Raw genomic sequence first — 115,343 nt, 5'->3', positions numbered from 1 at the left:
CATGGCTCATGGACACTCTTGCACCGCATGTATCCAGAAGCAAATATTCCTGTCGTCCAAATATCAGTCAATCCATTCCTTCCTGCAAAAGAACAATTTGAAATTGGAGAAGCACTAAAAGGACTTGGACAAGAAGATATTTTAGTAATCGGGAGCGGTGTTACCGTTCATAACTTACGAGCTTTAAAATGGAATCAAACTACACCCGAACAATGGGCAATTGAGTTTGATGATTGGATTATTAAACATATGCAGACTACTGATAAAGATGCATTATTTAATTGGGAGAAAAATGCCCCTCATGCACAACTAGCAGTACCAAGAGCAGAGCATTTTGTTCCTTTATTTATCGCTATGGGAAGTGGCGATAATAACGGTGAAGTCATTCACCGCAGTTACGAGCTTGGTACATTAAGCTATCTTTGTCTTCAATTTTAAATAAAAGGATGAAGCAATCATTGCTTCATCCTTTTTTTATTCACTTAGTTAACTAACTTCCAAATGTCGTTTCTCTGATACCTCTTCGTTCTTATTGTGAAAATAAACCCAAATGCACGCAATAAATAATAGTGATGAAGTAGAAAAGAAAACATATTGAAAGCCCGCATGTGCTGCAATTTGTCCACCAAGTACTGGTCCAATCATATTTCCTAAAAACTGAAACGATTGATTATATCCAAATATTCTTCCCGTTACATGGGTTGGTGTATGTTGTTTTAGTAGAGTTTGTACGGAAGGTAATAGTCCTGCTTGTGCAATACCTAATAAAAAGCGAAGAATTAATAGTTGCCAAGCTGAGGTTACAAATGCTTGCGGAATAAAAATAATTCCTGCCGCAAACAACGCCACAACTAACGTTTTTTGAGGTCCAATACGATCTGATAATCTCCCTAACTTAGGAGCTGCCATAATAATAGCTAAACCTGTCGCAGACATGACTGCGCCTGCAATCATTTCAATATGAGCTGTTCCTGGGCCTTCTAAATTCTTTACATACAATGTAATAATAGGTTGAATTGACATGTTCGCAAGTTGAATAATAAATGTTGTTACAAATAAACTAATAATTAAATGCTTTGCTGGAACCATCGTCCATACTTTTTTCGGTTGTGCTTTTTTTGCTTGAGCAGAGTGATTTTCTTCATGCAGGAAGAAAAAAACGATGAGAAAAGAAAGGAATAAAAAAGCTCCTGTAACAAGAAAAACATGACGCATTCCAATTAACTCAGACAAATAACCTCCAAGTAACGGGCCAAGTAACGAACCGCTCACACCACCAGTTGAAATTGTGGAAATTGCCCAACCTGAATGTTCTTTCGGAGTTTCTGCTGCAATAAATGTCATCGCCGTTGAAAGGAAACCAGATACTGCTCCCATTAAAAACCGTAGTGCGACTAGTTGATACACATCCGTTACAAACCCCATAAGCGTCATAATAATCGCCATACCGAGGCTAGCACGAATAAGCATCAATTTCCGTCCATGTATATCACCAAGCTTTCCCCATATTGGCGATACGATCGCACCCATTAAAAATGTTACACCAAATGCAAGTCCCGACCACTGTGCAACGCTTGAAGTGCCAGTTACTCCTAATTCCTCAATATAAAAAGATAAGAAAGGAATTACTAAACTCATACCGGCTGCAGTGGTAAAACAACCTAGCCAACAAATCATTAAATTTCGTTTCCAGCTGGCCATTTTCACACCTTCTTTCTTTAGATACCCATTCTACACCCTTTCTTGTCAAAAGTTTAGTAATTTGCTTTATATGCAAGATTTACTACAAAACCCGCTATTTTCTAGTAAAAATCACTACATCTCTACATCATTTTCATAATAAAACCAACTCCCCTAAATGAAGTTGGTTAATTATTATCTATCGGTATTAAACGAGCATTACAATTTCTCTCGTAAAACTCAATGGGACCTGCTTGTCCAATAATCGCATATTCATATCCATCTTGCTTCATATTATATAAACAATGATGCAATAATTCTTTTCCTACACCTTTCACACTATTTTGTTTCGCTATGCCCATTGGACCAAACAATCCTTTCTTTCCTCTCACTACATCGTAACAGGCAAAACCAATTATCACTTCCTCCTGCTGTGCAATATAGATAGGTAACTTTTCGCTATATGTCCGAAATCCATAATCAACCGACTGCAACCACCGTTCACCAAATTCATCCGCCACAAATCGTGATAACTTATCAAAATCAGAAGGACTAGCTCTTCTTACATGACAAAATAATGTATTATAAATAGATTTAAAACTATTTAAATTAACCACTAAGTCTCTCGGTGCAGCTGTAATACGTAATATATCTTCTTGCATTTGTGTATGTATAAATTCACCAATATTTGTATCTACACGAAAGAATGCATACATAATATGTCCTTCATTGATTAATACTTGCCGAAAGCGTTCCATACGTTTCTTCGCTATTTGTAAAATTTCTATCGCCTTATAAGATAGTTTATATTGTCCTATTTTTTTATATTCTTGATTATGTAAATTGAATCGTTTTCGTAACGAAAGTTTTTCTAAAAAATCTGGACCCACTTTATGAAACAAATACATATATAACTCAGCGCAAACACCTGTACCTTCTTTACACATACCTATAAACAGATGGACCGGGTGAATTATGTTACACTCACTCTCCTCTGCTGCAATCTCCAATATTTTATGCACACGTTTTGTAAATTGAAATTCCTCCATATGTATTTCCATCCTCTACTAATTTACTAACAAACCGTAACTATATATAGCTGAAACAATTACACCCACTACCAATATACCTGGAAGTAAATTTGCCACCTTGATTTTAATAATACTAAGCAAGTTCAATCCAATAGCAGATATCATAATGCCGCCCGTAGCTGTCATTTCTACTATAAATTGGTTCATTAATTCTTTCGGGACAAAACTATTAATTTGTGTTGCAAAAACTGCAATACCACCTTCATATAAAACAACTGGAATCGCCGAAAATACTACGCCAATTCCTAGAGTTGTCGTTAATATAATAGAAATAAATCCATCGATAATCGCCTTTGTAAATAAAATATCATGATTTCCGCGAATCCCACTGTCAAGTGCACCAAGTATCCCCATCGCGCCAATTGCAAAAATTAAAGTAGCTGTTACAAAACCTTCTGATATGCTACCTTTCCCTTTCGATCCAACTTTATTTTCTAGCCAATCCCCTAAATGTTTTAACTTTTCTTCTACTTGTAACCATTCTCCAATTACCGTACCAATCACTAAGCTCAGTATGACAACAAGAAAGTTTTCACTTTTTAATGCCATTTGAAGCCCAAGCACAGTAACCGCTAAACCGATTGCGTGCATTATCGTCCCTTTCATACTTTCTGGAATCCTACTAAATAATTTACCAAGTAAAGTACCAAATATAATACAAATCCCATTTACAACTGCTCCTAATATAACCATTTCTCATTCTTCACCCTTCGAATTCTTTATTTCTATATTTTGGTTTATACATTGATTTACAGGTTATCTATATGTTAACTTAATATTGAGAATATTAACAAATGTTTTCCACTACATAACCCGCTATTTTTTGTAACTTTAATTACCTTTAATAGATTCAGTGTTAATTTAATTGCGGGATAATATTAAAAGGGAAGGTATATATGAAAACTTTACTAAAACGATTTTTGTTAATAGCCTTTTTCATTACACCGATTGTTTTATTAATCAATTACTCTTTTATTTCAAAAGCAAAAGACAAACCCGATTTGCAAAACAAATCTAGTAAAACCGCTTCAAAAAGCGAAAAGAAAATAGAAGACCAAGAAATCACACTCACCTTCTCTGGTGATACAATGTTTGATTGGCAATTACGTCCTATAATCGAAAAGAATGGGGCTGATTACCCATTCCAACATGTAAAAGAAGAAATAAAAAAAGCTGATATTTCTTTTGTGAATTTAGAGTCGGCATTTACAACGAAAGAAAAGAAAGCACCTGGGCAATTGTTTTGGATTAAAAGTGATCCATCTACATTACAAGCTATTAAAAACACTGGATATGACATCGTAAATATTGGAAATAACCACACACTTGATTATGGGCAAGATGGATTATTAGATACGATTTCTCACGTAGAAAAATTAAAGTTCCCTTACATTGGAGCCGGAAAAAATGCGAAAGATGCATATACAGCACGAGAAATGACCGTAAAAGGGAAAAAGTTTAAATTTCTTTCCTTCGTTCGATTTATGCCTGATTCTAATTGGGTAGCTGGTGAGAATAAACCTGGCGTTGCGAATGGCTATGATTTAAATCTTGTAACAAAAACAATTAAAGAACAAAAGAAAGATGCAGACTATTTAATCGTCTATATGCATTGGGGCGTTGAAAAATCAAATCGTCCGGTAGAATACCAAAAACAATATGTACCTAAAATGGTTGAAGCAGGAGCTAACGCAATTGTCGGAAGCCATCCACATTGGTTACAAGGATTTGAGTATTATAATAAAGTTCCTATCGCTTACTCATTAGGTAACTTTTTATTCCCAAGTTATGTGAATGGGAAAAGCGCTGAAACTGGCGTATTAACTTTAACTTTTAAAGGAAAGGATGTCCAAATGTCATTCAATCCTTATATCATTCGCAACAACCAAGTTTCCCCTGTAAATGAGGAAGAAAAGAAAAAAGCTCTTCAATATTTACAAACAATTTCAACTGATGTAGAAATTGATGATACAGGGAAAATAAAAAACAAACGAAACTAGACAGCTCAAGATCTATTTCTCTGTAATATACTTTACAGAATAGGTGATAAACATGCTGAAAGAGTTATTAGAAAATATAAACCTCTTAGAAAACATCTATAAAATGTCTATAGCAATCCTACTTTTATGTTCCTTTTATTCTGTGAGACTATTAAAAAAAATAAAGCGAGAGAGAAATCTTACTCCCTTTGAATTTACAATGTATGTAATTATTCGCATTGCAATATTTTTTTGGTTAGCTAGCTTTATTCTTCTTGAATTTAATGAGTACCTAGTTTAACTATAAAAAAGATAGAACAAGCACTATATTTCCTCGCTTGTATCTATCTTTTTTATTTACATTCTAACTCTTCCCTTCTATTAAATAAGCAAATCAAACAAAACAGGGTTTTTATTAAGCTCCATAAATTGAATATTATTTTCTTTAAAGCGAGTAATTAATTGCTCATAATCTTCTTTATGTTTTAACTCTACTCCGACTAATGCTGGACCATTTTCTTTATTATGTTTCTTAATATACTCAAAGCGAGTAATGTCATCTTCTGGTCCTAATCCTTTATCAAGAAATTCTCTTAGCGCACCTGAACGTTGCGGGAATTCAATAATGAAGTAATGTTTTAATCCTTCGTAAATGAGCGAACGTTCTTTCATTTCTTGCATTCTATCAATATCGTTATTTCCACCACTTAGCGTGCATACAACTGTTTTACCCTTTATTTCATCTCTATATAAATCAAGCGCTGCAATAGATAGTGCACCAGCCGGTTCAGCTACAATTGCATTTTTCTTATACAGTTCTAAAATCGTCGTACAAACTTTTCCCTCTGGTACTAAAACAATGTCATCAATTACATCTTTACAAGTTTCAAATGTTAACTTTCCTACTTTTTTAACAGCTGCCCCATCAACAAAACTATCTATTTTCTCTAATGCGACATTTTCATTTTGAAGAAAGGCCTCTTTCATAGATGCAGCTCCCATCGGCTCTACACCAATAACCTTTGTAGCAGGACTAACACCTTTCACATATGTACCAACACCTGATGCTAACCCACCACCGCCGATTGCTGTAAAGATATAATCAACTGATTTCTCCATATCATGCATAATTTCAACTGCCACTGTCCCTTGACCTGCAACGACATACGGATCATCAAACGGATGAACAAATGTCATCTTATTTTCTTCACAATAGCGCTGTGCTTCTTGGAAAGAGCTATCGAATGTATCACCAACTAATACAATCTCTGCGAAATCACCACCGAAAAATTGTACTTGTGATACTTTTTGTTTCGGTGTTGTTGTGGGCATAAATATTTTTGACGTAATCTTCAATAAATTACACGTATAAGCAACTCCTTGCGCATGATTACCAGCACTTGCGCAAACAACACCGTTTTGTAATTTTTCTTTCGGTAAGCTTTGAATTAAATTGTACGCACCACGAATTTTGAAAGAGCGAATTAATTGTAAGTCTTCTCGTTTTACATAAACGTCACAATCATATTTCTCAGATAAAACTGTATCACGTTGTAACGGTGTTTTAATAACGATATCTTTCAGGCAATTATGAGCCATTAAGATATCTTCAATTTTCACTCTCTCCTTTACCTTTTGCACCATTATATATCATCCTTATCTCTTTTAAATTGGCTCAATCAAAATGTGGGATTTTCAGGACAGCCCCTGTATTCGCCGATGTTACCATTTGTGCATAACGTCCAAGCCAGCCAGTTTTCACTTTCGGTTCTGGTCGTTTCCATTCTTTTTTACGCTTATCTAATTCTTCATCACTCACTCTTACTTCTAGCAAACGTTCTTCAACATCAATGCATACAATATCCCCTTGTTCAAGAAGTGCAATCGTTCCACCAGCTGCTGCTTCTGGTGAAATATGTCCTACCGAAATTCCACGTGAAGCTCCAGAAAAACGTCCATCTGTTAATAATGCAACCTCAGCACCTAATCCCATTCCAGCAATTGCTGATGTTGGTGCTAACATTTCTGGCATACCAGGGCCACCTCTTGGTCCTTCATAACGAATGACAACTACATCTCCTTTTTTCACTTTCCCAAGCATAATGCCAGCAAGTGCCTCATCTTGTGAATTAAAAATAACGCAAGGTCCTTCAAAACGCTTTACTTCTGTTGCTCCGCTTTTAATAACTGCTCCATCTTTCGCAAGGTTGCCTTTTAATATACGCAATCCTCCTTCCTCACTATGAGGGTTTTCGAGAGAGTGAATAACTTCCTTATCTTTAATCTCTGCCTCAGCAATATTTTCTCTTAATGTTTGCCCAGTAGCAGTTATTCGATCAAGATGAAGTACTCCTTCTTTCCGGCTCATCTCTTTCAAAATTGCACTAATCCCGCCCGCACGATCAATATCTTCCATATGCCAATTTGAGGCTGGACTTACTTTACATAAATGAGGTACACGTCTTGAAACTGCATCAATACGGTTCATATCATAATCTAGTCCTGCCTCTTGTGCGAGTGCTAGCGTATGTAATACTGTATTCGTTGATCCACCCATCGCCATATCAAGTGCAAAAGCATCGTCAATTGCTTCTTCCGTTACAATATCACGCGGCTTAATATCTCTTTCAATTAAAATTTTCAATTTCTCTGCTGCTTGTTTAATTAACTCTTCACGTCTTGGATCAATTGCTAAAATACTCCCGTTACCAGGAAGAGCTAAACCTAACACTTCACATAAACAATTCATAGAGTTCGCGGTAAACATACCCGAACAAGAGCCACAAGATGGACAGCCATGATCTTCAATATCTTTTAATTCTTCTTCTGAAATTTTCCCAGATTGATAAGCTCCTACTCCTTCAAAAACGGAACTCAGATCAACAACTTCTCCTTTAGATGTTTTTCCTGCTGCCATCGGGCCGCCTGAAACAAACACAGTCGGAATATTAATACGTAGTGCAGCCATCATCATACCTGGTGTAATTTTGTCACAGTTTGGGATACAAATCATGCCGTCAAACCAGTGTGCATTTACAACCGTTTCTACTGAATCTGCAATAATTTCACGACTCGGAAGAGAATAACGCATACCGATATGTCCCATCGCAATACCATCGTCAACTCCAATTGTATTGAATTCGAATGGTACCATACCTGCCGCGCGAACTGCCTCTTTTACAAGTTTCCCAAACTCGTTCAAGTGTTTATGCCCTGGAATAATTTCAATAAAAGAATTACAAATCGCTATGAAAGGTTTATCAAAATCTTCATCTTTCAAACCAGTTGCTTTTAATAAACTACGGTGCGGTGCTTTATCAAAACCTTTTTTAATCATGTCACTTCTCATCTTTTCAAATCCCCTCTTACATATTTTTCATTTATACTCTCTTACTCTATTTCTTTACTAATTCTTTCGGTGCATGAATCCAGCTCATCATTTCACGAAGCTCTGCTCCCACTTTTTCTAATTGATGATTTTGTTCTGCTTTTTTCATTGCGTTATACGTCGGACGCCCTGCTTGATTTTCTAAAATCCATTTCTTCGCAAATTCACCTTGCTGAATTTCTGTCAGAACACGCTTCATTTCCTTCTTCGTTTCATCTGTAACAATTCTCGATCCTGTTACATAATCTCCAAACTCTGCCGTATCTGAAATAGAATGGCGCATAGTCGTTAATCCACCTTCGTACATTAAGTCAACAATTAGCTTTAATTCATGCAAACATTCAAAGTATGCAATTTCAGGACGATATCCACCTTCCGTTAACGTTTCGAACCCGGCCTTCACAAGTGCAGTTACCCCGCCGCAAAGTACAGCTTGCTCACCGAATAAATCCGTTTCGGTTTCTTCTTGGAATGTCGTTTCAATTACCCCCGCACGTGTACACCCTACACCTTTTGCATACGCCAGTGCTACATGTAGCGCTGTTCCCGTCGCATCTTGATGCACTGCGACTAATGCTGGAACACCATTTCCTTCTTGAAATACACGGCGAACGAGATGACCTGGACTTTTTGGCGCGACCATCGCTACATCTACGTAACTTGGCGGATTAATTTGTCCGAAGTGAATGTTAAATCCATGTGAGAAAAGTAACATTTGTCCTTCACGAAGATTCTCTTCTACCTCTGCTTTATACACATGAGCTTGCTGTTCATCTGGCAATAACATTTGTACAACTTGTGCGGTTCGAACCGCTTCTGAAACAGACATTACTTCAAATCCATCCGCTTTCGCTACTTCATACGACTTACCAGGACGAACACCAACTACAACCTCTACACCAGAATCACGTAAATTTTGTGCTTGCGCATGACCTTGTGATCCATAACCAACTACTGCAACAGTTTTTCCTTGTAACAACTCTACATTTGCATCTTTTTCATAATATGTTTTCATATTCCATACACTCCTTATAATTTATTTACTTGCAGAACATCAATTAATTTTTTCAACTGACTAACAAGTAATGTCGCTTCATTTTCAGTACAAACTGCTGTGAGTTTCATTTCAGAAACACCACTAGTATCTCTTTCTTTTAAATGTAAAGAAGAAATATAATAACCACGCCGAGCAAAAATCCCACTTATACGTAATAAGACGCTTGGCTCGTTATGAATAACGAGTGAAAAAGTATGACTCATTCTTCCCACCTCTTCATAATCATTTCGTTATTCCCTTTGTTTGGCGGAACCATCGGAAATACGTTTTCACCTTCTTCTACACAAAAATCAACTACGACAGGACCTTCGTGAGCAAATGCTTCTAACATCACTTGTTTTGCCTCGGTTGAATTTGTTGCTCTTAATCCCTTTACTCCATAAGCTTCTGCTACTTTCACAAAATCTGGTGATCCAATTTTTGATTCTGATAAACGATTTTCATAAAACATTTCTTGCCATTGCCTTACCATCCCTAAAAATTTGTTATTTATGATAAATACTTTTACAGGGATGTTATTTTCAGCAATTGTTTGTAGTTCTTGAATGTTCATTTGAAAAGAAGCGTCACCTGCAATACAAATGACAAGTTCTTCTTTTTTAGCTAGCTGAGCACCGATTGCTGCTGGAAAACCAAACCCCATCGTTCCTAATCCTCCAGAGGTAAGGAACGTCCGAGGTTTTCTTGCTTTATAGAAGTGAGCAGCCCACATTTGATGCTGTCCTACTTCTGTTGTGACAATCGCTTCACCATTCGTTAATTCACTTACTAGACTAATAACATGCTGTGGTTTTAACTCACCTTCTTTTTGATTGTAGGAAAGAGGATATTCCTCCTTCCATTCCTCTATTTTCGTAAGCCATTCATTTGTTTGTGTACGAATTGGCATATGTAACAACATGTGTAACGCTTTTTTCACATCTCCAACAATCGGATATTCCACAGTTACATTTTTATGGAACTCCGAAGGATCTATATCAATATGTACCTTTTTCGAATGCGGAGAAAAGAGTTCTAATTTTCCTGTTACACGATCATCAAAGCGAACACCCAAAGCAAGTAGTAAATCACATTCTGTTACTGCCATATTTGCAGCATACGTTCCATGCATGCCGAGCATTCCTAAAAATAACGAATCTCCCGGCGGATATGCACCAAGTCCCATTAAAGTGGAAACGACAGGAATACGATTTCCCCTCGCAAACTGAATAAGTTCATCAGAACCACCCGAATGAATGATCCCTCCTCCAATATAAAGAAGTGGACGTTTTGCTTCGGAAATTGCTTTAGCTACCTCTCTAAGCTTCCTACTGTCTGGCATAGGCTCTAGTTTATATCCTGGAATCTCAATTACTTCATTATAAAAATTTGTTACCTTTTCATTTTGAACATCTTTTGGAATATCAATTAATACTGGTCCTGGTCGCCCGCTTTCGGCGATGTAAAAAGCTTCTTGTACAATACGTGATAAATGATTCACATCACGAACTTGATAATTATGCTTCGTAACAGGTACTGTAATCCCGACAACATCTGCTTCTTGAAATCCGTCTTTTCCGATGAGAGGTTTTGCAACTTGCCCTGTAATAACAACTAAAGGAATCGAATCCATATAAGCATCTGCTAAACCCGTAACTAAATTTGTCGCCCCTGGTCCAGAGGTAGCAAAGACTACCCCGACCTTTCCAGAAGCTCTCGCATATCCTTCTGCCGCATGAATGGCAGCTTGTTCATGACGAGTTAAAACGTGCTTCAAACCACTTCCGTATAACGCATCGTACACTGGCAAAATCGCTCCGCCCGGATAACCGAAAACAGTCGTTACACCTAATTTTTTCAAACATTGAATAACGTGTCCGGCACCTGTCACATTTTCACACTGTAACTTCTCACGTGTTGTATGCTGCTCCATTTTAATTAACTCCTCTCCCTATCTACAGTAAGCTCTCCGCCAGTCCTGGAACACGTACGCCTCTTTCTCTCGTTAACTTTTTAAATTCCTCTGTCAATTGTTTCGTTACACTTCCCGGTTTCCCATCTCCAATTTCTCTTGAATCAACTTTCACAACCGGAATTAATTCTGCTGCCGTTCCTGTTAAAAACACTTCATCAGCTACATATACGTCATGACGAGTAAACGGTCTTTCCTCACACCGAATATTAAGTCGCTCACATAGCTCGATAACACTATTTCTCGTAATACCTTCTAGCGCTCCTAAATAAGAAGGAGGTGTTAACACTTTTCCATCTTTCACAACGAAAACATTATCTCCAGATCCTTCACAAACATATCCTTGTTGATTTAACATAAGTGCCTCTAGCACTCCTGCTTGCGCCGCTTCAATTTTTACAAGTACGTTATTTAAGTAGTTCATTGACTTAATGCGTGGATCTAGTGCATCTGGCGTATTACGTCTTGATGCAACAGATACAACGCTTAATCCATTATCGTAAAATTCCTGAGGGAATAACTTTAATTGTTCTGCAATGATAATAACGCTCGGTTTCACACAACTTCTAGGGTCGAGCCCTAAGTCACCTTTTCCTCGTGAAACAATTAAACGAATGTAAGCATCCGCATACTCATTTTTTTGCAACGTTTGTAAAACCGCTTCTTCCATTTCTTCAACCTTCAATGGGATTGTAAGTAAAATAGATTTTGCCGATTCATATAATCGTTTTACATGTTCTTTTAAACAAAATACATTTCCACCGTAACTACGAATTCCTTCAAATACACCGTCTCCGTATAAAAAACCGTGATCATATACTGAAACAACTGCCTTTTCCTTTTCTACAAATTCCCCATTCATATAAATGTACTGGTTTCCCATCTCACATCGCTCCTCTTTTTTTCTCTCTATTTTTGCAATCTATTTCTATATCGATTGCTGAGATGAGTATTTTTAACAGAATATTCAGTATATAAACCTTAAAAATATACTCGTCTCAACAATCGATTACATACATACTTGTAGCAATCCATTGCTGAGACGAGGGAATCGCGGTACCACTCAGCTTCCTTACACTTCTCACGAAATATAAGCTCTGCAAGTCCAATTAGACTTTTGTTTTTCTATCGGAAACAACTCCGCTACTTTTTACTAGTTTCAAAAGTAGTGCTCCGAGGTGATCTTCAATGATTAAATTGTTACCGCCCTCACAGCTTCTAGGCGGCTCTCTGAAACAATTTTTATCATTTACTCTCCTCTTCTACGCATTCTCTTCTTCTATTTTTAAAAATAAAAACTCTCGCCTCAGCAATCAACTACTACAATTTAGTAGCTTTGATTGCTGAGGCGAGAGTTTCGCGTTACCACTCAGCTTCCTTATACTTCTCACGAAATATAAGCTTTGTAGGTCCAATCAGACCTCCGTCCTTTTACCGGAGACGATGCCGCCGCCCTCTACTCAGTTTCCCTTTCGCAAGCAATGCTCCGAGGTGATCTTCAATGATTCGATTGTTACTACCCTCACAGCCTTGGAGTAGCTCTCTGAAACGATCATAATCATCTACTTTCCTCTTCTTTGCATATACAACATATAAAGTTAGAAAATTCTTAATTAACTTTTATTTGTTACACGTATTATAGGACGTTGTTCTTTTCCTTGTCAACATGTTTTTTCAAAAAAAATCAAAATTCATTCTATTTATTTTTTCTCAAATCAAAATTGGAATGCATTACTTACATACACTCATATATTACTTAAGTATGTTTGCATTACTACATAAAGAAAAACTTATAAAGTTTATGAGGAGATGAGGAAACTATGTTAAAAGGGAAAGTAGCGTTAGTTACAGGAGCAAGCCGAGGAATTGGACGAGCGATCGCTAAACGTTTAGCAAATGACGGTGCATTGGTTGCTATTCATTACGGAAATCGAAAAGAAGATGCTGAAGAAACTGTTTATGAAATTCAATCAAATGGCGGATCTGCTTTTTCTATCGGTGCAAACCTTGAATCTTTACATGGTGTAGAAACCCTTTATAGTTCTTTAGATAGCGAATTACAAAAAAGAACTGGTAGTACTAAATTTGATATTTTAATAAACAACGCTGGAATTGGTCCTGGTGCTTTTATTGAAGAAACGACTGAACAATTTTTTGATAGAATGGTTTCAGTTAATGCAAAAGCACCATTCTTTATCATCCAACAAGCTCTATCTCGTTTACGTGACAATAGCCGAATTATTAATATTTCATCCGCTGCCACTCGTATTTCTTTACCTGATTTCGTTGCCTATAGTATGACGAAAGGCGCTATTAATACAATGACTTTCACACTAGCAAAACAGCTCGGAGCACGAGGAATAACAGTGAATGCAATACTTCCTGGATTTATTAAAACAGATATGAATGAGGAACTCTTGAGCGACCCAATGATGAAACAGTACGCTACTACCATTTCCGCTTTTAATCGCTTAGGTGAAGTAGAAGATATTGCCGATACCGCGGCATTTCTCGCTTCTCCAGACAGCCGCTGGGTTACTGGACAATTAATTGATGTTAGCGGAGGATCTTGTTTGTAATTTCTTAATCTACTTACGCAAAAAAAGCCAGCATTTTTGCTGGCCTTTTTCACTGTGTAAAACGATATCCTACTCCCCAAATTGTTTCGATATATGATTTATCGAATGGATCGAGTTCAATTTTTTGACGAATATTTTTCACATGTACAGCAACCGTTGCTGCATCACCAATTACATCCATCCCCCATACAGTTTCAAAGAGACGATCTTTACTAAATACTTGATTTGGATGTTCTGCCATACAAGTTAATAAATCAAATTCTTTTCCGGTTAACATGACCTCAGTTCCATTTACAAATACACGTCGGGCCGATTTATCAATAAACAATCCTCGAATACGAATTTCATCTTTTATTAGTTCTCGTTTTCCTGTTAAACGATCATAACGAGCTAGATGAGCATTTACACGTGCCACCATTTCACTCGGGCTAAACGGTTTTATAATATAATCATCTGCTCCAAAACCTAACCCTTTAATTTTATCGATTTCCTCTTGTTTTGCGGACACCATAAGTATTGGTATGTCCTTTTCCAATCGAACTTGTTTACAAATTTCATATCCATCTATTCCCGGTAACATTATGTCTAAAATTAACAAGTCATAATCCTCTAGAAGAACTCTTTGTAAACCTTTTTCGCCAGAGTAATCAATATCTACTGTATACCCAGCAACCTCTAAATAATCCTTTTCTAACTCTGCTATAATAGCTTCATCTTCAATAATTAAAATTCTTTTCAAGATGCTCTCCTTTTTCTAATTGATTTTTTGTAATGTAAATGCCAGCGTCGTTCCTTTACCTTTTTTGCTTTCTACCCAAATATCACCACCATGTTGTGTGATAATCTGATGTGCAATTGACAAACCAAGTCCGCTTCCACCTGTTTTAGAATTTCTAGAATGATCTGCACGATAAAACCTTTCAAATATATGAGGCAACGCCTTCTCTTCTATTCCTACCCCATTATCTTTTATGTAAATCGTTACATAATCAATAGATTCGGTCATGCGAATTCCTATATATCCTTCTTCTTTATCCATATACTTCACACTATTCCAAATGATATTTGTAATAACACGACGTAATTTTTCACGATCACCTTTTACCAAAATAGAAGTATCCTTTTGAGCATCCCATCTCACTGCAATTCCCTTATTTTGTAATTCAAGCTGTAGTTCTTCTATGCAATCAGATAAGTATTGATTAATTTCAACCTCTTCAAATTGAAACGGTTCCTCTTTTAAATCAAGTTTTGAAAAGAGAAAAAGCTCGTCAATTAATTGATCCATATCAAACACTTTATGATAAATAATCGTTAAATATTTATCTAATTGTTCTGGAGTTCGAGCGATACCCTCTTTAATTCCTTGTACATAACCTTTAATAGCCGTTATTGGCGTCCGTAAATCATGAGAAATATTTGAAAGCAACTCTTTACGATTTTTTTCATATTGCATTTGCAACTCGACCGATTCCTTCAACCTGCCACGCATCTCTTCAAACGATAAACTTAATTCACCTATTTCATCTTTCGCAAGTGGCTTTACTTGAAAATCTAAATCACCCTTTTGAATTCTTTCCGTTGCCTGCTTTAATGAATGCAATGGTTTAATAATACTCCGTGATATAAAATATGTTAATATTCCATTCGTAATAATTAACCCAAGTATTAAAGAAAATACGAAATACGGGAAAAATTCTCTAATCATTTCTTCTAAAGGATTTACATACTCAAATACAAAAATACTTACCTTATCCTTCTCTTCATCGTAGTAATCAAATTGCTTATAGTAAAAAGAATTACCCTCTATTTTCACATCCATTCCTTTTCTTTGTCCTTCCGTTTCAAATGCGGGTAGGTATTTATCAAACGAAGAGATTTTAAAATATGGGGATGAATATGTAAGCTCATCATTTTTTCGAATTAGTAATCCTGCTTGATTATCGTTTAATTCTTTATCAGTTTCCTTTAAAAAATTTATATCCTCCAATTTATCTGGAGCATACGATGAAAGAATTTTCAACCTACTAAAAATATCATCTTCATCTTCTTTTGTACGAATAGCTCCCTCCTGCTCTTTATCAATGAGAGAATGACTATTTTGATTAAGACCAATGATTGCTTTTGCAATACGAATATCACCAAATAAAGTAACACTAATTAACATAACTGCTATACCGCAAAAAACGATTGGAATAATTACCATCGCAACATACGACAACAGCAATCTAATACGGATTGACATTACAGAACTCCTATGAACATTATAATTTTAGCTTGTTACAGAATTCACCGGAAACGAAACTTGACTCATCCAAATACCAGCTAATAATACGAGTATAGCTAGAACAATTTCTAAGAGCAATAAACGGCGATTAACTGTTCCAATATCGTTACCCCATGTTTTCGTTTGTCTCCATGCTACAATTGTAATTATACATACAGTAAGAATCTTTATATTTAAAAGGTTCGTCCATATTGAATTAAAATTAAAAAGCACCCAATTCCTTGTCTGTAAAAACACAATTAATTCCCCAGAAAGAAATGCTAGAATAAATGAAATACCAGCAATAATACTAAAATGTTTACGGAAACGCTTTTGATCAAATGTAATTTTGTATAATGTTGTCCACGCTATAACAAGAGCTAAATAAATAAGTGCTCCTAGCCACACTGCAATACTCATAACATGGACCATTCTAATTATAACTGCTGCCCAATTTGGATTAGTAATCCATACATGATCTGTGAAAGAAAAACTCGCAACAAGAAATCCCCAAACTAGCGCATACCATTCGTTCCCCATATGCTGCAAAGACATAAGAACTAATAATAGCAGTTGAATCATAATAATAACTGAAAATGGCGAATGAATAAGTAAACTCTCCTTCGGAATAATTGACTTATACACTATTAATTCGGCTATTAATCCTACTACAAGTATAGAGAAAAAAATCTTTTTCATATTCTTCATTCTTTGCAATATGGAAGGTAATCTATAACGTTTTACAAACATATCGAGCCACTTTACTCCTGCTCCAATTAAAATCATTCCCTCTACAATATAGCGTAGTGTTACTATCATAACATCTGAAAATACTGAGCCACTCCCACTCGCATTTCCCTCTACCACTACATTAGTTTGTACTTCTTCTCCAATTGAAAAGGGATAGCCTCCCTCACTCGGATGTCCGTCTGCAGAAATCATAGACCACCTTACTGTGTAAGTACCATTATTTAAGTTTGGTAATTTCACTTTTATTTTTGTTGGGTTATCTAATATTTCAACCTTTGATACTTGCACTCTCTTTGCACTTGGATCTAGCAGTTCAATATTGACTACATTTCCTGTAACTGGTTCACTAAATTCAAGAATAATCTGTTCCGGTTGTACTGTAAGAACCTCCCCCTCTTTAGGGGTGGCTCCTACAACACTTGTATGAGCAAATACACTACTATGAGAAAATAAAAATATACTTACACTTGTTAAAATAAATACTATTATTCTATAAAGCATGAAAACCTCCGTATTATTATTCTGGATGATTACCTGAGTGATCTCCGGTAGAAAATGGAGTAGTTACCCCCTCATAATTCATCATCGTATGCATTCCTTTTTCCGCATGAACGAGATGATGACAATGAACCATCCATAGTCCACTATTATTTGCCTCTAAACCAATTTCATATTCTTCTCCCGGAAAAACATTAACTGTATCTAAGTAAATCGGACTTCCCTCCATTGGTTTACCATTTTTAGAAATAACTTGGAATGTATGTCCATGCAAATGCATTGGATGAATTTCTTCTCCCTTATTTTTAAAGCGAATCTTAACTTTATCTCCTTTCTCTACTTTAATGGGTGGAATATTAGGTGATGTCTTTCCATTAATCGTATACACCCATTTTTCTTGTCCATTTACATCTTTCACACCTTCTGCCAAATCCATATCATAGACCTTTGTAAACTTTGAATCTATCGTAAACTTGCCAACTTCTTTTTCTCCATATTTCGTAAAGTCAAACCATGGATAACTCTTTATATCAATAGGTTTTTTCGGCAAAGAACCGTTCCCAATAGTCGCCGTTAACATACGATTCATTTTCTTAGATGGATCCACATTAATAAGTTTTACACTCGTTGTTTCCGGCATTTTAAAAACAAGGTCATAACGTTGTGCAGCTCCCATCGGAAGAATTGCTTTATCTAGCTCGTCCCCACCTTTTATATCACGACCATCTAATGCGATAATTTGAAATGGCACCCCAACTAATGTCATTAAATGCGTATTATTCCCAGCATTAATTAAGCGAAGGCGTACTGTTTCACCTGATTTTGCATCCAATCGTAGTCCCTCACTTGTATCATTTAATGTAAATGCATCATAATCATCTCCATCAGATAAATCTTTGAGTTGATCATTACTTGGCATCATTAACGGGCCTTCTAAAGTTTGCGCCTTTTCATTTCGAATATGATTGCTAGGGTAGCTATCCCAATCTTTATCTTGTTCGCCATTATGCTTACGGGTTTTTATGGCTCCTGTTTTCCATTCATGGATCGCCACTGTATAATCCTTTTCATATTTTACAGCTGGTTTATTCGGTTCAATAACAATGGTTCCAAATAGTCCCCACTCCGTTTGTATTGCACTTTTTTGATGTGAATGATACCAATATGTCCCCACCTGATCAGCATTAAATGCGTATGTATATGTTTCACCTGGTTTTATAGCATTTTGCGTAACACCTGGAACACCGTCTACCGCCGCAGGAACATCTAATCCGTGCCAATGGATTGTAACTGGTTCTGGCAATTCATTTTTCAAATTTACAACAATACGTTCACCTTGTTTAACTCGAATTTGAGTACCCGGTGATGTTCCATCAAAGGTCCATGCATCTACCTTTTTCCCATTTCCCAAATCTACACTTGCTACTTTCGCCGTAATATTAAAAGTTTTTGTAACCCTTTTTTTGGCATCTGAATTAGCAATAGATGTAATTGATTCTGAAGTAGATGTTGCATCTGTTAACTTCTTTTTTTCATTTGTACCTGGGTAATTATTTATTAAAAAATATCCAAAAATAACTAACCCTAATAGTAAGCATGCCGCAATTAATATATTTCTTAAATCGCTTTGTATAAATTCCTTTTTCATATTAGTCTCTCTTTCATTTTTTGTTGTAAACTATTAATTTTCATATATGGATTCATTGCCTATCACCTCACATATTCACTTCGATTTACATCATAACACTCAGAAAAAAAGAAACTTTGAAGGAATTTTAAAGACTTTATAAAGAAATATATTTCAATTTTTCTTTACTTCTAAATTTTTTTTATTGCGCAATAAAAAAAATTGTATAATACTATATAAAACATATACATTTAGGAGGATTACAACAATGTCCGAAAAAACATACGAACTCGCAACCTTCGCAGGCGGTTGCTTTTGGTGCATGGTAAAGCCATTTGATGAACTTCCTGGTATTCATAAAGTACTTTCTGGCTATGCAGGTGGTCATGTAGAAAACCCAACATATGAACAAGTAAAAGCTGGTACATCTGGTCATTTAGAAGTTGTACAAATTACATTCGATCCTTCTATTTTTCCATATGAAAAATTACTAGATTTATATTGGCCACAAATCGATCCAACTGATGATGGCGGACAATTCTTTGACCGTGGTCCCTCTTACCGCACTGCTATTTTTTGTCATAATGAAACGCAAAAAGAGCTTGCTGAAAAATCAAAACAAGCTCTTGCAGAAAGCGGTATGTTTAAAGAGCCAATCGTAACTGAAATTCGCTCGGCTGCACCTTTTTATGAGGCTGAAGAATACCATCAACATTTCTATAAAAAGAACCCAGAAAAATATGCTAATGAGCAAAAAGAATCTGGCCGTGAAGACTTTATAAAAGAAAATTGGCAAAAATAATAATAAAAATGCATCGTACCTTTTAAGTACGATGCATTTTTATCTTTGAAAAAGTGCCATGCAATGATGAGAACAACCGCTGTCAATGTCCAAAGTGCGATTTCATTTTTCACTCTACTCTTCTTCTTAGTCATTTCATTCCCTCCTAATAGCAATACAACATATTCAAGATTCCCTCTGTTTAATTGTCCATCTTATATACGTGAATACATCCGTACAAATTCTTATGACAAGACCACCAATGATTCCGATTGCAATTAAAATTACTAACGTCTGTCCAAAACTAAAAGTAGTTGTGTATGTTATGTAGAGAACAACGCATACAAGTAAAACATCCGGTAAAGAAAGCAAAAACTTTTTAAGCATTTCTTCAGCTCTCCTATGCTTTATTTATCTCTTCTACTGTAGCTTTGAAATAAAGCTTGTTTAAAAATTCTATTTAGATACTTATTTTACGCAAAAAGAATAAGAACCCCTTTTGAAAAGAGATTCTTATTCATCAAATGCAAATTTGATTATTTTCTACATCTCCTTTACCATAATTACTCCTAAAATAGAATAATATTACTAATGATTTGTTGTACATTAACTATTTGCCAGGCAATCGGATGTTGCGCCAACTACCTACATCGCATTGACCGTATGTATTATCACCTACTGCTACCACGGTGCCATCTAATTTAAGACCGACCGTATGCGCACAACCAGCTGCTACCGCTATAATATCGCGCCAATCACTTACATTACATTGACCATACTCATTCCAGCCTACTGCCACCACGGTACCGTCTGATTTAAGTCCGATTGTATGATTCGTACCAGCTGCTATTGCCATAATATCTTTCCAGCTGCCTAAATCGCATTGACCAAGCTTATTATTACCCACGGCCATCACTTTGCCATCCGATTTCAAACCAACAGTATGAAGGTAACCTGCCGCCAACTCCACCATACCACGCCATCCACTTACATTGCATTGGCCATATCGATTATTCCCCACTGCCGTCACTGCGCCGTCCAATTTAAGACCGACTGTATGCCAATCACCCGCCGTGACCGCCACAATATTTCTCCAGCTACTTACATTACATTCTCCTTCTTTATTTCGCCCCACCGCTATTACCGTGCCATCCGGTTTAAGACCAATGGTACGACGCCATCCCGCCGCAACCGATACAATATTATGCCATTCGTTTACATCACATTGATTATGCTTATTCCACCCCACCGCTTCCACAGTATTATCACTTTTCAGAGCGATTGTATGAGCATTACCCGTGTTCGTCGCCATATGAACATTGCCCGCTGCGACTGCTTCAATATCACACCAACCGCTTACATTGCATTCTCCTTCTTTATTTCGCCCCACTGCCACAACTGTGCCATCCGATTTAAGAGCAACTGTATGACCACGACCTGCCGCTATCGTACCTTTAGGCCACCGTTTCACTTTTAACATTTCTTCTTTCGGTGAAATGTAATTCATGTTTTACCTCCTCGCATATAAGCAACTGTATCCAAATAGATATTTTTATCTAATTTCATTATAAATGACCCGACTTTTTTTATAAATTTACAGCTACAAAAGAAGCCTATTATTACTTCTTCAAAAAATAAAAACCTCCAGTTTAAATACTAGAGGTTTTTTCTTTATTTCTTCAATCGTTCAATAAAATCGTTCAATTTATCAAGTGATTTCATATTCTGATTACAAGCTACACCATCTTTGCAAATATAGTTTCCCTTTTTAACGAAAGTTCCTTGTACATCACCTTTAATTTCAACTAAAAACATCCCTACTTCTTCATGTCCATGACATAATGAACAAATGCTCTTTTTATTTAAACTTTGGAACGTTCCTTGCAGACCAACAAACTTATTTTTATCATTTTTCGCTATAATAAATTTCCTGCTTGACCCTTTATCAATCCAGCTTAAATAAGATAATTCTTTCATGTCCAGTTCTTCCATATCAGGAAGTTTTAACTTTTTCGCTTTAGGAAATAATTTTTTTAATGTTTGCGCTGTAACTTCCTGAAACGGAATGACATACGGATTTATTTTCATTAAAAATGATTCTGCATCTTCTCTATTTTGAACTGTTAATACCGTATCAATTAACTCTTTCTGTTCATCTGTTAAATTTTCAAATACATGTATTATTTTTTCAATCGCAAGTGATTTTAATGCTTGAATTACACCTCTATCATTTGCCGTTGCATGCCCATTTGCTAAAATATAAGCTTGTGATTTTATAAAATTGTATTGATCACTTCTAATAAAAGCTTCCATCTTTATCACTCCATACAAATTGTTGATCTAATCTTATTGTATACAATGCTTCAGCTTTTTGATATGTAAAAGATAACTTAGAAACAAATATTACATACTCCGATTATGTTCTACCGCTTCATTTCCTGACAAAAGAAACCATCGTCTGTTTTCCATTCTGCATATAATACATCCTCAAATTTAGTAATCCCTTTTTGCTTTATTTGTTTATAAAGCCATCCTTCATCAAAGCCTGCTTCTCTCAAATTATCTTTCACTACTTTTCCATCACTAATTAATGAAACCGGTAAGTATACAGGCTTATGTTTTAAGCTTAAATCATTTATAGTCGGAGATTCATATTTGCTCTTTTTCAGAACACTTATGTTTCCATTAGGTTCCAAGATCATATATTCAACTTCTCGGATTGAAAATATATCTTTTTGTTGTCTTAGCATTTGTTGTAATTGATTAATATCCAAATGATTTGAACTTAATTGTTCTCGGTCAATCTTTCCATTACGGATAATAATGGAAGGATATCCTTCAAAAAACCTTCTTGTTCCTCTTATTTTTTGTGTTATCACTTCTATTGTATAAATTAAAACCACCCATACAAATACTGAATATAAAATAGACCACACTTTAATTTTAGGGTCATATATTGAATTCCCAACAAGCTCACCAAGAACGATAGCAGAAATAAAATCAAATGGCGTCAGCTGAGATATTTGTGTTTTCCCTAATATTTTCGTAGCAATTAACAGAACAAAAAATCCAACTAAAAGCTCTATCGTTATTTGTCCAATATGATTCATATATGTTCACCTTTCTGCTTTTCACTCAAATACTATGTATTCTATTTAGTAAAAAAACGGTACAATATTGCTATTATCATGCCCATTCATATCAAGTAGATACAAAGCAAAAAGAGTCTAGTTCAATTTAATAATTGAACTAGACTCTTTTATCTTCATTTAGAGTACACAATCTTTTTAATCGTTTCTCCGGAAAGAAAATGCTCCTCCGCAAGTTGATGAATGGAAATTCCGCTTTTAAACGCTTCTTTAATTGCTTTATTTCTTTCATCTAGTTGTTTTCTTCCTCCAGATCGTGTACCCCATTTATAATGTTTCGTTTCTTGTTTTGGAATGTAAATTGTTTCACCTTGTATATACTTTTGAATTTCAGTAATTAAACTTTCTGGTAAAACCGTCGCAGCTTTAACGTATTTCATTTCTGCTCGCCCCTTATTTTTTATGGTTCATTTCAATAAGGTGCAAAGCCAAATATAAAAAATGATACGAGCTCATTTAGGCGATTGTATATTACTTGTCTACCTCACGCAAAGTATCGCCATTTCCATACTTGGCTTTGCATGAGACGCTGCAGTGTCTGGCAATTGAATTATAATCGCCATATAAACACCTCCTAATATACCTTTTGTATTTTATTATATGATAAATTCCTTCCCCTTGCATCCACATCCTTTTTTAAGCATGAAATTACTTAGTTTGATATAATACTTTTTAGTCCAATCAAAAAGTATAGTGAGGTTGCGTTATGAAGAAAAAAATAATCATTACAATCGTTACATTATTCATTATTACTGTAGTATTATTTGGAACATACAAGTTGATGAACGCAAGAAGTTTTCAATTGTTTGGAGATGTAACAAACCGAGTAGAAACAAATGAAAAAGTGATTGCTTTAACTTTTGATGATGGCCCTACGAACAATGTAAAACAAATATTACCGCTACTAGAGACATACAATGCAAAAGCTACATTCTTTTTAATCGGAAATGAATTAGAGAAAAACCTATCGTTAGGAGAAGATATCGTACAATCTGGACACCAAATTGGAAACCATACATACTCTCATAACAGAATGGTTTTTAAAACACCTTCTTTTATTAAAGAAGAAATAGAAAAAACGAATTCATTCATCCGCCAAACAGGATTTACAGACGAAATTGATTTTAGACCACCTAACGGGAAAAAGCTAATTGGTCTGCCCTATTATTTAAATAAAAACAATATCGAAACAATCACATGGGACCTTGAGCCTGATACTTTTTATAAATCTGCGGCTGATAAAATTGAATACGTTAATAAAAATGTAAAACCAGGTTCTATCATTTTACTGCACTCTATGTACGATGATTCTAATGAAAATTTACAAACGATTAAAGGTATTTTAGACTCTTTATCTAAGAAGGGCTATCAGTTCGTAACAGTAAACGAACTGCAAAAAAGAGCAAAATAAAAAGTAGCGTATCATAGAGCGATACGCTACCTTTCTTTTTAAATAATGCCAAGTACATTTAAGAATACGATAATTATCGCAATTGGTGCGATAAAGCGAAGTAAGAATAACCATAATACGAACAGTTTATAGCCTTTATTTTTACTTACACCTAGCTCTTTCATTAATATATCTTTCTTCATTTTTAAAGGAACAAAGATAGAAACTAATAATACACCAAGTGGCATTAATACGTTACTTACTGCATAGTCCGCTAAATCAAAGACTGTCTTTCCGAAAATCTTCAGATCACTTAATATACCGAATGATAATGCTGATGGTACCCCAACAACGAAAATTAATAATCCAACGATTAAAGCCATCTTTTCGCGTTTCCCTTTACCTTTTGCAGTTAAAGATGCAACACTAATTTCTAACATTGAAATTGCTGATGTAATCGTAGCGAAGAAGAATAGTAATAAGAAAACGATGAAGAATAATTTTCCGAACGCCATTTTACTGAAAATAGCTGGCAATACGATAAATAATAGTCCCGGCCCTTGAGATGGTTCCATTCCAAATGCGAACACAACTGGGAAAATTGCAAGTCCTGCAAGTAATGTAATAACAAGAGTTAAAGCTACGATAGAAAATGCCGAACGTGGTAAACTTTCTTCTTTCGGTAAGTATGAACTATACGTTACCATTACGGCTACACCGACTGATAATGAGAAGAATGATTGACCCATTGCATATAAAATAACTTCTGATGTTACATGTGAGAAATCAGGTTGTAAGAAGAAACGAACTCCTTCTCCAGCACCATCTAATGTAAGTGCACGAACGATTAATACAAAGAATAAAACGAATAGTGCTGGCATGAAATATTTATTTACTTTTTCAACACCATTTTGTACACCTTTACTTACGATGAAAATAGTAATAAGAATGAATAATAGCTGTGATCCAACTGCTAAATATGGATTGGAAATGATTTCACCAAACGTAGCTTCGTATGCTCCATTTCCTTCCCATAGTCTACCTGTAATTGCATTCCATAAATATAATAAAATCCATCCCCCTACAACACTGTAGAAAGAAAGTAATATGAAACAAGTTACAATCCCTAATTTCCCTAACCATGGCCATAATGTTTTTGGTGCGATTTCTCTATATGCATCAACAGCCTCTTTTTGTGTACTTCTTCCGATAACGAATTCAGCTAATAATAGCGGTAAACCAATTAATAATGTGAAACCGATGAAAATAAGGAAGAACGCCCCGCCTCCTCCGATGCCGGCCATATAGGGGAATTTCCAAATCGCCCCAAGGCCAATTGCTGAACCTGCTGCAGCTAATACGAAACCTAATTTCGATGTCCATTGCTGTGAATTCATTTGTTAATCTCCTCTCTATCTCTTTTTCTTTGTTACAATTCGGTATTTATATTGTTCTATCAATACTCTTTTCTAATACGTTCACTTCCTCCCTAATAAAAAAACGTCCCTACGTAAATACGTAGGGACGACAAAAATATCGCGGTACCACCCTAGTTGTGAAGAACACTAAGAAACCACCTAAATAAAAACGCCCCTACGCAAAAACGTAGGGACGATAAAATATCGCGGTACCACCCTAGTTATGAAGACACACCAAAGTTAGGACCTAAATAAAAAACGTCCCTACGTAAATACGTAGGGACGATAAATATCGCGGTACCACCCTAGTTGTGAAAAAATCTTCACCACTTTATTTGATAACGGTATAAACTACCGTCTTTCATTTCCTCATAATGCGAGATTTATGAAAGATGCTCCAGGACGAACTTCATGAATAATCTATATACTGATTCACACCAACCATCAGCTCTCTGAAATAGGGAGATATTCACTACTATACCCTTTCATTGCCCAAATATTATTTTCCGAATTGATTACTATCATTTTTATCACACATTAAAAATAGTGTCAACTTATATTTCGAATTTTTATGTATTACAATCTATTTCAAAATTCGAAATATAAGTTTTTAGTTTAGAAAACAAGTGGATTAGTACATAACGAATTCTAACAGGCAATAGAAAAAGAATTACGTATTATTGATACTTATTCAATAATACAAATCATCTAGAAACATAACCTGTCTCTCTGTATTAATTTTTTAAGAGTTTGATGGATACCAAGAAAATTTCGCATCACTATCCAGTGGTCTATTTTTCGTTTCTTCTTTAATTACACGAAACCATTCATTTAGAATTTGAGTTTTGGGCAATTGAGCAGCAAGGTTATCTTCCCAAATTATATGTGAAAACCAGGCTTTCGTTTCCCATTCAAACTGCAATTGCGCAAACGAAATTATAGGGTGATCAGCTTCATGAAATTGCTCATTTACTGCATTTGAAACTTCTGGAGCTTGCGGTAACAACTCGTTCTGAATTCTATTTCTTATCGTCTCATTTTCTAGCTGATCCCAGAAATACAATTGCCCATTTATTTGATAGAAAATATCAAATGAAGCCTCACCTTTCTTCAAATTCAATAATACGAAGGCACGTTCCACATCATTGTCAGCCGCCTTTACAGCATTAACAATTATATTTTGTGCCATTGATACCCAGTAACTAGTCGCTTCCTCTACCGGTGATTCAACATACAATTCTTCACTTAATTCATGAAGAGTGGCTTCTTGCTCATTTACTTTTTCAACTTTTTTTAAAAAACCTATTAAAAAAACCCATAACTTCCCCCTTATTACTGTTTTCTATTTCACAAAATAAAAAATCGATTTTTCTTGCTCATCCACATTTACTCCTGGCGCGTATGTATGAACTTGTTGCAACACTTCTTCTATTAGCAACTCTAACTCCTGCACACTATTTTCTGGACTCCCTATTAATGTGTCCGCCATACGTTCATATAAATTTTCAGGTTTAATAGTCATTCGTTCCACATTATTAGGCATCCATTTAAACGCTGGATGATGTACATACATTTTATTCAAACCAAATAAAACACCGAATACGTTCCTTTGTACTTCGCAAATAACATCATAAAGCATAAGCCAATCTTTCCGTTTTAAAAGCGCCTTTCGATTGTGCCAACGATTACTTAACCATAGATTTTCTGAAATCATTCGTTTTACTAGTTCATCTGGATATACCACTACTCTATCTTTTAATTCATTCACTTTCTCTTCTCCATACAAACTAACACCATCATGAACGGATGATACAATACATTGTTTTTCATAACTTATATCATATTGATCCACCACATCCGAAATCACTTTCTCTACTGTCTCTGTTAAAAAGTTACTAATCTCTAATTTAATTCCCTCTTTCGTTAAATACGTTTCCGACCATTCTTCTTCCTCATACGGATAATACGATAATATTGTCCCATCAATATGATGAATAGGGGCCCTACGATCCTCATCTTCTGGCGGTGTTGACCATAAAATATGTAATTCTATATCTGAATGTTCATCTTCAAGCTTTCTAGCTACTGAACCCGCTAAAATAATGGCTTCTACTTTCGGATTTTGCCTATAGATCTCTGACATCTCTATTGCTTTCTCTTTTAATCCCATTTCATTTCCCCCTAAAATTGCAGTAATCCCCTATATTTCATTTATCTATTTCGATATTACAGCTTGCATTACCTTTTCAAATTCCTACTACATCATATTTCTATCCAAAAGCGCTGAATAACTTCACCAGTACGAGAAGAAACTATTTCATTTTCTAACACACCGCCAACCTTTTGAATCGTTTTAGCAGAACCGATATTGGATTTATCACAAGTTATTAATACTTTCTGCAATCCTAATTTTTGCGCTTCAGCTAATGCAAGTTGTAGTTGTTTCGTAGCGTAACCGTGGCGACGTTTATTTGGATGGACACTATATCCAATATGACCGCTTTCCCGTAATAATTCTGGATTTAATCTATGTCTAATATTCACAAAACCTATAAGTTCCTCTTTTTCAAAACTTAAAAACTGACTAGATGGCACTCGATTATCTAGTAAATTTTCTCCTAGTTCTTGTTTACTCACTTTTTCAAACCATTCATCAAGAGAATCAAAGTTTTGTAAAGAACTACTTCCATGTGGTTGTTCCCCTGAGTGTAAAAACGCGTGTCTATACGCTGTAATATGCTCACTATATTCATGGGTTGGTTTTAATAGTTTCATTGTTCTTCTCCCCCTCTTCATTCCATAAAACAAACACCTTAATAGCAGCTATTCACTATTAAGGTGTTTCTATCCTTTTTATTCAAATAACCCCATGCTCAAATAACGTTCACCTGTATCAGGCGCAATACATAAAACTTTTTTACCAGCGCCTAGACGTTTCGCTATCATGATTGCAGCATAAACAGATGCTCCAGAAGACGGCCCAACTAATAATCCCTCTTGTCTAGCTAAGTTTCTCATTGTCGTTAAAGCCTCTTCGTCTGCAATTTGAATAATTTCGTTATACACTTCTGTATTTAAGTTTTTCGGGATAAACCCTGGGCTTGTTCCTACTAGTTTATGAGGACCTGGCACACCACCTGATAAAACGGGTGATCCTTTCGGTTCCACTACTGCAATATATAAGTTTGGTAATTTCTCTTTTAACGTTTCACCAGTCCCTGTAATCGTTCCGCCTGTTCCTGCCGTTGCAACAAAAGCGTCCAGCTCTCCATCCATTTGTTCGTAAATTTCAAGCGCAGTCGTATAACGGTGAATATTCGGATTAGCTGGGTTTTCAAATTGTTGCGGAATAAAACTATTCGGTATTTGCTTTTGCAATTCTAACGCCTTCGCAATTGCTCCTGGCATTCTTTGTTCTGCTGGTGTTAAAACTACTTCTGCTCCGTATGCTTTCAATAAATTAATACGCTCTTTTGACATATTATCTGGCATAATTAAAATCGCTTTATACCCTTTAGCTGCTGCATTCATCGCTAAACCAATCCCTGTATTCCCGCTTGTCGGTTCAATAATTGTATCTCCTGGTTTGATGAGACCATTTTCTTCTGCAACGTGAAGTAAATTATAAGCAGCACGGTCTTTCACACTGCGCGATGGATTAAACATTTCTAGTTTCACATACACATCTGCTGCGTCTTCCGGAATAAATTTAGATAATCGGACGACAGGTGTATCTCCTATTAATTCCGTAACGTTTTCACACAATTTCATAGCGCATCCCCTATTCTATCGTTTTCTTATCACTTGGCAGTAACCATGAAGTGAGTCCAATTAATGGTAGACAACTACATAATAGCATAATAAATTGCAGGCTATATATATCTGCTAATTTCCCAAGAACTACAGCACCTAATGCTCCAAGTCCAAACGCAAGACCTACGATTAATCCTGACACCATTCCCACTTTTCCAGGTACAAGCTCTTGTGCATATACAACAATTACACTAAAACTACTTGAACTAATAAAACCGATACATAAAAATAACGGTACGACCCACACAAGTGAGACATGTGGTAATAACAGTGCAAGTGGCGCTGAACCTAACATTGAAAATACGATGATATTTTTCTTACCAAATCGATCTGCTAACGGTCCTCCGAAGAAAGTTCCTAACACACCAGCAATCATAAATGCGAATACGAAATACTGGGCATTTTTTATAGATAAACCGTAATGCTCTATTAAGTAAAATTGATAGAAATTCCCGATACCAGCACCGTACCAAGAGCGTACAAAAGTAAGAAAAACAAGAAGTATAATAACGAATTTAATGTGTGTACTTACAATTGCATTTTCCGCCTCAAGTGCAGCCCTCTTCTTCCTTCTTACAGCACCGGTTGCTAATTCATTTTTGTACCAATTCGATACGAAAATTAATAATACAATTCCTACTGCTGCAAATGCTGTAAAACCTAATGAACCAATTTGACCGAGTGGAACGAAAATTAGCGCTGTAAAAATAGGAGCTAGAGAATTCCCCGTGTTTCCCCCAACTTGATAAATTGCTTGCGCTAACCCTCGTTTTGCACCTGCCGCCATATACGCAACACGAGCGCCTTCTGGATGAAAGACCGCGGAACCTAAACCAATAAATAAAACAGAAATAATAACAATAATAAAGTTTGGTGCAAACGCGAGTCCAATCATTCCAAGCATACTTGAAAACATGCCGAGTGGTAATAAAAATGGTGACGGCTTCTTATCTGAATACATACCAAACACCGGTTGCATAATCGATGACGTCATATTTAATGCAAACGCAATCCACCCTACTTGCATATAGGATAAATTCATCGTTTTTTCCAAAATAGGAAACAACGCCGGCACAACTGCTTGCATCGAATCATTTAAAAAATGCCCAAAGCTAATCGCAAATAAAATTCGATATATTGTCGGTGTTTCTACAGTTTTTTTGTGTGAAACTGCCTGCATATGTGAATCTCCCCTTTCTGTACAAAATATATATTTATTACAGTAGGTGTAATAAATTCTGACTTTTGAAACATTTCTATTCTATACTGCTTTCATTTCTTTTTCCAGAAATATAACTTAACTCCCGTCATTGGCTTGCATCCTTGTAACTTTCAGCGGTAAAACAGTACAAAAAAAGACAACCCAATCACATACTGGGTTGCCTCTTACATTAAATTGCAAAATGCTTATACTTCTCGTAATCACTCGTCTTACATTCTATTTGTAATTTGGTACCTTCGTTTTCGTAACTCGTAGATAAAACGTGTGCATGATTATTGAAATACGAAACTACCTGTCCTTGATCATATGGAATTAACATTTCACACTTCGTATATTCTTTATAGATGTGTGAGCGAATCATTTCTACAAGTTCTTCAATTCCAACATGTTTCTTCGCTGATAAATAAACGCGATCTTCTTGCACTTTCGGAATTTCAACATCTACCATATCTGATTTATTATAAGCATAGATCGTTGGAATATTTTCTACTCCAATTTTCTTTAACGTTTCATTTGTAATATCAATTAATTGTTCATAATTTGGATTTGCGTAATCTACAACGTGAATAAGTAGGTCTGCTTCCGCTACTTCTTCTAACGTTGAACGGAACGCCTTCACAAGATGATGTGGTAATTTACTTACAAATCCAACTGTATCTGTTAATAAAAATGATTTATTATCTGGCAAATCAATATTTCGTACAGATGTTTCTAACGTCGCGAATAACATATCTTTTTCAAATACTTGTTTTTCTTCTGTACCATTATAAATTTCAAGCATTGCATTCATCGTCGTTGACTTTCCTGCATTCGTATAACCTACTAATGCTACAACAGGTATTTCATTTTTCTTACGCTGCTTTCGCTGCGTTTGACGCTGGGCAACGAGCGCTTCTAAATCTTTATTCAAAACTGAAATTTGTTCTTCAATTTTACGACGGTCTAACTCTAACTTCTTTTCACCGACACCTTTATTTTTCGTACCAACGCCGCCGCTCTGTCTCCCTAACGATTCACGAAGACCGATTAAACGAGGCATCATATACTGAAGGTGTGCTACTTCTACTTGTAGCTGTGCTTCTTTCGTTTTCGCACGTTGCGCAAAAATATCTAAAATTAAAATGGTACGATCAATTACCTTACAATCTAAATCCTCTTCTAAATTTCGAATTTGTGAAGGAGATAATTCATCATTAAAGATAACCATATTCGCATCTATTTCTTGTACATACGCTGCAACTTCTTCAATCTTTCCTTTTCCGATATAATGCGATGGATTTACTCGTTGTAAATTTTGCGTTACTTGCCCAATTACCTCTACATCACAAGCTTCCGCAAGATTTGTTAACTCTTCCATCGAATATGCAAAATCATCTTCATTACCTACATTTACTCCAACTAAAACTGCTCTTTGTAATACTTCTTCCATATATTTATTCCTCCATTTCGATTACGTAAAATAAAAAACACAGGTCGCTGCCTGTGTTTTCGTAAACGGATAAGGGTTCACCAAAGAAATAGAAGAAAGCTATGCTTTCATCCTATTTTATAGTCAAAAAGTCCCAAGATTGTATACGTATCCACAGTAAGTGTTCACTTATACAATCCCATTCTATTTATAAAGGCAAAACAAAAAGAGGGCGTATTCGTCCCTCCCTCTTTTTCACATATAAGCTTAATAAAGGGTTCCTTTAAAATAGGCAGACCAATCCCGTTCACTCTGTACACAGACAGAGCCTTTGAGCGCTATTCAATTATTGGCACAAAGTATTGAGACGTAATCTGATTAAGATCAAAGGAAGCCCCTCCGTTCATTTTAAGTTACATAAAGTGTAGCATAAGTAATTCGCTTTCACAAGGTTTAACAACCTATATCATACTAAAGAAAATCTTTATATTTTTACTTTAATCTTCATTTTTTGCGAATTTTTCTCACAATAAAAATAACAAAAGCAATTATCAATTTTAGAAACTTCTCGTATATTATTTTTACAGCACTCGCCAAATTCCTTCATAGTAAGTTAAGTATTATCGTTTTAATACAACAAAAATCTTTATTGACATTTTTATAACCTAATATTAGTATCAGGTTATAAAAAATAAAAGTTAGGAGATGTTCCTATGCATTCTAAATCTCGTATTACTGCAATTGGTACTTATGTTCCAGATCAAATATTGTCTAATAACGATTTAGAAAAGATGGTCCATACGAATGATGAATGGATTGTACAAAGAACAGGAATAAAGGAAAGAAGAATCGCTAGTGACGAAGAATACTCCTCAAACTTAGCCATTAAAGCAATTAAAAATTTATGTACAACATATAAGAAAAACTTAGAAGATGTCGACTGTATCATTGTCGCTACTACTACTGCTGATTACGTTTTCCCTAGTGTTGCTTGCCAAATACAACAATACTTCAACATACCTCATACACTAGCTTTTGATTTAAATGCAACTTGTGCTGGTTTTACATATGGACTACACGTCGGTAATAGCTTAATCACTTCTGGATCACATGAAAAAGTACTTGTCGTAGCGACAGAGACATTATCTAAAGTTACTGATTATAGCGATAGAACGACCTGTATTTTATTCGGTGATGGTGCTGGAGCTATTTTATTAGAAAGAGATGAAGACACCCCAAGCTTTATCGCTGCTCACATGGGAACAAACGGTGATGGCGGCATTCATCTATATAGAACAAACTTATCTACTACTATGAATGGCACACCACTGCAAACAAATGAAAAAATCGTTCAAAATGGAAGAGAAGTATATAAATGGGCAACACGTACAGTGCCAAAAGGCATAAAAGATTTAATACATACCGCAAATATGCAAGTAGATGATATAGACTGGTTCATACCCCACAGCGCTAACTTACGAATGATTGAATCTATTTGCGAAAAATCTCAAATTCCAATACAAAAAACATTAACGAGCGTGGAATATATGGGGAATACCTCTTCAGTCACCATTCCACTCGCTTTAAATTTAGCTATAAAAGAAGGAAGGTTAAATAACGGAGACACACTTTTACTATACGGATTTGGTGGCGGACTTACGCATTTAGGACTTATTGTAGAGTGGAATTTAATTTAAGTGTATAAAAAGAGGTTCTAGTCAGTAACTAGAACCTCTTTTTCATTTAATTTCTTGCCCCTTTTCGAGACCATATCACAACAGGAATAAGTAATAACGCTAACACGCCTCCAGCCAATGACAATGCCGCATAACTTGAATTCGCTACTACCATACCTGACATTGCTCCACCAGAAGCTCCAGCTAGCGCAATAAAAACATCTATTTTCCCTTGTGTTTTAGCACGTGTAGACGGTGTTGTGGAATCAACGATTTGTGCTGTACCACTTATCAATCCGAGGTTCCATCCTAGCCCAAGTAAAGACAGAGCAACGATTAATAATAATAAAGAATCACTTGGCGCTATCGCAGCTATGACACCCGCTGCAAGTAAAATCACTCCACCAGCTATGCTCATTGTAGTTCGGCCAATTTTATCAATTAACATTCCTGTAACGAGAGATGGAAGATACATTGCACCTACATGAAAACCTATCACAAGTCCTACCGCACTTAAACCGTGACCGTGGTGTCCCATATGAACTGGCGTCATCGTCATAATCGCAACCATCACTATTTGCGTAAGTATCATTACGATTGCTCCAACTGTAATACCTCGTTTATTTTCTTTCGCTTCTTCTGTTATTGGTTGTCCTTTATATGTATGTTCCTGTTTATATCTTTCTATTATGTTAGCAATAATCAAAGGATCTGGACGAAGCATAACAAAAAGAACTAGACCCGCCAGTATAAATGCTGCTGCCGATAGTATGAACGGACCTGCAAGTTTAGGAACTCCAATTGAATGAGCAAAACTTCCCATTACCCCTACTAAATTTGGTCCTGCAACTGCACCGAAAGTCGTCATTACCATCGTAATACTAACAGCCGTTGCTCTCTGCTTCTTATCTGCTAAATCTGTACCTGCATAACGAGCTTGTAGATTCGTGGCTGTACCGGCACCATATATAAGTAAAGAAATAAGTAAAAGAATAATACTATTTGTTAAAGCTGCCATTACAACACCAATTGCTCCAAATCCGCCTACTATAAACCCTGTTGCAAGACCTATCCGGCGTCCATATCGTTGCGAAAGCTTCCCTACTATGAAAGCTGCGAATGCCGATCCTAATGTAAACATAGCAGTTGGTAATCCTGCAAATGCATCTGTTCCAAGCATTTGCTGCGCAAGAAGTGCTCCCACTGTAATACCAGCAGCTAGTCCTGCACCGCCAAACATTTGTGAAATGCTGACGATTATTAACGTTCGTTTGTATAGTTTTTGTTGCTCTTCTTCTGTGTACACATGATTATCTATTAAAGCCCCTGCCTTATCTAGCAATTCCCCATCCTCCTTTTAAAATTAATCCCTCTTGTTAATGTACTATGTATAACGTTACATATTCAATGGCATTTTCCATTCCTTCCTTTCATTCTAAAAAACTTTCTAATCATACTCGACTTATCCCATGCTATATTAAAAATACTAATATTCACAATATGCAAGGAGAAAACAATGAAAAAAACAGTAGAATTATGTGAAGCTTGCAAACATGATCCAGTATATAAAATAGAAGAATCCGATCAAGCAAATCAACCTTATAAATTATGTAACCAATGTCATGAGCGTCTTATTTCGTTATCTTTACATCCTAAAGAATGGTACCACCTTGTAATGATTCACTCACCTTATAAATATTATTTGCATGATAGTTTTTATGAAGAAGATGGTAAAGCGAAGCAACCAAAATTAGAGATGAATGAGCACAAACTTACACCCGTCCCCACTTTAGAAGAAGTTCGCTCTAGTTTAGAGGAATTACTTGATTACACCATGACTAGATGGTTTCTTCAAGAAGCAGAAATTGAAGCTCTTAATAGGTACGATCAAAACGAAGTACTAGATGCTGTTATAAATCGCTTTTCAAACACAATGAATGGTGTAATTAAAACTAGATTACTTGAGATTGTTATATGTATACTAGGAGAATTCGCCTCAGATTGGATAAGAAAACTGTGGAAGGCATTTGATGAAGATTTACTTGCACCTCTTTCTCACGCTGCAGCTTATTGTTTACCATTTGAAGAAGCCTTTCCTTTAGTAATAGAAAGGCTAAAAACAGTATTAAAAAGTGAGCTTCCGACCACTTCCTTCATTTGTCTGCATTCTTTTCAATCCTCAGAAACATTAGATTGGATAGAGGAACATGCAGTATCATTTCATAACGATTGGGCGCGATTAGCTGCAGTATCACAACTAACTTGGAGACGAATTAAATCTTGGCTAACAAAAGGACACCCTTTAAGTTTAATAGCACTTGATGCAATGGTTAGCTGTATACCTGCAAATGAAGATGTACTACATGAAATGGCTCCAAAAATTTTATTAACAGATCCGTCAGAAATAAAGTCAACCTTAATAGCTTACAAACAAAGAGACAATGTTCCAACTGTCAAAAGAAGTGTTGAAACTATTTTAGAAAACAAGACAGAAATATTTCAATACATGAATCCTTTACAAATATCTATCAAAAAGAAACCACAAAACTTTTTAGTTATGGATGGCACAGTACAAATCCATGAAAACAGACTGGATGAATACGTAAACTTCATTAATACAAACAACTTTACTGATGTTTACATTAATGATCTTAGGTATAGTTTGCACCATATTAATTTTCTTGAACGCTGCCCGCAAATTGAAAGCTTACACATTAGTAGTATATATATTACTGATTATTCAGCCCTATATAAATTAAAAAACTTAAAATCTTTATCACTAGAAGAACCACAAGTTCCACTAAACTTAACAGAGCTAGAAAGCTTTACAAATTTAGAGGAACTTCACATACAGTGTAATAAAAACATTAAAGGCTTCGAATCTTGTCCTAACTTAAAAGAACTATACATTCGGAAATACAAACCGAAACAAAAGAACCTTGAAGAATTAATGTCTTTACAAAAAATTGAAAAACTAAGCATTACACAAGGGAACATTAATTCATTAAAAGGATGTAGGTCATTACCTAAATTAAAGCATTTAGAACTCAATTATTTAAGAAATTTAGAGCATATTGATGAAATTGAAAACAATGCTTCAACTTTAAAATACATCGAATTCGACCATTGCAGTAAGCTTAAAAACCACGAATATTTGCGCTATTTAACGGAATTAGAAACTCTCATCTTATCAAGTTGTGGTAACATACGAAATCTACAATTCATTAAAGAACTACAAAAATTAAAACATTTAAGCTTCGTGGATTCTACGATTGTAGACGGAAATTTAGAATCTTGCGTCGGAATTGATTTTGTTGGTTTTAATAATAAAAGGCATTATAGTCATAAATTTAAAGAATTAAATCCAGATTTTTCATACTAACGTAAGGAAAACAGGCTATAGCAGCCTGTTTTTCTTTACGCTTCTTCTACTAATCTTCCCCTTCTCTTTTTACTCAAAGCTTTCCCTTCCCAAAACAACAAACTTACGAAAGCACAAATTAAAATAATTGGCACACTTGCTTTATATAAATCTGTAAAACTCATTGCCATCTGATTCTTGGCATAATGATTCACATCATTCGAAAATGTGAGTACCTCTTTCTTTATACTTTCCTCTTGTTTTTCAACTTCTTTTGTCACTTGCCTCATAACTTCTTCTCTTTTTACATCTCTATATTCTACTGGAACTTCTCTTAATATTTCATCCGTCTTGTCGCGAATCAATTCTTCCTTTTTCTCTTTACTTAATCCCATTGTCATTGCATTTTGTTTCTTATTTATATTCGACTCTAAACTTTGATTCTCTATTTTCTCTTTAGTCATTTGTAAAATTTCAGTTTGCTCAGCACTATTCACATGAATATTACGCACCTTTTCTTCTGCATAACGATATACTTTTTCTTTATTTACAGTTAAATTGTGAGTTAAATTAGAGACAAATATTGCAACCGCCAATACAATTCCAACTTGTCGTAACATTGATACAACACTTTGAGAAGCAGTTAACAGTTCTCCTTCAAATGAAGAAGCACTTAAAACTGTAATTGGCCCCACTACTAAACCATATCCAACACCTAATATCATACATGGAATAATAATTTCTATATTTGTTGAATTAACATTGATTATTTGCAACCAATAGTAGGAAAGCCCCATAACAAGAAAGCCTGACAAAATAATAGTTACTTTTCCGAGTTTTTCAATTAAAGTTGCTGCAACTGGTGAGACAAAAAATATCATTGCTGAAATTGGTGTCACTAAAAAAGCCGCTTCAATTTCCGTTCGACCTTGTAGTTTCGTCAAGAAAGTTGGAAGCAATACAGTAACTCCAATTAAAAATAAATTACTCAATATAACAACGATTGACGCTCCGACAAACATTCGATCTTGAAATAACTTTAAATTCACCATTGGATTATGAATCTTTCGTTCTACTAAAACAAATAGAATAAGAGAAATAGTGCTAATTGCATAACAAGACAAAGCAATATTACTTTGCCATCCCCATGTATTACCTTTTACTAATATGAGAGTAAATGAAAAAATTGCTGTGCTACTTAATAGTAGTCCTATCCAATCTATTTTTGAGATAATACGTTCTTCATTTTTTATTTGTAGCATGATGCAACATAACACGATTCCTATTATACAAACCGGAACATTAACGAAGAACACCCATCTCCATCCTAAATTTTGCGTAATAATTCCACCTATTACTGGTCCCATAGCAGCTGACAATCCTTGTGTTACTCCTAAAATTGCAAGCGCAACATGCCTTTTAGCTAACGGCATAGCTGATACACCAATTACCATACTTGTTGGAAATAAAATTGCTGCCCCAATACTTTGTATAAAACGAGAAAAAATAAGAAAATCACCTGTATTAGCAAAAGCGCAAAGTGCCGATCCACCACCAAAAATCACCAGACCAAGAATATACATCTTTGCTTTTCCAAAGATATCAGCTATCCGCCCTAACGGAATGGCAAGTACTGCAATCGTCATTGTATAAACATTTAATACCCAAGACATCTTTTCTAACGAAGTATTTACACTCGATTGTATTGCCGGTAAAGCTATATTCATAATTGTCGTATCAATCATACAAAGAAAGATACCTAGACACATTAAAAAGACAATCTTAATACCCTTTGATTGCTCCATCTTTATATACCCCTTTATTTATTGTGAACGCGTTTTTCATTCTTCTGTTTTATTGTTTTCTTTCGCCTCTAACTCTTCTAATTTTTTCTTCAAAGTCTCCACTTGTGCACTATACGATGCAATACCTACATCTAGTGAAATTTCTTCGACGAAAGTAATACCTACTCTCCACTTTTCATATTTCAATCGAAGATCTGCAATGTACGCTTCTTTTCTTTCAATTTCATCTTTAATCCATTTTTTTATTGTTACATCATCACTATAGTTACCAAAATACATTCTCATTAAAAAATCCGAACGTAAAACATCCTTCTCTACAGGTGTCTGCATGTATTGATAAAATTCTTCACGCCCCTCATCTGTAATAAAGTACATTTTCTTATTCGGTTTTCCCTCTTGCATGACAACCTCTTTTTTTATTTTCCCTTCATTCTCCAATTGTCGTAACGTTGGATAAATCATTCCAAAACTTCCATCAAAAAAATGAGTAAATACGTCTTCAAACACAATTTTAATATCGTAACCAGACAATTCCTTTTCCATTAATAAACCTAAAACAACATCTCTTCCCTTCAAAGTAAAACCCCCACATAGTATATAATCAATAATCATATTAACAATGTTAATATGATTATTGATTATATACCTTATTCTGTTAATTGTAAAATGTTTCTAAATAAAAAAGCCCCATAATTTGGTTTCACCAATTCACAGGACCATTTTCTTTTTTACTCTTTAACACCTACATCTTGCAAAACTTCGATATCCTCTTTCATTTCATAATAATAAGAAGGCAATTCTATACCATGTTCTAAGAAATAATCCTCAATGAATGAAATAATAATTTTTAACGTTTTCACACGAGCATACAATTTATCGTTACTTTCAATAATATGCCACTTCGCATTTGGCTTACTTGTTTTTTCAAACATGTCTTCCATTGCTTCAACATATTCATCCCATTTTTCACGATTACGCCAATCTTCGTCTGTAATTTTCCATCTTTTCAAAGGATTTTTCTCTCTATCTTTAAATCTCTTTAACTGTTCCTCTTTACTTATATGGTAGAAGAACTTCCCTATTATGTAATGGTCATCTGTTAGTAGTTTTTCAAAATCATTAATCTCATCATATGCTCTCATCCACTCTTCCTTTGTAGCAAATCCTTCAACACGCTCAACTAACACACGACCGTACCATGAGCGATCAAAAATGGTGATTTGCCCGTACTGTGGAATTTTACGCCAGAAACGTTGCAAATAATGGTAACGTTTTTCATGAGGTGCAGGCGCTCCAATTGGATTTACTTGGAACCCACGCGGGTCAAGATGTTCCGTCACCCGCTTAATTGCCCCACCTTTACCAGCCGCATCCCATCCTTCCATAACAAGCATAACCGCGATTTTTTCTTCTTTCAAAATTTGCTGTAATGCTAATAAGTGCCTTTGATATTTTTCTAATTTCTTATTGTACTTAGATTTTGATTCAATTTTTTTCGTTAAGTCTACTTTAGCAAGATGTCCATTTTCCATAAAACAAATCCCCCTTGTTGTATGACAATGTTATTTTAACATATTTTTGGTAATTTTTTCATATCCTAAATAGCTGTGTAGAAACATCTCTACACAGCTTCCTCCTCTAATTTCACATATATAAGCACATTTAACTACATTAAAATAAATAATTTATACAGAACTCTTAGTATATTCTTTTTATTAAAACATAAAAATAGCCCTTTTAAAAAGAGCAGTAATCTAAGTATAGAAAAAACAAATTTATTCTTTCTTACTACATACGTAATTATGCCAGCTATAAGAGTAGTGAATAAGATATTGATTCACTACTCACAATAACCACTTTACATTATATGGTATATTTACTCGTAAAAAGAGGATAATAACAAGTAAATCCATTAAAGAATGGGAGCTCTCAAAAAATGAAACGAAAAATATTAACTCTCTTTACGCTTATATGTTTAGCACTACCAATGCAAGCTAGTGCTTACACATTTCAGTCACTACCGATTGCGTCAAAGTCTAAACAATGGTATGTCGAAATTGATAAATCTCATAACTCAAACAAGCAAGCAATCCAGCCAAAACAAGGTGTATTTGATACGTATAGTTTACTCGTAAAAAACATCGGTCATGATGTATCAAACGTATCTGTGGAAATACTTGATAACAATCCTACCTCTAAAGCTACCTTTAAACCTACTACACCTAATGAAAATATTTCTAAAAGTCATACAAGCTTTGACTACATGGTATTCCCATTAGACTTTAATAGTCATAATTTTAAAGTTGTGATCACTTGGGAAGAAAAGAATTTCTCTTATAACGGCCATCCGGTAAATGAAGGTGAAAAAATGAAACAAACATTTGTATTTAATGAAGAATAAGTCCTAATTTCTTTAGGGCTTATTCTTCTCTTTTGAAACCCGCTTGTATCGCTTCCGTCACTTCTTTTGTGATTTCCAATTCTGTTGCTTCCATACTAATTTTCTTGTGCCAAATATGTACGGACGGTTTTTCATTACAAAGATGTTTTATTAATACTAATTGATTATATGCTAGATTATTTTCTATATGGGTAGCGATACAGACTGTAAAATTGTTCGCTTCAAAGACCTTTTCTTCCAAAATGTATTTACTCTCTAATTGCCTTGTTACTATATCTTTCAAGTTTTCTATAGTCATGCATATCCCCCTCTTTTCCCATATAATCAATTAAATCGACGAATACTCGGTACAGACAATGCGATTCCAATTGTTAAAATTACTAAACTAGCTAGTGTTATAATAGTTATCTCGCCACCTATGACAGTAGCTAACCAACCTACAACTACATACCCTAATGGCAATAAAGCAAAAGAACCCAACATATCAAGGCTTGCCACCCTTCCGAATGCTTCTTCCGGTACAAGTTCCTGTAAACTCGTTTCCCAAATGAGTCCAAATATCATCATGCCAAATCCTTCAATTGCCATTAAGAATATTAAAGCGGGTGCCCAAGAAATGAATGGCATAATTAATAAAGCAATACCACTAATTAAAACACCTCCATAAGCCAGTAATCCTCTCTTATGCCACCGCTCTTTCCCACCAAATATTAATGCGGCAATTACAGCCCCACCACCAGAAAAGGCCATGCCAAGTCCATACACGTAAGCTTCAAAATGATGATGAACATTAAATAACCACGGAATTAATACGACGATAATGCCGGCATAACAAATATTTATAAAAGAAAAAACTAAAATTGTAATCCACAGCCACGGATGACTTTTTAAAACTAAAACACCTTCCATAAACTCTTGTTTGTAATTAAGCTTACTCTTTTCAATGGGTTTTACTTTTTTAAACTTAATTTCTTTTAAAAATAATAAACATAAAAATGATAATAAGTACGTTACTGCATCTAGGCCGAAACCTATCCCTGCAGACGCAACCGATACGATTAACCCACCAAGTGCTGGCCCAATTAATCGTATACCTTGATTACTCATTTGAGTGAGTGCGTTAGCTGCATTACGAATTTCAGGAACGAATACTTTTGCCCTTACAGCAGAATATGCTGGTTGGAATATCCCTTCCATAAGTCCGTATAAGGCAACGAGAATATATAAAACTGTAATTGTTAATAAATCCATAAATATAAGCGATGCAAGTAATAGCATTAATATACAGCGGAGTATATCCGTAAATAACATTAATTTAACCCGATCAATTCGGTCTACAATTAAACCTGCAAACGGTAAAGCGAGAATATTAGGTAGCATGTACATTGCCATTGTCATCCCCATCACAACTGTTGAGCCAGTTAATGAATACACAACAACTGGAAGTATGACCATAGTTATCGAACTGCCTAAGGCCGAGAGTAATTGTCCAATCCATAAAAAGTTAAAATGTGGTGACGCTTTAACTGGCGATAATAATTTGCCAACATACCCTAAATCTTTTTCTCTTTGTAATTCCCCTTGCATCTTTCTCTCCTCTTTTCAAATGATTATAGACTTCATAATAAAGTGCCGAAAATTAATAATATTCTATTTTAATTATATAAGAAACTATTATGTTATGGTAAAATTATCAAGAAAAATAAAGGAGAATACATTACAATGCCTTCAAATTCACATAACATCGAGCACCGCATCTATACAATGTGTATGATCCAACGAAATAATGATGTTTTACTTATAAAACGCCCCGACCATCGAGGTTTTCCTGGCTACATCGCTCCTGGCGGAAAAGTAGATTTTCCAGAAAGTATCGTTCAAGCTGCTAAACGAGAAGTAAAAGAAGAAACTGGATTACTTGTTTCAAATTTAACTTTTAAGGGATTAGATGAATACGTAAATCCGAAAGAAAATGTTCGATATATGGTATTTAACTATTGGACAAATTCATTTGAAGGTGAACTCCTTTTGAATCCTCCTGAAGGCGAATTATCCTGGATACCAATCGATACAGCACTACATCTTCCTATGCAAGATTGGTTTAAAGAGAGATTCCCATTATTTTTTGAAACAGGCACTTTTGAAATTCAACGTGTTTGGGATAATGAGCTAAATAAACAAATTTCTATGACAATTACCCATACATAAAAAAAGCTTGGAAACCTGTCCAAGCCTTTCTTACTTCTAAGTAATTTTTTCAATCTTATAATGAATATGTAAAAATTTAAGTCCAAATATCCACATGCTATGATGAGCTGTTAACATTTTATCCTTATCCTCTGTAATGACGAAAGTCTCTGCTAACGGTAAACGTATTGTAAAGAAACGAGTATGTAAATAAATACCCTCATCTCCCTTACCATTTCTTCTTAGCTTACTAGTAATGATTAAATCATTACTCTTATTACATAATTTCAAAATCCCTGTCATATTCGAATATGGTAAAGGTAATGCAATATTCATGTATGTCTCGTTCTTATATGTATGCTTTGAATAAAGAGCTACAAAAATAGATTTACCTGCTTCATTTTTCCTTAGCCAAGCCCTTACATTCTCTCTTCCGTCTTTCTCATCCATTACACCAATGATAGAGCCATGCATCGTTTCCCACTTGCCGCCCATCCCTAAATGTATTTGTCCCACACGCTTGCTCATTTTCTCATAACAAAATGCAAACGGGCGGAACCAACGAGCCCATTTAATATTTGATTGCAACTCATACTCTGTTGTGTTTTCATAAAAACGAATAATCCTTAAAGGAACCTTCGTCACATCAAATGACTCACTATGAAAGTCATTTACTTTATCAACTAAACCGTTGTATTCCTTACTGTCTACTAAATTGCTGCTATATAAATAAGCCTCACCAATTGCCACATTTCCTCTTAACTTACTCATTGGTTTCCCATAGTATTTATAATTCGGAACACTCTTTTCGATCATCCAGCCGACAAATGCCGGTAACGCTACTCCAATTCCGTTGACAACACCGTGAATCCAAACCATTTGAGCAATTGTAATCGTCAATACATGCTTCAAATTCCCGTATGAATATATGAGTGAGAACATAATTGTAACCATGAGTGTACTAGACGAAACGATTAGAAGAATCTTTGCACTGATAGCATTAAATTTTGCTCTCCAAACGTAAAATCCATACCCATAAATCGCACATAAATATAGGAACACTGCAAAAAATTCAAATATTCTTGAGTATGTAATTCCTATTGCAACTGTCATAGGTGAAATCATGATGATAAACATAATAACATCATACACTTTACTTCTCTTTTCTCTTTTTCTCCCTATTAAACCAGCTGATAATGGCAATAGAAACGCCGAATAATGAAAATGTGCAGCTGTGAGTAAAACAATGTCAGAGCTAAAATGCATAATTGAAAGTTTTGCTACTGAAGCAAAAAACCAAAAACCACCTAAAAACAAATAAATAAATGCACTATCTATGGCGGTCTCTTCTAACGGCTTCCATCCCCTTTCTAGCAATCTACTTACACCAAATAACGCAACAATTCCTGTATATACAAACCAAACTAGCGCAAATAAATAGTGATTTGTGAAGAAAGCTAGCATTGCACAAATTGCTGCGATTGGATATAAAAACGATACGAATTTATAAAATAATAAATGCGAACCATCTCTTTTTCTTTTATCAACAATACAAAATGATATTGGTATAAATAATAAAATAGATAATAATATAATTGCTTCAACAGGGTTTATATTCGACCACTCATATATTAAAAAAACAACATAACAAGCAAGCCCAAATATTATATTTTTCATATCGTTTAGTTCCTTTCCACAAATGTTCCCTTATATGAAAAAAGCGAGCCAATTAACGGGTTTCGTACTTGTACATGAATTCGAAAACACTGTAGTGTTGCATCATAACTTTCAACAATTTTTGCTTCACCATACAAGAATTTTGGCAACGGCATTTTTCTTCCAAACATATAAAACCATTGTTTCTTTGAAGAAATATGCATTGCCCCTAACTCATCGATATGAAAATGTAGTGTAGAAACGAGTAAATGTGGTTCGCCAAAATAATCTACAATTTCATTTTCGTTTTCATCCAATTGCATAACTGCGTTAAAATATCTTTTCTTATTATGAAAATAAAAAGTACGGTTCCACCTTACTAATTCTTGTCCATATTCATCTCGCTCAGCTATGTTTTGTATCGTAAATGGAATTTCCTCTCCTCGTTCCGAGAAAAACATTCGAAACTTCGATGCAATTTTCAATATAAATTTCACGAAAAAAGAACCACCGTAAATTCCATCCATCTTTCCTTCCCCTATAAAACTATTCTCTTCTGTAATCGCATAACGCTTCTGCAATTCAGGATGAAGATTTTTATAGGTATCCCCTAATAATCGTTCATACATATTAGCCATACACTTATCCCTTTCTCGCCCTCTTGCAATTTTTCGCGCTTGGTAAATCAAAACTATTTATATAACCGACAATTGATAACCCCATTAGAAGAACATTTAATGTAATCGGATTAAACGGACCTGTAAAGCTTTTGATATCCGTAAACCCTGCCGCTAATGTTAAAACTAGTAACACAATAATATGCAGTATAAATAATTTTCGTTTTGTTAGTGGCAACAGCCATACGACACCGAAAATTATTTCTAACACCCCAATTATTTTAAGTATACATACACTACTTTCATTTGAACCAATTAATACAGAAAGCATCTTTACTTCTTCTAAATGAGTAAACAGTAGTTTTGGCACTATCCCTTGATATATCCATACAAAAGCAAATAAAAAACATACGAGCCAATACGTCATTGTTCTTCTAATTAGTAACCTAGGATGAAGCCCCTTTTCTACCCATAATTTTAAGGCATCAAAACTCCAAGCGGTCGCCCAACCTAATAACGGACGAAAAATATAGGAATCTATTACATTTCCTATACGACCAAATCTTGTATCATAATCATATTGTGTCTCAAAATGGATGTATTCTTTATTCGGCGTATACTTCCAATAACCACGTCCTATTTGAATAAGAGATAATGTATTATCCGTCCAAAATTTTAAAGAAGAAATTCTTTCACCAGTTTCTTTTCTTATTTCACCTATTGATTCCCCTTCTCCAGCTATTTCAAGCCCAAATCCAATCTTTGTTTTATACAAAAACTTCTGTGGTTCTCCTTCTTTTTTCTCTAAATACGAAATTTCAGTAAAGCGAGCATCCCACTCTGTATGTATATCTGGCTCTTGCGTATATTCCCATAATTTTTCCATCGTCGTGTTCATTTTTGTCGCAACATAAATAGGCTGTTTCCTTTTCATTCTCCCACCTCCTATGCACTATAAGTTTAATGTACATGCAATGAATTTATTTTGCTACATTTTTCACAAACTTTTTCTGAAAAAGAAAGAATTTTTAAAATATATATAAAACACTTGATTCCCCGAAAAATTTAAATTATTATAAAACAAATGTTACCAACAACTTCATAAATCAAACACTCTCGCCTAAAACGTGAGATAGAGGTTGCGATACTTATGAGTATTCTAATGGAGACACAGAGATGTCTATGAACTTAGATGAAAGGAAGTATTGCCGAAATTGATAAATTTCTCTGCATTTATCAATTGGGGCTGTTTTCGAATAGAAACAGAACTGTCATATGTACAGACGTGTACGTATGAAGAGCTATCTACAAAAAAGAGATATCATTTTTTATGATATTCCTTTTTTGGCGGTTTTTTTATTAGCTCCGTTTTCTGTTTCCCTTTTCCTGTAACAGCACCATCCTCACTTATTTGAGATGGTGTTTTTTGTTTGTCTTTCTGGTAACTACAGGAGTATTGGGATTTATATATTTCCTAATCTATTCTTAAAAATAGACGAAAGAAGGAATTTGTAATGGAAACAATTGTTCAAAAATTTGGTGGCACTTCGGTCGGAAGCGTCGAACGCATTCAACATGTAGCAAATTTAATTATTGAAGAATATGAACGAGGTCATAGCATTGTCTCTGTCGTTTCAGCAATGGGAAAAAGTACAGATGAACTTGTCGCACTCGCTAACGCTATTACAGAAAATCCAAGTAAACGTGAAATGGATATGCTTCTATCTACAGGAGAACAAGTAACTATTTCATTATTAACAATGGCACTGCAAGCAAAAGGCTATCATGCAATTTCATTAACAGGATGGCAAGCTGGTATTACGACAGAATCTGTACATAGTAGTGCACGGATTACTGACATTCATACAGATCGTATTCAATCTTATCTTGCTGAAGGCACGATTGTTATCGTAGCTGGTTTCCAAGGTATAAGTGTAAAAAATGAAATTACAACGCTTGGCCGTGGTGGTTCTGATACGACTGCTGTCGCACTAGCCGCTGCACTTAAAGCAAAAAAATGTGATATTTATACGGATGTGACAGGCGTATATACGACGGACCCACGAGTTGTAAAAGATGCTTACAAATTAGATGAAATTTCTTATGACGAAATGTTAGAGCTTGCTAATCTCGGTGCTGGCGTATTACACCCGCGCGCTGTTGAGTTTGCTAAAAATCATAACGTAGTTTTAGAAGTTCGCTCAAGTATGGAACAAGAAAACGGAACAATTGTAAAAGGAGAATGTAACATGGAACAACAATCAATCGTTAAAGGTATTGCATTTGAGGATAACATTACACGTGTCACAATTAAAGGACTAGAACAAGGCTCGCTTTCAACAGTTTTCTCTACATTAGCAGCAGCACACATTAATGTAGATATCATCATTCAAAGTATTACAAATGAAGGAACTGTACATCTCTCCTTCTCCATTCACTCGAATGATTTAAGAGAAACTTTAAAAGTTTTGGAACAAAATCAAGAAACTCTTCACTACGAATCTGTAGAACATGAAAATCACTTAGCAAAAGTATCAATCGTAGGATCTGGCATGGTATCTAACCCAGGTGTCGCTGCAAATATGTTCACTACTTTAAAAGAAGAAGATATTCATATTAAAATGGTAAGTACATCAGAAATTAAAGTGTCTGTCGTTATTGACCGCCTTCATTTAGTAACAGGCGTTGAGGCGCTGCATCAATCATTTATGGCGAAAATTGAGCCTTTCGTGCAAATGAGCTAATTTGATATGTTTAGTAACGCTTATAAAAAAATCATATTAATCTACTTCCTTCCTCTTAAATAAAACGCTGTTCGTTAACAAGATGCTATATGACATATAAAAAAACACCTTGTCACCTTTTCATATACTATGACAAGGTGTTTTTGACTGAAAGGAATTTGTAACTACTTAGTAGTATAATTATGAGGATGATTAAATAATAAACTTTTATACATAAGGAGATAAGACTATGGCAAAAAACAAATTACTACGAATGGACAATGTCAGCATCGTTGTAGAATCCCTTGATAACGCAATCTCTTTCTTCGAGGAGATTGGCTTGAACCTCGAAGGGCGAGCCACTGTCGAAGGTGAATGGGCTGGTCGCGTAACTGGACTCGGCTCTCAGTGCGTAGAGATTGCTATGATGGTCACTCCAGATGGCCACAGTCGAATTGAACTTTCGCGATTTCTCACCCCACCTACTATATCAGATAACCGAAATGCTCCTGTGAACGCTCTCGGTTATCTACGCGTCATGTTTACCGTTGAAGATATTGACGAAATGGTATCGAGACTCACTAAGCATGGTGCAGAGCTCGTTGGTGAAGTAGTTCAGTACGAGAACTCGTATCGTCTCTGCTACATTCGTGGAGTCGAAGGAATTTTAATCGGTTTAGCAGAAGAACTCGGGAATAAATAAGTAATGTTTTATAAGAAGTCTTTACTAAAGTAAAAATATTTGAAAGAAATTCTCGCTTCATAAAACTTAGATTTTGCACCCCGTTCTAGCTTTAGAACGGGGTTATGCTTGTTTGAACTTTTTAACACACTATCAATATCCTAAAATCATTATGAAACAATTCAATTACTTCTTATACTCTTTCCTAGGAAATATAACTGATTCTTCTCACCTCTTATCATATATATCTTTTCTTTTAAAAAACGATCTGAACTCATTCAAAATAACTTTCTTCACGTCAGAGTAAAAAACTATCATGAATAGTGCTATTCCTAATAAAATTTCTTGCATTCCTTCATAATCAACGAAAGCACTTAAAATTAGCAAACCAAATCCAATATAAAAACCAAACTCATTCTCTTTCTCAAAATCCTCATCTTCTTCATCAATATGTATTTTTTCTTTAATATTCTGTTTCCCTTTTATTAACTCATCAAGCGTAACATTGTACATTTCGCTTAGTAAAATTAGATTGTCAATATCAGGATAACTTTTATCATTTTCCCATTTGTATACTGCTTGCCTTGTCACACCAATCTTTTTAGCAACATCCTCTTGCGAAAACCCCTTTGATTCTCGTAGTTTTTTTAGCTGTTCTCCTATGCTCATAACGTCCCCTCCTTTAACAAATTATTACATAAAAAGAGATATAAATGAAAGAAACCATTAGTAAAACTCTCTGTAAACCATTCGTTTACACAATTAAAAAAGAGGGAATAGCTCTATATTTAAGCTATTCCCTCACTTCTATTAAAACAGATGAATGTTTTCTTTTTTACAAGCTGCACGTAAATCGTCAGGCCATACAGAAGATTGAACTTCACCGATATGTGCTTTACGTAAGAAGTACATGCACATTCTTGATTGTCCAATGCCACCGCCGATTGTTAATGGTAGTACGTCTTCTAATATACCTTTATGGAAATCATACTCACGTTTGAAGTCTTCACCAGTTTTCGTTAGCTGCTCATCAAGCGATTTACTATCAACACGAATTCCCATTGATGATAATTCAAATGAAGATTGTAGTACTGGGTGCCAGAATAAAATATCACCGTTTAATTTCCAATCGTCATAATCAGCCGCGCGTCCGTCATGCTTTTCACCTGAACGAAGTGCATCACCAATTCCAATAATAAAGACTGCACCGTGTTCTTTTGCAATTGCGTGTTCACGATCTTTCGGTGTTAATTCTGGATATTTATCTTCTAGTTCTTGAGAAGTAATGAAAACAATCTCTTCTGGTAAATACTTTCCAAGGAACGGATATTTTTCAAATAAGTGATCTTCTAAATCTTTGAATATTCCATAAATTGTTTGTACTGTTTTTTGTAAGTAATCGACAGTACGCCATTCTTTTTGAACGATTTTTTCCCAATCCCATTGGTCAACGTAAATGGAATGCGTTGCATCAAGTTCTTCATCACGACGAATCGCGTTCATGTTTGTATATAAACCTTCACCAGCTTCGTATCCGTATTCATGTAATGCAAATCGTTTCCATTTCGCTAGTGAATGAACAATTTCTAATTCTTCTCCTGAATGTAACATATCAAATTCAATTGGGCGTTCTACACCGTTTAGGTGATCGTTTAATCCTGATTTTTTCGTTACGAATAATGGTGCAGATACGCGGAATAGTTCCAGGCGTTTTGCTAATTGGTCCTCGAAAAATGTTTTAACTTCCTTAATTGCGATTTGAGTCTCTCTTACTGTCATTAATGATTGATACATGGTGGTTTCCTCCTAAAATGTTTGGATGTTGTGAAAAGAAGCCAACAAAAAAAGCCCTTCTTTCCCAAAAAACTGGGACGAAAGGCTTTGGTTCCGCGGTACCACCCAAATTAGCAACAGAGGTTGCTCACTTATACAATACGGAGATAAAATATCTCGATACTGTTCTTCTTGTAACGGCGAAGTTCCCGGCTAAGTCTACTTTCCTATAAAGGATTTCGGTTAGCAACTCCAGGAGGTTCTTCATAATAGGCTTCGTATCAGGCTCACACCACCCCTGACTCGCTTAAACTACGTCCTACTACTACTCGTCCTTTCATAGTCGTTTTATTGTCACATCTCTGAAACATTTTATTAATGATTATTCTATACAAAAAATAAAGAAAGTCAACAAAAAGTTTTAAAATGTTTTTCAATTCTTTATTTTACGGCTTTATTGATTGTTGTTAATTTAACATCTTTACTTTTTCTGCCTCGTCAATCCAAAAAATGTTTCACTGACCGAAACTAACGTATACACAACAATTAATGTGATCGTTCGGAATATAGAATCCGCAGTATTTCTTATTATTTTCATTTTCTTTATAATTCCTTTCAGTTTACTTGCAAATTCATGTTATACTATAGCATTCAAGCAGTTTATTTTTACTTAAAGCAATCATAGTCATTTATAAAGAGTATTTTCTAAATCATTGACTATTATCAAATAAGATTTTTATATAACGGAGTGATCATATGAGTAAAACGAAAGCAAAACCGAAAAAAGGTGTAGGACAAGGTACAGGAAGTAAAGGATGGAACCGTTGGCAATCAAGTGCAAAGAAAAAGGCAGCTGCCAAACCATACAAAAGTAAAGGTACAAAGAAGTAATTTAAATAACATTTGATTTCTTTACTTTGTACAAAACAAAATATAATTATTACAACAAAAAAGCTATGCCCTCATAAATTCGAAGGCATAGCTTTTTTATATTAAATCATTAAAATATCTCGAATTTCTTCCTCTGTGATTGAGGACAATTTCTCTTCTCCCGGCTCAATCACTTCAGCGATTAAATTTTTCTTACTTTCTTGCAGTTCATGCATTTTCTCCTCAATTGTTCCCTGGGCTACTAGCTTTATAACTTGCACTGTATTTTTTTGTCCCATTCGATACGCTCTATCCGCCGCTTGTTGTTCAACAGCTGGATTCCACCATAAATCGTATAATATTACTGTATCTGCACCAGTTAAATTAAGTCCGGTACCACCAGCTTTTAAAGAAATGAGAAATAGATCTCCTTCTCCTTCGTTAAACCGATCGCACAGCTCTACACGTTCCTGCGCTGGTGTACTCCCGTCTAAATAAAAGTATGGAATTGCTTGTCGATTTAACTCACGACCAATAATGGAAAGCATCTTCGTAAATTGAGAAAAAATTAATATTCTCTTTCCTGTACTTCTACATTCCTCTAAAATCTCTAACAGTTGTTCAAATTTAGCTGAACTTCCTTTGTAATCATCAACAAATAAAGCGGGATGACAACAAATTTGTCGCAATCTCGTTAAACCAGCTAAAATTCTAATTTTATTTTTACGTAACGTGTCTTTGTCTAAATGCTTTAACGTTTCTTCCCTTAACTTCGCTAAATAAGCAGCATAGAGACTCTTTTGATCGGGTAATAACTCCGATGATTGTAAGTGCTCTATTTTCTCTGGCAACTCATTTAATACGTCCCCTTTTAATCGTCTTAATACGAATGGTTTCACTCGCTTCGCTATATCTTCACGCCTTAAATCACCGAACTCTTTTCTTCCTGGTAATAATTCCGGGAAGACGACATGGAAGATAGACCATAGCTCTTCTAATGAATTTTCTACAGGTGTACCCGTTAGTCCGAAACGGTATTCAGCTTGAATTGTTTTCACAGCTCTTGCCGTTTGCGTTGTAGGGTTTTTAAACGCCTGTGCTTCATCAAGAAATAGTGTATGAAATGGTCTTGCATATAATCTTATATCTCTTCTCAGTAATGGATATGACGTAATTACGACATCAAATTCCGTTATATCTTTCAAAATTTTCCGGCGCTCTGCTTGGTTTCCATCTGCAATAACTGCTCTAATATGCGGGGCGAATTTTTTCAATTCACTAAACCAATTATAAACAAGAGATGATGGTGACACGACTAATATTGGCAGTTTCTTTTCTCGAATCTCAGTCAAAACAGAATCTATAAAAGCAATGCTTTGCAACGTTTTTCCAAGTCCCATATCATCTGCTAAAATACCGCCAAAACGGTAATGAGCAAGTGTTTTCATCCATTCGAACCCATATACTTGATACTTTCTCATTTCTGCATTTAAAGTATTTGGCACAGCAAACTTTAATTTTTTCGGGTTTTGAATGTTTTCTACTAACTCTTGAACTGAATCATCCAAACTTAAAACATTGCCTTCGTGAAGTCCGTTCATCCATTTTACACTCCGAATAAGCGGAACATTTACCTCTTCTCCATGTAAAAATTCTTTCCGAATACCTGACTCTTTTATAAACTGATTAATTTCATTAAACTCTTTACTCTCTAGCGATAAAAACGAACCGTTCGCCAATCGATAATATTTACGTTTCTCTTCAAGTGCCGCTAATACACCTTTAATTTCTGCTTCTGGTATTCCTTTTATATCAAAACGAAATGACAACCAATCAATTCTTTCTTTTCTTCTCACTCTAATAAGAGGAACTGCATCCCCTTTACTAATTCGCAATTTGATTGCTGTCGTCGCATAAATATCAACTAAACCTTTTAATGTTGGCACGACATTATATAAAAAGTTATACTCAGCTTCTTCATTATGCATAAAGTAACCGCCTTCTGTTTTTGCAAAGGCACTTTCACTCATAATGTCTAAAATCTCTTTTTCCTTTTTCTCATCACGATTAAAAACAGACGGCTGTCCATCCTCTTCTAGCGGATTAATCATGACGTTCCCATAGTGAAATTCAAGACCTGCTAATAAGCGATTTTTCACACGGTCTAAATACAATTTCGCTTTTAGCGAAGGTGTTTCAACACGATCTGATATTACTTCATCAATGTGTACAGTTCCGAGCTTCATTAATCCTGGTACAACTTTCGCGACGAAATGTTCCATCTTACTTTCTGGAATATAAAACTGATTACTATTTGAGCGACTCATCATCTTTTGTAATTCAATAAGTCGCATACAATCTTCAATGTGTAAGTGATATAATTTCCCATCGTAAAGTGCATTGTTATACATATCCATAACTTGTACACGATTTAGACCATCTATATGAAGTGTAAATCCGCCATTATTCCCCTTCGTAAATTCAAAGTGTAACGGCAACAAACCTTTTGAAACTTGTAATCCCTGAAACAGTTGTTCATTTTGTTTCAGCTGTACATATTCAACTTTAGAAAGTGAAGAGAGCATATCTTTCCATGAAACTGGTGGTATGAATATCATACTTTCATCTTGTTTCGCATGTACTTCTAGCGTATCTTCATACATTTTTTCGTTATGATACATTTTAATGAGCTGCTGAATAATCGCATCCGTTTCTTGTTTAAAACTATGTACAACTGGTGTATATGTAAATTCATTTGAACAATGAAAAGACTCTCTTTTCTCTACCTTAGAAAGAAATTCTCTAATATGATTTATGAAATACACTTTGGCAAGTTTCAATTGCATGCCAAGAAGAGCACCACCACTCCTCGTAGCTACTGGTGTACATATAAACTCAATATCTAACATTTCACGTGTATCAAAACGGTGTTGTTTACTTTTTGGCCTCAGTGGTTTGTCTGCAAACAGCTGCAACATACCACTTGTCAATTGATCATTTCTGTTACTAGTGGAGCTCATTCCACCTGTTTGTTGATTATAGTTTATTTGTATTAATACCGCTGCAACATGTTGACAGTACGTTTGAAAAGACGCTAATGAAGGACAGCTACATTTCGCAACAACATCACCCTTTTTAGCTTTTTCTACTATAACATGGAAATCCTCATTCCCTTTTACTGTCGCCTCGCAAATTTCTTTATTTTCATCATAATGATTTATTATCACTTTATTTGATTTATAATAGGCTTCACCTCTTTTATATGAGGTCTCTCCGCACACTTCTTTAATAATCGATTTATTTAATGTGAAACTCATTGCTTTGACACTTCCTTAATATAAAACCATTTTCTCTTACTTAACATTTTACATGCTCCACGAGAAAATATAAAATGTTGATTTAACAAAAAAAGATGCTTATTTATAAGCATCTTCTTCACTCTATCTCCATCAACCTCTTCGCCTCAAAATACAACACTTGAATAAACTTCTTCGTATTAATTCGCGTATGACCAGAAGATGCGAGTTCATCTTTCGTCATTTCTGTCATCCGTTTTCTAACTACAGTGAAATCGAAAAATTTTGGAGCATAGCTTTCAAATTTGGGATTTGAAAAGTCTGTTAATCCTAAAGAAGCCAAATGATTTAACGACTGATAAATAGCTCGACGTACTCTTTGTTCAGACGCTTTTTTCTCTTTATCAATATCTGCATCTAAAGCTACATCCCCTAATTTCTTTATCGTAATATGATGAAAAATTTCTTTTAACGCAGGAAAGCCAAACTCAAATGTCTGTGCCTTTTCTTGACCATATAAATATTCCAGCATACTAAGTAAATCTTTACTTCCATTCTCTCCCGCAATACCGAGTTCTGATAGTAAAAAGCGTCCTAAATCCCCTATCTTTTTTCCTTCTTGCACTGGTTCAGTACGCAATTGCGGTTTTTCCCACTGAAACACGTTATTCAATGATTTTTGAATATCATGTATAGAACGCTCCAATCTAATACGCTCCATCACTTTGCGTACAACAGATACAACTTCGATTTTATTTAATGGTTTTGTAATATAATATTCTACACCAAGTGTATATGCCTCACCTATAAGTTGCTTCGATTCCACTTGAGAAATCATAATGATTTTCCCCGTGAAAGTTGACGCAATGTGACGAACTGTTTCAATTCCATCCCTCATCGGCATTAACAAATCAATAAATAAAATATCTACTTTTTTAAAATTTAGTTGATCCGCTTCAATAAAAGCTCCGTCATCCGCCTCACCAATTACTTCTCCAAGATCTCCATCTTCAATAATTTGCGACAGCATCGAACGGAAAACTTCATCATCGTCTACGATATAATAAAACAAATCTATTCCCCTTCCCGCTTTAAACTGCACTCCGGTAAACAAACGATAAACTTACACCCTTTTCCGGTTTCATTGTCTTCTAATCTTACTTCTCCGCCTAGCTCTGTTACCATTTCATGTATGTAAGAAAGTCCAATGCCTGTTGACGGTGTTCCTGTTTGATCATACTTGGAAGTAAATCCTGGCTTAAATACTAATTTCTTATACTTTTGCGCAATACCAGGCCCATCGTCAATTACTTCAAATATTAAATGTTGCTCTCGTTTATATAAATTAATATGAATGAGACCTCTATCTTCAATTGCTTCCACTGCATTGGCAACTAAGTTATTAAAGATTGATAGCACTGTATACACGTGATATGCAGCGTGTTCACCTTCTATATGTTTAGAAAAACGTATATCTTTCTCCAGCATTCCAGCGTACTTTTCATTTATTCTTACAATCATTTCTGTAAGCTCATGTCCTTCTACATACTCAGCTACATTTTTATCTAATAACAGTTTAGATAATCCCGCAAAAATTCTTTGATTATCCTTTTTTATTTCGTGCACTTCTCCTGCTATTCTTAATGCTGTTTTACTATTAGAATCATCGTTCGCTTGTAAATTTCGATATAGCTGATATGCTTCTTGTGTGATCAATTCTGCATTTTGTAACGTCTTTTTCAAATGAACAGATTCCACATATAAATTAGAAAGATGCATTAACATGTTTTCATTTTCTTTTCGAACTTGCGATTCTTTTAATTTCGTTTCATATAAATTCATCATATTTAAAAAACCAAGTGCAAAGAAACTACGAAAAATAGCAATAATAATAAGTTTATTTACTTCAGAAATCGTTATTGTTGTACCGAGTACTAACATGTGATAAAACGCAAGTTCTGACATACTTGCAACAATTTCAATTGAAATTCCAAGGCATCCAATAATGATTGGTTTCTGATGGAACTTATTTACCCTGCAAAGCGAAAAAAGACTGCCATAAATAAAATAATAGAAGAACACAGGATAGCGCAAATAAAATGATTCTGTCATATGAAACGAACCTTGCATGATCCAGTCAAGACATACTCGGAATAAGACTACAGATATACCAACAAGAATACCTGCAACTCCTGCTGGTACTCTTCTTAAAAATAATAATAAAAAGAAGAATAGCGGTGTACCGAAGCTAACTCGAAACGTATCATTAAAGGGATGAAAGTTCAGCTCCCCAGCAATCGGAACAACGACCATTAATATAATTAAAAGGGACATATCTTTCTTCCATAATTGATTCCAATTCAAAGGTGCCACTTCCTATACTTTTTTCAGTAGTAAAAGCGAAAGCCCGCTTATTGTTATAAACGGGCTTTTTTTCTATATTCTAACCTTTTCTACCGCTTTTATTTGGCGATACTCTGGCTTCCACATTGCTTCTTTCACTGCCATCTTAATATCGTTATCACTTAAGTTCACTCTTGCAACACCTTCTGCAACTGCAACTTTCGCTACTTCAATTGCAACCATTTCTGAGATATTACGTAATTCTTCAACCTCTGGTAAAATAGGTGCTCCTGGCTGACTTGTATCTACCATACTTGCAACTGCTTCAGCTGCTGCTGCGAACATTCCATCCGTCATGACACTTGCACGTACTACAATTGTTCCAAGACCAAGCCCTGGGAAAATAAGTGCATTATTTGATTGTCCAATCACATACGTTACACCGTTATATGTAACTGGTTCAAATGGACTTCCTGTTGCAACTAACGCTCTTCCTTCTGTCCACTCGATTAAATCTGCTGGTTTTGCTTCAGCAAGCGGTGTTGGATTCGACATTGGTAAAATAATTGGTCTTTCTACGTGAGAAGCCATTTCTTTAATAATTCCCTCTTTAAATGCGCCCGCAACAGTAGATGTACCAATTAAAATTGTCGGTTTTACATGTTTCACAACTTCAGCAAGTCCAATCACATCATTTTGCTTCCACTCACTTACTTCCGCTTCTTTTCTTGCGTACGGAATTTGGAAATCAAGAAGATCTTCCATATTATCTGTAACTAACCCGTTACGATCAATACACCAGAAACGCTTATATGATTCTTCTTCAGATACGCCTACACGGACCATCGCATCTCTAACTTGATCTGCGATACCGATTCCAGCCGTACCAGCACCAAATACTACAACGCGGTGTTCACTTAATGGTACACCAGAAGCTTTCACTGCCGATAACACAGCCGCAAGCGAAACTGCACCTGTACCTTGAATATCATCATTAAACGTACAAACGTCATGACGGTATTTATCTAAAATTTTTCGTGCGTTACGAGAGCTAAAGTCTTCCCAATGTAAAAGTGCTTTCGGGAATTGTTTATTTACCGCTTGTACAAACGTATCAATAAATTCATCGTAAACTTCACCTGTTATACGAGGGTGACGATTTCCAATATAAAATGGATTGTTTAATAGTTCCCCACGGTTTGTACCTACATCTAAAATTACTGGTAATACACGACTAGGATCGATTCCAACTGCCGCCGTATAAACAGCTAGCTTTCCGATTGCGATGTTAATACCACCAACGCCCCAGTCACCAATTCCTAATATGCCTTCTCCATCTGTTACAACGACTAAATCAATGTTCTCAGCTGTTGCACCGATATTGGCAAACGCTTCTTCAATACCTGATGGATCGTTAATTGATAAATAAATACCACGTGGTTTACGGTATTCATGGCTATACCTTTGAATTGCTACACCGACAGTTGGTGTATATACAATCGGTAACATTTCACGTAAATGATCTGTTAATATACGATAAAATAATACTTCATTTCGATCATGTAACGCAGTTAAGTATACATTCTTTAATAAATCATCCGGCTGAGAACTAAATTGTTCGTATGCCCGGCGTGCCTGTTCTTCTAACGTTAAAACCGCAGGCGGTAATAACCCTTTTAAACCTAACTCTTCTCTTTCATTTTGTGTGAAAGCTACCCCTTTATTTAAAAGTGGTGTTGATAATACTTCTGCTCCTCTTAATGTTGTTTCTAATGCACCATTAGAAGCTACTGTAAACTTGCTCATAACATCCCTACCTCTATTCATATATAGCATTTCTATATTGTAAACAAAAAAGAGGGGCTTGTCCCCCCTCTTCTTTTAATTTTTCTTTAAAAGAGTTGCTCCTGCAATCCCCGGATGTGTCATTTCGAATGGATCTAGAATTAACTCTAAGTCTTCTTGTGACAGTACACCATTTTTCACACAAAGTTCTCGAACGGATTGCCCTGTCGCGATTGCTTCTTTCGCAACGCGAGCTGCAGCTTCATAACCGATATGAGGGTTCACGGCTGTAATAATTCCTACACTTTTCTCAACATACTCTTTTAAGCGATCTTCATTCGCTTCAATTCCTTTTAAGCAATTATCTGTAAAGGCACGGAAACCGTTATTCATAATGCTAATTGATTGCAGTAAGTTGAAAACAAGTACTGGTTCCATAACGTTTAATTCTAATTGTCCTGCTTCTGAAGCAAGGCAAATTGTATGGTCATTACCAATTACTTGGAACGCAATTTGATTAATAACTTCTGGCATAACAGGGTTTACTTTCCCTGGCATAATAGATGAACCTGGTTGACGAGCTGGTAACATAATTTCTGCTAAACCAACACGTGGACCTGATGCCATTAAGCGAAGGTCATTCGCAATTTTAGACATATTCATCATACATACTTTAAGTGCTGCAGATACTTCAGTATAAGCATCCGTATTTTGTGTCGCATCTACTAAATCTTCTGCACCAACAAGCGGTAATTCACTGATTGCAGCTAAATGTTTTACAACTGCTTCAATATATTCTGGATCTGCATTTAAGCCTGTACCAACTGCAGTTGCCCCCATATTTACTTCATATAAATGTTGACGCGATTGTTGAATTCGTTTCATATCACGTTCAAGTACGCGAGAGTATGCTTTAAACTCTTGTCCAAGACGAATTGGCACCGCATCTTGTAAATGTGTACGACCCATTTTAATAACATGGTCAAATTGTTCTGCTTTTAATTCAAATACATCATGCATATAACCCATCGTTTGTAATAAGCCTTCTAATGCATTTAACGTTGCGATATGAATCGCCGTTGGGAATGCATCATTTGTTGATTGCGCCATGTTTACATGACTATTTGGACTAATATAGTGATAGTCTCCCTTTTCCATTCCTAATAATTCAAGAGCACGATTGGCAATGACTTCATTTGCATTCATGTTCATTGAAGTACCTGCTCCGCCTTGAATTGGATCTACGATGAAATGATCATGCCATTTTCCATCAAGAATCTCTTGAGCAGCTTCTGCGATCACGCCACCCTTGTTCAATTCCAATCTTCCTACATCTGTATTAGCAAGTGCTGCTGCTTTTTTTACAATTGCGAATGCTCTAATTAAACCTTCATGGATTTTGTATCCTGTAATTGGGAAGTTTTCAACTGCACGCATTGTTTGTACGCCATAGTATGCATAGTTTGGTACTTCTTTTTCACCTAAAAAATCTTTTTCAATTCGAACACCATTTTTAACTTCAGTTAATGTTGCCATGATTATTCACTCCTTAACGATTTCTTATGCTGCTTTTGTTTCTTTGACTGTTTCTACATATTGTTTTGCTTTCTCATTATCGAATTCGCCTTCCCACTTCGACATAACAATGGCCGCTAATGCATTTCCTAATACATTGACAGATGAGCGAATCATATCTAAAATGCGGTCAATTCCCGCAATTAACGCGATACCTTCTAGTGGTAGCCCCATTGAACCTAACGTTGCTAATACAACAACGAACGATGCACCTGGAACTCCCGCCATACCTTTGGATGTTAACATGAGAACGAATAATAACGTTATTTGCTCCGTTAGTGACATGTGCACACCGTACATTTGTGCAACAAACAATGCCGCTAACGCTTGATAAATAGCCGATCCAGTCAAGTTAAATGTATAACCTGTCGGAATTACGAAAGAGGCAACTGCCTTTGGACAACCGAACTCTTCCATTTTTCTCATTATATTAGGTAAAACAGCTTCTGAACTTGCTGTCGTAAACGAAAGAATCAGTTCTTCTTTTAAAATTTTTATTAATGTAAAAATGTTTACTCCAACCATTCGTGCATTAATACCTAATACAATCACAACGAATAGTATAACAGTTACGTATACAGCTAGCACTAGTTTTCCTAGCGGAAGTAATGTTGCTACACCAAATTTTGCAACCGTAACGGCAATTAATGCGAATACACCAAATGGTGCAAATTTCATAACTTGATTTGTAACCCAAAACATTGCTTCGAGTACACCTTCAAAGAAGTTAAAAACAGGCTTTCCTTTTTCCCCAATTGCCGCAACTCCTAAGCCGAATAATACTGAGAAGAATATAATCGGTAATAGGTCACCTTGTGCAATCGATTCAAATACGTTTTTTGGTACAATGTGAACAATTGTCTCAGCAAAACCTTTCTTCTCCGTTGCATCTGCTGTTTGTTTATAAGAAGAAATATCACTTTGCTGTAAATTACTCATATCAACACCAGTACCTGGTTGGAATATATTCGCTGCAAGTAATCCCATTAAAATAGCAATCGTCGTAATAATTTCGAAATAAAGAATTGTCTTACCGCCCAGTTTCCCAAGCTTTTTCATATCTCCTACACCAGCTACTGCAACAATTAATGCTGAAATAACAATTGGTACTACAATCATCTTAATTAAGTGAATAAATATATCCCCAATTGGTGTGATATAAGAAATCGCCGTTTTATTGCCATAAAAGATTGCCCCTACTACAATCCCTAAAACAAGCGCGACAAAAATTTGTGTTGCCAATCCGAATTTTTTCATTTATGTTCATCCCCTTCATGCGAACGCTTTCAATTTGAATTTATAAAAGCTACTCACACATCTTATAAGCGAACCTACAAAATCATACAAAAACCTACAAGTTTGTCACAAAAAATTCGAATATTTTTCTTCTTTTTTTCATTGACACCATTTTGTAAAAAAACGATAAAATAAACTTGATAAGTAATCAGATTGTTTCGTATAATCAAAAAGATATATACTTACAACAAATCAAAATGAAAAGGAGTGGATGTTATGAAAAACTATACAAAGCAATTCGTCCTATCTTCTTCTTTTCTTTTTCATTTTCTTAAAAAGGAACAAAGGCATTCGCCTTTGTTCCTTTTTTATTGCGATCTATATAGGGGGAATTGTTATGAGACCATATAAACGTGTCTTAATTAAATTAAGCGGCGGTGCACTTGCCGATCAAACTGGAAATAGCTTTAACTCCAAACGATTAGAACATATCGCAAACGAAATTTTATCCATTGTTGATTTAGGTATCGAAGTATCCATCGTCATCGGTGGCGGTAACATTTTTAGGGGGCATCTAGCTGAAGAATGGGGAATCGATCGCGTAGAAGCTGATAATATCGGTACGTTAGGTACAATCATTAACAGCTTAATGCTTCGCGGTGTTTTAACAAGTAAAACAAATAGAGAAGTACGCGTTATGACTTCCATTCCATTTAATGCAGTAGCTGAACCATACATTCGCTTGCGTGCAGTCCACCATTTAGATAACGGTTATATCGTTATCTTTGGAGGCGGTAACGGCCAACCGTTCGTGACGACAGATTATCCAAGCGTACAAAGAGCTATTGAAATGAATAGCGATGCCATATTAGTCGCAAAACAAGGTGTCGATGGCGTCTTTACAAGTGATCCAAAGTATAATAAATCAGCAAAAATGTACAGCAAACTAAACTATAATGATGTCGTTAGACAAAATATACAAGTTATGGATCAAGCGGCATTACTGCTTGCCCGGGACTACAATTTACCAGCACACGTCTTTAACTTTGATGAGCCTGGAGTCATGAAGAAAATATGTTTAGGCGAACATGTGGGGACGTTGATTAATGATGATGTTACGATGCTGGTGCATGAGAAATAATGATTTCCCACCAAAAAGGGTGCCTTTTGTAGGCACCCTTTCCTAATTCATCGTTACAAATAAAAATCAACCAATCCCGCCACTTTTTCCTTACAACGTTCCCAAAAAGATAACTTCTCAAAAAACTCTTTCGTCATTTCTTTTGAATCACGAAAATCCTCTGTTAATGCCTTATTCACGTCCGATACGATAGTCCCGCCATGAATATACAAATTCATCTCATCATTTATATAGAAGCTACGGGCAGTAAAGTTTGTTGTACCTATAACAGTTAACTCATTATCAATTAGCATTAACTTTCCATGAAACATCCCTTTTTTATAACCATATACCGTAATCCCGTTATTAACAGCTTGACGTATGTACGGATATGCCGCCTCTTTAATAAGGGGGATATCTGGTTTATATGACCAAAGTATTTTTACTGTAACACCACGTTTTTGCGCTTCAATTAAAGCATTCATTAATTCTTTATTTTTCGCTATAAAATAAGGTGTTGTAATGACGATTGAATGCTTCGCTTGCTTTATTAACTGTATATATGTTTCAGCGACGTAATGCCCATTGTAACTAGTCATAGTATGTAATGTATTCCCTTTACTAGCGTTATTCGTACTCCTCTTTATCTCTTCTTTCGTATCTCGTTTCCAATCTAAAGCGAATTGCTGTTCTAAATCTTTTGCTCCTTCTCCTTTAAGCCGCACATGATAATCACGCCAATATCCAAATCGCTTATCTTTCCCTAAGTACTCATCTCCTATATTAAATCCGCCTGTATAGCCAATTTCTCCATCAATTGTCGTAATACGGCGATGATTCCGATGATGAAGTGAATAAAATCCGAATGGCAATGCAGGTTTTCTACTATATGTAAAATGTACACCACTTTCCCGCAATTCATTTATCATCTTCCTTTCAAATGATAAATCATTAATGCGATCAACTGATAAATAAACGTTTACTCCTTCTTTTGCCTTCTCTTTTAATAAGTTTAAAAAAGTATGGCTACTTTTATCATCCGACAAAATGAAGAAATAAGTGTAGATGGAGCTTTTCGCTTTTTTTATATCTTCAAATAGCTGCTCATATAATGATTTTCCTTCTACATATAATTGAAAGTCACTATAGTGAGATGCATACTCTGTCGGCATGTTTTTCCCAGCTTCCATTTTCCTACCTAAGGTAACATCGATATGCATCCAAATTAAAATAAAAACAAAAATAGCAATAATAATAGAAGTAACTCGCAATATTTTTTTAATCATTTTGATTTCCTTCCGATCAAATTACTTTCTACTCTGTAGTGTTTCATTTAAATACGTTTTCATACGAAATGTATTTCTATTGATACCAAACGATTAAAGGAGAGAGAAATATGAAAAGAGGAAAAATCCCTATTGTTTTTATCCCAGGTCTTTTCGGTTCAATGAGTAATATTATTATTCTAGGTACTGGTGATTGGAGTTTTGGACTGTCTGCATTTGTTTACGAACCATTCATCATGATGTTAGAAAGTATGGGGTACGAACGAAATAAAGACTTGTTCATCTGTTTTTATGACTGGCGGCAGCGCATTGTTTTTTCTACACAAAAATATTTATTACAAACGATTGCCTATGCTAAAAAAATTACAGGGTGCGATAAACTAAATCTAATGTGTCATAGTATGGGCGGGCTTCTTGGACGTTCTTACGCTCAAAGTGAAACATATAAAAATGATGTGAATCAACTTATAATACTCTGCACACCAAACGCTGGATCTCCACCAAATTATAGTTATTGGACTGGAGGTAGTCTCCCTATCCATGCCTCTTCTAAAATAAATATCGTTCATTTTTATATGGAACAATATATTCGTTACTTAAGCATCTTACATAAAATGAATAAGGTTGAGGCGATACATCTTTACTTTCCAGGATTACAAGATGTTATTCCTTGTAAAGATTACGGAAATTATTTATTTATAAGATCTGACTCTTCTCTTACATTTCTTCCTTATAGTAATATGCAAACGAAAAACCCTTTCCTCGATACATTAAATGAAAATAGATTTATTATACAAAAAAGAAATATTGAAACTACACTCATTGCCGGAGATGGAGAGGAAACAATTCAATATTTACAAGTTGTCCCTTCACACTCAAAACTGAAATGGACAGACGGCAAAGTCGTCGGTGATTTATTTACAAAACATGGTGACGGTAACGCTGTTCTACATAGCGTTTTTCTTCTAGATGGAAATAAATATGTTGTGCATGCTTCACATAACGAAGTGCTCTACAAAAGCATTCCTATACTACAAAAGATACTCTAAATTTCAAACAAAAAAGGTATGGCATTAAGCCACACCTTTTCACATTAAACAAAATTTCTCGCATCATTATTTCTTCCAAACTTATAAATAGCAATTAAGAAGAATGCAATTGCGAAAGCGAATAAAATTAAAATGTTTAAATACAACTCCGAGAATGGTATTCCCTGCTGTAGTTTTGATATCGTATCTAACAACCAGCGCTGTGGAAGAAAATTAGCTACTTTTTGTACTGCACTTGGCATAATATCATACGGGAAATAACATCCCGCAAGTAAGCATGTTGGTACTATTACTATATTTTGCATTGCATTTGAAGCAGCTGAATTTTTTGAAAAGGACACAATGACTAATGATAAACCAATTGCAATTAAAGCAAATATCATAAGCACACCAATCATTACTATGAAAGGCATATTAATATTTGTGTGAAAAACATTCGTCATAAAGAATACTGCAATGACAATTTGTACTGTTAATATCATCATATTCACTGCGACATTAGATAATATAAATTTCTTTCCATCAATCGGCGTTGATAATAATCTAAAATACGTTCTATTCTCTTTTTCTTTTAAAATAAATCCTGATAAGTTCACTGCTGAAAATAGCATAAACATAATAAGATAACCCATCGTTTGATTTGTCATATCTTTATTTTTTGAAGTATCTTCAAGTGTCTCAGACTTTACTTTAAATGAACTTTTTTGATAACCCGCGTACATACTATTAAACGTACTTTGATCCGCTCCTGCCACTTTACTAATCGCAGCTACATTATCGACATAGTTATATAAATATGATTTTATAAATACTGTTACTTGATCGCCTTTAATCGATGAAATCTCAATATGATCAGGTTTCCCCTCTCGAACACTTGCAGAAAAACCAGAATCTAATGTAATCACACCATCAATTTTTTTGGAAGTGAGTTTATCTTCTACTTCAGACTCTTTAATTTTGCTTACATTAACATGATTTAATCCTTCTAAAAATTTCACAGTATCATTTGCGATTGGCTGACTTTCTTTATTTACAATCCCGATATTTAATGTTCCTTGCCCTACATTTCCGTATATCGAAAAGGAAATGAGCGTCCCTATTATCGGCAAGCTAATTATAATGAGTAAACTTTTTTTATTTTTCAAAAGTACAGATAGCGTTTTTTGTATGAGCCATAAAATATCTTTCATACTATAGCCCCTCCCGTCTACGTAATGCAATAATCGCAATTAATAAAAAGAGTGCTGATACTCCAAGGTTTAAAGAAATGACTGGTAGTGCTGCCCCTACATCATTCGCATAAATAATTTTCATAACAGCTGTATTTGCCCACGTTAATGGTGATAAATTTGTAACGAAATTTTCTTCTACTACGAAATATGCACCACCAAAAATAGAAGCTAATTGCACTACTACCATAATAATTGCTCTAGACGCTTCACCTGTTTTCGTAATATATCCGATTCCTAAACCGAAGCTAATTGCTAGAAAGACTTGTGTTAATAATATAATAAATATGATTCCAAGATGGTCGCCCCAGTTCGCTTGAAAGACAAATTTACTAAATAACATGACGAGTAATATGCACAGGGCATTTGCTACAAGACTACCGAGTACTTTTCCAATGAATATTTCAGCTTTACTTATAGGCGCAGCAATGAGACGATCTCCTGTTTTACGTATTCGTTCTCCTCGAATTAAAGAACTTGCTCCCATCGCAGCATACAGTGCAATCATTGTCGTCATTACAACCGCATAGTAATCCATAGAACCTGGTTTTTTCGCCGCTTGTAAAGATGTTTCTTTTATATAGTCATTATGATTTCCGCTTGAAATAACTGCGCTAACCTTACTAGGATCTACTTTTGCAACTTCTGTCGCTACATTATACTTATCAACAAATGTTGTAAGCATTCCTTCTACAATACTACCCTCTACACTACTTCTGTCGCTACCGTAAAATTTTGCACCGTCTTTATTTAATTCTACATATGCAGCATATTTATTTTGCTTCACTTCTTCTTTCCCATCTATACTGCCGGAAGCTTTTTTAAAATGAATACCTGATTTATCCACTTCTTTCGTAAATGCTGCAAATGATTGAGACAACGTGCTACTTGCTTCATCTTTGTATAGTACTTGTATATCTTTAATCGAATGACTATCACTATTAAATGCGTTACTTAACGCTGTTCCTAACACAAGCATAAGCACAATTGGAAATGCTAACATAAAAACTAAAGTTCTTACGTCTCTGAAATCTCTTTTAATATGCATAACTGCTATATTGAAGATGTTCAATTGATGAACCTCCCTTTACCTTTTCTTCATTTACTTTTTATTTATCTCGTAAGTTTCTTCCAGTCAACGTAAGAAATACAGTTTCTAAATTCGGTGCCTGCTCTTCTAACGAACGAATTTCAATATCGTGATTAATGAAGTGCTGAATAATTTTATTTAAATTATTTAATCCTGCATCCGAGTTTACCTTGATTACGTTCTCTTCAATTTGAACAGCTTTCACACCGTTTATATCTTTTAACTTTTCTACATCTAAATTTTCTACAGACTTCACTTCAATCCAAATATCTTTCGTATCTGTAATAATCGCTTTTAACTGTTCTTTCGTACCTTCTGCAATCACTTTACCGTGGTCGACAATTGCGATTTTTGTACAAATCTCTTCCACTTCTTCCATGTAGTGGCTCGTGTAAATAATCGTGCTTCCCATTTCATTTAATTTCCGAACAGACTGAAGGATATAGTTTCTTGACTGCGGATCAATTCCAACTGTCGGTTCATCCATAATAATTAACCTCGGTCTATGAGCAATTGCACAAGCTATATTCAGTCTTCGCTTCATCCCACCAGAAAAGTTTTTCGGGTAACTCTTATGTTTATCACTAAGCCCCACAAATTGAAGTGCTTCCTCTACTCTTGTTTTTAGTTCAGCCCCTCTTAACCCATACAATCCAGCAAAAAATTTCACATTTTCATAGGCCGTTAACTCTTCATAAATTGCAATATCTTGCGGAACGATACCGATATTCATTTTCGCAAATCGATTATGTTTCTTTATATTTTTTCCTAGTATGCTAATTTCGCCTTCATTACTTCTTAACAAGCCAGCAATCATATTTATCGTTGTACTCTTACCAGCACCATTTGATCCTAAAAAGCCAAATATTTCTCCTTCTTTAATAGATAAAGACATATTATCAACTGCGATAAAATCACCAAATTTTTTCGTTAAATTTTTAATTTCTAATGTATTCATCATTTTCACCCCTATTTCGGTTTCTCTGCTATTAGTATAAACAAAAAGAATGAACCTGCTCAGTGCAGAAGTTCATTCTTTTCACATGAGATTATTCACTTTTTTCATATGAGATGGTTCATCTTCGTCCCATTCTCTTATATCGGCAACAACATCGTCACTGAAAAACCACTTGTTCCATCTACAATAATTTTTCCGTTTACAGACGCTGTTCGCTCCTCCATCCCCATAATACCGAGACCTTTCTTAACAAGAGCTGCGCCTTTTCCGTTATCCTTCACTTGCACCTTAACCATCTTGTTCAGTACATGAATATCGATTGAAATGACTGTCGCATCAGCATATTTCATCGCATTTGTTAACGCCTCTGTAACGTTTTCACCGATAATTTTCCACTGAATGGGAGAAATCATATCTAAGTTTCCCTTATATACGAAAGGAATGTTTACATCATGCTTACTAGCAAACTCCTCTATGAATAATTTCATACGGTGAATGCCAATTTGCTCAGTTGGTGGCTTCATATTTTTTAATGTAATGCGAATGCTTTCAATTCCATCTTTTGAAATGTGAATTGCATTTTGTAATAACTCCGCAGATTTTTCTTTATCTATCCCCATTAATCTCTTTGCTGCTTCCATTTGAATTAATGCGCCTGTCATCGAGTGACCAATTTTATCATGAATTTCTTGTGATAATCGATTTCTCTCTTCTAGCTTAAATGTGTATTCTGATTGCCTTATGTACTCTTTATTTTCATGTAAGCTTTTCGTAAGTCGTTGCATATCTTTTCGCATCTTATCATTTTGCGATTCAAGCTTTACTACACGTGATATATATCGATCTGCCATAGTTAAAACGAGAAAAGAAAATGCAACAATTAATCCATAAGTCATTCGAATGCTTTCATCTGTAATTGTAATTGGAAGCATCATAATAACAAAGCGTGACCAATTCTTGTCTATGTAATGGAATGTAATTTCGTATAAATTCAAAGATAAAAACAAAATAAAAAACGGATGAACACTCCATGTTAATAACATAACTACACTAATTGAAATACAAATCAATATTTTTTTGTACGTATCTTTTTTTAATATAGAGATTAGCACGTTTACAGAAAGATATAAAAGCAAAGCAAATATAACCCATGGTAAGTTCGTAACATTTGAATGTATGTAACTGAACACAATATATATAAAGACAATTAATTTACTTACAGTTAACCAAAATTCCATATCATTAATCTACTTTCCCTGTTAAGTAGTAAATCGCAATTTGTGTGCGATGTTCAAGCCCCGTTTTCCCTAAAACTGATGTAATATAATTTGCGATTGTTCCTTCAGATATAAAAAGCTGTTTCGAAATTTCTTTATTTGAGAAACCTTTTGCAATTAATGCGATGATACTAAGCTCTCTTTCAGTAAAAAGACTTTTATCTATTTTACATTCTTCCTCTTTACTTTCCATTAAATTGGACTTAATTTTATCGAGAACTACATCTTGCATAACAGTTTGGCCATTATATACCCCTTTTATTGCATCACGAATACGCTCCGGATCGTTATTTTTTAATAAATACCCTTTCGCTCCGTTTTTTACTGCATCCAAAATATATTCATCATCATCAAACGTCGTTAAAATAAGCGGTTTTGTTTTCGTCTCTTCACAAATAAACTTCGTCGCCTCTACCCCGTTCATATTTGGCATACGAACATCCAAAAGAGCAATATCAACTTCATGCTTTTTACAATATGCTACAGCTTCTTCTCCATCATTTACTGTATCTACCACTTCGAACTCTTCATATGTATTTAAAATAATTTTCATGCCTTCTCTAATAAAAGAATTATCGTCTGCTATTAATATTTTAATTTTCATGTTTGTTAGTATGGACCTTCCTCCTACTAACATTCACATCCTTTCTCCGTGTAACATTTCCTACTTGCTCATTATATACTTCTGCTTACCATTTTTTCACACTTTTTTTCATCTAGCTCTTCTGCAAAAAATATATTATTCTTTTTTTACAAAATGTGTAGGGTGACTTATCATTCTTTACGTCTATATAATAGAATGCGTCAAAAAGGAGGGAGAGACCCATTGAGGAAAAACAATTAATTGAAAAAGCACAACAAGGAAGCGAACATGCTTTTCGTATCCTCGTGCAAACATATCGTCATTATATTTTTCAAGTTATCTTTTCTATTGTAAGACATGAAGAAGATGCGAAAGATGTTACACAAGAAGTATTCGTAAAAATTCACGCCTCTCTCCCTAATTATCAATTTCGCGGATTAAAAACGTGGATGGCACGTATTGCCACCAATCACGCTATTGATTATAAGAGGAAGAAAGCTCGAGAAAGTGAAGAACTCTCCTTATGTAAAGAAACTGAGGAAAATATACAGTCCTCTCATAATATTGAAGCTTTATTATTGACGAAAGAGCAGAAATTACTCATTGCTCAAAAACTGAGAGAACTTCCTGAAAATTACCGTGACGTCGTTCTCGCACATTACTTAGAAGAAAAAAGCTATCAAGAAATTGCTTTACAGGAAAACATTGAAGTAAAAACAGTCGAAATGAAACTGTATCGGGCAAGAAAATGGATTAAAAAACATTGGAAGGAGGAAGAGTTTCTATGATGCATTATTCAAAAGAAGATTGGCGCAATTATACATTAGATTTTATAGAAAGCAATGAACGTGAATCTATGGAAGAACATCTTTATGAATGTGATCATTGTTTAGCACTTTATATGGAAAGTATTGATGAACAACATGAAAACCTTCCAATGATAAATGATGATTCATTTACGAACGAAGTTATGACGCAAATTAATTTTGAAACACTACAGTCTAATGAAAATATAAAAACAACCTCACTAAAGCGCACGATCATTCACTACATAATTGCTACTGCGGCTACAATTATTTTTATGGTAAGTGGTTTATTTCAGTATATTTTTACAGCGACATCAAATTTAGAGAAATCTTCAAAACATAACGAGTCTTCTATCTCACAACAAATTGTAAACAAATCGGTAGACACATCGAAAAAGGACGGAGGTTCAAAGCATGAATAAAAATCCCTTTTTAGCACTTGTATTAGGGCTAATTCCTGGGCTTGGACATTTATATTTAAAGAAATTTGGACGGTTTATTTTATATAGCGGAGGGGCTGTATTTCTATTTATCTTTGCAGCATTTTGTACAATAGCATTAGGAGCCCGTGATATTGCTTTTCTTTCTCTATTTTTACTAGTCGTGTTATGGGCAATCAATTTATTAGATTTAGTTATCACTATTATTAATCAATCGAAAAAACAAGCTGCCGGAGAATTCATAGAATCCTCTAAAGAGAGCGAACGATTTTATATCATTCTCTTATCCATCATCCCTGGACTTGGCCATTTTCAATTAGGACTTATGCAACGCGGACTTACATTTTTAGTAGCTTGCACAGGAATCGGAAGTATGATCATTTTCGTTGCACTTTTAACATCGCAAGAAAGTTTTCTTATCTTCCTTATTACATTACCTGTTTTATGGATTTACAATTTCTTTGACGTTGTTCAGCAACTCCAGAAAAAAGAACGTGGCGAGCAATTAGATGATCGTACTATTTTCGAAGAGTTTGAAGAGCACCGCGAGCAAGGAAAGAAAAATAAAACATTTGCTTCTATTTTAGCGATGTTCCCCGGAGCAGGTCATATGTATTTAGGCTTACAACGCCGTGGTCTTCAGCTTATGGCAGCCTTTTTACTATCTATTTATTTACTCGACTTATTAAGACTTTCTGCGTTTTTATTTTTAGTGCCAATCATTTGGTTCTATAGCTTTTTTGATGCTTTACAACAAACAGCAAAATACGGAAAAGAACGAGTACAAGACGAACCCATTATCGATTATTTTATAAATCATCAAAGATGGATTGGTATCGGATTAATTACACTCGGTGTTTATTATTTATTAGATCAAACGGTCCTTCCTATTTTGAATGATTATTTTGTAACTATATTTAATATTCATCTTAGTGAACTATATTATCGCTATTTCCAAACATCTATCGTTGCGCTCCTTTTAATTGGCGGCGGATTTAAATTGTTACTTGGAAATAAAGAAAACAAAGGTGGGACAAGCGAATGAGGACTTGGCGTGTTGGAACATTCTCAATGGGGCTTTCTATTATATCGTTAGGATGCTTTTTACTATTTTCAGTCGTAAAAGGAATTCAAGTATTAGATACACTAACTGCATGGTGGCCAGTTTTACTTATCATACTTGGAGCTGAAGTTTTACTATACCTTCTATTTTCTAAGAAGGAACAATCATTTATTAAATATGATATTTTTAGCATTTTCTTTATCGGCGTTTTAGGAAGCGTCGGAATTGCTTTTTACTGTTTATTATCAACTGGTTTACTAGAAGAATTTCGTCATTCTATTAACACAACGAGACAAACGAGTAATATTCCAGACGGACAATTTGATATACCTGAATCTATCAAAAAAATTGTAGTAGATGCAGGGCATCAGCCTCTAACGATAGAGGGAAATAATACAAATCAAATTCACCTTTTGGGAACTTATGAAATGACGACGAAAGCAAATGAAAAACTCAATTTAAAACAAGATGATTTCCTTTCAGTTCAAACGGCTGGTGAAACGATGTATATCACTTTAAAATCATTACCTGTTCAACATACGTTATTTAATTCAGCACCACAGGTGAAACCAACGCTTGTTCTTCCACAAAATAAAAATGTGGAAATCCGTGCTTCAAATAACGAACTATCTCTTTATCCAGGTCAATTACAAAATAATTGGTTTGTACAAGAAAGCTCAAGAGTGTCTGTCCATCTTGCAAAAGAGAGTGATGTATCTTTAACAGCAGTAACGAATCAAAAAGAAACACATGGAAGTACACCTTGGGAACAAGTAGAAGATTTAACGAAAAAAGAAAATACTTCTTCAGCAGAACATCCAGAATTAAACAACCAAGAACATTGGTATAAAAATTCAATTAAAACTGGAAATGGCACGCACAAGTTAAATATTGAGAAAACTTATAATTTAACTATGAGCGTTATTGAAAAATAAGAAAAACCTTCCGCAATTGCGGAAGGTTTTTCTTATATAATCGCTTTAATTCCTTCTAACACTAATCCAATCATAAATCCACAAACCGCCCCGTTCACTCGGATCCACTGCAAATCTTTACCGACATTATTTTCAATCATTTCGATTAACGTTTTATCATCTAACTTATCAAGGTTTTCTTGTACAAGCTTACCAATTTTCGAATGGTTCTTCTCAACAAGATTCACAACTTGTTTTTGTAACCAATCTTTTATTTTTTGAACTGTCTGTTCATCTTCTTTTATTTTATTCATTTGTTTTTGTAAAAATGGAATAACATATTTATCAGCAAATTCTTCATTATTTACAAAAGCAACTGCTCTTTGTTGTACTTGCTCTAGCATCTCTTTTATTTTGTCAGTAGCATTCCAATTCGCAATCCACTTTTCTTTCCAATTTTCTAATTCCTTTAATAAGGCTTCATTTTCTTTTACATTGATAATTTCTTGACGAATCTTCGCTAATATAAGTTGTCTTGTGCTATTATCAGCCTCTTGTAAGCTGTTAATATTACTAATGATAAACTTCTGCAAAATGCCGCCAATTTTATCTTCATCTACAATATTCATAAATGATTTCAAAGTAAACTGCAAGAATCCATCTACTTTTATATTTTCCATCGCCTTCATACCTAAGCTACCGAGCTGGTAACGAGCTTCATCTTGCGCTGTCCAATCTTTTACCTTCACTAATATGTAATCAAGTGTCTTTTCATCATATTCTTGCACAACTAATTGATCAACCAGCACTTGTAAAATGTTACTTGTATTAATTGTATGTAAATATGTTTTTAATTCTTTTTCAATAATAACAGCTAACTTTTCTGTATCTATTGTTACAATTGCTTTCTCTGCAATCGTTACAATCCCCTTTTTCACAGCATCAGACTGCATTTCTCTCTCAGCAATTTGCAGTACCATTTGTGCTAACTGCATCTCTTTTACTTTATTCGTAATACTTTCTTTCGTCAGCCATTCATTTTCTAAAGTATGAATAAGCCCTTTCGTTACCCGTTTACGGTTTTTAGGTAACAAAGCTGTATGCGGAATTGGTATTCCCATCGGATGACGGAATAAAGCAGTAACCGCAAACCAATCCGCAAGTCCACCAACCAATCCAGCTTCAAATCCACCTTGTATAATCTCTCCAGCTACCGTTCCTTGAAAAGGGATAGAAGCCGCAAAGCCGACACCCATAACCCCAAGCGAAATACCCGCTATATATTTAGTCTGTAATGACATCGTATACACATCCTCTTATTATGTAAAATAAAGCTTTTTTGTTGTATTTATTCAATATTAGTTATCCTTTATATATACTATAAAGAACTATTGTGAAAATAACAAAGATTTTTATGTACATGAAAAAATGAGGCTACAACTAGCCTCATTTTTCTTATATCGATAATTCCAAACCTTTCCTATAATATTCATTCATTACATCTTTAGGAACCATACTTCCACCCGTTCCCCACACAATATGAGTACCTTTTTTCACCTTCTCTGCTAACTGTTGCTTTTGTAAATACTCATCTTCTTTACACACTTTCACTGGCCCTATCATACCTGCTAGTGCAGAAGGCTCTAAATAAATATTCTCCGTATCAGCTAGGTCTTTTAACAATCTATATAACTCTTCATCGTTTACTGTATAATTTCCGCTTAAAAATGGTTCCATCGTTTTCCCGACAAATCCAGACGGTCTTCCTACCGCAAGTCCATCCGCATCTGTTACATTATCAATTCCGATATCTTGAACAGCAATTTTGTCATGAAGGCCTGTCATTAAGCCGAGTAACATACATGGAGAATGTGTTGGCTCTGCAAAGAAACAATGAACGTTGTCTTTATACAATAATTTTAAACCGAATGCTACTCCGCCAGGTCCTCCTCCTACTCCGCACGGAAGGTAAACAAATAAAGGGTGATCTTCATCTACTACAACCTCTAACTCATCTAATTGCTTTTGTAATCGTGATGCTGCTACTGCGTATCCTAAAAATAAATCATGTGAGTTTTCATCGTCTACAAAATAACAGCTGGGATCTGCATCCGCCTGTCGTCTTCCTTCTTCTACTGCTTTGCTATAATCATCTTCATATTCAATAATGTTTACACCTTTACTTCTTAATAAACTTTTCTTCCATTCTTTTGCGTCTGCTGACATATGAACAGTTACATTAAAACCTAGATTCGCACTCATAATTCCTATGCTAAGTCCTAAATTCCCTGTAGAACCTACCGCAATTGAATACTTCGAGAAAAACTCTCTACATGTATCACTATCTAAAATGGAATAATTATCTTCTTCTGTTAACATTCCGTGCTGCAATGCTAGTTGCTCAGCATGTTTCAACACTTCATAAATGCCGCCCCTAGCTTTAATTGATCCTGATATCGGGAGATGACTATCACATTTTAATAATAATTCTCCTAAAATAGGTTGCTTGTAATTTGTCTCTAAAGCTTTTTTCATAGAAGGTATTTTCACTAAAGGTGATTCGATTATGCCGTTCGTCCCTTTCGTTTCAGGAAAAACTTTCGCAATATATGGCGCAAAACGCTTTAATCTCTCTTCCGCATCTTTTACATTCTCTTCATTCAATGGTGTATCTTTTATTGCTGTTTCATACTTTTCTATGTTTGGATTTATCCAAAATACTTCTTCTGTTGCGATTAATTTATTTAATAGTAGATATTCCTCTTTTAATTTCTCTATTTCCTTCATTTCTCTTCCTCCTCATCACCTTGTAGCTTACGATTTAATAAATTATAATTAAATTAATTTTAATATAGTTTAACACAAATTATTCAATTTAGTTAATTTTAATTTAATTTATTTAAATATAATTTAATAATCATTAAGGAGATTTTCATTATGGAAAATATAGATATTGGTAAAAAAATTGAAAAACAAAGAAAAGAAAAAGGTTTAACTAGTAAAGAACTAGCAAAGATGGCTGATATTACACCATCTATGTTAAGTCAAATTGAGCGCGGGTCGGCTAACCCTTCTATTCAAACATTAAAAGTGCTTGCTAAAGCTCTTGATGTGCCAACATTTAGCTTTTTACTTGAAGATACAAATACAGACGATTTAATTGTACGTTCTCATAAACGAAAGAAAATGATTATCGATAATTTATCATATGAAATGCTATCACCTGATTTCTCAGGTAATTTAGCAACAGCGATTATGACCGTCCCGCCGAATACAGCTTCGTCAGAAAATGTACTAGAACATAAAGGTGAAGAATTAGCATTTGTATTAGAAGGGAAAATCACATTATATTTAAATGAGGAAGAATACGTATTAGAAACTGGCGACAGTGTAAAGATACCTGCTTATTTAAAGCATAAATGGTTGAATCATTTTGAAAAAAATGCCATTGTTTTATTTTCTGTTACTCCGCCGATTTTTTAATATATCAATAAAAACAGGATGATTCTTATAAAATGCGGATTATCCTGTTTTTATTAAATAAGAAAGTGAAATTTTTGTTAAAAACTTAACAGTTGGACCCAATCCGAACACTCCTCCTAAAAACATATTTACAACTGAAACTATCCCTCCCATTGATGCTAACGTATCATGAGTCAGATTCATCCCACCACTACCAGAGGCACTTGTAATATTCACATAAAAATAAGAAATACGTAAAAATCAATTGATTTTTCAGAATTTTGTTGAAAAATATGGTAAAATCACTCTTATACTTCTTCTATTTTGTTATTATAGAAATAATTAAATTAGGATACTTTTATCGGATGGGGGAATATATAATGAGTGTGTTATTAAAAGGGCATGAACAGATTGTCAACGAATTAAACATTTTATATCAAGTAATGGTAGCGGAGCAATTAATTGAAGCGAAACAATTAAAAGAAAAAATAGAGAAACAGATTAATAAAATTGAAGCTGATCAAAATCTATCGCTTTACTACTCCCTACTAAACTTTAAATATAAGGTCCTAACCGATTGGACAAACATTAAGTATGATACTTTTAGTCAAATTGTTCGTTTAGACAATCCAATAACTGAAGACTTTATTACTTATTATTATCACTTTTTTAAAGCTGAACATGCTACCATTATTGGAAATTATGATGAAGCAAAAAAAGAATACGAAAAAGCTGAATCCCTTTTAAAACATGTACCAGGCGAACTAGAAGAAGCTGAATATAAATATAAATTTGCTATATTTAATCACCATACAAACAAACCACTTACAGCAATCAATTATGCAAATCAAGCTAAAGAGATTTTCTCAAAATATCCACGTTATGAAATTAAAATAGCTCTATGCGAAAACATTTTAGGCTCATGTTCTGTTTATTTAAAACAATTCGAACAAGCCGAAGAGAACTATAATTCAGCAATCAATATTTTACAAAAGCTGAAAGACGATACACTAATCTTAAAAGTTCGAAATAACTTAGGTTGGCTCTACTCTTCTCAAAATCTATCAACCCTTGCTATTAGACATCTTACAATAGTTACAAACAAATTACCTAAACACCTAAAAGCCAATTTTCTACAAGCCAAAGAACATTTTAGTTTAAATGAAAAAGAACTTGCAAACCATTGGGTTCAAAAAGGCTTAGAAATTTGTAATGAATTAAATAATCAAGAATATAAACACCATTTCACTATCTTAAAAACACAACACACTGGTATTCTAGACGACTTAGAAAACGCAATCATTGCAGGCACTACATATTTTAACAGTAAAGAATTATACGATTATGCACAAGAATATTACGAATTATTAGCAGTAGAATTTCATAAAGTGAATAAAATAGAGAAATCTCAAAAATATTTTTTCAAAACTTACGAAGCAAAACAAAAATTATTAACTAAGGAGGCACTAAGATAATGAAAAAGATTAGTTTAGCTATTTTAACCTTTACATGCATACTTGCTTTTGGATTTAATAATTTTACTGAAAGTCAACAAGCAAAACAACTTCCAAAATGGGATACAGATAAACAAGAAACACATGCAGACCTATAGAAACCTAAAAACCCCTAATAAAGGGGTTTTTAGGTTTCTACAATATAATGATTTAGCATATGATGAAGAAATATGCTTATAAAAAATAGCCATACACAGATACTCTCTGTACATGGCTATTTTTTATTTTTTCGGCACTAACAAAATCCCTAAACTTATAATACAAAAGCTCATTATTTGCTGTGCCGATAGACCAAACTGAACAGAATTTTGTTCACTAACAAGCGAAATAATAATTTGAGCAAACCCCTCAACAATTAGAAAAATACTTATATTCTTTCCATTTCCGAGCCTTTCATTTTTCATCCATAACAAGCCCATTATACAAAGAGCAAGGATGATCTCATATACGAAAATAGGGTGATATAAAAGTTTAGATTCATATATTTTTATTCCCCATGGTAGTGTCGTTTGTGCACCTACTTCATGATGTAATAAAAAATAAAAGATAATACTCACACACAGACCAAAAGGCAATACATCGAGTAAAATACGAAGCGAAAATTGCTCCTTTTTACTTTTCCAAACAATGTATACACTCGCAATTACGCACCCTACTACAATATGTTGCATACTCCCAACAGCTAATATTGCTTGCACTGGCGTCCCAAAAGCCCATACAGGATTTAAAATTGCTGGTGCAAACTTCCATACAAATACGATGATAAGAAAAGCATTTGTTACGGCATCCATCATTTTTTCATATGATACATTTTGATGCCTCATCTTTCGTTTCATCAACATAAATCCAAATAGACTTCCAATTATAAGAGATATGGGTTGTAACCTCACGATCCACTCCATCGTCACGAAATCTCCTTTTAATTCTCAATCAATTTCTTAAATTTCTTTTCTAATTGATCTGGTGGTAATACACCTCGTACATGATCTACTATAATTCCATCTTTATTAACAAAAAATGTCGTCGGTAAAGAGAATACTTTATAATCTAGTCCAGCTACTCCGTCCATATCTAGTAGAACAGGAAACGCAAACCCATAGCGATTAGCAAATGCGCTTGCTTCTTGTACTGGGTCACTAACAGTAGCATTCACCGCAAAAATTTCAACATCCTTTTTATATTTATCATACATATGAACTAAGTCAGGTGCCTCCATTTCACACGGCCCACACCATGATGCCCAAAAATTAATAATATACGGTTTTCCCTTTGCATCATTTAACGACTGTAACTTTCCGTCTAATCCTTTTAATGTGATGCCAGGTGCTTTAAAACCGACTTGTGGTAATACTTCTTTCTCCTGTAACTCTGCTTGTTTCGCTTTTCTTTCCTTTTCTTCTTTCTTTGAATTATAAAAATTGACCCCCGCCCAAACGAGTGCCCCTACTAGTATAATAGCAATTAGTTTCTTCACTCTTTTTCCTCCTCATTTTAAAATCCTGTAACTCCACCAAATAGACGAATAATGAACGCTGTGATTTCCGTCATTTGATTTGTATACAATAAAAAACCTGTAATATATGATAAATAAGATGTATATAGCGTTAAAAAGCATGATGATATAAATGACAACACCTCTATTCACACTACATAGAGTAGTGTTTATCCTTAAAAAAAGAGGCTATATGCACTCTCCAATAATAAGTACAATCGACACACAGAATAAACCTATTGTTACATATACCGAATTCGGATGTAACGGGATATTAAGCTTCACAACTTTTTCATTTAACACTTGTTCGATTCTTAAATTTATTGCTGTTTTTGCAAATGAAGCTGTAACACATCGATTTTCCATTGTCTTTATTTTAATCAATTTTAATAACGCACTACCTAACTCAAATGAAGATTTCATTTTTTGCATCGCATATTTATCTGCTGCTAACTCTTGATACGTATGATATCGTTGTAACATTCCTTTTAATATCGGGATGTACATCATTCCTTCTGCTAATAACGTAAAACAAAATAATTTTAGCGGATCCCAATTATTTTGATGATATTCTTCATGGAAAATAATTGCATCAATCTCTTCATCTGAAAACGTCTGAAGCAAACCTTCCGATACGACAACTTTCGGACGGAATAATCCAATTGTAAACGCTGCAACTTCCGCAGTCGGCAGTATATGTATTTGTTTCCCTTTTCTAATGAATGGGATAAGTGCTTTTTGTAATTTTTTACTATAGAAAAATTGCCGCCAAATTCTTTTACACACAATCAATACAGTAATTAATAATAACCCAGCTATTATAATACGAACCATCGATAGTTGTTTCATATGTTTTTCTAACTGAAACAAGCAAAACTTTGAAAGGAAGAATGCCTTATTTTGAAAAAGAAATGGATATGTAACGTAATACAATAACATGCTGAAAAAGAGGGTACTAACAATGAGCGCTAACAATACGATTTTACGCATTTGCCATTTCATTTCATCGATCCTCTTTTTTTAACTGATTCAATTTGTCTTCTAATTTTTTTATTAAATTCGGATCAGCCTGCTCTAACTCATCTATCATATGAGTTACAACTAAATCTCCAAATTCCCCCACTAATTCCTGTGTCATTTTCTTCGTTTGATTGGATAAGAATTCTTCTTTCGTTTGTATAGCACGATATATGCCACTTCTTTTTACAGTCTGTTTTTCTAGGTGTAATTTCTCTACTAACCTGTTCATAACTGTCATAACAGTATTAAAATTCACAGGCGATTCTTCACTTAATTTCTGCTGGACTTCTTTAATAGTAATACCTTCAGTAGACCAAATAATCTCCATAATCTTCGCTTCAAGCGGTCCAAAGAAGTGATTTAATCCCTGCTCATTTAACCTATAGTTTTGCGTAAACATCGTATAACTCCTTTCACACTACGAATTGTAGTACAAATTAAATGAGAGGTCAAACGCAAGTAATATAAACTAAAATTAACTACCTATAAATACGTACCTCATTCCATTCATTATAAGCCTAACTTATCTCCAAATGTTTCAAAAAGATACTGCTCTAATATTTGTACACTAAACTTCTCATTACGCCCAAGTGCAAATAATTCCCGATCTTTCGCTACGATAGTATCTAACGGAATAGCTACATTATCCACTATTTTTGTAATTTCAATTATATTACTTTTTACATTTACTTCTGTTTTAAATTCAACGTTTTCTAACACTATATGTGAACGTCTTCCTGATGCAAAAAAAGTAAAATTAGGATTTTTAACAACGCCAATTTCAGTCTCTAACGCATATAAATAGTGAAAAATTACATCTCTGTGTCCATCTTTTATTATTTTTTCATCCTTCTCATCGTCTAAGTATTCTTTCAGCTTCGTTGTAAATTCAAATCGAAAATCCACTTTTTTCACGCTCCCTCTTTGTATTTCATATTAAATAAATATATTGAAATAATTTTACCATATTGTAATACAAGTTCCTATTAAAAGTAAAAACTGTTTCGGAAAATCGCTATTATTTCCGATGCTCTTTTAAAATATAACCATAAATTCAATATGAATAAATGCGTCATTATATCTATTTAAACATATTTTTTCCATATTTTGAAACATTAGTATGAAATATTATATATCAATGAATTGTTTCTAATTCACTGATATATATATTCAGTGTTTTCTTTACTATCCCGATATACTTAAGCTACATTTTCTAATTATTGATTACATTACGGAAGGAATGTAACTCTCTTCTATCGAATTTTTATATAACAAAAATGATTAGGTGGTGCTTTACTATGAAATTAGCTGTCATTGGTGGCGGTGATTTACAAGATTCAAATCACTTGCCTATTAATGAACGCCTTATAGAATTAACAAATAAACAGTATCCAAAAGTATTGTTTATTCCAACGGCAAGTCATGATGATGAAAGCTATATAAAATTATTTTTAGACACGTTTGAAAAACAATTACATTGTGAAGTACAAATTTTACGTACTACAACAGATTCACCTTCTAGGTATGAAATAGACGAGATGATTCATTCAGCCGATTTAATTTATCTAGGTGGCGGGAATTATATTCACATGCTTACGCAATGGAAAGAACATAGACTCGATGAAAAATTATTATTGGCTCTGCAACAAGGAACACTTATTGCTGGTTATAGCGCTGGTGCTATGTGTTGGTTCACGTCTAGTATCCGATCAGATTATGAAGGTTCTGGTTATATAGAGAGTAACGGATGGGGGATTGTTAATAAAAGATTTTGTCCACATTATAATCAATTAAATAGAATGAACACCTTCCATTCCTTTTTACAAAATCATCAAGGGAATATAGAAGGAATTGCACTGGAGGATAATTGCGCTTTATATATTACAGAGGAATCCTTTGAGATTATCGGTGAACCGGAAAAAGCGTGGGAGTTTTATATGAGTGATAAAACACTCATTAGACAACATTTTGATATAACTTTAAAAAGCTATTTGTAAACCTGCACTTACAAAAAAATGTCCCTAAGTCAAATAACTTAGAGACATTTTTTCTATTTAACTAACTAATCGTGTAATTCGTTTCTTTTGCCATGAAAGCTTATAATATGCATACTGTAATATTAAGCTGACAATAAATGCTGCTGGATACCCGATCCAGATCCCTTCTATCCCAAGACTTGTATGGTAAGAAAGATAATATGCTACGGGTACTTCTACAAGCCAAATTGAAACAACTCCAATAACAGTTGGCCAAAGTACTGTACCACTCGCTCGCATTGTCGCACTAATAATTTGTGCATGACCGAAAATTAAATAACTCCATAACGTAATCATAACTAAGCTATGAGCAATTTCAATTGTAGTTTGACTCGTTAAAAATAGTGATAAAATGTCTCTTGAGAATAAGTAAATAAGAGATATTAACACACCACCGATGACGTAGTTCATAATAATTCCGGCCTTCACAACTTTCTGCAATCGATCAAATTGATTCGCCCCAATTGATTGTGCTGCAAAAATAGAAACTGTAATACCAAGGCTAACTGCTGGCATTTGTACATAACTTGCAACTTGATTCACAACGCCGTAAGCAGCTGTTGCATCCGAACCGTAACGATTTACAAACGCGATTACAGCAATTTCAGATAATGAAACTAATATCATATTAATACTCGCTGGAATACCGAGCCTTAGCAATAGCTTTAATAACTCCCCATCCATTCGAAGGTATTTTCTAACCGTGCCATCTAGTTGTAATGGGTGATTTTTCTTCTTTAAATACAAAAGCATGACAATAAACGTAATAACTGTAGATATAACAGAGGCATAGGCTGCTCCATACACATCTAATTTCGGAGCTCCTAACCATCCAAAAATAAGAATCGGTAATAAGATCATATTTAGCGCTGTACTTACAATTAAAAAGTAAAATGGCGTTTTAGAATCTCCTGTACCTCTCATAAATGTTGTGTATGCGAAATATAAAAATAATACTGGCATCGATATAAATAAAATTCGTGCATAATGTACACTTATTTCAATAATATTTTCTGGCGTTCCCATTAGACGCATAATATCCATCGCAAAAATACTGCCTATTATCGCCAACACAACTCCAATAATAAAGGTAAATGTCAGCGTCGTACCAACGATAGCTTTTAAACGATCTTCGTTTTTAGCACCAAACGCCTGACCAATTAAAATAGAGCTTCCTGAACCGATACCAATTACAAATGAAACGAGCAAGAAAAATAATGGGAAGAATGCTGATATAGCCGCTAAATCATTAACTCCAAGCCATCTTCCTACTACTACCATACCAAATAATTGTCCAACTGATTGTAGTACATTACTTAATAATAATGGTACTAAAAACATCGACATCGATTTCCAAATCGGTTTACTCTCACTTTCCAACTTATGTGACTCCGCACCTTCTTTATTGTTATCTGCAGGTGGTTTCAAATTTCATTTCTCCTTTTATTAAAAATCAATTTTCAATATCTATCTCTTTGTATAGTTGTTATAATACTGTGCTTCTATTCACTTTCTTTTCGTATGATTATAACTTCACCCAATATTGACTTCCATCGGCTGTTCGATCTAAAAATCCATACTCGATTAAATATCTTCTTAAAGTTACGAAATCAGGGTATACATTTTCTATCACTGTATTTACTTCTTTTTCAGTATACTTTTTATTACTATCAAACTTCTTTACTAAATGACGTAATATAATTAATTTACGCTTTTGTTTTTTCGGAAATTTAGAAAGAGGTCCATCTAATCCTTCTGTAAAATGAGCTTTTAATACTTCATCATTTTCTTCTTCCGTAATATTGTATCGATCATCCACCATCGTTGCTGTTCTATGAATTGGTACAAATTTCGTTTGTACTTTTGATTTTTCTTCGGATAATTCCATTAGAGCTAAAAATACTTTTGCTTGCTTCATTTTCTCTCGCAGTGTAAATCGATGATTACGAATTGTTGATGTACTTCCGCCATCCAACTCTTTTACAATTTCTTTATCATTCAGTCCCATATGGAAAAACTGAACCATTTTCTTTTGTAAATCCGTTAAACCAGTAAATTTCTTATCCATATTTAACAAATAATCAAACATAGACGTATGCTCATTTTGAATATGCAATCGGACGAACTTCTCTGCTTCATACAAAACTTGATTATCTTGATAAATAACACCTTTAATAAATGTTTCACCACAAGCTAAGCAAATGTACTCCTCTTTTTCTCCATCAAACACATACCCTTTCTTTAATTCCTCTATTGACGCATCCCAAAACTTCTCTGAAATATCACTCATACTAAACACTCCTTCAAAATGTTTATTTAAAAACCAAACAAATCACTATAACGTTTATTATCACTTCACCATCTTATCATAACACAAACAAACATTTCAACATTTCGTTTACCCATTTTATAAACTTTTATAAAAACATCTACCGAAAGGGTTTAATACAACGAAAAGCGAATATGTTTATACAAATTCATTTTATAGGATGTAAAATAGAACATGGATATTCTTCAAGACTCTTGGTTTACCGTTAAGCAAATTGCACAGAATACATATGCGATTAGTGAATATGGAACCGGTATTCATCCATTCCAAAACTTCAGTATTCAATTTCAACTACAAAAAAGATGTTTCCGTATAAGAAAACACCTTTTACTTTTTATCCAGCATTTAAGGGCAGTAAGACTCCCACATCAAAATTCAGCGGAAGCAAAGAAGTTAAGTGAGGCCGGGCTGCCAGTAAAAGCCCGATTGGTGAGGGCTAATAATCAGTTGATTAAAGTTTCAATTTATATATTCTATTTACAGTCTCTACTAAAACCTTACTTGCTTGTACAAATGTATGCTTTCGATTTCTATCTTCAACAAATTTATTAGCACAACTACTCATAATCATCATACAACTAATTATGACTAACACTATCTTTCTATTCTTGTAAGTCACTTCATGTCACTCCACTATTACAAAACTTCTTTTGAATTTATCCTATCAAGAAATTTTACATGAATAATAAAACGTGTGAATATGCAATTCTGCATATTCACACGTTTTATTACAATGTTATGATTTAATTTAGTTAAAGAACAAGTATACCGAGGTGACTAACTTGAAATTTAAAGCGAAAAAAAATCCATTCCACGTCATTTTCATTACATTATTTATAATTATTTTTTTCGTTTCGTTATTCTTCCAAAATGAAAATTCTATTTTTTTCACTCTCATGATGCTATTAAATATCGTGAATCTTTCTTCATTCTATTTCTCTCACTACAACGTAACGGAATCATCTCTTGTTGTAAAACACGGTTTCATACTTCGTACTGAAATCCCATTTAAAGACATTCGCCATATTAAGTACTCTGGCAAAAAACTTCGTTCAAAAAAATGGACTAGGCAACAATTAGAAATTAATTATAATTTATTTGACTCAGTGACCACTTTCGTACCACAAGAAGAAGAAAAATTCATTTCACTCTTAAAAGAGAACTGCCCACAGATGAAAGTAATGAATACGCCTGCTAACCAATAATATATTTTGAAGCTTGCAGTATTGCAAGTAGATGAAACATAAAAATGAACATCAAAAAAGCCAAGATTCTATACTAAGAACCTTGGCTTTTTCTATTACTCTTTTGGAGCAATCATTTTCTTTGGATCTACAATTTCATCAAATTGCCCTTCTGTTAGTAGCCCAGATTGCAATGCTGCTTCTTTTAAAGTTAACCCTTCTTTATGAGCATGCTTCGCAATTTTCGCTGCATTTTCATATCCGATATGTGGGTTTAGCGCTGTTACAAGCATTAGTGAACGATTCACATTTTCATTAATTACGTCTTCATCTGCTTCAATACCAACTGCACAATTGTCATTAAACGAAACAATTGCATCCGCTAATAAGTGAGCTGATTGTAAGAAGTTATAAGCAATAACAGGTTTAAATACGTTTAACTCAAAGTTACCTTGGCTCGCAGCAAATCCGATTGTTGCATCATTCCCCATCACTTGCGCTACAACCATCGTTAATGCTTCACTTTGCGTTGGATTTACTTTACCTGGCATAATAGAGCTTCCTGGTTCATTGGCTGGAATAATAATTTCTCCAAGACCACTACGTGGACCACTTGCAAGCCAACGTACATCGTTAGCGATCTTCATTAGATCTGCAGCTAATGCTTTTAATGCACCATGAGTATATACAACTTCATCATGGCTCGTTAATGCATGGAACTTATTTGGTGCAGAAACAAATTGTTTACCTGTAAATTGACTAATTTCCTCTGATACCATCTCACCAAATTTAGGATGAGCATTAATACCTGTTCCAACCGCAGTTCCACCAATTGCTAACTCTTTCATATATGTATTGCTCTCTGCAATCATACGCTCTGTTTTTTCAAGCATACGGTGCCATCCGCTAATTTCTTGCCCTAAAGTCAACGGTGTTGCATCTTGTAAATGTGTACGACCAATTTTTATTATATGTTCAAATGCAGTTACTTTTTCTGCTAAAGTTCCTTTTAATTTCCTGATTGCTGGTAATACGTGATTTTCTACTGCGATTACACAAGCTACATGGAGCGCCGTTGGAAATGTATCATTTGAACTTTGTGACATGTTCACATCATCATTCGGATGAATATGTAAGTCAGATCCCTTCTCTTTCAAAATTTGATTCCCACGATTTGCAATTACTTCATTCACATTCATGTTTGACTGTGTACCACTACCTGTTTGCCATACGACAAGCGGAAAATGTTCATTCCATTTCCCTGCAATCACTTCATCAGCAGCTTCTACAATTGCTTCTGCTTTTTCTTCTGATAGCTTTCCTAATTTTTGATTGCTAAGCGCTGCACTCTTCTTTAAAATTGCAAATGCTTTTACAATTTTAAGCGGCATTTGCTCTGTTCCAATTGGAAAGTTTTCTTTACTACGTTGTGTTTGTGCTGCCCATAATTTATCAGCTGGAACTTTTATTTCTCCTAATGTATCTCTTTCAATTCTGTACTCCATGTTTTCATCCCCTTGAAAATATAATACCTACATCTCTTATAATAACAGACTTTTTCTTAAATGATAAGAATTCTCACTCTTATATATAGATATTCTATATTTATTAAAAAAAATTCCTCTTGACCTAAACTTAAGTTTAGGCTGTATCCTTTCCATTGTAACCTACTATAACACTACTGGAGGAATTCAATATGAAAAAATATGCTTTTATAACAGGTGCGAATAAAGGAATTGGATATGAACTTGTTCGTCAATTAGCAGAAAAAGATTATCACGTATTTTTAGGTGCTCGTAATGAACAACTTGGACAACAAGCCGTAGAATCTTTAAATGTTTCAAACGTTTCCTATATTCAAGTAGATATTTCAAATTCACAATCCATTCAAGAAGCAACAAAGAAAATTTACGAAACGACTGACCATTTACATTTATTAATTAATAACGCAGGCATTGCATTAGACTTCAATACGCTACCTAGTGAATTAAATATTGAAACTTTACGCCAAGGATTTGAAGTTAACTTTTTTGGAACTTTCCAAATGATGCAAGCCTTTTTACCATTATTAAAGAATTCAAGCAACAGTAAAATAATAAATGTAACAACTGACATGGCCTCACTAACAATGTTTGCTAATGGTGAAACACATCCAATTAATACACTAGGATATAATTCTTCCAAAACAGCTATTAATGCTTTAACATTAGCTTTTAGTAAAGAATTTGCCACTAACGGTCCAGAAGTATTTGGAGTAACTCCTGGTTTTACAACTACGGATCTTAATGGAAATTCCCCCGGTGGCCATACAACCACTGAAAGTGCTAAAATTATTATTAAATATGCATTAAGTGAAACAAACTATAATGGTAAAATATTTAACAAAGATGGCATTATACCTTGGTAATAAAAGGATGAATGATATGTATTATACAATTGGGCAAGTCGCCAAAATGCAACACTTAACTATTTCTCAAATACGTTATTACGATAAACAAGGACTGTTTCCTTTTCTGCAAAGAAACGAAAAAGGAGATCGAGTTTTTGATGAAGAAGCACTGAAATATTTAGAGATGATTTTGTGTTTAAAAAACACTGGTATGCCAATTCAAAAAATAAAACAATTTATCGACTGGTCTATGGAAGGAGAATCTACCATCCTTCAAAGGTTAGAATTAATGAAACAACAGGAGACCAATGTCTTACAGCTCATTCAAGACACTGAAAAAAACTTAAAAAAGATACAACAAAAAATTGCTAAATATGAGAATGAAATAACTTCAGCAAATGCTATTAAAAAATAAAAAAATCACCTTCTACATATTGTAGAAGGTAATTTTTATTTTATGATGCTTGCTTTCCTTTATCTGCATCATCTACATACCAGATGAATTTGCCTGTATATCCGTAAATAACTGCTAAAATTAATGATACGAAGCTTAACCACATAAACGGAACGTATGAGAACGTTGCTACACCTAAAATACCAGCCATAAAAATACCATTATCAGACCATGGAACCATACCTGAAGTTAACGTTCCACCTACTTCTGAGTTACGCGCTAATACACGACGGTCTATTTTTAATTTATCATAGCTATCTTCCATAATTTTTGGTGTTAAAATTAGTGATACATACATCGCACAACCAAATATATTAGCTAAGAATGCCACGATTAATGTAGACAATGTTACATTACCTGCAGAATTTAATTTCTTCTCAAATTTTGATACGATTACTTTTAAAACACCTAGTTTTTCAAGTAATCCACCAAATCCTAAACCGAAAATAATAACGGCTACTGAGCCAAGCATGCCGTTAATTCCACCACGGTTTAATAACTTGTCAACAAACTCAACACCAGATTGAATTGAGAATCCGTTATAAGCTGTTCCAATCGCCTCTCCAAAGTTCATCCCTTGGAAAAGAGTTGCCCAAATTGCACCAATTAAAGCTCCCATTGCAATTGTTGGCATAGACGGTTTCTTCATCGCTAATAGAACGATAACAATGACCGCCGGAACAAGCATCCATATTTTAATATCAAATTGCTTTAATAAAGCTTCTTTTAAAAATTCTACTCGATTCAAATCTACATTATCGCCGCCATACATCCAACCAGCTACAGTAAACATAATACTAGTAATAATATAAGCTGGAACATCTAATACGAGCATAGCTCGAACGTGAGCAATAACATCTACTTTCGCCATAGAAGCTGCAAGAACTGTGCTATCAGAAAGTGGTGATAATTTGTCGCCGAAATAAGCTCCTGAAAGAACTGCACCAGCAACAAGCGGAAGTGGTAAACCAAGTCCTTCACCAATCGCCATCATAGCAATACCTGCTGTTCCCACTGTTCCCCAAGACGTTCCTGTTGCGATAGAAGTTATAGAACAAATAATTAATGTTGCTAATAGGAATATGCTAGGGTGAATAAATTCTAATCCATAATAGATTAATGTTGGTACTACCCCACCAGCAATCCATGTTCCAATTAAAGCACCTACTGCAATTAAAATCAGTATCGCTTCTAATCCGTTAGAAATCCCTTTCGTAATTGCATCTTGCAATTCTTGATAACGAAATCCTAATCTTAATCCAAGCGCAATTACTAAAAACCATGAAATAAATAGCGCTAATTGAATTGGGAGATCAAAAATCGTTTGGAAGGAAAAGACAACAGCAAGAAATAGTAATAAAAGAACTATGATTTCTAGCATCGATGGTAATCTTACACTTTTCATTTTTTTCTCTCCTTACAAGTCGATAACATGACGTATGTCGTCTTACATGTATGTAATATACAATTAGCGAAGACAAAACAAAATTTTCATATTATTTCGATTTATTTTTCCAGTATAATATATTCACAACCCTTTCTATTGTAAAAGTAGATTACGTTTTTCGCAATGAAAAATATAAAAAATGTTGTATTTTTATTTATCCCGATATTTTCGGCCAATAAGACCCCCGTCTCAAAATTCAGTAAGTGCAAAGCACTTAGGTAAGAAATTAACTACTGTAAAATTCCGAATTGATATGAACGTATTAAAGCTTCACTTTATTTACAAAGAAAAATCCCATACTAACTTTTTTAATATTTGCTGCAATAAAACTTTTTACAACTATCTTCGCTTTTTAATTCACACCATTATTTTCTACATAAAAAATAGGGCACACATCATAAAAATGATGCATGCCCTATCTTTATTTATACATATTTTGTATTTCTTCTTTATTTTTAAGTATTTCCTCAAACTTATCACTACAACCCTTCGGAAATAACACTCCCAGTCCATATGAATGCGCAAATTGAAAATGAGGGTACTTCGCTTTTACCTCATTCCAAAACTTATATACGCCGAAATCACTACTTCTAACTTCAATATCATGAAATAATACAATACCGTTTTTCGCGACTTTCGGTAGCCATGTATTATAATCGTGAGAAACAGCTTCATACGTATGATAGCCATCAATATGCAAAAGATTTATCGTTTCATCTTGAAACCGGTCTACAGCATCATCAAAAGTAGATCGAATTAAATTTCCTATATTAAGGTAGTTATCGCTCACTACTTTTTCTACTATTTGAAAAACCCCTTCTCCATATGGACCTGTATGCCCATCTCCAGCCCAAGTATCTACTGCAAAGCATTTAGTCGATAACCCTCCATCTTTTACTCCCTGGCAAAAACTAAAAAAGGAGGCTCCTAAATGTGTACCTAACTCAACTAAAGTTTCTGGTTTTTCAAATCGTACTAAGTCATATGCAAAATCTAAATGTCCACTCCACGCAGATTGTGACCGAATAATAGGACTAAATGTTTCAAATTCAAATGATGGTTTATGAGTAACCCAGTTCATCGCATAACTCCTTCTGCACATATTTTTAACAAACCAAATTACTCTTATCTTTATTTTTTTATCTCCATGATTATGATTCTATTTCATGAAAATATGAAGAATTTATTCTTTTCTATTGAGGTAAAGCATCATATACATATGGTTTATTTGGCTTATTAATTTTCTCGATTTTGTTTACTTTTACAAGTGGAAAGACTGTTCCTTTATATGTCGTTTCATCTAATAATCCTGTTATTTTCACCCATGTTTCTTCTGGAATTTTTTCAACATTTTGCCCGGTAACAATCATCCCCCAGACTGATGCATCCGCAATACAACAAGTTATACCATATCGAGCCACTACTGCTTTATTACCCGTCACATCCTTTACATTCCGATCAAAAAACATTTGAAATACACTTGCTAAAAAAGCACCAATCAATAAATACTTACCAGTATCAAAAAACTCATCTACAGTGTGATTCATAACATCTTTCCAACTCTTTTTTTTCTTGTTTGAACTGAAACCTCTACATCTTTTAAAACATTTCTTTCGCGATAGCAATAATACACAATTAGACCTATGAATAGAGCAACTAAAATTGTTATCCCAAAGCGTGCATATACAACGTAATCATTTTTTGGAAACGCATATACAGTAGATAAAAGAACAACTGGATTCATAATGGGTGCACTCATTAAAATAACAATGCCTACATGAAGTGGTAACCCCTTTTGAATAAGCCTTCTTACAATTGGTATAATGACACATTCACACATTGGAAAAAGAACTCCCACAAATACTGCTGGAATCATTGCAACAATCGGAGATTTTGGCATTACTTTTTGAATCATATCTTCCGTCACAAACACTTGAATACATGAAGAAACAATTACCCCTAATAAAATAAAAGGTATTGCTTCAAAAATGATACTTAAAAATACCGTATTCACATTCAGCCATTCCTGCGGTATATTTGTGTGCAAATTTACTAGACTTGTAAAATCTACAAAAAATAATAAAAAGAGAAACATAGCGATAAGAGCTATGCCTACTAATTCTTTTGAAACTCTATTAAAGACCAAGCTTCTCGCCTCCATTTTATTTACATGTAAACATGTGCTTGTCCAAATGCTTCATACTACAGCACAAATTTTATAGTCTATTTCTATTCTTAAATCGTAATCATTATGATTTATTATTGATTTTTCTTTTCCTATCGTTTAATATAAAACGTAATCATTACGATTTAAAGGAGAGATCGTTTCATGAAAAAAGTACCTATCACTGTATTAAGTGGTTTTTTAGGATCTGGAAAAACTACCTTACTACATCACATTTTGACTAATAAGAATAACTTAAAAGTAGCTGTTATCGTTAATGATATGAGCGAAGTAAACATTGATGCATCTCTTATAAAAAAGGGTGGTTTTTCACGTACGGAGGAAAAACTAGTAGAGATTCAAAATGGCTGTATTTGTTGTACACTACGAGAAGATTTAATGATAGAAGTGAATCGTCTTGTGGAAAATGGTGATATTGACTATATTATTATTGAATCTTCTGGTATAAGTGAGCCTATTCCAGTTGCTCAAACGTTTACTTATACAGACGAAGTTCTTAACATTGATTTAACGAAAAATTGTCGCCTCGATACGATGGTTACAGTTGTAGATGCAAATAGATTTTGGGATGATTTTGCAGATGGAGAAAGTTTATTAGACCGAAAACAAGCAATCGATGAGAATGATACCCGGGAAGTTATTGATTTATTAATAGATCAAATTGAATTTGCAAACGTAATTATTCTTAATAAGATAGATTTGCTAGAAAAAGAAGATGTGATAGAGCTTCATCATTTACTAAAAAAATTAAATCCTAATGCAAAAGTTCTTGAATCTTCGTTTAGCAAAGTACCATTACAAGAAATTTTAAACACAAATCTATTTAATTATGAAGAAGCCAGTCAATCGGCCGGCTGGATACAAGAATTAAATAGTGACCATCATACACCGGAAACGGAAGAATACGGTATCAATTCCTTTGTTTACCGCCGCAAATATCCTTTCCATCCCGAGCGCCTTATGAATTGGCTAGAAAAATGGCCTTTAGATGTTGTAAGAGCGAAAGGATTCTTCTGGCTGGCATCTCGTAATAATATGATAGGGCTTCTATCTCAAGCAGGTTCCTCTATTACAATTCAAGGAGCCAGTGAGTGGATAGCGGCATTACCTGAAACTGAAAGAAATCAAATGATTACAGAAGAACCAGAAGTATTGAAAAACTGGGATAAACAATATGGAGATCGAATAACCGAACTCGTATTTATCGGAATTGATATGAACTGTTCTTTAATTGAACAATCATTAGATGATTGTCTATTAACAGAAAAAGAAATGAGACAAGATTGGAATACATTTATTGATCCTATACCGGCTTTTACTTATACTTCATAACAATTAATAAAAGGCTTCAGTAGAATGAAGCCTTTTTACTTTATAGCAATCTTATTTAATAGGTTTGCTTTAATTATAAATACAATTGTACCTAAAACAATTAATATAGCATATACGATACCAACTACATCCCCTATTTTTTCTAAGCCAAGCGGTAATATTATAGTAGCAACTCCAACTATATAAGAAAATGCTCCTGAAAGCTTCGCTAATTTATTTTTATCTCCAACAAATAAACAAACTAAAAATCCAGCTAACATATACTCCCCCTCCTCTACAATATTTTACTACACATAAAAAAACAAATTAGAAATTTCAGTTTATTAACGAGTCATTCTGTGATATATTGCATATTGTATTCAATTTGTATTTTTAGAAAGGAGAATTTTAGATCATATGGATTCAAATCGATTAAAAGGAATTATAATGGTCATAATCGGTGCTTGTTTATGGGGCTTGTCTGGTACAGCTGCACAACAACTTTTTCAATATGACAATGTTTCAACCGAATGGTTAGTTACGATCCGTTTACTTATATCTGGAATTATTTTGCTCATTATTTCCTCATTCGGAACGAGAAAAAAAGAGATATTTGGCATTTGGAAACAAAAATCTGATGCTATTAAAATGATTTTGTTTGGTCTATTCGGTATGCTTGCTGTACAGTATACGTATTTCGCTTCAATTAAAGAAGGAAATGCTGCCGTCGCAACATTATTGCAATATTTAGCTCCTATATTCATCACTGTATACTTACTTTTCAAATGGAACGTTCGTCCATCAAAAATTGATTTCATTTCAATTACCCTTTCATTAGTAGGCACTTTTCTCTTACTAACAAACGGGTCTGTTCATAACTTGGCTGTTTCTACACCAGCTATTATTTGGGGTATTTTATCTGGATTATCTCTCGCTTTTTATAGTTTATATTCAAAGGAATTGTTAGAAAAATGGTCTTCTTCCGTTATCGTTGGATGGGGCATGATTATTGGGGGTATTGGTGTAACGATTGTACACTTTATTTCTACAAACGAATTCATTTTATTATCAACTATGAAATATGTAAAACTAAGTACCCTACCGCTCATCACATTTGTCGTCATTTTCGGGACACTTATTGCCTTTTATTTATACTTAGACAGCATACGATACCTGACTCCGAAAGAAACAACATTATTTGGTTGCACAGAACCACTCGCAGCTATTATTTCTTCTGTACTTATATTGCACGTGCCATTTCAATCTTTTCAATTATTAGGCGCTTTTTGTGTCATTGTAATGGTGCTCATCTTAGGCCAAAAGCCAGATGAAGGGAAACAAAAATTAAAGCTTGTTTATACAAAAAAGGAAAATATACAATGAAAGGATTGAATTCACTATGCCTGTCCCTCAAAATTATAAAAAACCAGGAAGAATTTCAGCAAAATCACTCGTTTTAAATCAACTACAAAATTGGATTATTGAAGGTGTACTGAAGCCCAATGAAAAAATTAATGATGGGGAATTGGCTGAGGCACTAGGAGTAAGCAGAACACCTGTAAGAGAAGCACTTCAAATATTAGAGCTTTCTGGATTAGTGGAAATGGTACCAGGGCAAAAAACGAAAATTGCTTCTATTAAGTTAGACGACGTATCTATCATTTATGAAACGATGGCTGGTCTTCACTCTATTATAGGAAAGCAAGCTCTTCAAAACATTACAGACGCTGATATTCAACTACTTTCTGAAATAAATAATCATTTTCAGCACTCTATAGAGAAAAAAAACGCAAAACAAGCTTTAGAATTAGATATACAATTCCACAATACAATTTCTTCTATTGCTAAAAACCAATATATTGAACCCTTTCTAGAAAATATGCAACTTCACGTTTTACGTCTTGAATATTTGTTTTTCCAAAACTTTGTTCCAGCAAGTCAATCTATTGAAGAACATCACTCTATCATTCAAGCATTACAGAAGCAGGACGAAAAACAAATGGAACAAATAATGACCCAAAACTGGATCCGTCCCATGAAAGAAATACAAAAAATAATTTCTACGAAATAAAAAGAGAGCTGGTTACACAAAATCGTGACCAGCTCTCCTTTTACTAATCTATATAGCTACGCCTGAATATTCGCATAATCTTCCATATCTTCGTACTCTTTTTCCAATTCCTCTAAAGACAGCTCGTATAATTGTCGGTCGCGAATCTTAAACACACCTGCTCCAATTAACTCATCAATTAAATGCCTCTTACGATTTTCAACAGCAAAACGGAGTTGACTACTCATCTTTTAAAAAACTCCTTTCTACGATCATTGAAAATGATAATCTTTATCAATTACCACTTTTGATTATAAAAGATGATTCTTAATAAGTAAAGTAATCTTATGAAATATTTACCTTACAAAGTATTTGTGGCCACATTATATATATGTATGCCATGCGAAAAATGTTATGACACTTTTTCTAATCCTTTTTCTTTCATACTTTGCAAGTTGTCTCACTATGATTAAATTCACCATCTATCTCTACTTGAATGGTGACATGTTCTACATGAAATTTCTCCTTTAATACATCCGTAGCCTCTTTTAATACACTTTGCGTTTCATTCCCTTTAATAATAAGATGACATGTTAATACTTGAAAATCCGATGTGACAGACCATATGTGCAAATCATGAACTTCTTTTACAATCGAAATATTTAATAACGTACTTTTTACCTCTTCAACATTTATGTGCTGTGGTGCACCTTCCATTAATATATGAACCGTATCACGTGTTACACGCCATCCACTAATAATGACTAAAATAGACACAAGAATACTAGCAATCGCATCTGCAGCAGTCCATCCGAAAAATTTAATACATAGCGCTGCAATAATCGCTCCGACGGATCCTAATAGATCGCCTAGTACGTGCAGGAAAGCACTTCTTAAATTCAAATTACCTTTCACATCTCCGCCTCTCATTAATATCCAAGCTGATAAAATATTAACGAGCAAACCAAGTACAGCAATAATGAGCATCCCATTACTAGCAATCTCAACTGGTTCTTTAAAACGACGGATTGCTTCAATAAAAATGTATACCGAAATGACAATAAGAACGACACCGTTACATAATGCTGCTAACATTTCGACTCGCTTATATCCATATGTTTTCGCAGTTGTTGCTGTTTTTTCTCCGAGCTTAAACGCAAGTAAACTTAAGGCTAAAGATACCGCATCACTTAACATATGCCCCGCGTCAGATAATAGTGCTAAGCTATTTGTTACAAATCCACCAATAACTTCTGCAATCATAAAACTTGTTGTTAGTAGGAAGGCAATTAGTAACGCCTTTTTATTTTTTGAATGACCATGATCATGCGAATGTCCCATACTTATACTCCTTTAAGTACAATATCTGTATGTTAGTATGAAACAAACTCCCCATCTTTATCCCGAATCGACTGATTGTAAACGCCCGCTTCCTCTGTATACACACTTCGCTATTTTTTAGACAATCCCTTTTTCTCAAATAAAACAAGACTACTTCTTTTTTATTTTCATATTGTTTACTAATGAAAGAATTTTAAGGAGGTTACTTAAATGAAACGTTTATTTCTCTGTATGGAACGTGAACTTGTTGTAGTGAAAGAACAATATGATAACTATGAAACGACTTACCACTTACAAAATATGCAACCTACCTGTATCGCTGTTGATCCGCTCCACCCAAACCGTGTATATTGCGGAACATTTGGACGAGGTTTATGGTTAAGCGATGATGGTGGGGATTCTTGGCGACCAATTGGGGATTCCTATCGTTACTTTGATTTTCCTAAAGAAGATGGTATTTTGCACTCCTCTATCACTTCCATAACAATAAGCTCAAATGAACAAGTGAACGGATATGGGGTCGTTTATGTCGGCACAGAACCGAGCGCTTTATTTCGCTCTGAAAATGGTGGTGAAACGTGGACTGAACTTAAAAATATGAAATCATTATTATCCTCTTATACGTGGGCATTTCCGCCTAGACCTTTTACCCATCACGTACGCTGGATTACAGTTGACCCAAATAACCCTAATACAATACACGTTTCAATCGAAGCTGGTGCTGTTATTCAAAGTAATGATAAAGGACATACATGGATCGATAAAAAATTCGGTGCTCCTATCGATGCTCATCAATTACTTATGCACCCTGAAGCACCAAATCGCCTTTATGCATCATGTGGTGACGGATTTATGGGCGGACCTGATCGCGCATATCTTGAAAGTTATAACAATGGAAACAGCTGGATCTCATGCAGTGAAGGACTTGAACATCATTATTTATACAGCATGGCAATTGATCCAGCTGATTGTAATACGATTCTAGTTTCTGCCGCGCCAAGTGCTGATCTCGCTCATCACCGTATCCCTTATGAATCTTATATTTATCGAAAAACGAAAGATACTCCTTTCCAGCAAGTACAACAAGGACTACCATCTGCAATCGGTACAGTCATTTCGATGTTTGCGACAAACAAGGCTGAACCACATACGTTTTACACGTTAAATAACAATGGCGTCTTTCAATCCAATGATAGCGGCGAATCGTGGGAACAACTAAATATTCCGTGGAAAGATGAATATAAAACGCAGCATCCACATGCTTTACTCGTAACTAGTTTTTAGCGAAAAAAAAGACTGCCTAATGTTTTTAGGCAGTCTCTCTTCTATTTCTTTAAATCAATTACGATATCATCTAGAACAATATCTTTACTCTTCGCTTCTTTTTTCGGCACTTCAATTTTCTTCTCTTTTCCATTCACATACTCCACTCCACCATGATTTTCAGGTGTATGAACCCGCAAGTGTACGCGAGGTGTAACGATAAGTTTTGTTGCATTTTCGTTTAATTTTTTGAATGTAGTACTCCAACTACTTTTATGTGGCTCCGCTACTGTACTACTTCCGCCATTTCCTTCACCAGCATAATGATTTCCTAAATCATCTTTTATTTCTAACTCAACATCCGCACTATCCCATATACTTCTTAATGCCTTAGATTCTTCCTGATTGAAAAAAACGATATATGACATCGGGGTTACTTCCATTTTGTCTATATTTACTTTTATTAATTCATTTTCAGAAACCCCATTAACTTTTACTTCCTTACTATCCATTGCTTTTAAACTAAGTGCGAAATTCCAGTTTCCCTTTATTACATTACCTTCATAATCCAACTCAATTGCCTCTATATCCCACCAAACATTTGCGACATCTAACCTTTCACTACCATGACCACTCATCGTAGTCATACCTACATATTTTCCCTCTCCAACTTTTGTAACGTTCGAACTACCTCCTCCGCCATCAAAGCCCATAACTTGCGGACTTCCAAATGGGAACGGTTTCTCTCCTAAATCTTTTTCGCTCTCAATAGAATATGTAATTGTAATTGTTCTACCATCGAATACAGCATCATTAATTGTAACCTTAACCCCATTACTCTCTTTTGTCATATTCAACTCAGTCGAAAATTCCTTATAATTTTCATATAACCCCGTTCTACCATTATCTAAAAATCGGAATATGTCACCTACAATTGGCAATCCCCCGGCATATGTAGGAAAACCGATACCAAGAGTTGCAACCGATAACCCTACTAAAATTGATGCAGCAGCGACACCTTTTTTCCAACTTTTCATCTTTTTCTTCGTACGTATCGATTGTTTTACATTTCGTTTTACTTTTTCCTTTTCAATTTCAGAAGCCTCAATTTCTTCTAGTTCTTTTTCATCTATATCAATATCATTTAATAGTTCATAAATGTCTTTCATATTGCACTACCTCCAAAACTAATATTCGTAGCATTTTGTTGTAGTTTCTTTTTCCCCCGGTACACTCGATTATCAATTGCTGCCCGAGTTAATCCTAACTTGTCACCTATTTCCTCTGTCTTCATACCAAGTAAATATTTCATAATGAACACCTTTTGATCTAGCGGTTCTAATTGATTAATGAGCTTCAATAATTCTTCCCTATCTTCCATAACGATTAATTCGTCTTCTGCTGATTTTTCTGTACTGATATGAAACTCATCTGAAATGATTTCTACTGTTTTAGTCGATTTCCGGTAATAATCAATTGCTTTAAACTTCGCAATCGCTGCAATCCACTTTTTAAAATCACTCAGCTCTCCATGGAATTTATTTGCGTTATTCCAAATGGAAAGAAATATATCGTTTATACATTCCTCTATGAGTCCATCATTTTGAATGGGAAGTAGAACTTTATGCGTGATCCCCTTTATGAGTGGTAAGTATGTATCGACAACGAATTCTAACGCGTCTTCTTTTTGCCGCTGTAATCTTTTTATAAAATTTTTCTCATTTGATTTCATGTAGCGATTCCCCTTATTGTTTTGTAAAAGCTTTTACACCCTATATAACGTCTGAGAAAATTTTTTCTCTCATCTTTTTTATTTTTTGTATGTAATGGAATACTTTCCCTTAGCCATTTTCTCACATAACTATGCATTCAAAGAAAACTTTCTCAAGTCTGTAATTTAATTCATGTAGTACACTATTTATATAGTCACTCTTTAATTTAGTGTACATTTTATTTCATTAATCTATTTTAAAAATTAGGAGATGAGATGTGTATGTGTGGAATTACAGGTTGGGTAGATTGGAAGGAAGACCTTTCAAATCAACATGTTATTTTAAAAAAGATGGCAAATAGTATTGAGCATCGTGGTCCGGATGCTGAAGGATTTTGGTTTTCACCTCATGCGGCCTTTGCACACCGGCGTTTAATTGTAATTGATCCAGAAGGCGGGACACAGCCTAAGACATTTCGTGCTGGTGATTATACGTATGCTCTTACTTATAATGGAGAAATTTATAATTTCCGTGAACTGAGAGAGCAGCTTCAAAAATGTGGGCATGCATTTGAAACCCATTCAGATACAGAAGTATTACTACATGCTTATTTAGAATGGAAAGAAGACTGCGTACGACATTTAAACGGAATTTTCGCTTTTGCCTTATGGGATGATCAGAAGCAACAATTGTTTTTAGCACGAGATCATTTAGGTGTAAAACCACTCTTTTTTACAGAAAGAAATGGCAGTATTATTTTCGGCTCTGAAATTAAAGCATTATTAGCGCATCCATCTGTCCCTGCTGAAATTGATGCGAATGGAATAAATGAAATATTTGGATTAGGCTTATTTCGCACTCCAGGATGTGGCGTCTTTAAACATATTCAAGAAGTACGTGCTGGACATTCTATAACATTTACACGTCATAAAAAAGTAGTTACTAAGTATTGGAATTTAGAAAGTAAGTTCCATACAGACTCTATAGAAGATACATCTTCGCATATTTTATCTATTTTACAAGATACAGTAAAAAGACAATTAATTGCCGATGTTCCTCTCGTTTGTATGTTATCAGGCGGATTAGACTCTAGCGGTATTACTGCACTTGCGGGTAAAGAATTTGCTGCTGAAAATAAAACACTTCATACGTATTCTGTTGACTTTGTAAATAGCGCAAAAGATTTCGAACTGACATTTGCTCGCACTGGTTTAGACGCTCCTTGGGTAAAACGCGTTTCTGAACATGTCGGGACAGCGCATCATGATATTATTGTGAATGCTGAAGAATTAGCAAATCACTTATTCGTTCCCCTTCATGCAAAAGATTTACCGAGTGCTGGTGAAATGGAAACTTCACTATATTTACTATTTTGCGAAATGAAAAAAGATGCGACCGTAGCTTTATCCGGCGAATCGGCTGATGAAGTATTCGGTGGATATCCTTGGTTTCATCAAGAAGAACTACTATATGTAGATAAGTTTCCTTGGCTAACAAATTGGAAAAATACATCTCCTCTTCTACTAAATGAAGTAAGTAACCAATGTAATCTAGAAGACTATATTGATACACGATTCCAAGAAGCGATACTTGAAGTACCTACTCTTGAAGGCGAAAGTAAAAAATCCGCGAAACAACGTCAAATGTTTTATTTATTTTTAACACGATTCCTTCCTTTCTTACTTGACCGTAAAGATCGCATGAGTATGGCTGTTGGATTTGAAGTTCGTGTACCGTTTTGTGATTATAGATTAGTTGAATATTTATGGAATGTTCCTTTCAACATAAAAAGTATTGATAATATTGAAAAAGGCATTTTACGTAGAGCACTACAACCAGCTTTACCTGACGATGTACGCAATAGAAGAAAAAGCGCTTATCCAACTTCACAAGATCCACTCTACTTACAAACAATCCGTAATTTAACACTTGATATGTGTAACAATAAAAACAATCCTATTTTCTCACTTATTAACCATTCCATCTTACTTTCAATTGCTGATCAAAGTAATAAAGAGATTAACAATTTTGAGGCAAGAAGTGCCATGGAGTATATGCTACAAGTAAATGAATGGTTGAAAACATATCACATCCATATTGCTTAACAAAAAGGAGTTCAAGGATAAAAACCTTGAACTCCTTTTATATTAATTAGCACATTGTTTATTATCAGTATCAATAGACCATCCAATAATCGTGGCACAGTCTCTACCTTTCCACTGCAGTACATTTGTTAATACGGGCTCAATCTGCAAGCTATTTCCGTCATGCAATATTTCTACTAAAGATTGATCATCATCAAACCTTCGTTTGTCACACTCTAAAATACCGTCCGTTGCCATTACAATGTGATTCATTCCTTTTTCTAATCCTCTTACACCTGACGTAAAGCAAGGTGTATTTGCTGCAAAAATATTTTTCCTGCCAATATATTCGTAATTCTTCCGTTTATTTAATCGTCCTTTTCCATTTTTCGTTTTCTCAGAATGGAATAAATACGCGAAACAATCACCAACTGATAACCAATATAAAAATTCGCCTTTTCGTAAACAAATTAAGCAAGCGAGTTCCTCATCATCTTGATCACACTTTTTAATAAATAACTCATCTGTAAATAACGCTAATAAGTACATATGTGTATGATGGAAAGCTAAATGTATTGGATATGAGAATAACTCTTTTAGTTTTTCTTTTCTTTCCGAAATCGCTTCTATTATATAATCTATATTTTTTGTTTTGTGATGTGTATCAAAAATCATAACAAATTCAAATTGTAATTCAGGATCCCACCAAGCCAGCACCGCATCTCCTCGTTCATATGCATCACTCTCTTGATTTCCCCCATATACGCCGACTGAAAGAGGACCACATTTTTCAACATGTATTTCATCTACATACATCTGTTCATGACTAATCCATTTGAATGTATTCACAGCTATCATCCTCTCTCTTGCTAAATGTATACCTTTACACATAGATTACCTTATATTTCAATAAAAATAAACTTTTTCAACATTTTTTATCCAAATAAAAGGATTTTATTTCTAAAACAACGAATATATCTTACTATACGATATAAAAAAGGGGATTTATTATTATGAACAACATTAATCAACATTGGGAGAGCATTTATTATCACTTACGATACGAATACGAGGACAACCTTTCCCACCAAACAATTCGTATTTTACAAATCGTTTCTCGTGAGAAAGATATAACAATTGGAAAAGTCGCTACTGAGCTTAGTCTTTCTCATAACACAGCGTCTGAACACATAAAGCGCCTTATTCAAAAGGGCTTCATCATTAAAGAGCGAAATAAAAAAGATGAAAGAGTTGTAAACCTTACATTAACAATTGAAGGAATTGAAGTATTAGAAAAACATACTTTACTAGATAAAGAAAAGATAAAAATATTAGAATTACAGTTATCAAAAGAAGAACAACAATTAATTGAAAAAGCATTTTCGTTATTAGCGAAGGAGGCAAAATATGCATTTCCTCGTTAAAGTAATCGTTTCGGCACTTATTATCGGCGTTATTACTGAAGTCGCTAAACATTATAGTGCGATAGGTGGCTTTATTGCTGCCCTTCCTCTCGTGAGTTTACTTAGTCTATTTTGGATTTCATTCGAAGGCGGAAATAAACAAGAATTGAGTCAATTTGCTTTAGGGGTATTATATGGATTCCCCGCATCAGCACTACTATTATTTATCGTCTATATTGGTTTGAAAAATTCATTTACACTTAGTACCTCTGTCTTACTCGGTATAGGTGTTTGGTGTATCGTTTTTGCTTTTCAAAAATTATTTCAAGCTTAGGAGGAATTAACATTCATAAATTTGTAGAAATAATGGGGCGAAATATAGAAGTACATATAAAAGGAAGTGGTAAACAAACTGTAGTCATTCAAACCGGAATGAGTTGCTCATTTTATGATTGGTTTCCTATTATAGAAAAGCTTTCAGAGCACTTTACAGTCGTTTCATACCATCGCCCAGGTTACGGAAAAAGTGATTTAGGCAATCAGCCGCGTACAATAAGGCAAGTTACAAAAGAGCTATATATGTTAATAAACAAACTAGCTATTCAAGAGCCACTTATTCTAATCGGTCATTCCTATGGAGGATTATGTGCACAACATTTTGCGATGTTACATGAAGATAAGCTGCAAGCACTTATTTTAGTTGATTCTACTTCGATGAACTTACACCGTTTAGATGAACTTCATTTACCAATTTCTGATCAAACTGATTCTGATGATGTTTGGTTTCAAAAATATAATATATATTCCAAAATGGATGTAGACACACTTTATAATGAACTAAAACCTATTCTCACCGATCAATCAAAACAGCAAATTGAATTCTCTACCTCGCCTTCATTATATAAAGCGACAGCTTCTGAACTATCGGAGTGGAAAAACTGTGCTCTCTCACTAAAAGAGCTATGTAAAACATTAGAAATACCATTAATCGTTATCGGTAGAGATCCTCAATATTCTATTACTCAATTGACTAATGGCGGCATGCCAAAAGAGGAAGCAACACAACTTGAAGCAATGTGGCAAGAACTAATTCACGAACAATTACACCTCTCAACTAACAACCAATATATTCTTGCCGAACATGCTAGTCACGGTATAGAAAATGATCGACCAGATATTATTATTGAGGCAATTCATTTCTTACAAATAAAAAAAGGAAGCAACTAAAGCTGCTTCCTTACTTATCTATTCATAATCTTCTTCATCATCGATTTCTTCGTAATATGAACTTCCATTACTTACATATATAGGGCCATTCGCAACATCAATACGTAGTACCCACGCCCATGGCACAGCTAAACGTTTATGTATCGCTCGCCAAAAGCTCATTGATTTTCTTTCGTACTCCTGGAACTCCTGAAGTAACTCTTTGTAGGAGGAACCGTCTAACTGAATATTTGCTTCTAACAAACGAGAATGGGCATAGTACTGTAACTCTAGTTCAGCAGCAATTTCCATTTCTTCTTCCGTTGCCATACCAATAATTGTTCCATCTTCTGGTGCAATTTCATATACGTTTTGAACTTCAATAAGCCCTTCTTTCTCTTTCTCAAACATGTAAACAGCCTCCTTTAACATATATTTTTTATGTTACAAAGTCATACTTCTACAATAACTTCTCTCTTTCCTCTTTTTTTGATAAACTTTTACAAAATATTTAACCGATGACCTGTTTTCTCTATTCTTTCAGCAGAAATGAAACGATTTTTATCAAAATTTAATTGATACACATCAGGCATATGAAGTGTTTTCCAAAACTCAAAGTCATATTTCGAATTAAAATAATTCATGAGTAATACCATAATATTTCCATGCGTACCTATTACAATATTCTTACCTTCATATTGTTTTAATATATTTTGCATACATATTACAGCGCGCCTTTGTGCGACATCATTCGATTCTCCGCCTTCGTATGCAAAACTCCAATCTTCCCACACATTCTGCATAGCATCATTAAAATTTGATACCGGCTCTGTGCTCAATAATCTTTCACGCAAATCTTCTTCTGTTTGTATTGATAATTTATATGTATGCGCAATTCCTTGTACAGTTTGGATTGCTCTTTTATACGGGCTAGAAATCACAACCTCAATATGTTTATCTTTTAATAAGCGTGTTACATTCTCTGCATCTAAGTACCCTTTTTCAGATAAAGGTCGCTCCCGTTCTTCTTTTGTATAGGTAGAATGGGCATGGCGAACGAAATAGATTGTTGTCATTTTTCAACCTTCTTTCTTATTTTCAATTTATATTCAATAACAAGATTGGAAAATCCTGTATTAAAAAAGAGCACTTTGCATAAGCGCTCTTTTGTTTACATAATAAAATTATTTCATTATAATTTATTTCTGAATTCCTCACTTATGGCAATATCTCGAATAAAGTAATCCATATTACTTAGAAGTTTTTCAAATGCTTTTTCACTCAAATTGTTCATCATAAAGACAATCTCAATCTTATTCCCTTTTTTATCAGTACCATAGAAACTATTTGTTAATACAAATGCCGTAGAACCACCTTTCTGTCCAGCAAATTCGAACATACCCTCTCCTACGGTTCCTTTAAATATATTCTCAATCTCACCTTGCATTTGTGGTGTAAAATAATTTCTGCTATTTATCTTTTCCAGTAAACTCATGTAATCCTTCGCATTTGCACCTATAAACCGATCTGACCAAATACGTTGAAAGTCCATATCGGCTTTTAACGATATCTCGCGTTTTGTCCATTCTTTCTCGTCTTTCATCCATTCATGTATTTGCCATACATGCTTAACATATTCATCATTAGACATATTACGTAGCTTGTCCAATGCTTTATTTTGAGGAATATGCAGTTCTTTTTCAACATAGCCCCTCATATATAATGCCCCTGTATACGTTGGATAAAATTCATCGTGACTATTTAAGCCTAACTCTTTCAAACTTTCATTTATCCGCGCTGCTCCAAGCTTGTCCAATAAATATGATGTATTCGCATTCGAACTATAATGGATCATTCCTTTCACTACTTCTTCTAAAGAAGTTTGACCACCCTTCACTAACTCTTTAACTTTTACATCATCTAGCCATGCAGGGTGTGCACCACCATCAGTATTTTTCACATAGTATTTTTCTAATTCTTTCAATGAAATTTGCTCGTCTTTTCTTATTTTCCCTTCAGCTACTTGCTTAGCATATTCAATTGCTATAACGATTTTCGACATACTTGCTAGCGGTAGTTTTTCTTTTTCATTTATTGATGTCAATGTTTCACCATTTCTTTTAACAATTAAAGAAGTTGTTTTATCATCCTTATGTTCTTTTATGTAATTTAGCACATAATTAGAGTCTTCTTTGGAATTGACATATTCCTTCACTGAAAAGAAAGCTATACAGCCTACTATAGTAATTCCAGCTATAATTCCAACAACTTTTAATCCCCTCATGATACTCCCCCTAAAATAAACATATTATATATTATACTAAATAAATTTCCCTTTTTAAGTAATAATTAGATTATTTATACAAAAAAACATGCTTTCATGATGAGAGCATGTTTTGTGATATTATTCACATTGTTTAGTTGAAAAATTTTACTTACCATGATGTAACATTAAATCACTAAGTTCTTCTTCAATGTGATTTAATTTCGCAACGCCTTCTTTCCATTTATGAATATAACGTGAGACCCCAACGAAAAACAAAACAATAATTGTGGAAAGAATAATACCATATACGATTGCTACAGTACTCATAGTTACACTTCCTTATAATTAGTAATGTGGTTATTAGTTATATTTTTATTATAAACCTTTTTCTTTTAAAATACTTCAATTTCAACTTTTTGTAACAAAATTGATTTTTCTAACATTTCGTTCGTAAAAATGGCATATTTTTCACAAATTATACAAAACTTCACCATATGTACTATTACCATATGAGTTATATTATTAAATAGAATAAAGGGGATGATATACTATGACGACTTGGTTTATTGTGATGTTAGTTGTATTTGGAGCATTTAAAATTATCGTTTCTAGCCTTCCTAACACTGTTATTGAATCCATTATTAGCAAGTACGAAACACATCCACAACTTGACGAAGAGAATGTGACTATTACAATTCACGGAAATAACGTAGAAGGCGAAAAGAAATCAAAAATTATTCATGATTTTAACGAAGGTTTATTTTTAGATCGCTATTATGCACCACCCCATAATGAAGGCACTCCTTTAATTATCAATGCAAAACGTGGTAAAAAAGATTTCACATTTTATATTTACAGTCATGAAGAGCATGTTGATGTTGTAAAACAATATAAAAAGAAGGTAGTTGCTTATAGTTTACGCTCTAAAAATCTTCAAAACAGTGATATGTTCGTATCAGCTGATTTGTATAGTGATAATAAAGTTATTGAATTTTGACTAAAAAAGATAAGAGCCTTACTACATTCTATATGCAGCAAGGCTCTTTAAAGTTGTTTCAAATTATATCCATCTGCTTATGTAATGCTTAAAAAATGAATAATAAAGTTGTTTACTTCTTATTAAACTAACGCCCCCGTTAGTTTAAGTGTAACTCTTCACAATTATTTGATATTATATAGATAAATAGAAATATAAATCAGAATTTAGTTTATAGTTATAAAAATAAGTTATTTATACCCTTATAATTCTTCAGAAAGGAGAGTGTATGAAAAAGACTATTGTTTTTGTATTAACGATATTTATATTATTCTCAGGATTCGCAACACAAAGTTATGCGTTGTCAGATTCGAAATCTGTGGCAATACAAGCATTGCTAGATGATGCCTGTCGTACGTCAGGTGTGCCTGGAATGTCACTCTCAATACTTGCTGATGGTGAAGTGTTCTACTTTTCTTCTGGGTATGCAGATCTTGAAAAGGGACTGTCTGCAAGTGAAAATACACTCTATGAGTTGGCCTCGGTGAGTAAAGCTTTTACTGGTATGGGGATTTTGCTATTGGAAGAGCAAGGGCTGCTATCAATGACTGACCCTATCCAAAAATATTTACCTTGGTTTACGTTAAAGTATCAAGGTAAACCTGTTGATATGCAAAACCTTACACTAAATAACTTTCTTCACCATACCAGCGGCCTAACAAATATTAGACATCTTCAAAATATTCCACAAGGTAATACGCCTGATATGTTGCAAAAGACCGTGGAAACGCTGGTAGATGCAGAATTGGCGTTCTCTCCCGGTGAACAATATAACTATGGAACCGTTAATTATGACGTATTGGGTTTGGTTATTGAGATTGTATCACGACAAAGCTATGAAGACTTTATGAAGGAGCAGGTATTTATACCCTTAGGTCTTCACCAGACGTATGTTTATAAAGAAGATGCTCAAGCCACTGGACAGTTAGCACAGGGCTACCGTTCTTCCTTTTTTATAACAACTCCATTTAACGCTCCGGATTATGCTGGGAATAAACCTGCCGGCTATATCATTTCTAATACAAAAGATATGGCGCGTTGGATGGGCATACAGATGGGTATTGTGCAGGACATACCCGAAATATTTCACAGGGCTATCGAAAAATCACATAGGGGTGATATGTCTGTTTCGGCTGTCAATGATATGTATTATGCGGCAGGTTGGTCGGTAAACGCCGAACAAACGTTTATAGAACACACTGGGGGTAATCCAAATTTTAGTACCAAAGTAGCCATACTGCCAAATGAAAGAACAGCCATCTGCTTACTGAGCAACGGCGCAAATACCAATATAAACCTGGTACTAAAAGTTAAAAATATATTAAACGGCAATCTAACTCAGTCATATGAGATAAGCGGCACACAGCTTTTGGACATCATTTTGTCGTCTACCACAATTATTCTTTGCCTATTAGCCGTTCTGTTATTTTTCTTAGGATTAAGAAAAAGGAAAACGAATGAGCAGCAGCCAATGACAAAAAAGAGAACAATCGTAACAATTATTTTCCTAATCGCTACGATTGCCCAGTGTATAATGTTTTTTGCCCTCGATTGGTCAACGATACTTATTTGGCAAACATATAGTGTTCTTACAGCTTTAATTTCGTCAACATTATTAACAGCAAGCATTACTTGGTTTGTATATACTCACCGATTAGATGCCTCGGTCCGAAAATAAGTATAATGTTAAGTAAATAAATCCTAATTTATCGATATTTTTAATTTAAAAAACAGAAGACACCTCGGTGTCTTCTTTAATGTCATCGACACTTCTCCTAGTTAAACCCACTTGCTATTTCTTCCACTAACCTGCCTCGTTAGTAGAAGAAGGATTTTTAAACAACTATATTATTTTTTAAATGACTTTATTGTAAATTAAACAACTTTATTATCTCTGTACATGATTTAGCTTAATACTCATATATAAAAAGGAATCCACGAAATATGGATTCCTTTTTTCTCATTTACTGAAAAATAAGCTCTGTCTTTAAACTATCTTTCGGTAACAACCAGTCTTTTTTCTCTAAACTCCCCATTAATAATTCCCTTTGTTTTGTCGCAATACTTTCTTCATTTGTTTTAAATGACACTTCTATTACGAAGTCATCTTCTAATTTTCCGGTATTACTTAATGGCCAAATTTCAATATTTGCTTTTATGTTTTCAAACTCTCCTGTATATCGTTTCATTAATACAGGACCATAAATACGGGAATTCTTTAACATCTCTTCTCCCCAATTTGTATACAACCATTTGTTCATTTTCCCTGGTAACTTTTCTATTAACATGTTTTGAGCAGCTTGTTCATTTGGTAAATCAAGTACCCCATATCCTTTAGCACTGTAGCTTTTCTTATTTGAAATGCTTAATGTTTTCTTCTCAAATCCCCAATCTATTTCCGCCTCATAACTATCCGTATTACTATCGAATCCTTCTTTTTTAGCTACTTCTAGTGCATCTTGAATTACACCATTTTGAATAGGGTATCTTTTTTTATATGTTAGTTCAAAATCTTTACTAAGTTCTTTTTTTCGAATTCTAGCAAACCAACCTTCATCACTTAAACTTTTATTCGCAGTATCTAAAAATTGCACTTGTATTCTTTCATATTTTGTACCAACCTGGAAATGTTCTAGCACCTCTTGCTTCATCTCTTTGTTATAACCTAATACTTGTTCTGGCTTCAATAATAACTTCACTTCAAAACTAGGTTTCATTGGACTAGCAGTAAACCCTTCCTTAACGTTATAAAGGAAACAACAAAAGAAAATGCTTACGAATACAAATACTTTTTTCATATACCTATCCCCTTTACATTTTAACTGACTTCTATACGTTCCATTGCAAGTGAATATACATTTTCATATCCTGCTGTACTTAGCTTTTGTTGTAATCGATCCGTATCCTCTTTCAAAGCGTGCACTAGCACCGTATGTTCCGGTAATAATGTATTTAACATCTTTTTAACGTCTCTTATACTTTGGTGAACTTTATACGAAACTCGATTCACCCTACATGTACTCCTTACATGTTCTTTCATAACTCTTTCTGCAAAACTCCCTTTAGCAATATGCCCAGTAAAAATAACGGAATTCCGTTTTTCATTCCGAAGCTGTTCATAGTATAACTGTGCTCGTTTCGTTTGCATATTCGCATCACTCATTACAACTATTCCGTAACTATTTTGCATACAAATGTCATTATCCATAACTATTATGTTTCTTTTTAGACTCTTCATAACCCATTTAAGTTCTTCATTATTTTTTATCCAATCTTTGTATACGAACATCTCTTCAAATCCAGCCAAAATTTCTTTATCTACTATAATTGGAAACTCTTTATACCTTTCATATAAATACAATACGATATCTTGTGCCCTACCAAGCGCGGGCAATGGTAGTAATGCTATTCCTTTATTTTGCACAACTCGTTCAATTTCTGCACATAGTTCGTTGACACGTTCATTTTGCGAAACATCATCTGTGTGATAAGCGGCATCTACAATTGCGACTTTTATATTGTGGCCCAATTTCTCAGGTAAATTAGCTCGTAGTATATTAGACTCTGCTGAATAGTCGCCTGAATAAAATACGTATGTATTACACATATCAACTAAAAACCAAACAGCTCCTAATACATGCCCACTATATCCCCATTGAAACCGCAATGTAGGAGTAATTTGTATCCATTCATTTGGATTACTAATCTCATCAATACATACATAATTTAAATCTTTTATATTTTGGTCGATATAAGGTAAATTCCATCCTTTCATCACATTATAGTTTCTCCATTTTTCATAATATAACGGCAGTTGCTCCTTCGTATAACGAGTCGTCCAAATTTTTTTCTTATATCCATACTTCGCTAATAAAGGTAAACCCATCGTATGATCTTCATGAATATGTGATAAAAATACCGCATCTAAAAACGGAACAGCTTCTCTCTCTATTTTTGGATAACTATTCTCATATGATCGATTAATACCACAATCAAATACTATTTTCGCCTCTTTATTTTTTACAAAATAGCAGGAGCGACCGTATTCTCCTGCTCCTCCCCATACTTCCACTCTCATCATGCTACCCCTTTTCGTTTTTGCTCCATATGTTGCAGCAGTAATAAGCATATTGTTGTAAGTCCAACAGAAACAACGGCCATCGCCATTCCTATAGATACTTCACCCTGTTCAAATTGAGCAAAAATAAATGTTGCTGACGTTTCTACTGATGGAGGTAATACGAGAAGCGATGCTACTAACTCTCTTATCGAAATTGTAAATGTCATCGCCCATCCAGCAAGAATACCCGGGATAATAAGGGGCAATATTATTTTTCTAAAAATATAAATATAATTTCCAGAAAAAATACTTCCGGCCTGCATGAGAGAATCATCAATTTGTCCAAGTGATGATTTTACATATTGCACCGTGTAAGGTAAAAACAGAACAACATACGTTACGATAACCATGATTGGTGTATTGTAAATTGACAGGGGCATATATGGTGAATTCCAAAACAAAATAAGACCTACCACCATAACGATTCCTGGTACCATATTCGGTAACATACCGCACATATCAAGCCACTTTTCAGAGGATTTTTTCCCCTTTCGAATCATAAGTGCGAAAAAGACTCCAATAATTACCGCAATAATCGCTGTTACGAGCGAAAAAAGAAAACTATTCCATAAAGCCTCTAATCCCGGAGATCCCATCGTAAACAATGCCTCATAATGGCTTGTTGTTAAGTTATTTACATGTAATCCGCCGCCTCTTAATTTTGACAAAGAAGCAATAAGTATAGAAAAGTATGGAATTCCAATTGATACGATTAATAAACCAATTACATACATCCATGCTACAACGCGCGTAAATATAGACAAAGTATATCTTTTAGATTTCACACCTTTTCCACTAACCATTGCATATGAATACTTTCGATTCAATACATTTTGCATATACCAAATGAGCATACAAGCACTAAGTAATAAAGAAGATAATGCTGTTGCACTACTAAAATCAATTGGCCAACTCGAAATAAATTTATGAATTTCTGATGTTAATACGTGAAATCCTATTCTACGTCCGAATGTAGCCGGTGTTCCAAATTCAGCAATCGTCTTTACGAAAATGAGTAAAGCACCCATTACATAACTTGATACTAATAACGGCAATATTATTTTTCTTAAACGATAGAAAAAACTTCCGCCATGAACTGCTGCAGCTTCTTCTTTACTACTCCCAATCTGAAGTAACGTATTTTTCAGCATGAAATAAAGGAATGGGAATAAATGCAGGCTCATAATTAAGACCATACCTCCTAAACTAAAAAACGATGATGAAATCGTCTTTAGCATCGGAAGAAATTGTTCAAAATAGCCGTTAGGTTGCATGAACAAAATCCAGCCCATCGATCCAATATACGGCGGTGTCATAAATGGAATCATAAAAACAATATCTAACTTACTATACTTTCCTACATCTGTTTTGCTCATAATAAACGCCAATGGAAATGCAAATATTGTAGCTCCTATTACAACGAGTACACCTAGAAGCATCGAATTTAGAAAAATCCCAGCTAATCCACCACTCTGTATCACTTCAAAAGGCTTTAAAAAATTCCAACTGCTATTTTCATATACACTAGAAAATAAAATAAGAAAAAGTGGAATGACGATTAACATCACCACAAGTAATAACGCTACCGTCATTCCAACTTGTCTTACTGATACGAATCGATTTACCATGGAATCACCATCTTATTGAAATACTTTCTTAAATTGTTTTCCTATTTCATCTTGCTCTTTCTCAACTGTTTTCCAATCAATATTTAATACTGGAATCTCTTCTACATTTGGTCTATTTTCAGCTTTTATATCTGTTCTACCAGGCAATAAATACGCTTTAGCAACTTGTTTTTGTACATCATCGGATAATAAATAATCAATAAACTCTTTTGCACCTTCAACATTTTTACTATCCTTCATAATCCCCGCTGCACGTGGGCTAATAACTGTTCCGCTTTTTGGATATACGATATCAACAGGTTCCCCCTTTGCTTTTGCGCTGTACGTCATATAATCAACACCCGCAATTACCATATCTTTCGCACCTGTTACAACTGGATCTAACGCTTCCTGATTTGCTCCTGCTACTGTAACTTCATTTTTCTTAAGCTGCTCAAATAAATTCCATCCATCTTGTCCATTCTTTTTCACGTATCCTGTTACAAAATCTAATGCTGAACCTGAAAGTGCTGGATCTGGAAGATTCGCTTTCCCTTTCCATTCTCCTTTCGTTATATCGCTCC

112 protein-coding genes, 3 pseudogenes, 1 riboswitch and 3 other annotated features (2 of these 119 running past the window's edge) are annotated in these 115,343 nt (G+C 34.5%); of the genes and pseudogenes, 37 read left to right on the top strand and 78 right to left on the bottom strand.

The features are described 5' to 3' along the window. On the top strand, positions 1-438 hold the 3' portion of the coding sequence (locus MHI26_RS09250; RefSeq protein ID WP_000982936.1) for a DODA-type extradiol aromatic ring-opening family dioxygenase. It extends 324 nt beyond the left edge of the window; 438 of the gene's 762 nt are visible here — the last part of the coding sequence; its start codon lies off the left edge, out of view; the stop codon is at positions 436-438. 48 nt (positions 439-486) lie between these two features. On the opposite strand, the gene MHI26_RS09245 is transcribed toward MHI26_RS09250, so the two are convergent. The 3 genes from MHI26_RS09245 to MHI26_RS09235 all read right to left on the bottom strand — a co-directional run bounded on the left by MHI26_RS09245 (position 487) and on the right by MHI26_RS09235 (position 3,464). After that, positions 487-1,701 (bottom strand): multidrug efflux MFS transporter, encoded by a 1,215-nt coding sequence (locus MHI26_RS09245; protein ID WP_000179324.1) that lies wholly within the window; start codon positions 1,699-1,701, stop codon positions 487-489. A 167-nt stretch (positions 1,702-1,868) separates the two neighbouring features. Further along, complete coding sequence (locus MHI26_RS09240; RefSeq protein ID WP_061666781.1) at positions 1,869-2,729, bottom strand: GNAT family N-acetyltransferase; 861 nt, start codon at positions 2,727-2,729, stop codon at positions 1,869-1,871. An 18-nt stretch (positions 2,730-2,747) separates the two neighbouring features. Beyond that, complete coding sequence (locus tag MHI26_RS09235) at positions 2,748-3,464, bottom strand: DUF554 domain-containing protein (RefSeq protein ID WP_000236051.1); 717 nt, start codon at positions 3,462-3,464, stop codon at positions 2,748-2,750. A gap of 203 nt (positions 3,465-3,667) precedes the next feature. Between MHI26_RS09235 and MHI26_RS09230 the strand changes: the two genes are divergently transcribed. Continuing rightward, the gene (locus MHI26_RS09230; RefSeq protein ID WP_000854535.1) at positions 3,668-4,771 is read left to right on the top strand and encodes a CapA family protein; all 1,104 of its coding nucleotides are present in this window, start codon (positions 3,668-3,670) and stop codon (positions 4,769-4,771) included. 52 nt (positions 4,772-4,823) lie between these two features. Continuing rightward, complete coding sequence (locus tag MHI26_RS09225) at positions 4,824-5,051, top strand: hypothetical protein (RefSeq protein ID WP_000910605.1); 228 nt, start codon at positions 4,824-4,826, stop codon at positions 5,049-5,051. Between the two features lie 80 nt (positions 5,052-5,131). On the opposite strand, the gene ilvA is transcribed toward MHI26_RS09225, so the two are convergent. The 6 genes from ilvA to ilvE are packed head-to-tail and all read right to left on the bottom strand — an operon-like array spanning position 5,132 to position 12,029. Further along, positions 5,132-6,394: a threonine ammonia-lyase IlvA gene (gene ilvA, locus MHI26_RS09220; protein WP_061666782.1), complete on the bottom strand. Its 1,263-nt coding sequence runs from the start codon at positions 6,392-6,394 to the stop codon at positions 5,132-5,134. Positions 6,395-6,425: 31 nt separating this feature from the next. Beyond that, positions 6,426-8,099, bottom strand: coding sequence for a dihydroxy-acid dehydratase (gene ilvD / locus MHI26_RS09215; protein ID WP_001255817.1), 1,674 nt, complete (start codon positions 8,097-8,099; stop codon positions 6,426-6,428). A gap of 46 nt (positions 8,100-8,145) precedes the next feature. Beyond that, entirely contained in the window at positions 8,146-9,153 is a 1,008-nt protein-coding gene (gene ilvC / locus MHI26_RS09210) for a ketol-acid reductoisomerase (protein WP_000861143.1), read from the bottom strand. A 14-nt stretch (positions 9,154-9,167) separates the two neighbouring features. Beyond that, entirely contained in the window at positions 9,168-9,398 is a 231-nt protein-coding gene (locus MHI26_RS09205; RefSeq protein WP_000019909.1) for an ACT domain-containing protein, read from the bottom strand. Continuing rightward, positions 9,395-11,107: an acetolactate synthase large subunit gene (gene ilvB, locus MHI26_RS09200; protein WP_000434922.1), complete on the bottom strand. Its 1,713-nt coding sequence runs from the start codon at positions 11,105-11,107 to the stop codon at positions 9,395-9,397. The genes MHI26_RS09205 and ilvB overlap by 4 nt, the downstream gene beginning before the upstream one ends. A gap of 22 nt (positions 11,108-11,129) precedes the next feature. Next, a complete protein-coding gene (gene ilvE, locus MHI26_RS09195) occupies positions 11,130-12,029 on the bottom strand; it encodes a branched-chain-amino-acid transaminase (RefSeq protein WP_000528128.1) in 900 nt (299 codons plus the stop codon). A 152-nt stretch (positions 12,030-12,181) separates the two neighbouring features. Further along, positions 12,182-12,420 (bottom strand) — a binding site (T-box leader). Positions 12,421-12,966: 546 nt separating this feature from the next. On the opposite strand from ilvE, the gene MHI26_RS09190 reads away from it, so the two are divergent. Continuing rightward, positions 12,967-13,725 carry an SDR family oxidoreductase gene (locus MHI26_RS09190; RefSeq protein ID WP_061666783.1) on the top strand — a complete coding sequence of 253 codons (759 nt, stop codon included), beginning with the start codon at positions 12,967-12,969 and terminating at the stop codon, positions 13,723-13,725. A gap of 49 nt (positions 13,726-13,774) precedes the next feature. Here the strand turns inward: MHI26_RS09190 and MHI26_RS09185 are convergent, their stop codons facing one another. The 4 genes from MHI26_RS09185 to MHI26_RS09170 are packed head-to-tail and all read right to left on the bottom strand — an operon-like array spanning position 13,775 to position 18,887. Next, positions 13,775-14,464 (bottom strand): response regulator transcription factor, encoded by a 690-nt coding sequence (locus MHI26_RS09185; RefSeq protein WP_000821645.1) that lies wholly within the window; start codon positions 14,462-14,464, stop codon positions 13,775-13,777. Positions 14,465-14,479: 15 nt separating this feature from the next. Beyond that, positions 14,480-15,970, bottom strand: a complete 1,491-nt coding sequence (locus MHI26_RS09180) for a sensor histidine kinase (protein WP_061666784.1) — start codon at positions 15,968-15,970, stop codon at positions 14,480-14,482. A 27-nt stretch (positions 15,971-15,997) separates the two neighbouring features. Continuing rightward, the gene (locus tag MHI26_RS09175) at positions 15,998-17,242 is read right to left on the bottom strand and encodes a copper resistance CopC/CopD family protein (RefSeq protein WP_000966875.1); all 1,245 of its coding nucleotides are present in this window, start codon (positions 17,240-17,242) and stop codon (positions 15,998-16,000) included. Between the two features lie 16 nt (positions 17,243-17,258). Further along, a complete protein-coding gene (locus MHI26_RS09170) occupies positions 17,259-18,887 on the bottom strand; it encodes a multicopper oxidase family protein (RefSeq protein ID WP_061666785.1) in 1,629 nt (542 codons plus the stop codon). Positions 18,888-19,134: 247 nt separating this feature from the next. Between MHI26_RS09170 and msrA the strand changes: the two genes are divergently transcribed. Further along, positions 19,135-19,668, top strand: a complete 534-nt coding sequence (gene msrA, locus MHI26_RS09165) for a peptide-methionine (S)-S-oxide reductase MsrA (protein WP_061666786.1) — start codon at positions 19,135-19,137, stop codon at positions 19,666-19,668. Positions 19,669-19,833: 165 nt separating this feature from the next. On the opposite strand, the gene MHI26_RS09160 is transcribed toward msrA, so the two are convergent. The 5 genes from MHI26_RS09160 to MHI26_RS09140 all read right to left on the bottom strand — a co-directional run bounded on the left by MHI26_RS09160 (position 19,834) and on the right by MHI26_RS09140 (position 23,176). Further along, positions 19,834-20,034 carry a hypothetical protein gene (locus MHI26_RS09160; RefSeq protein ID WP_061666787.1) on the bottom strand — a complete coding sequence of 67 codons (201 nt, stop codon included), beginning with the start codon at positions 20,032-20,034 and terminating at the stop codon, positions 19,834-19,836. A 223-nt stretch (positions 20,035-20,257) separates the two neighbouring features. After that, positions 20,258-21,154, bottom strand: a complete 897-nt coding sequence (locus MHI26_RS09155) for an RCC1 domain-containing protein (RefSeq protein WP_061666788.1) — start codon at positions 21,152-21,154, stop codon at positions 20,258-20,260. A 164-nt stretch (positions 21,155-21,318) separates the two neighbouring features. Beyond that, positions 21,319-21,960, bottom strand: coding sequence for a FusB/FusC family EF-G-binding protein (locus tag MHI26_RS09150; RefSeq protein ID WP_000387068.1), 642 nt, complete (start codon positions 21,958-21,960; stop codon positions 21,319-21,321). Positions 21,961-22,070: 110 nt separating this feature from the next. Next, positions 22,071-22,757, bottom strand: a complete 687-nt coding sequence (locus MHI26_RS09145; RefSeq protein WP_061666789.1) for a DUF421 domain-containing protein — start codon at positions 22,755-22,757, stop codon at positions 22,071-22,073. A 155-nt stretch (positions 22,758-22,912) separates the two neighbouring features. Then, a complete protein-coding gene (locus tag MHI26_RS09140; RefSeq protein WP_000878309.1) occupies positions 22,913-23,176 on the bottom strand; it encodes a CD3324 family protein in 264 nt (87 codons plus the stop codon). A 326-nt stretch (positions 23,177-23,502) separates the two neighbouring features. On the opposite strand from MHI26_RS09140, the gene MHI26_RS09135 reads away from it, so the two are divergent. Then, positions 23,503-24,207 (top strand): polysaccharide deacetylase family protein, encoded by a 705-nt coding sequence (locus MHI26_RS09135; protein ID WP_000726882.1) that lies wholly within the window; start codon positions 23,503-23,505, stop codon positions 24,205-24,207. 38 nt (positions 24,208-24,245) lie between these two features. On the opposite strand, the gene MHI26_RS09130 is transcribed toward MHI26_RS09135, so the two are convergent. The 7 genes and pseudogenes from MHI26_RS09130 to hflX all read right to left on the bottom strand — a co-directional run bounded on the left by MHI26_RS09130 (position 24,246) and on the right by hflX (position 32,068). Further along, positions 24,246-25,583, bottom strand: coding sequence for a sodium-dependent transporter (locus tag MHI26_RS09130; protein ID WP_061666790.1), 1,338 nt, complete (start codon positions 25,581-25,583; stop codon positions 24,246-24,248). 296 nt (positions 25,584-25,879) lie between these two features. Beyond that, positions 25,880-26,102, bottom strand: a binding site (T-box leader). 244 nt (positions 26,103-26,346) lie between these two features. Next, positions 26,347-26,923 (bottom strand): annotated as a pseudogene (locus MHI26_RS09125) (hypothetical protein). A gap of 23 nt (positions 26,924-26,946) precedes the next feature. Next, a complete protein-coding gene (locus MHI26_RS09120; RefSeq protein ID WP_000523201.1) occupies positions 26,947-27,774 on the bottom strand; it encodes a DUF4037 domain-containing protein in 828 nt (275 codons plus the stop codon). A gap of 92 nt (positions 27,775-27,866) precedes the next feature. Then, entirely contained in the window at positions 27,867-28,379 is a 513-nt protein-coding gene (locus MHI26_RS09115) for a GNAT family N-acetyltransferase (RefSeq protein ID WP_061666791.1), read from the bottom strand. Between the two features lie 78 nt (positions 28,380-28,457). Continuing rightward, a complete protein-coding gene (cysK, locus tag MHI26_RS09110) occupies positions 28,458-29,375 on the bottom strand; it encodes a cysteine synthase A (RefSeq protein WP_000762271.1) in 918 nt (305 codons plus the stop codon). Positions 29,376-29,385: 10 nt separating this feature from the next. Then, positions 29,386-30,597, bottom strand: coding sequence for an MFS transporter (locus MHI26_RS09105; RefSeq protein ID WP_001149399.1), 1,212 nt, complete (start codon positions 30,595-30,597; stop codon positions 29,386-29,388). A 211-nt stretch (positions 30,598-30,808) separates the two neighbouring features. Continuing rightward, positions 30,809-32,068, bottom strand: coding sequence for a GTPase HflX (gene hflX, locus MHI26_RS09100; protein ID WP_000393283.1), 1,260 nt, complete (start codon positions 32,066-32,068; stop codon positions 30,809-30,811). A gap of 692 nt (positions 32,069-32,760) precedes the next feature. On the opposite strand from hflX, the gene MHI26_RS09095 reads away from it, so the two are divergent. Continuing rightward, the gene (locus MHI26_RS09095; RefSeq protein WP_016513032.1) at positions 32,761-33,744 is read left to right on the top strand and encodes a ketoacyl-ACP synthase III; all 984 of its coding nucleotides are present in this window, start codon (positions 32,761-32,763) and stop codon (positions 33,742-33,744) included. A 46-nt stretch (positions 33,745-33,790) separates the two neighbouring features. Here the strand turns inward: MHI26_RS09095 and MHI26_RS09090 are convergent, their stop codons facing one another. Then, positions 33,791-35,065 (bottom strand): MFS transporter, encoded by a 1,275-nt coding sequence (locus MHI26_RS09090; protein ID WP_061666792.1) that lies wholly within the window; start codon positions 35,063-35,065, stop codon positions 33,791-33,793. A 174-nt stretch (positions 35,066-35,239) separates the two neighbouring features. Here MHI26_RS09090 and MHI26_RS09085 point away from each other — a divergent pair, with 174 nt between their 5' ends. Next, positions 35,240-37,105 (top strand): hypothetical protein, encoded by a 1,866-nt coding sequence (locus MHI26_RS09085; RefSeq protein WP_061666793.1) that lies wholly within the window; start codon positions 35,240-35,242, stop codon positions 37,103-37,105. A 35-nt stretch (positions 37,106-37,140) separates the two neighbouring features. On the opposite strand, the gene MHI26_RS09080 is transcribed toward MHI26_RS09085, so the two are convergent. The 3 genes from MHI26_RS09080 to MHI26_RS09070 form a co-directional block, all read right to left on the bottom strand. Beyond that, positions 37,141-38,889: an MFS transporter gene (locus tag MHI26_RS09080; protein ID WP_061666794.1), complete on the bottom strand. Its 1,749-nt coding sequence runs from the start codon at positions 38,887-38,889 to the stop codon at positions 37,141-37,143. Positions 38,890-38,925: 36 nt separating this feature from the next. Continuing rightward, a complete protein-coding gene (locus MHI26_RS09075) occupies positions 38,926-39,465 on the bottom strand; it encodes a PadR family transcriptional regulator (protein ID WP_000678333.1) in 540 nt (179 codons plus the stop codon). A gap of 152 nt (positions 39,466-39,617) precedes the next feature. Then, positions 39,618-40,421 (bottom strand): polyphosphate kinase 2 family protein, encoded by an 804-nt coding sequence (locus MHI26_RS09070; RefSeq protein ID WP_061666795.1) that lies wholly within the window; start codon positions 40,419-40,421, stop codon positions 39,618-39,620. A 404-nt stretch (positions 40,422-40,825) separates the two neighbouring features. Between MHI26_RS09070 and MHI26_RS09065 the strand changes: the two genes are divergently transcribed. Beyond that, positions 40,826-41,290, top strand: coding sequence for a hypothetical protein (locus MHI26_RS09065; protein ID WP_000823334.1), 465 nt, complete (start codon positions 40,826-40,828; stop codon positions 41,288-41,290). 19 nt (positions 41,291-41,309) lie between these two features. On the opposite strand, the gene MHI26_RS09060 is transcribed toward MHI26_RS09065, so the two are convergent. Next, entirely contained in the window at positions 41,310-41,588 is a 279-nt protein-coding gene (locus tag MHI26_RS09060) for a hypothetical protein (protein ID WP_061666796.1), read from the bottom strand. Between the two features lie 26 nt (positions 41,589-41,614). Then, positions 41,615-42,877, bottom strand: coding sequence for an MFS transporter (locus MHI26_RS09055; protein ID WP_001161201.1), 1,263 nt, complete (start codon positions 42,875-42,877; stop codon positions 41,615-41,617). Positions 42,878-43,012: 135 nt separating this feature from the next. Here MHI26_RS09055 and MHI26_RS09050 point away from each other — a divergent pair, with 135 nt between their 5' ends. Continuing rightward, entirely contained in the window at positions 43,013-43,498 is a 486-nt protein-coding gene (locus tag MHI26_RS09050) for an 8-oxo-dGTP diphosphatase (RefSeq protein ID WP_061666797.1), read from the top strand. A gap of 36 nt (positions 43,499-43,534) precedes the next feature. On the opposite strand, the gene MHI26_RS09045 is transcribed toward MHI26_RS09050, so the two are convergent. Genes MHI26_RS09045 through MHI26_RS09035 form a run of 3 tightly spaced genes read right to left on the bottom strand, consistent with a single transcriptional unit; the run spans position 43,535 to position 46,684 of the window. Continuing rightward, positions 43,535-45,154 (bottom strand): YndJ family protein, encoded by a 1,620-nt coding sequence (locus tag MHI26_RS09045; protein WP_000789381.1) that lies wholly within the window; start codon positions 45,152-45,154, stop codon positions 43,535-43,537. A gap of 5 nt (positions 45,155-45,159) precedes the next feature. Further along, on the bottom strand, positions 45,160-45,771 hold the full coding sequence (locus MHI26_RS09040) for a DUF4166 domain-containing protein (RefSeq protein ID WP_000002645.1): 612 nt from the start codon (positions 45,769-45,771) through the stop codon (positions 45,160-45,162). A gap of 4 nt (positions 45,772-45,775) precedes the next feature. Then, a complete protein-coding gene (locus MHI26_RS09035; protein WP_061666798.1) occupies positions 45,776-46,684 on the bottom strand; it encodes a DoxX-like family protein in 909 nt (302 codons plus the stop codon). A 191-nt stretch (positions 46,685-46,875) separates the two neighbouring features. Then, a riboswitch (Lysine riboswitch) is annotated at positions 46,876-47,062 on the top strand. Between the two features lie 202 nt (positions 47,063-47,264). Here MHI26_RS09035 and MHI26_RS09030 point away from each other — a divergent pair. Together MHI26_RS09030 and MHI26_RS09025 are read left to right on the top strand one after the other, a co-directional pair. Further along, positions 47,265-48,494 (top strand): aspartate kinase, encoded by a 1,230-nt coding sequence (locus MHI26_RS09030; protein ID WP_000448036.1) that lies wholly within the window; start codon positions 47,265-47,267, stop codon positions 48,492-48,494. A 229-nt stretch (positions 48,495-48,723) separates the two neighbouring features. Further along, positions 48,724-49,176 (top strand): VOC family protein, encoded by a 453-nt coding sequence (locus MHI26_RS09025; protein ID WP_001107267.1) that lies wholly within the window; start codon positions 48,724-48,726, stop codon positions 49,174-49,176. A 207-nt stretch (positions 49,177-49,383) separates the two neighbouring features. On the opposite strand, the gene MHI26_RS09020 is transcribed toward MHI26_RS09025, so the two are convergent. Further along, the gene (locus MHI26_RS09020) at positions 49,384-49,824 is read right to left on the bottom strand and encodes a helix-turn-helix domain-containing protein (RefSeq protein WP_000021949.1); all 441 of its coding nucleotides are present in this window, start codon (positions 49,822-49,824) and stop codon (positions 49,384-49,386) included. Positions 49,825-49,965: 141 nt separating this feature from the next. Next, positions 49,966-50,949 carry an aspartate--ammonia ligase gene (gene asnA / locus MHI26_RS09015; RefSeq protein WP_000284912.1) on the bottom strand — a complete coding sequence of 328 codons (984 nt, stop codon included), beginning with the start codon at positions 50,947-50,949 and terminating at the stop codon, positions 49,966-49,968. A 70-nt stretch (positions 50,950-51,019) separates the two neighbouring features. Continuing rightward, positions 51,020-51,278 (bottom strand) — a binding site (T-box leader). A 406-nt stretch (positions 51,279-51,684) separates the two neighbouring features. On the opposite strand from asnA, the gene MHI26_RS09010 reads away from it, so the two are divergent. After that, positions 51,685-51,819: a DUF3934 domain-containing protein gene (locus MHI26_RS09010; RefSeq protein ID WP_000047588.1), complete on the top strand. Its 135-nt coding sequence runs from the start codon at positions 51,685-51,687 to the stop codon at positions 51,817-51,819. A 101-nt stretch (positions 51,820-51,920) separates the two neighbouring features. Here the strand turns inward: MHI26_RS09010 and MHI26_RS09005 are convergent, their stop codons facing one another. The 6 genes from MHI26_RS09005 to MHI26_RS08980 form a co-directional block, all read right to left on the bottom strand. Then, entirely contained in the window at positions 51,921-55,115 is a 3,195-nt protein-coding gene (locus MHI26_RS09005) for a DEAD/DEAH box helicase (protein ID WP_061666799.1), read from the bottom strand. A gap of 118 nt (positions 55,116-55,233) precedes the next feature. Beyond that, entirely contained in the window at positions 55,234-56,166 is a 933-nt protein-coding gene (locus MHI26_RS09000; protein WP_000500300.1) for a response regulator, read from the bottom strand. Positions 56,167-56,168: 2 nt separating this feature from the next. Further along, positions 56,169-57,467, bottom strand: coding sequence for a sensor histidine kinase (locus tag MHI26_RS08995; protein WP_097888617.1), 1,299 nt, complete (start codon positions 57,465-57,467; stop codon positions 56,169-56,171). Positions 57,468-57,530: 63 nt separating this feature from the next. Then, positions 57,531-59,243, bottom strand: a complete 1,713-nt coding sequence (gene malS / locus MHI26_RS08990) for an oxaloacetate-decarboxylating malate dehydrogenase (RefSeq protein WP_061666897.1) — start codon at positions 59,241-59,243, stop codon at positions 57,531-57,533. 75 nt (positions 59,244-59,318) lie between these two features. Further along, positions 59,319-60,758 (bottom strand): aspartate ammonia-lyase, encoded by a 1,440-nt coding sequence (gene aspA, locus MHI26_RS08985; RefSeq protein ID WP_000224200.1) that lies wholly within the window; start codon positions 60,756-60,758, stop codon positions 59,319-59,321. A gap of 24 nt (positions 60,759-60,782) precedes the next feature. Continuing rightward, a complete protein-coding gene (locus MHI26_RS08980) occupies positions 60,783-62,054 on the bottom strand; it encodes a cation:dicarboxylate symporter family transporter (RefSeq protein ID WP_061666801.1) in 1,272 nt (423 codons plus the stop codon). Positions 62,055-62,430: 376 nt separating this feature from the next. On the opposite strand from MHI26_RS08980, the gene pyrH reads away from it, so the two are divergent. Then, positions 62,431-63,174 carry a UMP kinase gene (gene pyrH / locus MHI26_RS08975; protein WP_029441957.1) on the top strand — a complete coding sequence of 248 codons (744 nt, stop codon included), beginning with the start codon at positions 62,431-62,433 and terminating at the stop codon, positions 63,172-63,174. Between the two features lie 53 nt (positions 63,175-63,227). Here pyrH and cls read toward each other — a convergent pair whose 3' ends face one another. Then, positions 63,228-64,439: a cardiolipin synthase gene (cls, locus tag MHI26_RS08970; protein ID WP_061666802.1), complete on the bottom strand. Its 1,212-nt coding sequence runs from the start codon at positions 64,437-64,439 to the stop codon at positions 63,228-63,230. Between the two features lie 110 nt (positions 64,440-64,549). On the opposite strand from cls, the gene MHI26_RS08965 reads away from it, so the two are divergent. Continuing rightward, on the top strand, positions 64,550-65,488 hold the full coding sequence (locus MHI26_RS08965; protein WP_061666803.1) for an esterase/lipase family protein: 939 nt from the start codon (positions 64,550-64,552) through the stop codon (positions 65,486-65,488). Between the two features lie 44 nt (positions 65,489-65,532). Here MHI26_RS08965 and MHI26_RS08960 read toward each other — a convergent pair whose 3' ends face one another. The 5 genes from MHI26_RS08960 to MHI26_RS08940 all read right to left on the bottom strand — a co-directional run bounded on the left by MHI26_RS08960 (position 65,533) and on the right by MHI26_RS08940 (position 70,646). Further along, on the bottom strand, positions 65,533-66,678 hold the full coding sequence (locus tag MHI26_RS08960; protein ID WP_061666804.1) for an ABC transporter permease: 1,146 nt from the start codon (positions 66,676-66,678) through the stop codon (positions 65,533-65,535). 1 nt (position 66,679) lies between these two features. Further along, a complete protein-coding gene (locus MHI26_RS08955) occupies positions 66,680-67,789 on the bottom strand; it encodes an ABC transporter permease (RefSeq protein ID WP_001020176.1) in 1,110 nt (369 codons plus the stop codon). A gap of 37 nt (positions 67,790-67,826) precedes the next feature. After that, a complete protein-coding gene (locus MHI26_RS08950; RefSeq protein ID WP_061666805.1) occupies positions 67,827-68,765 on the bottom strand; it encodes an ABC transporter ATP-binding protein in 939 nt (312 codons plus the stop codon). Positions 68,766-68,902: 137 nt separating this feature from the next. After that, positions 68,903-70,003, bottom strand: coding sequence for a sensor histidine kinase (locus MHI26_RS08945; protein WP_000397661.1), 1,101 nt, complete (start codon positions 70,001-70,003; stop codon positions 68,903-68,905). Between the two features lie 4 nt (positions 70,004-70,007). Further along, the gene (locus tag MHI26_RS08940; protein ID WP_000694093.1) at positions 70,008-70,646 is read right to left on the bottom strand and encodes a response regulator transcription factor; all 639 of its coding nucleotides are present in this window, start codon (positions 70,644-70,646) and stop codon (positions 70,008-70,010) included. Positions 70,647-70,930: 284 nt separating this feature from the next. Between MHI26_RS08940 and MHI26_RS08935 the strand changes: the two genes are divergently transcribed. From MHI26_RS08935 to exsE, 4 genes are read left to right on the top strand one after another with little or no spacing between them, the layout of a single operon-like run. Beyond that, a complete protein-coding gene (locus MHI26_RS08935; protein ID WP_001195484.1) occupies positions 70,931-71,413 on the top strand; it encodes an RNA polymerase sigma factor in 483 nt (160 codons plus the stop codon). After that, positions 71,410-71,853 (top strand): hypothetical protein, encoded by a 444-nt coding sequence (locus tag MHI26_RS08930; RefSeq protein ID WP_000972351.1) that lies wholly within the window; start codon positions 71,410-71,412, stop codon positions 71,851-71,853. Before MHI26_RS08935 ends, MHI26_RS08930 begins: the two co-directional genes overlap by 4 nt. Next, positions 71,846-72,916 (top strand): hypothetical protein, encoded by a 1,071-nt coding sequence (locus tag MHI26_RS08925; protein ID WP_001039098.1) that lies wholly within the window; start codon positions 71,846-71,848, stop codon positions 72,914-72,916. The genes MHI26_RS08930 and MHI26_RS08925 overlap by 8 nt, the downstream gene beginning before the upstream one ends. Beyond that, the gene (exsE, locus tag MHI26_RS08920) at positions 72,913-73,869 is read left to right on the top strand and encodes an exosporium protein ExsE (protein ID WP_001261415.1); all 957 of its coding nucleotides are present in this window, start codon (positions 72,913-72,915) and stop codon (positions 73,867-73,869) included. Before MHI26_RS08925 ends, exsE begins: the two co-directional genes overlap by 4 nt. Positions 73,870-73,901: 32 nt before the next feature. Here exsE and MHI26_RS08915 read toward each other — a convergent pair whose 3' ends face one another. Further along, positions 73,902-75,149 carry a DUF445 domain-containing protein gene (locus MHI26_RS08915; RefSeq protein ID WP_000058307.1) on the bottom strand — a complete coding sequence of 416 codons (1,248 nt, stop codon included), beginning with the start codon at positions 75,147-75,149 and terminating at the stop codon, positions 73,902-73,904. A 154-nt stretch (positions 75,150-75,303) separates the two neighbouring features. Continuing rightward, on the bottom strand, positions 75,304-76,635 hold the full coding sequence (locus tag MHI26_RS08910) for a D-serine ammonia-lyase (RefSeq protein WP_061666806.1): 1,332 nt from the start codon (positions 76,633-76,635) through the stop codon (positions 75,304-75,306). A 150-nt stretch (positions 76,636-76,785) separates the two neighbouring features. On the opposite strand from MHI26_RS08910, the gene MHI26_RS08905 reads away from it, so the two are divergent. Continuing rightward, positions 76,786-77,331 carry a helix-turn-helix domain-containing protein gene (locus tag MHI26_RS08905; protein WP_000427629.1) on the top strand — a complete coding sequence of 182 codons (546 nt, stop codon included), beginning with the start codon at positions 76,786-76,788 and terminating at the stop codon, positions 77,329-77,331. Positions 77,332-77,370: 39 nt separating this feature from the next. Here the strand turns inward: MHI26_RS08905 and MHI26_RS08900 are convergent, their stop codons facing one another. Beyond that, positions 77,371-77,547: a hypothetical protein gene (locus MHI26_RS08900; protein ID WP_061666807.1), complete on the bottom strand. Its 177-nt coding sequence runs from the start codon at positions 77,545-77,547 to the stop codon at positions 77,371-77,373. Between the two features lie 143 nt (positions 77,548-77,690). On the opposite strand from MHI26_RS08900, the gene MHI26_RS08895 reads away from it, so the two are divergent. Both MHI26_RS08895 and MHI26_RS08890 read left to right on the top strand, forming a co-directional pair. Further along, positions 77,691-78,785 (top strand): response regulator aspartate phosphatase, encoded by a 1,095-nt coding sequence (locus MHI26_RS08895; RefSeq protein ID WP_061666808.1) that lies wholly within the window; start codon positions 77,691-77,693, stop codon positions 78,783-78,785. After that, positions 78,785-78,922, top strand: coding sequence for a hypothetical protein (locus MHI26_RS08890; protein ID WP_000724012.1), 138 nt, complete (start codon positions 78,785-78,787; stop codon positions 78,920-78,922). The genes MHI26_RS08895 and MHI26_RS08890 overlap by 1 nt, the downstream gene beginning before the upstream one ends. A 123-nt stretch (positions 78,923-79,045) precedes the next feature. Here MHI26_RS08890 and MHI26_RS08885 read toward each other — a convergent pair whose 3' ends face one another. The 5 genes from MHI26_RS08885 to MHI26_RS08865 all read right to left on the bottom strand — a co-directional run bounded on the left by MHI26_RS08885 (position 79,046) and on the right by MHI26_RS08865 (position 82,242). Beyond that, positions 79,046-79,726 (bottom strand): prolipoprotein diacylglyceryl transferase family protein, encoded by a 681-nt coding sequence (locus tag MHI26_RS08885; protein ID WP_061666809.1) that lies wholly within the window; start codon positions 79,724-79,726, stop codon positions 79,046-79,048. A gap of 17 nt (positions 79,727-79,743) precedes the next feature. After that, positions 79,744-80,298: a TlpA family protein disulfide reductase gene (locus MHI26_RS08880; RefSeq protein WP_061666810.1), complete on the bottom strand. Its 555-nt coding sequence runs from the start codon at positions 80,296-80,298 to the stop codon at positions 79,744-79,746. A 207-nt stretch (positions 80,299-80,505) separates the two neighbouring features. Further along, the gene (locus MHI26_RS08875) at positions 80,506-81,318 is read right to left on the bottom strand and encodes a M56 family metallopeptidase (protein WP_061666811.1); all 813 of its coding nucleotides are present in this window, start codon (positions 81,316-81,318) and stop codon (positions 80,506-80,508) included. Position 81,319: 1 nt separating this feature from the next. Continuing rightward, the gene (locus MHI26_RS08870) at positions 81,320-81,736 is read right to left on the bottom strand and encodes a BlaI/MecI/CopY family transcriptional regulator (protein ID WP_000495076.1); all 417 of its coding nucleotides are present in this window, start codon (positions 81,734-81,736) and stop codon (positions 81,320-81,322) included. Between the two features lie 110 nt (positions 81,737-81,846). After that, positions 81,847-82,242, bottom strand: a complete 396-nt coding sequence (locus tag MHI26_RS08865; protein ID WP_042973240.1) for a DUF3942 family protein — start codon at positions 82,240-82,242, stop codon at positions 81,847-81,849. 392 nt (positions 82,243-82,634) lie between these two features. Here MHI26_RS08865 and MHI26_RS08860 point away from each other — a divergent pair, with 392 nt between their 5' ends. After that, complete coding sequence (locus tag MHI26_RS08860; RefSeq protein WP_061666812.1) at positions 82,635-83,333, top strand: peptidase E; 699 nt, start codon at positions 82,635-82,637, stop codon at positions 83,331-83,333. 57 nt (positions 83,334-83,390) lie between these two features. Here MHI26_RS08860 and MHI26_RS08855 read toward each other — a convergent pair whose 3' ends face one another. Next, positions 83,391-84,800 (bottom strand): MATE family efflux transporter, encoded by a 1,410-nt coding sequence (locus tag MHI26_RS08855; RefSeq protein WP_000804120.1) that lies wholly within the window; start codon positions 84,798-84,800, stop codon positions 83,391-83,393. A 97-nt stretch (positions 84,801-84,897) separates the two neighbouring features. Next, positions 84,898-85,662 (bottom strand): DUF2087 domain-containing protein, encoded by a 765-nt coding sequence (locus tag MHI26_RS08850; RefSeq protein WP_001280280.1) that lies wholly within the window; start codon positions 85,660-85,662, stop codon positions 84,898-84,900. 213 nt (positions 85,663-85,875) lie between these two features. Here MHI26_RS08850 and MHI26_RS08845 point away from each other — a divergent pair, with 213 nt between their 5' ends. Both MHI26_RS08845 and MHI26_RS08840 read left to right on the top strand, forming a co-directional pair. Beyond that, positions 85,876-86,253 (top strand): hypothetical protein, encoded by a 378-nt coding sequence (locus MHI26_RS08845; RefSeq protein WP_061666813.1) that lies wholly within the window; start codon positions 85,876-85,878, stop codon positions 86,251-86,253. Between the two features lie 230 nt (positions 86,254-86,483). Further along, entirely contained in the window at positions 86,484-86,906 is a 423-nt protein-coding gene (locus MHI26_RS08840; protein WP_000669073.1) for a PH domain-containing protein, read from the top strand. A 95-nt stretch (positions 86,907-87,001) separates the two neighbouring features. Here the strand turns inward: MHI26_RS08840 and fumC are convergent, their stop codons facing one another. Beyond that, entirely contained in the window at positions 87,002-88,390 is a 1,389-nt protein-coding gene (gene fumC / locus MHI26_RS08835) for a class II fumarate hydratase (protein ID WP_061666814.1), read from the bottom strand. 191 nt (positions 88,391-88,581) lie between these two features. On the opposite strand from fumC, the gene MHI26_RS08830 reads away from it, so the two are divergent. Together MHI26_RS08830 and MHI26_RS08825 are read left to right on the top strand one after the other, a co-directional pair. Then, positions 88,582-89,292: an SDR family NAD(P)-dependent oxidoreductase gene (locus MHI26_RS08830; protein ID WP_061666815.1), complete on the top strand. Its 711-nt coding sequence runs from the start codon at positions 88,582-88,584 to the stop codon at positions 89,290-89,292. Between the two features lie 16 nt (positions 89,293-89,308). After that, positions 89,309-89,689: a MerR family transcriptional regulator gene (locus MHI26_RS08825; protein ID WP_000291861.1), complete on the top strand. Its 381-nt coding sequence runs from the start codon at positions 89,309-89,311 to the stop codon at positions 89,687-89,689. Positions 89,690-89,729: 40 nt separating this feature from the next. On the opposite strand, the gene nhaC is transcribed toward MHI26_RS08825, so the two are convergent. The 4 genes and pseudogenes from nhaC to MHI26_RS08805 all read right to left on the bottom strand — a co-directional run bounded on the left by nhaC (position 89,730) and on the right by MHI26_RS08805 (position 93,321). Further along, positions 89,730-91,133, bottom strand: coding sequence for a Na+/H+ antiporter NhaC (gene nhaC, locus MHI26_RS08820; protein WP_061666816.1), 1,404 nt, complete (start codon positions 91,131-91,133; stop codon positions 89,730-89,732). 463 nt (positions 91,134-91,596) lie between these two features. After that, a complete protein-coding gene (locus MHI26_RS08815) occupies positions 91,597-92,256 on the bottom strand; it encodes a class I SAM-dependent methyltransferase (RefSeq protein WP_061666817.1) in 660 nt (219 codons plus the stop codon). 112 nt (positions 92,257-92,368) lie between these two features. Continuing rightward, positions 92,369-92,638 (bottom strand): annotated as a pseudogene (locus MHI26_RS08810) (TIGR03943 family putative permease subunit); the annotation flags it as partial. A gap of 80 nt (positions 92,639-92,718) precedes the next feature. Beyond that, positions 92,719-93,321, bottom strand: coding sequence for a permease (locus tag MHI26_RS08805; RefSeq protein ID WP_419196891.1), 603 nt, complete (start codon positions 93,319-93,321; stop codon positions 92,719-92,721). A gap of 183 nt (positions 93,322-93,504) precedes the next feature. On the opposite strand from MHI26_RS08805, the gene MHI26_RS08800 reads away from it, so the two are divergent. Further along, the gene (locus MHI26_RS08800) at positions 93,505-94,692 is read left to right on the top strand and encodes a GTP-binding protein (RefSeq protein WP_061666818.1); all 1,188 of its coding nucleotides are present in this window, start codon (positions 93,505-93,507) and stop codon (positions 94,690-94,692) included. A gap of 35 nt (positions 94,693-94,727) precedes the next feature. Here the strand turns inward: MHI26_RS08800 and MHI26_RS08795 are convergent. Next, positions 94,728-94,928, bottom strand: a pseudogene (locus MHI26_RS08795) (DUF3784 domain-containing protein); the annotation flags it as partial. A 160-nt stretch (positions 94,929-95,088) separates the two neighbouring features. On the opposite strand from MHI26_RS08795, the gene MHI26_RS08790 reads away from it, so the two are divergent. Both MHI26_RS08790 and MHI26_RS08785 read left to right on the top strand, forming a co-directional pair. Further along, positions 95,089-96,054 carry a DMT family transporter gene (locus tag MHI26_RS08790; protein WP_061666819.1) on the top strand — a complete coding sequence of 322 codons (966 nt, stop codon included), beginning with the start codon at positions 95,089-95,091 and terminating at the stop codon, positions 96,052-96,054. A 16-nt stretch (positions 96,055-96,070) separates the two neighbouring features. Further along, on the top strand, positions 96,071-96,742 hold the full coding sequence (locus MHI26_RS08785) for a GntR family transcriptional regulator (protein ID WP_061666820.1): 672 nt from the start codon (positions 96,071-96,073) through the stop codon (positions 96,740-96,742). 56 nt (positions 96,743-96,798) lie between these two features. Here MHI26_RS08785 and fbpA read toward each other — a convergent pair whose 3' ends face one another. Together fbpA and MHI26_RS08775 are read right to left on the bottom strand one after the other, a co-directional pair. Beyond that, entirely contained in the window at positions 96,799-96,969 is a 171-nt protein-coding gene (gene fbpA, locus MHI26_RS08780) for a Fur-regulated basic protein FbpA (protein WP_000098302.1), read from the bottom strand. Between the two features lie 193 nt (positions 96,970-97,162). Beyond that, on the bottom strand, positions 97,163-98,062 hold the full coding sequence (locus tag MHI26_RS08775) for a cation diffusion facilitator family transporter (RefSeq protein ID WP_061666821.1): 900 nt from the start codon (positions 98,060-98,062) through the stop codon (positions 97,163-97,165). A gap of 210 nt (positions 98,063-98,272) precedes the next feature. On the opposite strand from MHI26_RS08775, the gene MHI26_RS08770 reads away from it, so the two are divergent. Next, positions 98,273-99,346, top strand: a complete 1,074-nt coding sequence (locus MHI26_RS08770; RefSeq protein ID WP_061666822.1) for a WD40/YVTN/BNR-like repeat-containing protein — start codon at positions 98,273-98,275, stop codon at positions 99,344-99,346. A 41-nt stretch (positions 99,347-99,387) separates the two neighbouring features. On the opposite strand, the gene MHI26_RS08765 is transcribed toward MHI26_RS08770, so the two are convergent. Together MHI26_RS08765 and MHI26_RS08760 are read right to left on the bottom strand one after the other, a co-directional pair. Then, positions 99,388-100,494: a DUF4179 domain-containing protein gene (locus MHI26_RS08765; RefSeq protein WP_061666823.1), complete on the bottom strand. Its 1,107-nt coding sequence runs from the start codon at positions 100,492-100,494 to the stop codon at positions 99,388-99,390. Further along, positions 100,491-101,057 carry a sigma-70 family RNA polymerase sigma factor gene (locus MHI26_RS08760; protein ID WP_061666824.1) on the bottom strand — a complete coding sequence of 189 codons (567 nt, stop codon included), beginning with the start codon at positions 101,055-101,057 and terminating at the stop codon, positions 100,491-100,493. Before MHI26_RS08760 ends, MHI26_RS08765 begins: the two co-directional genes overlap by 4 nt. A 261-nt stretch (positions 101,058-101,318) precedes the next feature. On the opposite strand from MHI26_RS08760, the gene asnB reads away from it, so the two are divergent. Then, entirely contained in the window at positions 101,319-103,142 is a 1,824-nt protein-coding gene (gene asnB, locus MHI26_RS08755) for an asparagine synthase (glutamine-hydrolyzing) (RefSeq protein WP_061666825.1), read from the top strand. Positions 103,143-103,184: 42 nt separating this feature from the next. On the opposite strand, the gene MHI26_RS08750 is transcribed toward asnB, so the two are convergent. Then, on the bottom strand, positions 103,185-104,012 hold the full coding sequence (locus tag MHI26_RS08750; RefSeq protein WP_002040904.1) for a protein phosphatase 2C domain-containing protein: 828 nt from the start codon (positions 104,010-104,012) through the stop codon (positions 103,185-103,187). Between the two features lie 122 nt (positions 104,013-104,134). Here MHI26_RS08750 and MHI26_RS08745 point away from each other — a divergent pair, with 122 nt between their 5' ends. The 3 genes from MHI26_RS08745 to MHI26_RS08735 are packed head-to-tail and all read left to right on the top strand — an operon-like array spanning position 104,135 to position 105,751. Beyond that, positions 104,135-104,545 (top strand): MarR family winged helix-turn-helix transcriptional regulator, encoded by a 411-nt coding sequence (locus MHI26_RS08745; RefSeq protein ID WP_098291624.1) that lies wholly within the window; start codon positions 104,135-104,137, stop codon positions 104,543-104,545. Further along, positions 104,529-104,858 carry a DUF3147 family protein gene (locus tag MHI26_RS08740; protein ID WP_061666827.1) on the top strand — a complete coding sequence of 110 codons (330 nt, stop codon included), beginning with the start codon at positions 104,529-104,531 and terminating at the stop codon, positions 104,856-104,858. Before MHI26_RS08745 ends, MHI26_RS08740 begins: the two co-directional genes overlap by 17 nt. Beyond that, positions 104,819-105,751 (top strand): alpha/beta fold hydrolase, encoded by a 933-nt coding sequence (locus tag MHI26_RS08735; RefSeq protein ID WP_140337837.1) that lies wholly within the window; start codon positions 104,819-104,821, stop codon positions 105,749-105,751. The genes MHI26_RS08740 and MHI26_RS08735 overlap by 40 nt, the downstream gene beginning before the upstream one ends. Positions 105,752-105,769: 18 nt before the next feature. On the opposite strand, the gene MHI26_RS08730 is transcribed toward MHI26_RS08735, so the two are convergent. From MHI26_RS08730 to MHI26_RS08710, 5 genes are all read right to left on the bottom strand, one after another. Then, entirely contained in the window at positions 105,770-106,141 is a 372-nt protein-coding gene (locus tag MHI26_RS08730; protein WP_000461779.1) for a hypothetical protein, read from the bottom strand. Positions 106,142-106,230: 89 nt separating this feature from the next. After that, positions 106,231-106,806 carry a histidine phosphatase family protein gene (locus MHI26_RS08725; protein ID WP_061666829.1) on the bottom strand — a complete coding sequence of 192 codons (576 nt, stop codon included), beginning with the start codon at positions 106,804-106,806 and terminating at the stop codon, positions 106,231-106,233. 116 nt (positions 106,807-106,922) lie between these two features. Beyond that, positions 106,923-108,014, bottom strand: coding sequence for a serine hydrolase (locus MHI26_RS08720; protein WP_001214676.1), 1,092 nt, complete (start codon positions 108,012-108,014; stop codon positions 106,923-106,925). 147 nt (positions 108,015-108,161) lie between these two features. After that, positions 108,162-108,323: a hypothetical protein gene (locus MHI26_RS08715; protein WP_000108701.1), complete on the bottom strand. Its 162-nt coding sequence runs from the start codon at positions 108,321-108,323 to the stop codon at positions 108,162-108,164. Positions 108,324-108,388: 65 nt separating this feature from the next. Further along, the gene (locus MHI26_RS08710) at positions 108,389-108,505 is read right to left on the bottom strand and encodes a hypothetical protein (RefSeq protein WP_001987133.1); all 117 of its coding nucleotides are present in this window, start codon (positions 108,503-108,505) and stop codon (positions 108,389-108,391) included. Between the two features lie 41 nt (positions 108,506-108,546). Here MHI26_RS08710 and MHI26_RS08705 point away from each other — a divergent pair, with 41 nt between their 5' ends. Together MHI26_RS08705 and MHI26_RS08700 are read left to right on the top strand one after the other, a co-directional pair. Beyond that, positions 108,547-108,993, top strand: coding sequence for a YfmQ family protein (locus MHI26_RS08705; RefSeq protein WP_029441929.1), 447 nt, complete (start codon positions 108,547-108,549; stop codon positions 108,991-108,993). Between the two features lie 268 nt (positions 108,994-109,261). Continuing rightward, complete coding sequence (locus MHI26_RS08700) at positions 109,262-110,710, top strand: serine hydrolase domain-containing protein (protein ID WP_061666830.1); 1,449 nt, start codon at positions 109,262-109,264, stop codon at positions 110,708-110,710. A 286-nt stretch (positions 110,711-110,996) separates the two neighbouring features. On the opposite strand, the gene MHI26_RS08695 is transcribed toward MHI26_RS08700, so the two are convergent. The 4 genes in view from MHI26_RS08695 to MHI26_RS08680 are tightly spaced (at most 20 nt apart) and all read right to left on the bottom strand, a layout consistent with a single transcriptional unit that may run on beyond the window. Continuing rightward, positions 110,997-111,830, bottom strand: a complete 834-nt coding sequence (locus MHI26_RS08695; protein ID WP_061666831.1) for a hypothetical protein — start codon at positions 111,828-111,830, stop codon at positions 110,997-110,999. Positions 111,831-111,850: 20 nt separating this feature from the next. Further along, the gene (locus tag MHI26_RS08690) at positions 111,851-113,113 is read right to left on the bottom strand and encodes an MBL fold metallo-hydrolase (RefSeq protein WP_061666832.1); all 1,263 of its coding nucleotides are present in this window, start codon (positions 113,111-113,113) and stop codon (positions 111,851-111,853) included. Further along, positions 113,110-114,780, bottom strand: coding sequence for an ABC transporter permease (locus MHI26_RS08685; RefSeq protein WP_061666833.1), 1,671 nt, complete (start codon positions 114,778-114,780; stop codon positions 113,110-113,112). Before MHI26_RS08685 ends, MHI26_RS08690 begins: the two co-directional genes overlap by 4 nt. 12 nt (positions 114,781-114,792) lie before the next feature. Continuing rightward, positions 114,793-115,343: the 3' portion of an ABC transporter substrate-binding protein gene (locus MHI26_RS08680; RefSeq protein ID WP_061666834.1), read on the bottom strand. It continues 475 nt past the right edge of the window; the window shows 551 of its 1,026 coding nt (coding positions 476-1,026); its start codon lies off the right edge, out of view; the stop codon is at positions 114,793-114,795.

The sequence above is a fragment of the Bacillus sp. FSL K6-1218 genome (assembly GCF_038006445.1).
GTDB classification, from domain to species: Bacteria; Bacillota; Bacilli; order Bacillales; family Bacillaceae_G; genus Bacillus_A; species Bacillus_A thuringiensis_S.
This window is presented reverse-complemented; position numbering and strand designations above follow the sequence as displayed.

What these genes read in the sequence shown, in the direction of transcription:
- MHI26_RS08925 (WP_001039098.1), top strand. Translation starts at nt 71,846, where the DNA reads ATGAATAAAAATCCCTTTTTAGCACTTGTATTAGGGCTAATTCCTGGG.
- MHI26_RS08760 (WP_061666824.1), bottom strand. Translation starts at nt 101,057, where the DNA reads ATGAAATCAAATGAGAAAAATTTTATAAAAAGATTACAGCGGCAAAAA.
- MHI26_RS09030 (WP_000448036.1), top strand. Translation starts at nt 47,265, where the DNA reads ATGGAAACAATTGTTCAAAAATTTGGTGGCACTTCGGTCGGAAGCGTC.
- hflX (WP_000393283.1), bottom strand. Translation starts at nt 32,068, where the DNA reads ATGGAAGAAGTATTACAAAGAGCAGTTTTAGTTGGAGTAAATGTAGGT.
- cls (WP_061666802.1), bottom strand. Translation starts at nt 64,439, where the DNA reads ATGATTAAAAAAATATTGCGAGTTACTTCTATTATTATTGCTATTTTT.
- MHI26_RS08830 (WP_061666815.1), top strand. Translation starts at nt 88,582, where the DNA reads ATGAAAAAATATGCTTTTATAACAGGTGCGAATAAAGGAATTGGATAT.
- MHI26_RS08710 (WP_001987133.1), bottom strand. Translation starts at nt 108,505, where the DNA reads ATGGTAATAGTACATATGGTGAAGTTTTGTATAATTTGTGAAAAATAT.
- pyrH (WP_029441957.1), top strand. Translation starts at nt 62,431, where the DNA reads ATGAGACCATATAAACGTGTCTTAATTAAATTAAGCGGCGGTGCACTT.
- MHI26_RS08895 (WP_061666808.1), top strand. Translation starts at nt 77,691, where the DNA reads ATGAGTGTGTTATTAAAAGGGCATGAACAGATTGTCAACGAATTAAAC.
- MHI26_RS09140 (WP_000878309.1), bottom strand. Translation starts at nt 23,176, where the DNA reads ATGAAATACGTTAAAGCTGCGACGGTTTTACCAGAAAGTTTAATTACT.
- MHI26_RS09045 (WP_000789381.1), bottom strand. Translation starts at nt 45,154, where the DNA reads ATGAAAAATATAATATTTGGGCTTGCTTGTTATGTTGTTTTTTTAATA.
- MHI26_RS09080 (WP_061666794.1), bottom strand. Translation starts at nt 38,889, where the DNA reads ATGGAGCAATCAAAGGGTATTAAGATTGTCTTTTTAATGTGTCTAGGT.
- MHI26_RS08910 (WP_061666806.1), bottom strand. Translation starts at nt 76,635, where the DNA reads ATGAAGGAAATAGAGAAATTAAAAGAGGAATATCTACTATTAAATAAA.
- MHI26_RS09190 (WP_061666783.1), top strand. Translation starts at nt 12,967, where the DNA reads ATGTTAAAAGGGAAAGTAGCGTTAGTTACAGGAGCAAGCCGAGGAATT.
- MHI26_RS09205 (WP_000019909.1), bottom strand. Translation starts at nt 9,398, where the DNA reads ATGAGTCATACTTTTTCACTCGTTATTCATAACGAGCCAAGCGTCTTA.
- MHI26_RS08980 (WP_061666801.1), bottom strand. Translation starts at nt 62,054, where the DNA reads ATGAAAAAATTCGGATTGGCAACACAAATTTTTGTCGCGCTTGTTTTA.
- MHI26_RS08890 (WP_000724012.1), top strand. Translation starts at nt 78,785, where the DNA reads ATGAAAAAGATTAGTTTAGCTATTTTAACCTTTACATGCATACTTGCT.
- MHI26_RS09180 (WP_061666784.1), bottom strand. Translation starts at nt 15,970, where the DNA reads ATGTCAATCCGTATTAGATTGCTGTTGTCGTATGTTGCGATGGTAATT.
- MHI26_RS08815 (WP_061666817.1), bottom strand. Translation starts at nt 92,256, where the DNA reads ATGAACTGGGTTACTCATAAACCATCATTTGAATTTGAAACATTTAGT.
- MHI26_RS08695 (WP_061666831.1), bottom strand. Translation starts at nt 111,830, where the DNA reads ATGAAAAAAGTATTTGTATTCGTAAGCATTTTCTTTTGTTGTTTCCTT.
- MHI26_RS09145 (WP_061666789.1), bottom strand. Translation starts at nt 22,757, where the DNA reads ATGAATCATATTGGACAAATAACGATAGAGCTTTTAGTTGGATTTTTT.
- ilvC (WP_000861143.1), bottom strand. Translation starts at nt 9,153, where the DNA reads ATGAAAACATATTATGAAAAAGATGCAAATGTAGAGTTGTTACAAGGA.
- MHI26_RS09150 (WP_000387068.1), bottom strand. Translation starts at nt 21,960, where the DNA reads ATGGAAGCTTTTATTAGAAGTGATCAATACAATTTTATAAAATCACAA.
- MHI26_RS08825 (WP_000291861.1), top strand. Translation starts at nt 89,309, where the DNA reads ATGTATTATACAATTGGGCAAGTCGCCAAAATGCAACACTTAACTATT.
- MHI26_RS08870 (WP_000495076.1), bottom strand. Translation starts at nt 81,736, where the DNA reads ATGTTTACGCAAAACTATAGGTTAAATGAGCAGGGATTAAATCACTTC.
- MHI26_RS08745 (WP_098291624.1), top strand. Translation starts at nt 104,135, where the DNA reads ATGAACAACATTAATCAACATTGGGAGAGCATTTATTATCACTTACGA.
- MHI26_RS08850 (WP_001280280.1), bottom strand. Translation starts at nt 85,662, where the DNA reads ATGAGTGATATTTCAGAGAAGTTTTGGGATGCGTCAATAGAGGAATTA.
- MHI26_RS08700 (WP_061666830.1), top strand. Translation starts at nt 109,262, where the DNA reads ATGAAAAAGACTATTGTTTTTGTATTAACGATATTTATATTATTCTCA.
- asnA (WP_000284912.1), bottom strand. Translation starts at nt 50,949, where the DNA reads ATGTATCAATCATTAATGACAGTAAGAGAGACTCAAATCGCAATTAAG.
- MHI26_RS09020 (WP_000021949.1), bottom strand. Translation starts at nt 49,824, where the DNA reads ATGAGCATAGGAGAACAGCTAAAAAAACTACGAGAATCAAAGGGGTTT.
- MHI26_RS09040 (WP_000002645.1), bottom strand. Translation starts at nt 45,771, where the DNA reads ATGGCTAATATGTATGAACGATTATTAGGGGATACCTATAAAAATCTT.
- MHI26_RS08950 (WP_061666805.1), bottom strand. Translation starts at nt 68,765, where the DNA reads ATGAATACATTAGAAATTAAAAATTTAACGAAAAAATTTGGTGATTTT.
- MHI26_RS09010 (WP_000047588.1), top strand. Translation starts at nt 51,685, where the DNA reads ATGAGTAAAACGAAAGCAAAACCGAAAAAAGGTGTAGGACAAGGTACA.
- MHI26_RS08945 (WP_000397661.1), bottom strand. Translation starts at nt 70,003, where the DNA reads ATGGAATTTTGGTTAACTGTAAGTAAATTAATTGTCTTTATATATATT.
- MHI26_RS08960 (WP_061666804.1), bottom strand. Translation starts at nt 66,678, where the DNA reads ATGAAAGATATTTTATGGCTCATACAAAAAACGCTATCTGTACTTTTG.
- MHI26_RS08965 (WP_061666803.1), top strand. Translation starts at nt 64,550, where the DNA reads ATGAAAAGAGGAAAAATCCCTATTGTTTTTATCCCAGGTCTTTTCGGT.
- MHI26_RS09130 (WP_061666790.1), bottom strand. Translation starts at nt 25,583, where the DNA reads ATGAATTCACAGCAATGGACATCGAAATTAGGTTTCGTATTAGCTGCA.
- MHI26_RS09240 (WP_061666781.1), bottom strand. Translation starts at nt 2,729, where the DNA reads ATGGAGGAATTTCAATTTACAAAACGTGTGCATAAAATATTGGAGATT.
- MHI26_RS08770 (WP_061666822.1), top strand. Translation starts at nt 98,273, where the DNA reads ATGAAACGTTTATTTCTCTGTATGGAACGTGAACTTGTTGTAGTGAAA.
- ilvA (WP_061666782.1), bottom strand. Translation starts at nt 6,394, where the DNA reads ATGGTGCAAAAGGTAAAGGAGAGAGTGAAAATTGAAGATATCTTAATG.
- MHI26_RS09070 (WP_061666795.1), bottom strand. Translation starts at nt 40,421, where the DNA reads ATGGAAAATGGACATCTTGCTAAAGTAGACTTAACGAAAAAAATTGAA.
- MHI26_RS08705 (WP_029441929.1), top strand. Translation starts at nt 108,547, where the DNA reads ATGACGACTTGGTTTATTGTGATGTTAGTTGTATTTGGAGCATTTAAA.
- MHI26_RS09005 (WP_061666799.1), bottom strand. Translation starts at nt 55,115, where the DNA reads ATGAGTTTCACATTAAATAAATCGATTATTAAAGAAGTGTGCGGAGAG.
- MHI26_RS08930 (WP_000972351.1), top strand. Translation starts at nt 71,410, where the DNA reads ATGATGCATTATTCAAAAGAAGATTGGCGCAATTATACATTAGATTTT.
- MHI26_RS09085 (WP_061666793.1), top strand. Translation starts at nt 35,240, where the DNA reads ATGAAAAAAACAGTAGAATTATGTGAAGCTTGCAAACATGATCCAGTA.
- MHI26_RS08800 (WP_061666818.1), top strand. Translation starts at nt 93,505, where the DNA reads ATGAAAAAAGTACCTATCACTGTATTAAGTGGTTTTTTAGGATCTGGA.
- MHI26_RS08725 (WP_061666829.1), bottom strand. Translation starts at nt 106,806, where the DNA reads ATGACAACAATCTATTTCGTTCGCCATGCCCATTCTACCTATACAAAA.
- MHI26_RS08740 (WP_061666827.1), top strand. Translation starts at nt 104,529, where the DNA reads ATGCATTTCCTCGTTAAAGTAATCGTTTCGGCACTTATTATCGGCGTT.
- MHI26_RS09050 (WP_061666797.1), top strand. Translation starts at nt 43,013, where the DNA reads ATGCCTTCAAATTCACATAACATCGAGCACCGCATCTATACAATGTGT.
- aspA (WP_000224200.1), bottom strand. Translation starts at nt 60,758, where the DNA reads ATGGCAACATTAACTGAAGTTAAAAATGGTGTTCGAATTGAAAAAGAT.
- MHI26_RS09225 (WP_000910605.1), top strand. Translation starts at nt 4,824, where the DNA reads ATGCTGAAAGAGTTATTAGAAAATATAAACCTCTTAGAAAACATCTAT.
- malS (WP_061666897.1), bottom strand. Translation starts at nt 59,243, where the DNA reads ATGAGCAAGTTTACAGTAGCTTCTAATGGTGCATTAGAAACAACATTA.
- fumC (WP_061666814.1), bottom strand. Translation starts at nt 88,390, where the DNA reads ATGGAGTACAGAATTGAAAGAGATACATTAGGAGAAATAAAAGTTCCA.
- MHI26_RS09230 (WP_000854535.1), top strand. Translation starts at nt 3,668, where the DNA reads ATGAAAACTTTACTAAAACGATTTTTGTTAATAGCCTTTTTCATTACA.
- MHI26_RS08730 (WP_000461779.1), bottom strand. Translation starts at nt 106,141, where the DNA reads ATGTTTGAGAAAGAGAAAGAAGGGCTTATTGAAGTTCAAAACGTATAT.
- MHI26_RS09160 (WP_061666787.1), bottom strand. Translation starts at nt 20,034, where the DNA reads ATGCTTAAAAAGTTTTTGCTTTCTTTACCGGATGTTTTACTTGTATGC.
- MHI26_RS08685 (WP_061666833.1), bottom strand. Translation starts at nt 114,780, where the DNA reads ATGGTAAATCGATTCGTATCAGTAAGACAAGTTGGAATGACGGTAGCG.
- MHI26_RS09065 (WP_000823334.1), top strand. Translation starts at nt 40,826, where the DNA reads ATGAAACGAAAAATATTAACTCTCTTTACGCTTATATGTTTAGCACTA.
- MHI26_RS09235 (WP_000236051.1), bottom strand. Translation starts at nt 3,464, where the DNA reads ATGGTTATATTAGGAGCAGTTGTAAATGGGATTTGTATTATATTTGGT.
- MHI26_RS09095 (WP_016513032.1), top strand. Translation starts at nt 32,761, where the DNA reads ATGCATTCTAAATCTCGTATTACTGCAATTGGTACTTATGTTCCAGAT.
- MHI26_RS08750 (WP_002040904.1), bottom strand. Translation starts at nt 104,012, where the DNA reads ATGTGTAAAGGTATACATTTAGCAAGAGAGAGGATGATAGCTGTGAAT.
- MHI26_RS08765 (WP_061666823.1), bottom strand. Translation starts at nt 100,494, where the DNA reads ATGAAAGACATTTATGAACTATTAAATGATATTGATATAGATGAAAAA.
- MHI26_RS09035 (WP_061666798.1), bottom strand. Translation starts at nt 46,684, where the DNA reads ATGAAAAGGAAACAGCCTATTTATGTTGCGACAAAAATGAACACGACG.
- MHI26_RS08860 (WP_061666812.1), top strand. Translation starts at nt 82,635, where the DNA reads ATGAAATTAGCTGTCATTGGTGGCGGTGATTTACAAGATTCAAATCAC.
- asnB (WP_061666825.1), top strand. Translation starts at nt 101,319, where the DNA reads ATGTGTGGAATTACAGGTTGGGTAGATTGGAAGGAAGACCTTTCAAAT.
- MHI26_RS08885 (WP_061666809.1), bottom strand. Translation starts at nt 79,726, where the DNA reads ATGGAGTGGATCGTGAGGTTACAACCCATATCTCTTATAATTGGAAGT.
- ilvB (WP_000434922.1), bottom strand. Translation starts at nt 11,107, where the DNA reads ATGGAGCAGCATACAACACGTGAGAAGTTACAGTGTGAAAATGTGACA.
- MHI26_RS09025 (WP_001107267.1), top strand. Translation starts at nt 48,724, where the DNA reads ATGGCAAAAAACAAATTACTACGAATGGACAATGTCAGCATCGTTGTA.
- MHI26_RS08940 (WP_000694093.1), bottom strand. Translation starts at nt 70,646, where the DNA reads ATGAAAATTAAAATATTAATAGCAGACGATAATTCTTTTATTAGAGAA.
- MHI26_RS09135 (WP_000726882.1), top strand. Translation starts at nt 23,503, where the DNA reads ATGAAGAAAAAAATAATCATTACAATCGTTACATTATTCATTATTACT.
- MHI26_RS08915 (WP_000058307.1), bottom strand. Translation starts at nt 75,149, where the DNA reads ATGTCATTACAGACTAAATATATAGCGGGTATTTCGCTTGGGGTTATG.
- MHI26_RS08690 (WP_061666832.1), bottom strand. Translation starts at nt 113,113, where the DNA reads ATGATGAGAGTGGAAGTATGGGGAGGAGCAGGAGAATACGGTCGCTCC.
- MHI26_RS09055 (WP_001161201.1), bottom strand. Translation starts at nt 42,877, where the DNA reads ATGCAAGGGGAATTACAAAGAGAAAAAGATTTAGGGTATGTTGGCAAA.
- ilvE (WP_000528128.1), bottom strand. Translation starts at nt 12,029, where the DNA reads ATGGGAAACCAGTACATTTATATGAATGGGGAATTTGTAGAAAAGGAA.
- MHI26_RS08715 (WP_000108701.1), bottom strand. Translation starts at nt 108,323, where the DNA reads ATGAGTACTGTAGCAATCGTATATGGTATTATTCTTTCCACAATTATT.
- MHI26_RS08905 (WP_000427629.1), top strand. Translation starts at nt 76,786, where the DNA reads ATGGAAAATATAGATATTGGTAAAAAAATTGAAAAACAAAGAAAAGAA.
- nhaC (WP_061666816.1), bottom strand. Translation starts at nt 91,133, where the DNA reads ATGAAAAGTGTAAGATTACCATCGATGCTAGAAATCATAGTTCTTTTA.
- MHI26_RS08875 (WP_061666811.1), bottom strand. Translation starts at nt 81,318, where the DNA reads ATGAAATGGCAAATGCGTAAAATCGTATTGTTAGCGCTCATTGTTAGT.
- MHI26_RS09175 (WP_000966875.1), bottom strand. Translation starts at nt 17,242, where the DNA reads ATGCTTTATAGAATAATAGTATTTATTTTAACAAGTGTAAGTATATTT.
- cysK (WP_000762271.1), bottom strand. Translation starts at nt 29,375, where the DNA reads ATGAAATTGTGTGAAAACGTTACGGAATTAATAGGAGATACACCTGTC.
- MHI26_RS09120 (WP_000523201.1), bottom strand. Translation starts at nt 27,774, where the DNA reads ATGGGATTAAAAGAGAAAGCAATAGAGATGTCAGAGATCTATAGGCAA.
- MHI26_RS09105 (WP_001149399.1), bottom strand. Translation starts at nt 30,597, where the DNA reads ATGCAGGCAGTTTCACACAAAAAAACTGTAGAAACACCGACAATATAT.
- ilvD (WP_001255817.1), bottom strand. Translation starts at nt 8,099, where the DNA reads ATGAGAAGTGACATGATTAAAAAAGGTTTTGATAAAGCACCGCACCGT.
- fbpA (WP_000098302.1), bottom strand. Translation starts at nt 96,969, where the DNA reads ATGAGTAGTCAACTCCGTTTTGCTGTTGAAAATCGTAAGAGGCATTTA.
- MHI26_RS08775 (WP_061666821.1), bottom strand. Translation starts at nt 98,062, where the DNA reads ATGGGACATTCGCATGATCATGGTCATTCAAAAAATAAAAAGGCGTTA.
- MHI26_RS09170 (WP_061666785.1), bottom strand. Translation starts at nt 18,887, where the DNA reads ATGAAAAAGGAATTTATACAAAGCGATTTAAGAAATATATTAATTGCG.
- MHI26_RS09060 (WP_061666796.1), bottom strand. Translation starts at nt 41,588, where the DNA reads ATGACTATAGAAAACTTGAAAGATATAGTAACAAGGCAATTAGAGAGT.
- exsE (WP_001261415.1), top strand. Translation starts at nt 72,913, where the DNA reads ATGAGGACTTGGCGTGTTGGAACATTCTCAATGGGGCTTTCTATTATA.
- MHI26_RS08790 (WP_061666819.1), top strand. Translation starts at nt 95,089, where the DNA reads ATGGATTCAAATCGATTAAAAGGAATTATAATGGTCATAATCGGTGCT.
- MHI26_RS09115 (WP_061666791.1), bottom strand. Translation starts at nt 28,379, where the DNA reads ATGAAACTATTAAAACCAACCCATGAATATAGTGAGCATATTACAGCG.
- MHI26_RS08785 (WP_061666820.1), top strand. Translation starts at nt 96,071, where the DNA reads ATGCCTGTCCCTCAAAATTATAAAAAACCAGGAAGAATTTCAGCAAAA.
- MHI26_RS09245 (WP_000179324.1), bottom strand. Translation starts at nt 1,701, where the DNA reads ATGGCCAGCTGGAAACGAAATTTAATGATTTGTTGGCTAGGTTGTTTT.
- MHI26_RS08720 (WP_001214676.1), bottom strand. Translation starts at nt 108,014, where the DNA reads ATGAGGGGATTAAAAGTTGTTGGAATTATAGCTGGAATTACTATAGTA.
- msrA (WP_061666786.1), top strand. Translation starts at nt 19,135, where the DNA reads ATGTCCGAAAAAACATACGAACTCGCAACCTTCGCAGGCGGTTGCTTT.
- MHI26_RS08845 (WP_061666813.1), top strand. Translation starts at nt 85,876, where the DNA reads ATGGATATTCTTCAAGACTCTTGGTTTACCGTTAAGCAAATTGCACAG.
- MHI26_RS09155 (WP_061666788.1), bottom strand. Translation starts at nt 21,154, where the DNA reads ATGAATTACATTTCACCGAAAGAAGAAATGTTAAAAGTGAAACGGTGG.